Annotated in this window: 84 protein-coding genes and 1 riboswitch; of the genes, 13 read left to right on the top strand and 71 right to left on the bottom strand. The window is 35.1% G+C overall.

All coding sequences use genetic code 11. From position 1 onward, the window contains the following. Positions 1–107 precede the first annotated feature (107 nt). The 7 genes from FFM65_RS12400 to FFM65_RS11555 form a co-directional block, all read right to left on the bottom strand. Positions 108–230, bottom strand: coding sequence for a hypothetical protein (locus FFM65_RS12400; protein ID WP_010019960.1), 123 nt, complete (start codon positions 228–230; stop codon positions 108–110). 12 nt (positions 231–242) lie between these two features. Then, positions 243–743 carry a hypothetical protein gene (locus FFM65_RS11580; RefSeq protein WP_119318897.1) on the bottom strand — a complete coding sequence of 167 codons (501 nt, stop codon included), beginning with the start codon at positions 741–743 and terminating at the stop codon, positions 243–245. A gap of 136 nt (positions 744–879) precedes the next feature. Then, positions 880–1,584 carry an MgtC/SapB family protein gene (locus FFM65_RS11575; RefSeq protein ID WP_119318896.1) on the bottom strand — a complete coding sequence of 235 codons (705 nt, stop codon included), beginning with the start codon at positions 1,582–1,584 and terminating at the stop codon, positions 880–882. A 34-nt stretch (positions 1,585–1,618) separates the two neighbouring features. After that, complete coding sequence (locus FFM65_RS11570) at positions 1,619–2,194, bottom strand: PTS sugar transporter subunit IIA (protein WP_162898003.1); 576 nt, start codon at positions 2,192–2,194, stop codon at positions 1,619–1,621. Positions 2,195–2,345: 151 nt separating this feature from the next. Then, complete coding sequence (locus FFM65_RS11565) at positions 2,346–2,801, bottom strand: low molecular weight protein-tyrosine-phosphatase (RefSeq protein ID WP_119318894.1); 456 nt, start codon at positions 2,799–2,801, stop codon at positions 2,346–2,348. Then, entirely contained in the window at positions 2,802–3,092 is a 291-nt protein-coding gene (locus tag FFM65_RS11560; RefSeq protein WP_119318893.1) for a helix-turn-helix domain-containing protein, read from the bottom strand. Between the two features lie 598 nt (positions 3,093–3,690). Continuing rightward, positions 3,691–4,560, bottom strand: a complete 870-nt coding sequence (locus tag FFM65_RS11555) for a LysR family transcriptional regulator (protein ID WP_119318892.1) — start codon at positions 4,558–4,560, stop codon at positions 3,691–3,693. Between the two features lie 233 nt (positions 4,561–4,793). On the opposite strand from FFM65_RS11555, the gene FFM65_RS11550 reads away from it, so the two are divergent. Together FFM65_RS11550 and FFM65_RS11545 are read left to right on the top strand one after the other, a co-directional pair. Then, positions 4,794–6,416: a malolactic enzyme gene (locus tag FFM65_RS11550; protein ID WP_119318891.1), complete on the top strand. Its 1,623-nt coding sequence runs from the start codon at positions 4,794–4,796 to the stop codon at positions 6,414–6,416. Positions 6,417–6,450: 34 nt separating this feature from the next. Next, positions 6,451–7,413, top strand: coding sequence for an AEC family transporter (locus FFM65_RS11545; RefSeq protein WP_119318890.1), 963 nt, complete (start codon positions 6,451–6,453; stop codon positions 7,411–7,413). Positions 7,414–7,563: 150 nt separating this feature from the next. On the opposite strand, the gene FFM65_RS11540 is transcribed toward FFM65_RS11545, so the two are convergent. The 4 genes from FFM65_RS11540 to FFM65_RS11525 all read right to left on the bottom strand — a co-directional run bounded on the left by FFM65_RS11540 (position 7,564) and on the right by FFM65_RS11525 (position 11,331). Beyond that, positions 7,564–7,896, bottom strand: coding sequence for a hypothetical protein (locus FFM65_RS11540; RefSeq protein ID WP_119318889.1), 333 nt, complete (start codon positions 7,894–7,896; stop codon positions 7,564–7,566). Between the two features lie 72 nt (positions 7,897–7,968). Beyond that, entirely contained in the window at positions 7,969–8,820 is an 852-nt protein-coding gene (locus FFM65_RS11535; RefSeq protein WP_119318888.1) for a fructosamine kinase family protein, read from the bottom strand. Between the two features lie 74 nt (positions 8,821–8,894). Next, a complete protein-coding gene (locus FFM65_RS11530; protein ID WP_119318887.1) occupies positions 8,895–10,034 on the bottom strand; it encodes a glycerate kinase family protein in 1,140 nt (379 codons plus the stop codon). 13 nt (positions 10,035–10,047) lie between these two features. Then, complete coding sequence (locus FFM65_RS11525; protein WP_119318886.1) at positions 10,048–11,331, bottom strand: GntP family permease; 1,284 nt, start codon at positions 11,329–11,331, stop codon at positions 10,048–10,050. Between the two features lie 265 nt (positions 11,332–11,596). Here FFM65_RS11525 and FFM65_RS11520 point away from each other — a divergent pair, with 265 nt between their 5' ends. Both FFM65_RS11520 and FFM65_RS11515 read left to right on the top strand, forming a co-directional pair. After that, positions 11,597–12,646, top strand: coding sequence for a CdaR family transcriptional regulator (locus FFM65_RS11520; RefSeq protein WP_119318885.1), 1,050 nt, complete (start codon positions 11,597–11,599; stop codon positions 12,644–12,646). A 67-nt stretch (positions 12,647–12,713) separates the two neighbouring features. After that, on the top strand, positions 12,714–13,442 hold the full coding sequence (locus tag FFM65_RS11515) for an alpha/beta hydrolase (protein WP_119318884.1): 729 nt from the start codon (positions 12,714–12,716) through the stop codon (positions 13,440–13,442). A gap of 42 nt (positions 13,443–13,484) precedes the next feature. Here FFM65_RS11515 and FFM65_RS11510 read toward each other — a convergent pair whose 3' ends face one another. Next, positions 13,485–14,684 (bottom strand): NupC/NupG family nucleoside CNT transporter, encoded by a 1,200-nt coding sequence (locus tag FFM65_RS11510; protein ID WP_119318900.1) that lies wholly within the window; start codon positions 14,682–14,684, stop codon positions 13,485–13,487. 232 nt (positions 14,685–14,916) lie between these two features. On the opposite strand from FFM65_RS11510, the gene FFM65_RS11505 reads away from it, so the two are divergent. After that, positions 14,917–15,762, top strand: a complete 846-nt coding sequence (locus FFM65_RS11505; RefSeq protein ID WP_119318883.1) for an aldo/keto reductase — start codon at positions 14,917–14,919, stop codon at positions 15,760–15,762. Between the two features lie 101 nt (positions 15,763–15,863). Here FFM65_RS11505 and FFM65_RS11500 read toward each other — a convergent pair whose 3' ends face one another. The 8 genes from FFM65_RS11500 to FFM65_RS11465 all read right to left on the bottom strand — a co-directional run bounded on the left by FFM65_RS11500 (position 15,864) and on the right by FFM65_RS11465 (position 25,976). Next, complete coding sequence (locus FFM65_RS11500) at positions 15,864–17,315, bottom strand: 6-phospho-beta-glucosidase (RefSeq protein ID WP_119318882.1); 1,452 nt, start codon at positions 17,313–17,315, stop codon at positions 15,864–15,866. 1 nt (position 17,316) lies between these two features. After that, positions 17,317–19,167: a beta-glucoside-specific PTS transporter subunit IIABC gene (locus FFM65_RS11495; RefSeq protein WP_119318881.1), complete on the bottom strand. Its 1,851-nt coding sequence runs from the start codon at positions 19,165–19,167 to the stop codon at positions 17,317–17,319. Positions 19,168–19,257: 90 nt separating this feature from the next. Further along, entirely contained in the window at positions 19,258–20,088 is an 831-nt protein-coding gene (gene licT / locus FFM65_RS11490; protein ID WP_119318880.1) for a BglG family transcription antiterminator LicT, read from the bottom strand. Positions 20,089–20,416: 328 nt separating this feature from the next. Beyond that, positions 20,417–21,169, bottom strand: a complete 753-nt coding sequence (locus FFM65_RS11485) for an ABC transporter ATP-binding protein (protein ID WP_119318879.1) — start codon at positions 21,167–21,169, stop codon at positions 20,417–20,419. Next, positions 21,156–22,169 carry a taurine ABC transporter substrate-binding protein gene (locus tag FFM65_RS11480; protein WP_119318878.1) on the bottom strand — a complete coding sequence of 338 codons (1,014 nt, stop codon included), beginning with the start codon at positions 22,167–22,169 and terminating at the stop codon, positions 21,156–21,158. The genes FFM65_RS11485 and FFM65_RS11480 overlap by 14 nt, the downstream gene beginning before the upstream one ends. Then, positions 22,169–22,936, bottom strand: a complete 768-nt coding sequence (locus tag FFM65_RS11475; RefSeq protein ID WP_119318877.1) for an ABC transporter permease — start codon at positions 22,934–22,936, stop codon at positions 22,169–22,171. Before FFM65_RS11475 ends, FFM65_RS11480 begins: the two co-directional genes overlap by 1 nt. Before the next feature lie 19 nt (positions 22,937–22,955). Further along, complete coding sequence (locus FFM65_RS11470) at positions 22,956–24,662, bottom strand: FAD-dependent oxidoreductase (protein WP_119318876.1); 1,707 nt, start codon at positions 24,660–24,662, stop codon at positions 22,956–22,958. Between the two features lie 12 nt (positions 24,663–24,674). After that, positions 24,675–25,976, bottom strand: coding sequence for a YeeE/YedE family protein (locus FFM65_RS11465; RefSeq protein ID WP_119318875.1), 1,302 nt, complete (start codon positions 25,974–25,976; stop codon positions 24,675–24,677). A gap of 250 nt (positions 25,977–26,226) precedes the next feature. Between FFM65_RS11465 and FFM65_RS11460 the strand changes: the two genes are divergently transcribed. Next, entirely contained in the window at positions 26,227–27,060 is an 834-nt protein-coding gene (locus tag FFM65_RS11460) for a LysR family transcriptional regulator (protein ID WP_119318874.1), read from the top strand. 43 nt (positions 27,061–27,103) lie between these two features. Here FFM65_RS11460 and FFM65_RS11455 read toward each other — a convergent pair whose 3' ends face one another. From FFM65_RS11455 to FFM65_RS11385, 15 genes are all read right to left on the bottom strand, one after another. Continuing rightward, positions 27,104–27,865 (bottom strand): Cof-type HAD-IIB family hydrolase, encoded by a 762-nt coding sequence (locus FFM65_RS11455; RefSeq protein ID WP_119318873.1) that lies wholly within the window; start codon positions 27,863–27,865, stop codon positions 27,104–27,106. A gap of 89 nt (positions 27,866–27,954) precedes the next feature. Beyond that, a complete protein-coding gene (ribH, locus tag FFM65_RS11450) occupies positions 27,955–28,416 on the bottom strand; it encodes a 6,7-dimethyl-8-ribityllumazine synthase (protein WP_119318872.1) in 462 nt (153 codons plus the stop codon). A gap of 1 nt (position 28,417) precedes the next feature. Then, the gene (ribA, locus tag FFM65_RS11445) at positions 28,418–29,620 is read right to left on the bottom strand and encodes a GTP cyclohydrolase II (protein WP_119318871.1); all 1,203 of its coding nucleotides are present in this window, start codon (positions 29,618–29,620) and stop codon (positions 28,418–28,420) included. Then, complete coding sequence (gene ribE / locus FFM65_RS11440) at positions 29,610–30,209, bottom strand: riboflavin synthase (protein WP_119318870.1); 600 nt, start codon at positions 30,207–30,209, stop codon at positions 29,610–29,612. Before ribE ends, ribA begins: the two co-directional genes overlap by 11 nt. Beyond that, positions 30,209–31,240: a bifunctional diaminohydroxyphosphoribosylaminopyrimidine deaminase/5-amino-6-(5-phosphoribosylamino)uracil reductase RibD gene (ribD, locus tag FFM65_RS11435; RefSeq protein WP_119318869.1), complete on the bottom strand. Its 1,032-nt coding sequence runs from the start codon at positions 31,238–31,240 to the stop codon at positions 30,209–30,211. Before ribD ends, ribE begins: the two co-directional genes overlap by 1 nt. Before the next feature lie 122 nt (positions 31,241–31,362). Next, positions 31,363–31,497: riboswitch (FMN riboswitch) on the bottom strand. A 61-nt stretch (positions 31,498–31,558) separates the two neighbouring features. Further along, positions 31,559–32,272 (bottom strand): gamma-glutamyl-gamma-aminobutyrate hydrolase family protein, encoded by a 714-nt coding sequence (locus FFM65_RS11430; RefSeq protein WP_119318868.1) that lies wholly within the window; start codon positions 32,270–32,272, stop codon positions 31,559–31,561. A 272-nt stretch (positions 32,273–32,544) separates the two neighbouring features. Beyond that, the gene (locus FFM65_RS11425) at positions 32,545–33,402 is read right to left on the bottom strand and encodes a PRD domain-containing protein (protein WP_119318867.1); all 858 of its coding nucleotides are present in this window, start codon (positions 33,400–33,402) and stop codon (positions 32,545–32,547) included. Between the two features lie 98 nt (positions 33,403–33,500). Further along, entirely contained in the window at positions 33,501–34,313 is an 813-nt protein-coding gene (locus FFM65_RS11420; RefSeq protein WP_119318866.1) for a Cof-type HAD-IIB family hydrolase, read from the bottom strand. Between the two features lie 83 nt (positions 34,314–34,396). Then, a complete protein-coding gene (locus FFM65_RS11415; protein WP_119318865.1) occupies positions 34,397–34,747 on the bottom strand; it encodes a PTS sugar transporter subunit IIA in 351 nt (116 codons plus the stop codon). 244 nt (positions 34,748–34,991) lie between these two features. After that, on the bottom strand, positions 34,992–36,416 hold the full coding sequence (lacG, locus tag FFM65_RS11410) for a 6-phospho-beta-galactosidase (protein ID WP_119318864.1): 1,425 nt from the start codon (positions 36,414–36,416) through the stop codon (positions 34,992–34,994). A 26-nt stretch (positions 36,417–36,442) separates the two neighbouring features. After that, positions 36,443–38,170 carry a lactose-specific PTS transporter subunit EIIC gene (locus FFM65_RS11405; RefSeq protein WP_119318863.1) on the bottom strand — a complete coding sequence of 576 codons (1,728 nt, stop codon included), beginning with the start codon at positions 38,168–38,170 and terminating at the stop codon, positions 36,443–36,445. 18 nt (positions 38,171–38,188) lie between these two features. Beyond that, positions 38,189–38,539: a PTS lactose/cellobiose transporter subunit IIA gene (locus FFM65_RS11400; protein ID WP_119318862.1), complete on the bottom strand. Its 351-nt coding sequence runs from the start codon at positions 38,537–38,539 to the stop codon at positions 38,189–38,191. Between the two features lie 12 nt (positions 38,540–38,551). Further along, entirely contained in the window at positions 38,552–39,403 is an 852-nt protein-coding gene (locus FFM65_RS11395) for a PRD domain-containing protein (protein WP_119318861.1), read from the bottom strand. Between the two features lie 218 nt (positions 39,404–39,621). Continuing rightward, entirely contained in the window at positions 39,622–40,440 is an 819-nt protein-coding gene (locus FFM65_RS11390; RefSeq protein ID WP_119318860.1) for a Cof-type HAD-IIB family hydrolase, read from the bottom strand. 78 nt (positions 40,441–40,518) lie between these two features. Next, the gene (locus FFM65_RS11385; RefSeq protein ID WP_119318859.1) at positions 40,519–41,799 is read right to left on the bottom strand and encodes a PTS sugar transporter subunit IIC; all 1,281 of its coding nucleotides are present in this window, start codon (positions 41,797–41,799) and stop codon (positions 40,519–40,521) included. 354 nt (positions 41,800–42,153) lie between these two features. Here FFM65_RS11385 and guaD point away from each other — a divergent pair, with 354 nt between their 5' ends. Together guaD and FFM65_RS11375 are read left to right on the top strand one after the other, a co-directional pair. Continuing rightward, entirely contained in the window at positions 42,154–43,482 is a 1,329-nt protein-coding gene (gene guaD / locus FFM65_RS11380) for a guanine deaminase (protein WP_162898004.1), read from the top strand. Continuing rightward, complete coding sequence (locus FFM65_RS11375) at positions 43,482–44,822, top strand: uracil-xanthine permease family protein (protein ID WP_119318857.1); 1,341 nt, start codon at positions 43,482–43,484, stop codon at positions 44,820–44,822. The genes guaD and FFM65_RS11375 overlap by 1 nt, the downstream gene beginning before the upstream one ends. A 262-nt stretch (positions 44,823–45,084) precedes the next feature. Here the strand turns inward: FFM65_RS11375 and FFM65_RS11370 are convergent, their stop codons facing one another. The 14 genes from FFM65_RS11370 to FFM65_RS11305 all read right to left on the bottom strand — a co-directional run bounded on the left by FFM65_RS11370 (position 45,085) and on the right by FFM65_RS11305 (position 61,408). Continuing rightward, positions 45,085–46,215, bottom strand: a complete 1,131-nt coding sequence (locus FFM65_RS11370; protein ID WP_119318856.1) for a GGDEF domain-containing protein — start codon at positions 46,213–46,215, stop codon at positions 45,085–45,087. A gap of 139 nt (positions 46,216–46,354) precedes the next feature. Beyond that, the gene (locus FFM65_RS12225; protein ID WP_162898002.1) at positions 46,355–47,485 is read right to left on the bottom strand and encodes a GGDEF domain-containing protein; all 1,131 of its coding nucleotides are present in this window, start codon (positions 47,483–47,485) and stop codon (positions 46,355–46,357) included. Positions 47,486–47,606: 121 nt separating this feature from the next. Further along, a complete protein-coding gene (locus FFM65_RS11360; protein WP_119318855.1) occupies positions 47,607–48,767 on the bottom strand; it encodes a GNAT family N-acetyltransferase in 1,161 nt (386 codons plus the stop codon). 54 nt (positions 48,768–48,821) lie between these two features. Beyond that, positions 48,822–49,907, bottom strand: a complete 1,086-nt coding sequence (locus FFM65_RS11355; RefSeq protein ID WP_119318854.1) for a DUF871 domain-containing protein — start codon at positions 49,905–49,907, stop codon at positions 48,822–48,824. A gap of 21 nt (positions 49,908–49,928) precedes the next feature. Further along, on the bottom strand, positions 49,929–51,233 hold the full coding sequence (celB, locus tag FFM65_RS11350) for a PTS cellobiose transporter subunit IIC (RefSeq protein ID WP_119318853.1): 1,305 nt from the start codon (positions 51,231–51,233) through the stop codon (positions 49,929–49,931). Positions 51,234–51,369: 136 nt separating this feature from the next. Beyond that, positions 51,370–52,146, bottom strand: a complete 777-nt coding sequence (locus FFM65_RS11345; RefSeq protein ID WP_119318852.1) for a MurR/RpiR family transcriptional regulator — start codon at positions 52,144–52,146, stop codon at positions 51,370–51,372. Between the two features lie 139 nt (positions 52,147–52,285). Beyond that, positions 52,286–53,743: a 6-phospho-beta-glucosidase gene (locus FFM65_RS11340; RefSeq protein WP_119318851.1), complete on the bottom strand. Its 1,458-nt coding sequence runs from the start codon at positions 53,741–53,743 to the stop codon at positions 52,286–52,288. A 24-nt stretch (positions 53,744–53,767) separates the two neighbouring features. Beyond that, on the bottom strand, positions 53,768–55,213 hold the full coding sequence (locus tag FFM65_RS11335; protein WP_119318850.1) for a 6-phospho-beta-glucosidase: 1,446 nt from the start codon (positions 55,211–55,213) through the stop codon (positions 53,768–53,770). Positions 55,214–55,218: 5 nt separating this feature from the next. Next, positions 55,219–55,554 (bottom strand): PTS lactose/cellobiose transporter subunit IIA, encoded by a 336-nt coding sequence (locus tag FFM65_RS11330; RefSeq protein WP_059075006.1) that lies wholly within the window; start codon positions 55,552–55,554, stop codon positions 55,219–55,221. Positions 55,555–55,648: 94 nt separating this feature from the next. Next, positions 55,649–55,957, bottom strand: a complete 309-nt coding sequence (locus tag FFM65_RS11325; RefSeq protein WP_057814254.1) for a PTS sugar transporter subunit IIB — start codon at positions 55,955–55,957, stop codon at positions 55,649–55,651. A gap of 237 nt (positions 55,958–56,194) precedes the next feature. After that, positions 56,195–57,013, bottom strand: a complete 819-nt coding sequence (locus FFM65_RS11320) for a Cof-type HAD-IIB family hydrolase (protein WP_119318849.1) — start codon at positions 57,011–57,013, stop codon at positions 56,195–56,197. 74 nt (positions 57,014–57,087) lie between these two features. Continuing rightward, positions 57,088–58,389, bottom strand: a complete 1,302-nt coding sequence (gene aroA, locus FFM65_RS11315; RefSeq protein WP_119318848.1) for a 3-phosphoshikimate 1-carboxyvinyltransferase — start codon at positions 58,387–58,389, stop codon at positions 57,088–57,090. A 145-nt stretch (positions 58,390–58,534) separates the two neighbouring features. Next, positions 58,535–59,869, bottom strand: a complete 1,335-nt coding sequence (locus tag FFM65_RS11310; protein WP_010020043.1) for a M20 family metallopeptidase — start codon at positions 59,867–59,869, stop codon at positions 58,535–58,537. A 33-nt stretch (positions 59,870–59,902) separates the two neighbouring features. Further along, the gene (locus FFM65_RS11305; protein ID WP_057814258.1) at positions 59,903–61,408 is read right to left on the bottom strand and encodes a YfcC family protein; all 1,506 of its coding nucleotides are present in this window, start codon (positions 61,406–61,408) and stop codon (positions 59,903–59,905) included. A 170-nt stretch (positions 61,409–61,578) separates the two neighbouring features. Between FFM65_RS11305 and FFM65_RS11300 the strand changes: the two genes are divergently transcribed. Continuing rightward, positions 61,579–62,121: a hypothetical protein gene (locus tag FFM65_RS11300; protein ID WP_119318847.1), complete on the top strand. Its 543-nt coding sequence runs from the start codon at positions 61,579–61,581 to the stop codon at positions 62,119–62,121. Positions 62,122–62,190: 69 nt separating this feature from the next. Here the strand turns inward: FFM65_RS11300 and FFM65_RS11295 are convergent, their stop codons facing one another. Next, positions 62,191–62,688, bottom strand: a complete 498-nt coding sequence (locus tag FFM65_RS11295) for an acyl-CoA thioesterase (RefSeq protein WP_119318846.1) — start codon at positions 62,686–62,688, stop codon at positions 62,191–62,193. A 124-nt stretch (positions 62,689–62,812) separates the two neighbouring features. On the opposite strand from FFM65_RS11295, the gene FFM65_RS11290 reads away from it, so the two are divergent. Together FFM65_RS11290 and FFM65_RS11285 are read left to right on the top strand one after the other, a co-directional pair. Next, a complete protein-coding gene (locus tag FFM65_RS11290; protein ID WP_119318845.1) occupies positions 62,813–63,076 on the top strand; it encodes a hypothetical protein in 264 nt (87 codons plus the stop codon). A gap of 117 nt (positions 63,077–63,193) precedes the next feature. Next, positions 63,194–64,780 (top strand): L-lactate permease, encoded by a 1,587-nt coding sequence (locus FFM65_RS11285; protein WP_119318844.1) that lies wholly within the window; start codon positions 63,194–63,196, stop codon positions 64,778–64,780. 56 nt (positions 64,781–64,836) lie between these two features. Here FFM65_RS11285 and FFM65_RS11280 read toward each other — a convergent pair whose 3' ends face one another. The 6 genes from FFM65_RS11280 to tyrS all read right to left on the bottom strand — a co-directional run bounded on the left by FFM65_RS11280 (position 64,837) and on the right by tyrS (position 71,019). Further along, on the bottom strand, positions 64,837–65,982 hold the full coding sequence (locus tag FFM65_RS11280; RefSeq protein WP_119318843.1) for a quinone-dependent dihydroorotate dehydrogenase: 1,146 nt from the start codon (positions 65,980–65,982) through the stop codon (positions 64,837–64,839). Further along, positions 65,982–66,620: an orotate phosphoribosyltransferase gene (gene pyrE / locus FFM65_RS11275; RefSeq protein WP_119318842.1), complete on the bottom strand. Its 639-nt coding sequence runs from the start codon at positions 66,618–66,620 to the stop codon at positions 65,982–65,984. The genes FFM65_RS11280 and pyrE overlap by 1 nt, the downstream gene beginning before the upstream one ends. Beyond that, a complete protein-coding gene (pyrF, locus tag FFM65_RS11270; RefSeq protein ID WP_119318841.1) occupies positions 66,620–67,312 on the bottom strand; it encodes an orotidine-5'-phosphate decarboxylase in 693 nt (230 codons plus the stop codon). Before pyrF ends, pyrE begins: the two co-directional genes overlap by 1 nt. Positions 67,313–67,328: 16 nt before the next feature. Beyond that, complete coding sequence (pyrC, locus tag FFM65_RS11265) at positions 67,329–68,600, bottom strand: dihydroorotase (protein WP_119318840.1); 1,272 nt, start codon at positions 68,598–68,600, stop codon at positions 67,329–67,331. Then, positions 68,557–69,507: an aspartate carbamoyltransferase catalytic subunit gene (locus tag FFM65_RS11260; RefSeq protein WP_119318839.1), complete on the bottom strand. Its 951-nt coding sequence runs from the start codon at positions 69,505–69,507 to the stop codon at positions 68,557–68,559. The genes pyrC and FFM65_RS11260 overlap by 44 nt, the downstream gene beginning before the upstream one ends. Before the next feature lie 267 nt (positions 69,508–69,774). Beyond that, the gene (gene tyrS, locus FFM65_RS11255; RefSeq protein ID WP_119318838.1) at positions 69,775–71,019 is read right to left on the bottom strand and encodes a tyrosine--tRNA ligase; all 1,245 of its coding nucleotides are present in this window, start codon (positions 71,017–71,019) and stop codon (positions 69,775–69,777) included. 336 nt (positions 71,020–71,355) lie between these two features. Here tyrS and FFM65_RS11250 point away from each other — a divergent pair, with 336 nt between their 5' ends. Further along, on the top strand, positions 71,356–71,931 hold the full coding sequence (locus FFM65_RS11250) for a histidine phosphatase family protein (RefSeq protein ID WP_119318837.1): 576 nt from the start codon (positions 71,356–71,358) through the stop codon (positions 71,929–71,931). A gap of 28 nt (positions 71,932–71,959) precedes the next feature. Here FFM65_RS11250 and yihA read toward each other — a convergent pair whose 3' ends face one another. The 7 genes from yihA to rpsO all read right to left on the bottom strand — a co-directional run bounded on the left by yihA (position 71,960) and on the right by rpsO (position 80,003). Continuing rightward, positions 71,960–72,541, bottom strand: a complete 582-nt coding sequence (gene yihA, locus FFM65_RS11245; protein ID WP_119318836.1) for a ribosome biogenesis GTP-binding protein YihA/YsxC — start codon at positions 72,539–72,541, stop codon at positions 71,960–71,962. 54 nt (positions 72,542–72,595) lie between these two features. Beyond that, positions 72,596–73,843, bottom strand: coding sequence for an ATP-dependent Clp protease ATP-binding subunit ClpX (gene clpX / locus FFM65_RS11240; RefSeq protein ID WP_119318835.1), 1,248 nt, complete (start codon positions 73,841–73,843; stop codon positions 72,596–72,598). 137 nt (positions 73,844–73,980) lie between these two features. Continuing rightward, on the bottom strand, positions 73,981–75,267 hold the full coding sequence (tig, locus tag FFM65_RS11235) for a trigger factor (RefSeq protein WP_119318834.1): 1,287 nt from the start codon (positions 75,265–75,267) through the stop codon (positions 73,981–73,983). A 203-nt stretch (positions 75,268–75,470) separates the two neighbouring features. Continuing rightward, positions 75,471–76,661 (bottom strand): elongation factor Tu, encoded by a 1,191-nt coding sequence (gene tuf, locus FFM65_RS11230; RefSeq protein WP_010020061.1) that lies wholly within the window; start codon positions 76,659–76,661, stop codon positions 75,471–75,473. A 205-nt stretch (positions 76,662–76,866) separates the two neighbouring features. Next, positions 76,867–77,814: a tetratricopeptide repeat protein gene (locus FFM65_RS11225; protein ID WP_119318833.1), complete on the bottom strand. Its 948-nt coding sequence runs from the start codon at positions 77,812–77,814 to the stop codon at positions 76,867–76,869. A gap of 27 nt (positions 77,815–77,841) precedes the next feature. Then, positions 77,842–79,560, bottom strand: coding sequence for a ribonuclease J (locus FFM65_RS11220; protein WP_119318832.1), 1,719 nt, complete (start codon positions 79,558–79,560; stop codon positions 77,842–77,844). Positions 79,561–79,733: 173 nt separating this feature from the next. Continuing rightward, the gene (gene rpsO / locus FFM65_RS11215; RefSeq protein ID WP_057811987.1) at positions 79,734–80,003 is read right to left on the bottom strand and encodes a 30S ribosomal protein S15; all 270 of its coding nucleotides are present in this window, start codon (positions 80,001–80,003) and stop codon (positions 79,734–79,736) included. A 215-nt stretch (positions 80,004–80,218) separates the two neighbouring features. Between rpsO and rpsT the strand changes: the two genes are divergently transcribed. Beyond that, on the top strand, positions 80,219–80,467 hold the full coding sequence (gene rpsT / locus FFM65_RS11210) for a 30S ribosomal protein S20 (protein WP_010020066.1): 249 nt from the start codon (positions 80,219–80,221) through the stop codon (positions 80,465–80,467). A 72-nt stretch (positions 80,468–80,539) separates the two neighbouring features. Here the strand turns inward: rpsT and holA are convergent, their stop codons facing one another. From holA to FFM65_RS11170, 8 genes are read right to left on the bottom strand one after another with little or no spacing between them, the layout of a single operon-like run. Beyond that, positions 80,540–81,553, bottom strand: coding sequence for a DNA polymerase III subunit delta (gene holA / locus FFM65_RS11205; protein WP_119318831.1), 1,014 nt, complete (start codon positions 81,551–81,553; stop codon positions 80,540–80,542). After that, positions 81,528–83,744: a DNA internalization-related competence protein ComEC/Rec2 gene (locus FFM65_RS11200; protein WP_255311505.1), complete on the bottom strand. Its 2,217-nt coding sequence runs from the start codon at positions 83,742–83,744 to the stop codon at positions 81,528–81,530. The genes holA and FFM65_RS11200 overlap by 26 nt, the downstream gene beginning before the upstream one ends. Before the next feature lie 33 nt (positions 83,745–83,777). Next, positions 83,778–84,380, bottom strand: a complete 603-nt coding sequence (locus FFM65_RS11195) for a helix-hairpin-helix domain-containing protein (protein ID WP_119318829.1) — start codon at positions 84,378–84,380, stop codon at positions 83,778–83,780. Positions 84,381–84,419: 39 nt separating this feature from the next. Then, positions 84,420–85,475, bottom strand: a complete 1,056-nt coding sequence (locus FFM65_RS11190; protein ID WP_059074189.1) for a SepM family pheromone-processing serine protease — start codon at positions 85,473–85,475, stop codon at positions 84,420–84,422. Between the two features lie 6 nt (positions 85,476–85,481). Beyond that, positions 85,482–85,973, bottom strand: a complete 492-nt coding sequence (gene coaD, locus FFM65_RS11185; RefSeq protein WP_119318828.1) for a pantetheine-phosphate adenylyltransferase — start codon at positions 85,971–85,973, stop codon at positions 85,482–85,484. Between the two features lies 1 nt (position 85,974). Next, positions 85,975–86,523: a 16S rRNA (guanine(966)-N(2))-methyltransferase RsmD gene (gene rsmD, locus FFM65_RS11180; protein WP_119318827.1), complete on the bottom strand. Its 549-nt coding sequence runs from the start codon at positions 86,521–86,523 to the stop codon at positions 85,975–85,977. Further along, positions 86,523–86,786 (bottom strand): DUF2129 domain-containing protein, encoded by a 264-nt coding sequence (locus tag FFM65_RS11175; RefSeq protein WP_245954270.1) that lies wholly within the window; start codon positions 86,784–86,786, stop codon positions 86,523–86,525. The genes rsmD and FFM65_RS11175 overlap by 1 nt, the downstream gene beginning before the upstream one ends. Before the next feature lie 4 nt (positions 86,787–86,790). Next, positions 86,791–87,969, bottom strand: a complete 1,179-nt coding sequence (locus FFM65_RS11170) for an FtsW/RodA/SpoVE family cell cycle protein (RefSeq protein WP_119318826.1) — start codon at positions 87,967–87,969, stop codon at positions 86,791–86,793. Between the last annotated feature and the right edge of the window lie 228 nt (positions 87,970–88,197).

The following is an 88,197-nucleotide window of genomic DNA, read 5'->3' as shown; positions in this document are numbered from 1 at the left end:
AATCGTGGTTATAAAGGATATTATATATGTCCTTTTTTAATTGGTATAAAAAAATCGCGCCAGTAGAATTAATCTACCAACACGATAAAGTGTAGACCCCTTTTTATTTATTCAAATTTTTTGTTATCAAAACGAATATCCACATCAGTTTCTTCTTGTCGCAAATCAATTAGTTCCTGATACATCAAATATTCAAAATAAGCGTCTGATACACCATTGAATAACGCCATAATTTATCCCCTTCATATTTTAGATTGAATAAAATCAGCGGAAATAACTGGTCGTTGAACAGTTCGCCCTTTGTCATTGATGTAATTATCAGTTGCCAAAACACGACCGTAAAATTTCACAAGATCATTCTCCTGCAAACTAACGTTTCCCCGTTCAAAGTTGGATAGATTATATTTCAATTTGATAGTTTTTGACTCATCATTCCCGTCTAAAGCAATTAATAAGTATTTATGTTCCATGTCAAGATCCTTGATATGTCCTTTTTGATGAACCTTCGTTCCATAATACAAACTCGTATTGGAATAAAGATTATCAAAAGAAACATAGGAATAATCTTTACGCTTATTCGCAAATTCTGCAGCAGTAATTTGTTTTGATTTATCAACTAGATTAATTCTCGTTGCCATAATACTTCCAGATATTTTATCTTTTGATGAAATCAAAAAAATTGCCACCAAAGCAAACAAACATAAGACCATGATCAAGAGCCTGGTCGGTAAATTTCTTATCATTTAATTCCCCCAATAGTCCAAAGATAGCAAAGGTCTAGACAAATTACAATTGATTTAGACCATTTAATTATTTAAATATTTTCATATAAACGAACCAATAAAAAATATTCCTAAATCTGTATTTAGGAATATTTTTTTAAACATTAATAGTCTCAACTTTAATTATATTGGAATTCATCGACAAGCCTTCAACAATGTCGACGTAATCAAGATTCTTCCCAAAATCTATTGAATAAACATTCGTATAAACCTTTTCGTCATCACGTTTATAGACACTGAAACGAACTCCTTCGACTGTAATTTCATTTTTTTTGAAATAATCATCGATGAATTTCTTCGTTTCAACTTTATGCAAATATTCAACCTTTAATTTTCGAACTGGACTGATACGAATGATTTTCTTTAAGAATCCTAACACGGCATAGACGACTAAAAAGCCTGCGATAGCAATGATATAGTCTCCCATACCAACGGCCAAACCTATACAAGCCACGACCCATAAACTAGCTGCAGTCGTTAAACCTCTAATCGAATGATGTTCAACAATAATCGTTCCGGCACCTAAAAATCCAATCCCGCTGACAACTTGAGCAATCAATCTGGCATCATCAGCTCTCAAGACGCCCTTTACCTCTGGATATTGTCGAGCCATCTCGATAGCATTAAAACCGATATTCTGTTGAATCATCGCAATTATGCAAGCACCCAAACAAACCAAAATATGAGTTCTCAACCCAGCTGGGCGGTGTTTATAAGCACGATCAATTCCAATTATTCCAGCAAATAAAACTGAAACTAATAATCTTGTGATAACTGTAAGAACACTTAATTGACTAATCAAATAACCCCTCCAATGTCCTTCAGATTCAAAGCTATTAACTATTTTCGAATAATTTAAATATTATTTCCTTTGTGGATGCACTTTTTAGTGTAACAATGAAATCTTTTCTTAGCAATAGGCGGGCAATTGTCGACATATATGGGACGTGTTCATAGTTTGCTTCTGGATCAGGGCCTAACAACGCCAAAATCACATCAGTCGACCTTTGATCATCCCAAATTATCGGTTGTTGCAATTTTAATACATACATTTTTAATTTAGTAACCGACTCATCTTGGACATGTGGCATAACAATTCCTTTGCCTAAAGCTGTGGATGATTCATTTTCTCGCATCAACAACTTACCGTAAACAGCTTCAGAGTCAATCTTATTATCTAATTGCTGAGCAAAGTTAGCTAAATATTTCAAAACTTTTTCCTTCGTATCAGCTTCAACATCCAAAACGATACTATCTTCACTTAAAATTTTAGATAAATCCATCATTTTATCGACTTGCTTTTGATTCGGAACGTTGCTATCACGTGCTACTACTACAATTGTTTTCTTAGGTTTATCTTCATCAGCGGATTTCCCAGTAAAAAAATCTCCAATTTTTTTCCAAAAGGCCATTTGCTCATCCCCCATCAAATAATTATTCTACTTTTATCATACAATTATTTTTAAGTTGTCGCTTTCATTTAATAAAAAAACCACTAATCCAACCGGAATTAGTTATTAATGCTAAAAATTTCTTAGAACGCAAAAAAGCCAATAGATTTCTCTATTGGTTCATCAATATTTTCAACCAAGCGGGTAAAACTTCAGCCAATTGTTGATAGGTACGATCAAATCTATGATCATACCAAGGATCTTCAATTACTTTTGTTTGTCCCAAGGCTTCATAAGCTAAGCGAATTTTATCTTTATCAGCAAGCGGTGCCATTTTTTGCAAATTGACAATGTTTTGTTGATCCATTCCAATTATTACATCAGCCTCATCAAAATCCTGTCGGGTGATCTGTTGAGCACGATGGTTAATGATTGGAATTTTTTTGTCTTTTAGTTCAGCAATTGCACCAGGATGTGGTGGATTACCGATTTCATAAGTGGATGTCGAGCGAGAAACGGCTGTTATTTGGTCTGACAAGTTCTTTTGTTCGATTAAGTGATTCATCATCATCTCTGCCATTGGTGAACGACAAATGTTACCTAAACAAACAAAAATGATTTTTTTCATTTAAATCAATCCTAGTCTCTTCTTAACGTCTTCTAATTGAGCTTCCAAAACAGGATCTTTACGACTCAAGACATCTAGTGCACTAGCTTGTGGTGTTGAAGTCTTGTTTTCTTTTTTAGTAACCTTCTTAGCAGTTACTTTTTTAGTAGTAGGTTTTTTATTGTACTTTCTAACCCAAGCGGCAACTTGTTGATAAGAAATTTGATACTTTTCACCTGTAGCTTTGTAATTGTTGTCATGTTCAATTGCATATTGAGCAATTTCTTTTTGTTGACTCTCATTGTAATTCATACTAAAAACTCCTAAACGGCTTATTACAAAAAATTATACCATACAAAATAACTCTATTATTGATGTAACAAAGTTTTAACAGTCGATTTATCTAAAAAAGAGCACAAAAAAAATGGTAGCTCAGGGAGGAACCACCATTAAATCGACAATAGTTTTTAACCAATTATTATCATGAAATTATCAAGAAAGAGGAAATGTAGGATTTATCTCCTCTTCAATTAATATAATAACACACTCATTTTTAAAAACAGACAATTTCAAAAAGTCGCCATATTTTTATAAATAACATGATAAAAAAAGACAGAAAGCCGTTACAATGGCTTTCTGACAGTAAAATGGATTTATTTAAACATGTACTATCCCACAATTTTTAATCCATTTTATTTAAAAAAAGTGATAAAAATGTAATGAAAGCATAATAAAATATCTATACTGATGAGATATAAATTTCTTATTATAGTGCATTACTATCACGCAGTCGACAATTAGACAGTTATAAAAAACTATCTAAGGATTAATCCACCAATACCAATTGGTAAATACATTGTACCCTTATTGGGCTATACCTGTACACCATAATTTTTTTATATTCATTTATCTATATATTTTTGAAAATATGCATCAATTGGGCCAGTGTTTCATTTCCTATCATATTATGACGATAAACAAATAGGATATAAAATGGTGGTAGTTGAATTTCAGGTAACTTTATTTCTTGAATACCAGAGACCCCTTGGATAGCTGTTTCCGTAACAAAACTGATCCCCTTATTTTCTTTAACTAGACTAAGCATTAATCGATAATCTGACGTTTGAAATAAGGTGTGTGGCGTGACATTGTATCGTTCAATCATTCTTTGTAAAACTAAATTGTGAACAGAACCTTCATTTAATGAGATAAAATCTTCCGCAAATAAATCTTCAATCGTTTTAATTTTTGAAACATCCCGATCCGCTGATGCGATAAATTTAAAATGATGTTCCTTAATTAATTGATAGTCCAAATGATTCTCTTGTGGCAAAATTGTCGTTCCTAATAAGGAAAGATCGATTTCGCCATTTTTTAATTTACCTAATAATTCCCCTGATCCATCGGCAATTGGAATAATTGCATTAAGCAGATCCGCATCTCGTAAGCGATCAAAAACTTTGGGAATAACGTAATTTGTAATAATTGGTGGCCAGCCCATAACAATTTTTTCGCGTTTGATTCGTTCCATGTCATCACTGATCAAATCATTTTCCAAAAGAATTCGATCAATATGCACTAACAATTGTCGCCCTGCATACGTCAGTGATAAAGAATTAGCAAAACTTTTACGCTTAATTAAGGAAAGACCGTACGTATCTTCCAGTCTTTTTAATGAATAAGTAATCGTCGGTTGACTGACGCCAAAGAAGTTAGCCGTATCAGAAAAGTTTTTTAATTCAGATAATTTTTTAAAATATTGATAATCTTTTAAGTTCATTTTCCCACCTATAAATTTTATTTATCAAAGTACACATATTTGACTATATTTTTTATCATGTACTATTATACATTCGAAAGTTAATTAAAGACATTGAATATTTAATATGCCAACAAGGAATAAAAGCTCATTCCAATATTTATAAAATTAATTTATATAATATGATATGTATAGGAGTATTAAATATATTAATGTTTAACTGTTGAAAAAGTTAATTAGGAGGAATTTTTTTTATGAAATATGAAGGTTTAGATTTACTCAATAATCATTTCTTCAATAAAGGTACTGCCTTTACTAAGGAAGAAAGAAAAGAAAATCATATTGAAGGCTTACTTCCACCATTTGTTCAAACTTTGGACCAACAAGTAGAACAAGCTTACGAAAACTATTCAAAGAAGGCTACCTTCCTTGACAAGAGAATGTACTTGATGGATTTGTTTAACGAGAACGTTACTTTGTTCTACAAGTTGTTCAGTGAACATGTTAACGAATTTATGCCAGTTGTTTATGATCCAACAATCGCTGACACAATCGAAAACTACAGTCACTTCTTCTTGGACCCACAAAATGCTGTTTATCTATCAATCGATGATCAAGACGAATTAGAAGCTTCATTGAAGAATGCTACTAAGGGTCGCGACATCAAACTTATCGTTGTAACTGACGGTGAAGGTATTCTTGGTATTGGTGACTGGGGTGTTCAAGGTGTTGACATCTCTGTTGGTAAATTGATGGTTTATACAGCTGCTGCTGGTGTTGATCCTAAGTCCGTTCTTCCAGTTGTTCTTGATGTTGGTACTAACAACAAAGAACTTCTTTCAGATGACCTTTACATGGGTAATCACCACCAACGTGTTACAGGCGACAAGTACTATGCATTCGTTGACAAATTCGTTCAAACTGCTGAAAACTTGTTCCCTGACATGTATCTTCACTTTGAAGACTTTGGTCGTAGCAACGCTGCTAATATTTTGAACAAGTACAAAGATGACATCTTGACATTCAACGATGACATCCAAGGTACAGGTATCATTACATTAGCTGGTATCTTAGGAGCTTTGAACATTTCTAAGGAAAAACTTACTGATCAAGTTTACCTATCATTTGGTGCTGGTACTGCCGGTGCTGGTATTACTAAGAGAATCTTTGATGCTATGGTTGAAGAAGGACTTTCTGAAGAAGAAGCTAAGAAACACTTCTACCTAGTTGACAAGCAAGGTCTATTGTTCGATGACACAGAAGGCCTTACACCAGAACAAAAGCCATTCACAAGACAACGTAGTGAATTCGACAATGCTGATGAATTAACTAACTTGGAAGCTGTTGTTAAAGCAGTTCACCCAACAATCTTAGTTGGTACATCAACACAACCTGGTACATTTACAGAACCTATCATCAAGGAAATGGCTGCTCACACAGAACGTCCAATCATTTTCCCACTTTCAAACCCTACAAAACTTGCTGAAGCAAAGGCTGAAGATCTTTTGAAGTGGACTGATGGTAAAGCTCTTATCGCTACTGGTATTCCAGTTGATCCAATCGAATACAAAGGTGTTACATACAACATTGGTCAAGCTAACAACGCTTTGGTTTACCCTGGTCTTGGTCTTGGTTCATTAGCTGTTAATGCTAAAGTTCTTTCAGACGGTATGATCAACAAGGCTGCTCACTCATTGGGTGGTATCGTCGATGCTACACAACCAGGTGCCGCTGTACTTCCTCCAGTTTCAAAACTAGACAAGTTCAGTATTACTGTTGCTGAAGGTGTTGCTCAACAAGCTATTGATGAAAAACTTACATCTGCTACTGATGCTAAGAAGGCTGTTGAAGACGCCAAGTGGGAACCTAAATATTAATATATAAATTTGTAAAATAAAGGGGAATTATTTTATGGCTGCATTTATCACTTCTCTAGAGAGTGTTGCTGAAATCGTACTAGTTATCGCCTTGGGTTATTGGCTTAGAGGGTCAGGCCGTTTAGGTGATGAATTTAAGGGTAATATCTCATTCATTATTATGAAGATTGCCCTACCTGCTTCAATCTTTGTTTCTGTTCTTAAGTATTTGAACCGAGACAAATTAGCAAGTCTTTCTGGTGGTTTGGTCTTCACCTTCGCCAGTTTCACTATAGGATACATTGTCGCATGGCTCCTAACGAAAGTTTTCCGTATTAGAAAAGGCCGTCGTGGTACTTTCATTAACATGTTCGTTAATGCTAATACAATCTTCATTGGTTTACCTTTAAACATGGCTTTGTTTGGAGATAAGAGTTTACCTTACTTCCTTATCTACTATGTTATGAATACAATTTCAACTTGGGCTGTTGGTATCTTCTTCATCTCAAGTGATGATCCAACCGTTGAAAAAGGTGAGAAAAAAGATTTCAACTGGAAGAAATTACTTCCTGCTCCACTTGTTGGTTTCTTAGTTTCATTAGTATTCTTACTTCTAGCAATTCCTGTTCCAGAATGGATCAATAAGACCTTAGACATGGTCGGTGGTATCGTTACACCTATGTCACTTATCTACATTGGTATTATCTTAGCCGATGCTGGTTTGAAATCTATCAGATTTGACCGTGATACAATTCTTGCCTTAGTTGGTAGATTTATCGTTGCTCCTGTTATCATGATTGGTATCATCCTTATCGGTGGTTCAATGATGGGTTCAATGCCACAACTTGAAAGTAGCTCATTCATCATCCAATCAGCTGCTCCTGGTCTTGCCGTATTACCTATCCTAGTTGATCAATCGCATGGTGATGTCGACTACGCAACGAACTTGGTTACTACTTCAACCGTCTTGTTCGTAATCGTTGTTCCTATCTTGATGCAAGTTGCAAACTTGATCTAATTGATCATTAATAATAATCCAAAAAATCAAAAATTTATTGAAAACAATTCACATTCACACATTTAAAACAAAAAATCAGATCCTCCTCAAATAAATTTTAAAAAAAAGTCGTCAAACATTCTGCGGTTTGGCGGCTTTTTTGTATACTTATTATTTTGCTGGTGCAATTAAATCGATCAAACGGTTGACCAATTGAGTCACACGATTAGCATCATTGGCAATTACGTCGACCCCACGATTGTTGATCATCGTATGTGTTACTTGTAAAAGCCCAATTGAGTCAGTATCATCATTAAACTTAGCAATCGGTAAAGTTACATTGTGGTCATACATAGGAACATTACCCGCTTCAACTTTCACGATTTTAGCCCCTTCAGGCATACTGAGAATATAACTTTTGATTCGTTTAAGACTGAAATTATCTTGATAGAACCCATAAATAACTTCCAATTCACTGATAATAAACTTTATTTCATTATTCATTAGCTTCACTCCCACCTAATATCCTTATGATTAGTATCACGCAACTAACGTCAAATTGACAAGGGATAATCCTTATTTGCTTAGACTACGTTCTAGTGCCGCTTCTAAGCTTGGACCATAAGTTTCACCAAACAAATTCAAATGAGCCAATAAATAATATACTTGATACCAAATCATGCGCTGTTGCCATCCATTTGATAAAGGATAAATACTGTTATAACCTTGGTAAAACTCATCCGTGAATCCACCAAATAGCAAAGTCATAGCAATATCCATCTCACGATTGCCATAGAAAACATCGGGATCAAACAGGATTGGTTGACGATTTTTTTCAAATCCAACATTGCCGTTCCACAAATCACCATGAAGTAAACTTGGTACAATAGGATTCTTTTGATAATATTTGACAATCATATCTTTATAATCCGTAAATAATTTTTGCCGATAATTGTTCCAATATCCTTTTTCTTTAACTAATTTTACTAAAACATTCAGTCGTTGGCTGATATAAAAATCACTCCAATTACTTTGCCACTGATTGATTTTAGGATTCTTAGCATTTAAAGCATCATGATCTAAACCAAATTTAGGAGCGTGCTTTTGATGTAATTTAGCTACTAATTGACCTAAATCATATTGTGAACCAGTTCCAAAATCAACAAATTTTTGAATCAAGTATCCACAATTTTGAAAAGTACCAGTTCGAATAACCTTAGGAGCATTAGCAACTGTATTGATTAAATCTAGTCCTTCTTTTTCATGGTCAAAAAAACTAGCTTGATTGTTTGGTTGAACCTTTAAGAAGTACTTACCTTGGTCACTTTCAACAGCAAAAGCTAAATTAATATCACCACCTGATACTGGTGTAATTTGATAAATTTGACCTAAATTAAGTTCTTGATACCAACTTTCATCAATTTGCAAATTATCACTTCCTTAGTCATATCATAACAAAAAAACTGAGTACCCTATCCGCAGATGATAGAATACTCAGTTCTTTATTTTGTATTTTTGATTAAACGGGCGATGTTCTCTGATACTTGTTGAAGATTTTTATCAGTATCAGCAATGGCTTTGGATAAATCTTCTACCCCCGGAACACAAGTGAAGATAGCGTCAATACCCAAAGGATATAACTCAGAAATCTTTTCGCCGACGGAACCAGCGATGGCAATTACAGTCGCATTGGGATTGACAGCTTTAGTAGCCTTGGCAACCCCAATGGGAGTCTTGCCGAATTTAGTCTGAAAATCGATCTGACCTTCGCCAGTTATAACGACGTCAGCATCTTGCACAATATTTTTTAAACCGGTGTAGTCAACAACTATGTCGACCCCTGAGCGCATCTGTGAATTAGTGAAAGCCAAAAGTCCTGCCCCTAATCCACCAGCGGCACCGGCACCAGGTGTTTGCTCTAAATCTTTTCCTAGATCACGCTTTAAAACATCGGCATAATGCGATAGAGCTTCATCTAGGAAGTCAGCCATTTCTGGACTAGCACCCTTTTGTGGTCCAAAAACGTGACTGGCACCATTTTTACCAGTCAAAGGATTAGTAACGTCAGAAGCAATAATAACTTTGACATCCTTTAATTCTGGTAACATTTCAGAAATATCAATATGGTCAAGTTTTTTCAACATAGCACCACCATATTGTAATTCTTCACCTTTGTCATCTAACAATTTAGCACCTAAGGCTTGAGCCATTCCAGCACCACCATCGTTTGTGGCCGAACCACCGATTCCGATAATGATTGTCTTAGCACCTTTATTGATAGCTGACTTAATCAATTCACCAGTCCCAAAAGTCGTTGTAACATAAGGATTTTTGGTGAACTGATTGATAAATTGAATCCCACTAGCTTGGGCCATTTCGATGACAGCAACTTGGCCGTCATCAATCAGACCGTATTGAGCTTGTGTTTTGTTGCCTAAAGGATTAACCACGGTTTCAGTGACCATTTGACCATTTCTTGCGTCAACTAATGATTGGACTGTTCCTTCACCACCATCAGCCATTGGTACATTGACGAATTCGGCATCAGGATAAACTTTGGCAAAGCCCTTTTTCATTGATTGAGCAACTTGTTTGGCAGTTAACGAGTTCTTATATGAATCTGGAGCTAATACTATTTTCATTTATACGTCACCTCTAGAACAGATTTCCATACATCAATGTTGCAACAATTGTCATTGAAAGTCCAACTAACATTTCCCACAAAACAACACTCATTCTTTCTTTAAAGTGCATTTGAACTGCTTGGGCTGTGACGTGGAAATAATTACCATGTGGCAATTGATCGATTACTGTAGCACCGGTGTGAACCATTGCGGCTGCACCAGTTCCAGAAATTCCAAATGACATAATTGATTTGGCAAATGAGTTTGAAGCTAAGATAACACCAGTTGAGGTTGAAGCAGTTGCTGCAGCCATCAAAATACCAGCGATTGGAGCTAAGAAAGTACCAGAAATTCCAGTTGTTTGAACGATTTCAACTACTTTTTGTGGCAAGTTAGAAGCTGAAACTAAGCCAGCAATCGCACCAGCACCAATCAAAATCATTACTACATCTGTCATTCTAGCCAAGCCTTTAGCCATGTATTGCAAAAACTTCTTACCTTGACCCATGGCTAGAGTTCCAATCAAACCAGCAATTGGCAAGATATACATTGCATCAAGATTAAATGAAGCTAAGGCTTTAATTCCAAAAATATCTCCGACTGGTGTAATCAAAAGTAACACTACCGCTACCAAAGGTGTAACGATGGCAGCTTTTAAGCTTGGTAAATCATCTTGTTTCTTTGACTCAAATTTTTGATCATCTGGTACAAAAGAACCACGATGCTTAATTAAGGTAGCTAATAAAACTGTGACGATCAAACCAACAACTGCTGGTACGAAATCAGCAATCATTACTTGTGATAAATCAACATTGAATCCTTTAGCGGCCGCAATTGTATTGGGATTAGGCGAGATAACATTTCCTGCTTTACCTCCACCAGATAGAGCCACTAACAACGAAAGCTTACTGTAATGCATCTTTTGACCAACTTCTAGTGCAATTGGCGCTACAATCAAGACTGCTACCGGGATAAAGATCCCAACACCTGTCAAAACCATAGTTGAAAGTGCTAAAGCTAAAATTGCTAACTTATCGCTAAAATGATTCACGATATTAGAGGCAATAACGTTAGCGGCACCCGATTCCATCATGACACCAGCTAAAACTCCGGCTGCGATTACTCGAATAATCGTCCCCATAACACCGGAACTACCTTTGACAATCGTATCAGTTGTTTGTGTCAAAGACATTCCACCAACTAAACAACCAACGATTGCACCAAAGATCAAAGCATAAACTGGATTAACTCTAAATAGAATCAAACCAATTGCTAAAAGCAACCCCAAAAGAGCTGCCCACCATGCAATAACCATCCTAAATTAACACCCTTTCCTAACTTCTCTAGCCAATTGTTAAATAATTAACAATTGAGCAACGTGTGTATAATACCTTTTTGCTTTTTTAAAATCAATGTACACATGCACAAATTATAATGTCAAAATGATGAAAATTTATTTTTTTTAGCTGATAAATCAATGTTTTATTGCTTAAAAATATTGTAAAATAAATATATGCACAATTTCATGCTTCACGTTTTCATTAAAGTTTGAATATTTTTTAACAAGGAAGAATACTATTATGAAATTAGACCCGAATCTGGCACAGTCTATCGTTGATAAAATGATGAAGAGTGTGCCTTACAACATTAATATGATGAACGAAAAAGGAATTATTATTGCCAGTGGCGATAAATCTCGAATCCATACTTTACATATTGGTGCCGTTGATACTATTCAAAGTGGAAAAACTAAACCAATGATCCAGTCTTTTGGTAAATATGGTCAACCCGGAGTTAACATCCCCGTACAATTTAATAATGAAACGATTGGCGTTATCGGTATTACTGGGGATCCTGAAAAAGTTACTCCTTTAGCTTCATTATTGAAAATCTCGACCGAGTTGTTGATCTCACAAATTAATAACACCAAAGTTGAAGGTCGTCGTAAAGAAAGCTTGAACCATTTCTTATATGAATGGACTAATACTGAAGACGCTTCGGTAAACGATGAATTACAGTTACGAGCTGAAACTTTAAACATTGATTTATCAATCAATCGATATATTGTTTTGATTGAAACAGATGATTTAAACGAATTACAAATTAGTCCCTTTGACTTCTCTTTCAAGAAAACTCCCGGGGAATTTTTGTTAATTGTTAGAAATGAAAATGATTTAAATAGATATCTTAAATTCAGCAAAGAAAATCGGCTAATGATTGGTATCAGCGATAAATTAACCAATCTTAAACGTGCTGTACGCCAAGCTTCAGATACTATTACCGTTAGTAAAGAATTGCAACTAGATGGCTTCTATCATTTTAAAGAGATTCGCTTCCTCAACCACATTCTTGATAGTAATTTATATTCAAAAAAAGCCTTGAGCGTGTTTAAAAGCTTTCTCAAGACTAAATCTGGTTTAGAACTAATTGACACCATCGATTGTTATTTCAAGCATAACGGCAATGTAACGGAAACCTCTAAAGCTTTAAACGTTCACCGTAACACTACTAATTACCGTCTCAATAATATTTCAGAGTACTTTGGTTTAGATTTAAAAGATTTAACCGATGTGTTGCAATTATACGTTAATTTCCTTTATTTCAAAAAATACCAATATGAGCATCGCTAAAAATTGATATTTTCTGACAAATTGCTTATTATTCTAGTGAATAAATTCGTATTGTGAGGTTTATCAAATGGCATTAATGAATTTGAATTACAGAACTAATTATTTACACACGTACTTCAAAACGACTGTGGTAATTCCAGATACAAATGAAACTGAATATACAACAGTTTGGTTGTTACATGGCTACACTGGAGACGATACTGCCTGGATCCGTCATGTCAATATCGAACAAATTGCTCGTGAACACAATTTTGCGATAATCATGCCTGAAGCGAGAAATTCATTTTACTCTGATTCTAATTTCATACCTTATTATTCCTATTTCATCGATGAATTCATCCCTAAAATGCAGCATCTCTTACCTATTTCAAAGGACAGATCGAAAAATTATATCGTAGGTTCCAGCATGGGTGGTTACGGAGCTTTGAAAATTGCTTTTAAGAATGATGATAAATTCAGTAAAGTCGCTGCCCTATCACCAATTACTGATATCGAACATTTCCGTAATAATCCGAAAAGTCCGATGGCTAAAGCTACTTTTGACAGTATCTTCGATAGTCCAGAAAAAATAGCTAAGAATCAATTGACTAATATTTACAACAATCGCCAACCTAAGCAAGAGATTTTAACCTTATGTGGCGATCAGGATTTCATGCATGAAGATAACGTTATGTTCAAAAATTTCTTATCAATTCACGCCAAAGGTCGTTACACTTGGATGCCAGTCGAGGGAGACCATTCTTGGAACACTTGGAGTCAAAATATCAACCGTGTCTTTGATTGGCTAGAAAAATGAGCACAAAAAAACCGCTAATTTGAAGTTAGCGGTTTTTTATTTTTACCAAACGAACAAGCCAACGAATGCAGCCGACAATAGTGATACCAAAATACCTGATAGCAACATGTAACCAACATTCTTAGAAATAGCATCATTCTTTTCTTTATCAACGATACCCTTGAAACATCCGATAATCATTCCCAAAGTTGAGAAGTTAGCGAATGATGTGATGAAGACTGTTAAAACAGCCTTGAAGTGAGGATCAAAGTCTTTAATGATACTTGTAACTTTACCCATTACAACGAATTCATTAGTAACTAATTTTGTTCCCATGTATTGAGCCATTTGGAATGAATCATGACCATTCAAACCAAGCAACCAAGCAAATGGATACATTACGATACCCAAGATGTGTTCTAGTGTTAGCCATGGATTAACTAATTGTAAAATCTTATCGATCAAAGCTGCCAAAGCAACGAATGCGATAACATTAGCAGTAATAATCAAAATCAAACGACCAGCACCAAGGATTGAATCGCCAAGGAATGAGAAGAATGGTTCTTTCTTACCATCTTCACCATGAAGCTTAGCAATAGTATCTTCTTCTGGTTCAACTGTAACAGGATTCAACAAACTTGTTACGATAATTGCATTAATAATATTGATAGGAATAGCTGTTAAAATAAATTGACCTGGCATCATTTGGATGTATGATCCAATGATTGAGGCTGTAACACAACTCATTGACATCATTGCCAAAGTAACGTTACGTTGTGCTTTGATTTGTTTTAATTGCAAACTTGATACAGCTAAAGCTTCCGTATTACCTAAAAACATCATTTCAACGGCAAAAAATGATTCAAACTTAGGTTGACCAGTAATGAATGACAATCCTTTACCGATCCACTTAATAATAAAAGGTAGAACTCCAATATATGTCAAAATGTCAAACAATGGCACAATCAACAAAATTGGTAATAGAGCACTAGTTACGAAGTCCATGCTCTTCACATGAACCCAACTAGGTAGAGCAAATTCGATCCCAGTATATGCAACTTGAACTAGCCAATTAAAACCATCAGCAGCCCCCGAGACGATTGCACGACCGGCACCAAAACTAGTTAGAAACCATGCCAAGAACAAGTTCAAAACGACCATGATGGCAATTGATTTCCATTGGATTCCTTTGCGATTCTTCGAAAAGAGGAACCCGATGCCTAGAAAAACAAAAAGACCTAAAATATTAACTACTAGGTACATACTCATCTATACTTAACCCCTTTTTTTATTTGAAGTCAGAATTAGTTAAACTTTTCACTTCTTTTTTTATATTACATGGCAAAAAACTCTTTGTAAATGAATTTTTACAATTCGGCACAATTAAATCGTCTTCATTTTATAATTAATAGGATTGGCTTTATAATAGTAATGTTATCCCTTACAATATTATGTTTTATAATTACCGATTTAATATCGAAAGCGAGGAATAGTTTTGAAATCAATTACATTCAATCATCAAAATACTTCTGCCATTGGTATGGGTACTTGGCACATCGGTGAAGGCAACCACGCTAGAACTGAATCAGAAATGGCAGCTTTAAAATTTGGCCTTGACCATGGAATCAACGTCATCGATACAGCGGAAATGTATGGAGAAGGTAAATCGGAGACTTTGATTGGCAATGTCATTAAAGATTATTCACGCTCAGACTTTCAATTAATCTCAAAGTTCTATCCATTCCACGCTACACCGAAATTAATTGAGCAAAGTCTTAAAGCCAGTCTCAAACGATTGCAAACTGACTACCTAGACCTTTATTTATTACATTGGCGTGGTCAAACTCCATTGGCAGAAACGGTTGAAGGCTTAGAAAATATGGTCCAAGCTGGCCTGATCAGAAACTGGGGTGTCTCCAATTTTGATATCGAGGACCTCAAAGAATTAAATGCTCTACCTAACGGTAAAAATTGCCGCATTAATGAAGATCTCTACAATATCGGCAGTCGTGGTATTGAGTATTCCATCTTGCCTTGGCAAAAAGAGCATGATATGTCATTTATCGCCTACTCACCTTTTGGTTCAGATGGCAGTGAATATTTAAAGATTGCCCCTGTTATTCAAGAAATGGCCAAGCAAAAACATATCACGGCTTACCAACTATTATTAGCTTGGGTAATTAGAAATCACGACTTATTGAGCATCCCTAAATCTTCTTCTGTTGAACATATGAAACAAAACATCGAAGCTGTCGACGTTAGTTTTTCAGCGGATGAATTGGAACTACTCGATAAAACTTATCCAGCTCCTGAAAGTGAAAAACCACTTGATACGATTTAAAATGCAAACTAAAAACCAGTCCATTGATTTGGGCTGGTTTTTAGTTGCCTAACTACAATTTTGATGGATTATCATCTTATCAAAAATAAATATACTGATATCTAATACTCGATATCTAAATTTAAGTTTTCTCCATTTGTTGCAATTACTCGTTTATACCAATTAAATGATTTCTTTTTACTACGCTTTAAACTTCCATTTCCTTGATTGTCACGGTCAACATAAATAAAGCCATAACGTTTCTTCATTTCACCAGAACCGGCACTAATTAAATCAATGCAGCCCCAAGATGTATATCCTAACAATTCAACTCCGTCATATTCGACAGCATCTTCCATAGCTTTAATATGACTTGCCAAATATTTAATACGATAATCATCATAAATTTTTCCATTTTCATCAGGTTTATCTACAGCACCTAGACCATTTTCAACAATGAATAGTGGTTTATGATATCTGTCATATAAATCAATCATTGTGATTCTTAATCCTAGTGGATCAATTTGCCAACCCCATTCCGATTGTTCCTTCAAATATGGATTTTTTACAGAGTCAAAAATATTACCAGTAGTCATTTGGGCAACTTTTTCATTAGCAGTCGCAACTCTAGACATGTAATAAGAAAATGAAACAAAATCTACAGTATTATCAGATAACAATTTCAAATCACCTTCATGCATATCTATCCGCAAATTTTCTCTTTCAAACATATCTAATACATATTTTGGGTATTTACCACCTGCTTGAATATCAGAGAAAAAATAATCTTCCCTATCACTTGCTATCGCGGCATAAACATCTTTTGGATCACAACTATATGGATAATATTTTCCCGCTGCTACCATACAGCCTATTTGATTATTCTTATCAATTTCGTGAGCCATTTTAGTTGCTTTAGCACTTGCTACTAGTTCATTGTGAGCTGATTGATAAAGAACTTGCTTCTTTTCTCTTTCATCTAAATCACCGACATATAAGCCTGCTCCCATGAATGGTGCGTGAAAAATCATGTTGATTTCATTAAATGTTAACCAGTACTTAACTAATCCTTTGTATCTTGTAAAAAGAACTTTACAAAAATTAAGATAATAATCAATCATCCGACGATCTCGCCATGAACCCATCTTCTTTACTAAATGCATTGGCGTATCAAAGTGAGAAATGGTCACTAATGGTTCAATTCCATACTTTTTACATTCTTTAAAAATATTCTCGTAAAACTTTAATCCAGCTTCATTAGGCTCATTTTCGTCCCCATTAGGAAAGATTCGTGTCCAAGCGATAGACATTCTATAAACACTAAATCCCATTTCGGCAAACATTTTTATATCCTCTTTATAATAATGATACATATCAATGGCATTGAGTGCAGGATAAAAATGTTTATCATCAAAATCAAACATCTTTTGCTCGCCCATGACGACTGATCTTCTGTCATCACCTAATGGTAACAAATCAACGTTTGCTAAACCTCGATTGTCCAGATTATAACCACCTTCTGATTGATTAGCAGCTGTAGCGCCACCCCATAAAAAAGTTTTTGGTAAAGACATTTTAATTTCCTCCTTGAATATCAAAAATTGGCATTGAAGATTCAATTTCTTGTGATTTATTATTTTCTACTATTTTCTTACCAGTCGAATCAAGATTTGTTACGACAATTGGAGTCGTTAAATCATAACCTTGCTTTTGGATAAAAGGCATATCAAATTTCAATAACAATTGTCCAGCTTTAACGTGTTCACCTTGTTTGGCAATTTTTTCAAAGCCCTTTCCTTCTAATTTGACAGTATCTAAGCCAATGTGAATTAATATTTCATCCCCAGAATCAGATAATAAACCAATCGCATGGCCGGTTTTATACATAACCTGAACAGTCCCATCTACAGGGGAGTAAACCTTTCCTTCAGATGGCTCAATTGCAATTCCATCTCCCAATAATTTATCAGCAAAAGTAGCATCTTTTACTTGTTCCAATGGAACTACCTTACCTTTAATTGGTGCTAAAACTGAATGATTATTTAATTTAATAGAATTACCGTTGTCTTCTGTTTCTTCTTTGTAAGATAACCAAGTAAATATAAAGGCGGCAATGAATGATACAACAGCAACTATTAATGCATAAATAATATTTGCTGGATATTTCTTAGAAACAAATGAAACCATAGCAATAACACCGGGTGAAACGGCGGCAAAAATCTTTAAATGCAACAAACCTACTAGAACGCCACCAACACCTGAACCAAGCATTGCAGATCTTAAAGCTTTTTTATTTTTTAATAAAACACCGAATAATCCTGGTTCTGTGATTCCTGCCAATCCAGCTGAAACGGCTGAGGAATAAGCTAATGATTCCTTTTTACCATCTTTAGATTTAATTCCAACTACTAAGACAGCAGCAGTAATTGAAAAATTCATTGCTAACATCATTGGCAAAAATAATGGATCATATCCAACTTTGGCAAAACTCGATAAATAAATTGGATCGAAAGCATGATGTAATCCAGCGATTACCAATAAAGGTAGAAATGCTGCGACGATTCCCATTGTCAACCATGGTACATAATTTGTCATAGTAGTTGTGATAATACTTAATCCTTGACCAATAATGGCACCAATAGGTGCGAAAATCACTAGTACAATTGGAACAGTGATTAGTAAGGATAACATCGGATTAAGAATTGTCTTACTCCAATTAGGTGTAAATTTATCGACTAGTGGAATTATTAAAGATAAGATCCATGTTGCCAACAATGGAGGAATGATTGTTGATGCATATGTTGTGCTATATACAGGCACATTTAAAAAAGTAACATCCCCTTTAGCAAGCGTGGAAATTAAGTTTGGATGGATTAAAAAGGCCGATACAACAATCGATAAAGCTGGATCGGTTTTCAACTTCTTAGCAGCAGTATATGCAAGAACCAAAGGTAAGAAATAAAAACCTGTATCACCTAAAATAGTCAATAAATTATAAGTAGAATTATGTTGCACTCCAATTAGATCAAGGATAACTAAAAGAAGTTTTATCATACCACTACCAATAATTACCCCTAGGGCAGCTGTAATAGATGATGAAAGATAATCAAGTATATTTTTGAATATAACTTTTGGTGTTAATTTCTCCTTAGGCTTTGAGTCTGATTCCATTGAATCTCCATCTTTTATATTATCTGGCAAAGCGGCAAAAACATTGGTCACATCACTTCCAATTATGACTTGATATTGACCACTTTGACTCATTACACCTTTGACGCCATCAATCTTTTCTATTTCTTTTCCTTTCGCTTTAGATTCATCTTTTAATCCAAAACGTAATCTAGTCATACAATGAGTTACATAATCGATATTCTTTGTTCCACCGACATCTTTCAATATTTTATCGGCTGATTTTTTATAATCCATTTTTCCTCCTGAAAGAACAAAAACCTAAACCAAGCCCAGTTAACTAGACTTTGATTTAGGTTTTGCTCTTAACGATTACAATCCTATTATTTAATTTTCAGTAATTACTCGATTGATGTGAATTGTTAAGTATGATAACTCGGCATCAGTCAAATCGTAATTCAATTCCTTCTTAACGTATTTACTAATTTTTAATGAGCATTTGAATTCATTAGGGTAAGTCTCTTTGATCATATTGAATAGTTTGTCATCATTATCTGGTAGTGGCTGATTCGTCATAACTCTTTGGATAAAGAATTTAAGATGGGTCATAAGTCGTTCATAAGCCAAACTGGTATCTGACAATTCAACATGAAATGTGTATTGAATTATTCCTAATATTTCTTTTATAAGCTTAGTCATCCCGACTGTATAATCCATAGAACTGTCTAATTCTGCATTTACTAGATGTAAAGCAATTGTTACTGCTTCATCATCTGGTAAACGTGTGCCAGTTCTTTTTTCAATAATGTTCAGTCCTTCTTTACCAATCAAATATTCATGATTGTAAAAATGCTTAACTTCCCAAGATAATGCATTACCAAAATCCATACCTTTTTTGAAACGTTGAATTGCAAAATGAATATGATCAGTTAAAGCAACATAAATACTGTCGCTTAGTCTTTTGCCTAATGACAATTTTGCATACGAAATGATTTCATCACTGGCTTGCAGTTCTTGCATTGGAACATCTTTCAAAAGTAATTTGAATCTATCAACACTTGCAGAAGCATTCAAAGCAAAAACCTTATCAATTTTTGCTTGAGGAATAATGTCTCCACCAGTTTTGTTGAATCCCAATCCTTTACCCATAACAATTACTTCATTGCCGTCTTGAGTTGACGTAACAATATTGTTATTGATTACTTTAACTATTCTCAAGAGATATTCCCCTTTCCCTGTCCAAAAAATAAAACCCAGTTATCCCCTCTACAAGAGGTATAACTGGGTTTAGCTCATAAATTTACTTTTATGATAACAATCCCGATATTTAAATATTCTAGAATATTAAGATTGCCTACTTGAAGTCACAATCTATAAATTATAGTAACATAAAATATGAATTTTGCAATAGCGCTTACATTGGTTTAGGTAATTTTAATTTGGCTTTTATTCTAACAACGCCAACACGATGAAAATCCTTGCGGATAAAAAATAATGATTTTTTCAAAAAAGACATCCAAACGGATGTCTTCAATGCTTGTAACAATCATTGATTGATAACTTCTAAAATCTGTTTACGGAAAGAGTCAATTTTTCGTTCAATGTTAAAATCATCAAGTGTTTCTATATCGATATTTTGAAAAGGATTATCCAAGATTTCTACAATCTTTTTATCATGAGAATTCATGATAGCAATCCTGTTGCCACAACGAATAGCTTCATTCAAATCGTGGGTAATCATGAAGATGCTCGTATCTTCCTTGTGCCAAATGTCTAAAATCAATTGTTGCATCTTTGCTCTAGTAAAAGCATCCAAAGCTCCAAATGGTTCGTCCATCAGCAACAATGGTGATTTATTGGCCAAAACTCGAGCAATCGCTACCCTTTGTCTCATCCCCCCAGATAGTTCAAACGTCTTTGCATCTGCTTGATCACTCAGGCCAATCAAATCTAATAAATAAGCAACTCTTTGTTTAATTTGTTCTTTAGAGAAATTTCGAGATTTCAAACCAAAGCCGACGTTATCTTTTACCTTCAACCACGGATACAACGAAGAATTTTGAAAAACTACTCCTCGCTGCCAATCTGGACTGGTAATTGGTTGGTCGTTCATGGTCAAGGTGCCACTTGCCGGAATAAATCCAGCTAAAGCCTGCAAAATTGTACTCTTACCACAACCTGAGGGTCCAACTAAGACGAAAATCTCATTCTTCTCAATCGAAAAATTAGTATCAACTATTACTGATTCATCGGTTTTTTTATATTTAATATTTAAATGATCAGCTTTAATTAACGCCATTTTCACCCTCCTGATAAACGAATTTTCTAAATTGCTCTAATGTCGGTGCATAACTGATAGTTTGCTGTCCATACATAAATTTACCAGCTCTTTGCATTTCAATCACAAATTGTCCTAAGTTGCCAGCTTGACCTAGGTATTCTTCTGAATATTCCGCCTTTAACGATGGCCACTGGGTTCCTCGCATTTGTTTGTCGGCATCACTTGCACTGATACCCGTCTGCTTAGCTGCTGCCTTGACAGTCTCCTTATAATTATTTTTTCGTAATTGATGTGTTCTTGCCAAGACAGAAACAAATTTTTTAACGTCTTGTGGATGCTTTTTTAGAAACACTTTGCTGACTAAGGTAATATTTCCTGTCGAATAACCAGCTTTTGACAAATCAGAACTATCGACTAACACTTTGCCATCAGCTTGCAATTGCGACAAAGTTGGTTGCCAAGTATAGGCTGCATCAATATTGCCACGTTTCCAAGCTGCCACGATATTTTGCGTATCCATATCCAATAGTTGGACCTTATTTTCTAAACCCACTTTTTTCAAAGTTATCATCAAACTGTAATGCGAAGTCGATGCAAATGGCGTAGCGATTTTTTTACCTTTTAAATCTGCCAGAGAGTTAATACCTGATCCCTTTTTGACAATTAGACTTTCGTTGGCACCACACATCTCATTTATCCATAGTAATTTCACCGGAATGCCAGCTGTTAAAGCTACGATACCATTAGTATCACCCATCGTCGCAAAATCAACTCCACCTGACATTAAAGCTTTATTCGCATCTACTCCAGAATCAAATGTAATAAAGGTGATTTTCTTATTAGGAAATTTTTCTTTAAAGAAGTTTTTATTTCTCGCAACAGCTACATCGTTAGGCGTATTAAGAATACCGATTCTAATTTCATTTTTGGGAACTTTATCTTTTGAAGAACATCCACTCAAACACAATGGTATAAAAAGCAACAAGGTCATTAGAACGAAACGTTTTAAATTTTCCATTACTCTTTACCCTTCCAGAAAATCCATTTTCTTTCGAGCAATTGTAAAATCCAATCTAACAACAGACCTAGACCTCCAAGAATAAAAATCCCCAAAAACATTACGCTACCCTTCAAATATTTGGAAGCATCAATGACCATCCAACCAATTCCTGAGGTTGAAGCAACCATTTCTGCTGCAACTAATGTCGAAAAGGAAACTCCCATGGCAGTTCTAATTCCAGTGAATATATCTGGCAAAGCGCCAGGAAAAATAACCCACTTAAAAATTGACCACTTGCCAGCACCTAAAGATTTCGCACTCAAAACGTAATCCTTATTCAAGTGACGAACTCCTTCGACACAAGCAATATAAATAGGTGCGAAAGCCGCTAAGTACAGCAAAATTATTTTTGACCCTTCACCGATTCCTAACCAAAGTATCAAAATCGTGTAATAAGCTAATGGTGGAATGGGACGATAGAACTGAATCAATGAATCGATGATTGCATGAACCCACTCCGACATTCCTGAAGCTAATCCCAAAGGTACCGCAGTAATTATCGCCAAAATCAAAGCTGAAAATAGTCTAAATAAGGTAATTCCCAGATGTTGCCAAAATGAAATGTTGTTATAACCATGAGTCAAGATGCCAGTGAATGTAAACCAAACATCTTGTGGCGATGGAAAAAGGATTGGCGAAACTAATTTTAGATTGGTTACCACAAACCAAATCAATAACAAGACAATCCAAACACTACTCGTTATTAGTCTAGATTTTTTCTTCATTCCACCACTCCTCTAATTTTTACAACAAATCAAAACGATAATTTGTCACGATTGGTTTACGATCTGTTGTTTGATCTTTAAAGTATTCATACTCGCACAATCCTAAATATGAACCATCAATATTAATAATATTATTATATCCTCGATTGTTTAAAGCACGAACCATATTGTAGCTACGTTGTCCCGTTAGACAGTGTACGTATACTGGACGATCAGTTGGAATCTCATCTAATCTTTGACGGAATTGGCTCAAAGGAATATTAACAGCTGATTTGATGTGTCCTTCTTCATATTCTTCTGGTTCACGTGCGTCAATAATGAAAGCACCTTTTTCGACTAATTTACGAACGTCTTGAACTTGGACCTGTTCAAATTCACCATTCAAAACGTTTTCTGCAACTAAGGCTGCCATATTAACAGCATTCTTGGCAGTACTGAACCATGGTGAGTAGCAAACTTCCAAATGTGTTAAGTCCGAAATATGCCCATGCATAGAAATCATTGTCGAAACAATGTCAATTTGCTTATCAACATCGGATTCGCCTAAGGCTTGAGCACCTAGAACTTCTCCGCTTGGATAACCAAAGATCAATTTGAAGTACAGTGGCGTAGCATCAGGCATGATGCCAACACGACTCTTTGGAATTACTACCGCTGTTCGATAATCAATACCGTCCTTTTGACATTCATTTTCGGTCAAACCTGTAGATGCAACGTTAATACCAAAGACATGGATTGCTTGTGATCCAATAACTCCTTTATTTTCAACTGTTCTACCATAAATATGGTCAACCGCATCTCTTGCTTCCATTTGTGCTGGGAATGCTAAGGCTAAACGAGTTTTCTTACGAGTAATCATATGACTCACCTCGATAGCATCACCGACTGCATATACGTTAGGAATAGAAGTTCTGTATTGATGATCAACTGCAATACCACCAGTTAAACCTAGTTTACAGCCAATCTTAGTTGCTAAAGCAGTATCAGGTTTAACACCGATTGCCATGATAACAACCTGTGATTTGATTTCGCGACCTGAACCGAGTTTGATATGGTCATCGGTAATTTCTGCTAGTCCATCATTTAAGACTACATTTACACCATGATCGTAAAGTTCTTTATGAACTAATTCCGCAAAATCATCATCAATTGTTCCCATTACGTGACCAGAAGCTTCAATTAAGGAAACATTCTTATCAGTTTGAGCTAAGTTTTCGCAAACTTCCAAGCCAATGAATCCACCACCGATGATAGCAACATCAGTAACTTTATTGACTTCCAAATAAGTCTGGATTTTCTTGATGTCGACTACATTTCTAACTGAAAAGACATTATCCTTGTCGATGCCTTTGATACAATTTGGCATGATTGGGTTAGCACCTGGTGATAGGATTAATTCATCATAAGGTACCTTCTTCAATTCACCTGTTTGAGTATTTTTAACTTCTACTTCTTTTTTATCAGTATCAACGTCGGTTACTTCAGAATTTACTTCAGCATCGATATCATATTGATTCTTGAATTGTTCTGGTGTCATCAAAACAATACTGTCGGCATTTGGAATAACACCACTCAAATGATATGGCAATGAACAGTTTGAGAAAGATACATTAGGCCCTTTTTCAAACATCGTAATTTCAGCAAATTCATCCAAACGACGGGCTCTAGCGGCTGAAGAAGCACCTCCGGCAACTCCACCTACGACGACAATTTTTTTATTATCCATTATTATATCCCCCTAATATCCGTAAATAGTTTTAGACAACTTGTTACCAATAATTCCACCTAACACTAAGGCTGCCAAGAAAATCCAACCAGAAACTGAGAATTGAGCAATTGGAGTATAAAGAGCTCCAACATTACATCCATTAGACAATCTAGTTCCGAACCCCATTGTGAATCCACCTAGTGCAAATAAGGAAGCACTCTTGAAATTCAAAGTAGAAACGGAATGCATAGTTTGCTTAAATAATCCAGCTGTGAAAATGAAAATGATAGCTCCTAAGAAAATACCCATATTTTGAACCGTCACACCATTAGCTAAGAATGGTCCCGAATAAACAGCAGCTGGTTGATGAGTAAAGTTTGCTAATGATGTAGCAGAAACACCAAAGATGTTAAGAACCTTTCCAAACCAGAAACCATAAGGAGTTGATGCTCCCCAGCCTGATTTAGTTAGTCCCATCATCAAAACAAAAATAATTGTCATCCCCACAGCGCCTTGTTTCAAAGTCCAAGGTTTCTTGAATAAAACGTTATAAGTTGATTCGCTACCCATAGTGAAATTAGCAATGTCCTCGTCTTGAGGACTATCTTGAACACGTTCTGAAGGTACGCCAGAATAAGTATTTTTTTGACGGCGCTTTTTTTCATAAAGATAAGAAAGATAAATAACAAAACTAACCAAAAGTGCTGTTAAAACTACCGCTCCAAGATATCCATCTAATCCGTCCCATTTAAACCAGTCGGGCATATAAATACCTTGTGCAAATTTTTTACCAGTGGCTGAAGTTGCAATTGAGCCCTTGATCCATGATTGTGTGGCTTGAAGTGGAAAACCTAGGAACACTCCTAAGCAGAAGAAAACTAAAGTTACGCCGGCTCTTGGTAAATCTGTTGCCAAATCCGTCATAACGCCTGTTGCACAACAAGATGAAAATGCCATTCCAAATCCGAACAACAAACCACCCAAAATCAAACCCAAGTTAATCGGATTAATCGACAATGCATAAGTTGTTAAATCCTTTGTAAACATTAAGAATGTAACGTTGGCAATTGCAGTGATTAAAAACATGAACATCATTGTTCTCATCAGTTTAGTCGAACCAGTTTTATAAGCTCGATTAACACTCCCTGCAAATCCCGTATAAGATCTAGATAATATGTACCCTAGTGCTAAGCCCATCAAAAGTCGTAAATAATGCATATTCGATGGCAAAACAAATGGTGCACCGATAATTAAAATAAAGAATAAAACAAAACCTATAGCCTTATCCCACTTGATAGGGTTCGGTTCTATACTTCCATCTACATTTTCCATAATATAGCCCCCTAACTTATTTTTATGCTTTTAATGTAGCATAGAATTTATTTATACGTTACTTAAATTAACGCAATTTTGCTCTTGTTTTATTGTGAATTTTTTATTATATTAAAAATATCAATCACTCATAATTGGTATTTTTGCAATCATAACAGGATTTCTATTTCATAATTATTTCACAATGTTCATGTGTTATTATATTTATATATTCATTAATAAATATTTTTTATATTGAGGAGAAACCGCTATGTTTAGGGACATCATTGCATTTCAAAAAGTATACGAAACTCGAAGTATCACTCGGGCAGCTAAAGAATTATATGTGACGCAACCGACTGTTTCGATTCAAATTAAAAAACTAGAAAAAGAACTAGGCGTTCAATTATTTAAGCGTAATGGCAACAAACAACTCATTCCCACTGAAAATGCTAACCGTTTTTATCGTGATTCACAGTTAGTCTTGAATAGCTGGGAAAACTCACTCAATCACTTAGTAAAAAAACACAAAAGTAATCGTATTAAGTGTGTAATTGGAGCTTCACCAACTACTGCTAGCCACGTTCTACCACCATTAATGCAAAGCCTCAAAAGATATCTCAATTACTTTGACTTTCAATTGATAACTGGAGATTCAGAAAAAATTCTAGAAGAAATTATCAAACGTGAAATTGACTTTGGAATAATCGAAAAACCTATCGTAACTCATGAAATCGAACAAATTTCATTTGCTACTGACGAAATGGTTTTAGCTGGCGATATTGATAATCCTGAATGGATAGTTGGCAAACCCGGGTCTACTCAACGAGAATATTCTGACAAATACTTCAACGAGCACCACTTGCGCCCTACAAAAATAATCAAAGTATATGACAATGATCTCATTATTAAACTCATTTCAAGAAATATCGGCAAAGCTATCATTTCTAAACGTTCAATCACTAATAGCCTGTTGCCATATCAACAATTATCGAACGATTTCTGCAATGAATTTTATTTGATCAACCCGAAACTTTCTAATTCAAATGAAATTCAAAAACTGATTCAGCTAGTCAAAACGTTGTTACCGCAATTACGATTTTAATTTTTACATGAAAAAGGACACCCAAATTTGGATGTCCTTTTGCTTACTTCAAAACATATTTTTCAATTGCTTCCGCTACACCATCGTGATCATTATCAGCTACTACAACATCGCTCAAATCTTTTACTTTCGGAATGGCATTGCCAACAGCAACACTGAATTTTGCAGTTCTAAACATCGGCATATCGTTATCATAATCCCCAATAGCCATGACTTCTTTGGGACTGATTTTTAGATATTTAGTTAATCTTTCTAGAGCATTTCCCTTGTTGACATCTTTTGGAAAAATCTCCAATTCTTTTTCACTCGTTTGAACGACAAAATAATTACTATCATATTGTTCATGTACTAGCTTCAAAACTTCTGGTAACTTATGCTTTCTAGTTTTTAATAATACTTTGACGATACCTAGTTTTGGATTTAGCATGTGTTTTTCAATCCAATCTTGATACGACTGATATAGCGTTCCGGTATTATCAATAAATTTGTAATGGATTTTTTTATCCGTTAAGAAGCGGGCAATTTCTTCACAATTTTCATTCTTCAAAGTCCGTTGATAAAGGACCTCTTGATCGTAGTTTTGAATAACGCTACCACCATAACAAATCATATATTGATCTGACTCGTTGATTCCTAAAACCTTGGCACTGTCAATTATCCCATCGTAAGCTCGACCTGAACAAAGTACTATATAAACTCCCTTTGATTTAGCTTCTTGAATTGCCTGAATATTTTTTTGAGAAACCTTCTGTTTGGAATTCAAGAGCGTACCATCCATATCGATTGCAATTAATTTATAACCCATACATAACACTCCTTAAATTACTCTTTCTATTAAAATTGTAATCCAAAATAACGATTTTGTTATATAGAGTTAATAGACAATTGGGATTGTTAAATATTTTTTTCGGCATTGATGACCTCAACGACATCACTTGCGCATTCACTGCCTTTATTACCAGCTTTCCCCCCAGCTCGATTCAAAGCTTGCGACATATCATTAGTAGTCAAGATACCATACATGACTGGAACTTCACCATTTAAGGATACTTGACTGACTCCGGCTGCCGATTGAGAACAAACATAATCAAAATGAGCGGTCTCACCTCTGACAACTGCTCCTAAAGTAATGATTCCATCAACTTGACCACTATTTGCCAATTTTTTTGCCATTCGAGGAATTTCAAAAGCTCCTGGAACTTTAATAATCGTGATATCTTCTGTATCAACATTAAGTTGTTCCAGTTTATCCAACGCACCAGACAATAACTTATTGGTAACTACTTCATTAAATTTAGCAACTACGATACCAATTCTTAACCCTTGACCGTTCAAATTTCCGTTAATTTGTTTCATCCTAATCTACCTCGTTTAATAAATGATTGAATTTTTGTTTCTTCGTTCTTAAATAATCAATGTCATTAGCATTGGGTTTCGTTTCTAAAGCTATACGATTTACTTTTAAATCAAATTGCTCCAGTTGCTTTAATTTTTCAGGATTGTTTGTCAATAAATCAACTGATTCGACGCCTAGCTCTTCCAAAATTGCTAAAACAATGCGATAGTCCCTTTGGTCAGCTTTAAAACCAAGTTTCAAGTTAGCTTCAACCGTATCTAAACCTTCATCTTGTAATTGATAAGCACGTAGCTTATTGATTAAACCAATGCCTCGGCCTTCTTGATGCAAATAGATTACGGCACCACTGCCATTTTTTTCAATTCTTTGAAGTGATTGCTCTAATTGTTCACCACAATCACAACGCCTTGAACCTAAAATATCTCCAGTCAAACATTCTGAGTGGACTCGCAATAATAAATCAGACTTATTTTCAATTTGGCCTTTATAAATTACTAAGACTGGCTCATCTTTGTAAGTAAATGATTTCAGGCGGAAATGACCAAATTTTGTCGGCAGATCAACATCTGATACTGCTTGCAAAATATTAAAATTCTTTAAATAGCGATAATTGATAATATCAGCAATCGTAATAAACGCTAAATTATTTTCTTGAGCAATTTGTTTTAATTGAGGTCTTCTAGCCATGCGACCGTTCTCTCTAACTACTTCACAAATATAAGCTACCGGTGTTACTTGAGCAATTTTAGCCAGATCAATCGCTGCTTCAGTATGACCGTCTCTTTCAATCACACCATTATCTCTAGCAATCAGTGGGAAAATATGACCTGGATGATAAAAGTCATTGGCGTCATTTGATTGAGCTAGTTTCTGAATCGTTTTAGCACGATCAAAGGCTGAAATTCCTGTCGTGGTTTCTTTACTATCAGTACTTACAGTAAAAGCTGTTCCAAAAGCATCGTGTGATTTAGTCATCGGATGCAAGTTTAATTTCTCAGCAACTGATTTAGCCATTGGCACACATAATAAACCACGGGCATGCGTAATCATGAAATTAACGTTTTCTGGAGTGACGAAATCTGCCAACCCGACCATGTCTCCTTCAGCTTCTCTTTTTTCAGAATCGGCGACAATTATCAGTTTTCCTTGTTTCAAATCTGCTATTGCCCGTTCAACTTTGGCAATGATTTCATTATTTTTCATTTGGATAGCTCCGTTTCAAATCTTTATAAATGTATTTTCCTAAAATATCAGTTTCTAAATTAACTGTCTGATCAACCTCTAAAGAACCCAGAATTGTTTCGTCTTGGGTATAAGGAATGATGCCCACCTGAAAAGTATCGTCAGTTACCGCAATCAAGGTCAAACTCACGCCATCAACAGCAATTGAACCTTTTTCAACTAAATAAGGATTGTACTTTTTAGATATTGAAAAGGTTAATAATACTGAATTTTTAGTTACTTCTCTGGATAATAAATTTCCTGTCGTATCAACATGTCCTAAAACAAAATGACCACCAATCTCAGAGTTTGGCTTCAACGCTGGTTCTAGATTTACCTTTGTTCCAACTGACATTTCCGTTAAATTAGTTCTTTTAATGGTCTCCGGCATGACATCAACTTGAAATTGGTTAGTTTGAAAATCAACAACAGTTAGACAAATTCCATTGATAGCAATACTGTCGCCTAAATTTATATCCTTCAAACCATGTTCGATAGTTAAACGATAATTGTCATTTTCTTGATTTATATCAACAATCGTTCCAATATTTTTAATGATTCCTGTGAACATCAGTCTTTCCTCCACGTCGTTATTTTCAAATTATCTCTTAATTTTTCTACAGTTGGTTCAATAAAATCTATAGGATCAAAATCCACGCCCCAGACTGCTGGTAAGCCAGAACCATAAATTTTATTTGCTAAATAAATTACTAATTTTTCTACCAGACCTGCGGATAAAAACTTAGCTTGCAAGAAACTGCCACCTTCGATTAAAACCGCTTGAATCTTTTGAGTAGCCAAATAATTCAAAATATTTTCTGGTGTCCACTCGCCGACAATTACGCGCGTATTTTCTGGTAGAGTTCGGCGATTACCCTTTTCACTAAAAAACCAGATTGGTTCATTTGTTTGAAAAATCTTTAAGTCTAAGGATATTTGATTGATATCTTTAACGACTACCGCTCTGATAGGTGGAAAGAGCATTTTTTTGTCCCTAACGGTCAAAGCTGGATCATCGACTTTTAAGGTATTTTCCCCAATCAAAATAACTTGTTGTCGACTGCGCAATTGCTGAGAATCCTCAAAAGCAGCCTGATTGGATACGATTGACCGTTGACCTTTATTTTTATTAATCTTACCGTCCAAAGTCATTGCGTATTTAATTGTCACTAATGGTCGATTATTCTTATAAAAATAATTGTATGAACGATTTAATTCAGAATTAATCAACTGTTCCTCAACTACCACTCCGTGATCTTGTAAATACTTAACACCTTTGCCACTTACCAGTGGATTAGGATCAATTTGACCAATGACGACTTTTTTAACACCTAGCTGAACTATTGTTTGGACGCAAGGTGGTGTTTTACCAAAATGCGAACAAGGTTCCAAAGTTACATATAACGTTGCATCTTTGACATCATCAATATTTTTTAATGACTTGAAAGCATTGATTTCTGCATGTTCACGTCCAAAAGTTGCATGATATCCTTGACCTAAAACTCGATTGTTTTTTACGATCACAGCACCAACTTGTGGATTCGTCCAAGTATCTTTCCCTTTCTTTGCTTGTTCAAAAGCTAATTTCATAAATCTATCCAAATCCTATTCACCCCACAAAAAAAGACCCCACATAAAAATATGCGGGGTCCAAGATAAGCTAAATAAGATTTCACACGAGAGCGACTCAAATAAGCCGACTAATAGCATGAAATAATTATCTCATTGTTCTTCTACCATCCAGACTATACTGTCGGTCCCGGATTCTCACCAGGTCCACCACTTGCGTGGGTCACGGACTTCAATTTCGTTGAATTGTCACCGTCGGTCGGGAATTACACCCTGCCCCGAAGAAATCTATTCAGTTTTCAGTTAAAAATACTACAACACAAAAATATTTTTGACAAGTTTGTTTTATTATTATGTTCGAGCAATAAAATCCTTAAAAATTTGCAATTGTTGAGAATCATGCTGCCATAGATTTTCTGGATGCCACTGAACAGCTTGAACAGTCGCATCATCATTTTCAATTCCTTCAATCACGCCGTCAGTTGCTTTGGAGACAACTTTTAGTCCTTCTGGGACGTTCTTAATTGCCTGATGATGTCTAGAATTAACGAAGACATTATCTCCAATTGACTTAAATAATTTAGAATCATGGTTGACCGAAACAAAATGAGTTGGTTGATCTCCAGGTGATTGCTGGTGATGTTTTAATAATTTTCCTGGATATTGACTTGGCAGATCTTGATAGACGGAACCACCCAAAGCTACGTCAATAACTTGAGCCCCACGACAAATTCCTAAAATGGGAATCTTTTTAGCGACTGCTGTTCTAGCCAAAGCGATTTCAAATAAATCTCTAGTTCGATTAGTCACACCAAGACTAGGTATCGGTTCTTCACCCATAAAAATTGGATCAATATCAGGACCACCAGGAAAAATGATTCCATCCAATCTAGCTATCAAACCATTGACTTCTTCTTTAGGAATTGAGGGTAAACTAACTGGAATACCACCGGCAGCGATAACTCCATTAACGAGCGGACGTGGAACGAAATCCATTAGCTTTTGATTGATCACGTCTGTAGCACCTAAAAAAATATCTGCGGTAATTCCAATTAATTTACTCATGAGCAATCGCTCCTTTTCCAATTTTATTTTAGATTAGCACTCTATTTTAATCTGTCAAACCATTTATTAATAATATTAAATATTTTCTAATTATAATTCAAGTATCAATCATTCAAAACATAATAATCTTCCAATTTTTCTTGAATTTCCATGGGGTTTGCTGTGATTCTAATTTTTATTTAATAAAAGAAAAAAAGGACTTATTTCCAATAAATCGACACAAGTATTGCATCATTTATGAAAAATAAATCCTTACTTTATTAGAATTTTACTTATTTTTGATTTAAGCCATCTTCTTGAGTGATTCGTTGAATATGAATAATAAAATACAACAATTCTTTACTACTCAATTCCACTCCCATTGCTTGTTTGATTTCAAATGAAATTTGTTTGGCAATACTCGTTGAACCTGGATAGTCTCTTTCCATTTCTAATTCGATTTTTTTATCAAAATTAGTATCTTGAGTTTTATTATTCAATCTCTGGGACAAATACTGTAAATGAACCATGAAACGATCATAATAATTACTGTTGCTTTTAGTTCGGAAAATATTATTTTTAATCATTACCCTTTTAATAATTTTATCAAAATCCACTTTAACTTTATCGTTATGCTTTGGAATTTTTTTATCTGTCTTGGCATTGATAAAATGTAACGCTATGTTTTTAATTTCTGAGTCTGGTAAGTGAATATTTAAATTATGATTAATGATACTTAATCCTTTACTAGCTATCAAATATTCATCCAAATAATTATCACTCATATCAGGAATGTGGCTTTCCTTATATTGTCCATTATTATAACGCTGGTACGCTCCAAATATGTGGTCACTGAGCGTTATATAGATATAATCCATAACTGAATAATTGAATTTCTTCTTGGCATAATCGACTATTTCATACGTCGTAGTCACTACATCGATGGGGATATCCTTTAATAAAAAATATAAATCCTTTTGTGATTCCTCAGAATCCAAATAAAAAATCCTCTCTATTTTGGAACTATCTAGAAAGGATTTTTTAGATTTATTGAAGGCTATCCCTTTGCCTTTAACTATCGCGTGTTGGTCATCCCCCAAATTAACGACAGCTGTATTGTTATTAAAAACTTGCTCAATCAGTAATCGCATAATCCCCTCCTCATAACTTTAATTATAAAGTACTTTCAGACGTTTGCGGTTAAATCAAGCAAAATAATGAAAGCGCATGCTAATAAAAGATTATATTTTTACAAAGCAAACTTTTCGATTGCTAAACCTACTCCACTATGATTATTGTCGGCTGTCACAAAATCAGCGGCTGCCTTTACTTTTGGCATCCCATTTTCCATAGCAATTCCTTTACCAACTATTTTTAACATTGGAATATCATTATCACGATCACCCATCGCCATTACTTCAGACAAATCTAAATTTAAATCTTTGGCCAAAATTTTGATAGCATTGCCTTTGTTAACGTCCTTAGGAAAAATTTCTAGGAAACCTACTCCAGTCCTTACTACGAAATAATCCTTGGCAAATTTGTCATTGACCATTGGAGTGATATCATCCAATTTCTTCTCATCGCCGTTAATGATTGCTTTAGTAATTTCAAAATTATTTGGTAAATCATCTGGTTCGCGGACAAACAAACCGTTATCATTTTCGTATGCTTGCATAATAGTATATTTATCAAACCAATCATTTTGACTAGTGTATGTGCTGCCTTGATTATCAACAACATTATAATGTAGATTATTCTCTTTAATAAAGTGCACAAATTTACGATAAAAATCATTGCTCATCATCCGTTGATAAATAATTTTACCTTCTAGATTTTCAATAATCGCCCCACCATTAGTAATCATATATTGATCAGCACCTTTGATACCTAATTCTTTGGCGTAATCTACCACTGCATTGTGAGTTCTTCCTGAACACAAAACTACTTTGATTCCCTTAGAAAGAGCCTTTTGAATCATTTCTTTATTCTTATCCGATATCGTTTTTTGAGATGTTAAAAGCGTATCATCCATGTCTAATGCAATTAATTTGTAAGTCATCACAATCCTCCTGTCTATTTACTTTCTATTGTAATAGAAAAAAGAACCTTGAGACTTTTTTATTGTCTCGAGGTTCCTAAAATTTATTTATTCATTCCCAATTTTTCCTCAATCTTATTAATACGATCATACTCATCAATAAAGAACTTACATTGATCCATCAACATCATTGTATTCATTAAAGTATCTTGTCCATGTACCATGATAAACGTTACATCCATATCCATGCCACCAGCTTCGTTTGCCAATAGTTTAGTTTGTTCATTGTGTGCATCTACAATAGACTTATTAGCTTCATCTACTAACTTTTTTGCTTCTTCAATTTTACCCTCACGAGCGTTATCCAATGCTTTTATTAAAGCTGTTTTTGCATCACCTGCATATGCTACGATTGCAAATCCTGTCATTGATATTTCTTCTTTTGTTACTGCCATCCTTATTACCTCGATTTTATATTTTTAAAAAGAAAAAGACGAAACTACAAACAATGATAAGCAAGAATATGAAATATATCCTTCCATTCATTGTTTAGTAATTTCGCCTAATTTAATAGTAACAACTTACTAATCACTATTTCTCTATAACAATAAGTATATACTTTCATTACACTTTTGTAAACGTTTACAAAAAATTAAATAAAAAAAGATTGAAACTTACATTTCAACCTTTTTATAAATTTTAATCAGGAATTACGTGTGTTTCACTCAGTTTTTTAAACCAATATGCACTCTTCTTGATATATCTCTTTTGAGTTGGGAAATCTACAAAGAACAAACCATAACGTTTACTGTAACCATTTGTCCATGAGAATTGATCTTGCAATGACCAAATAAAGTAACCTTTTACATTAGCACCTTCATTTATTGCATCAGCAACGGCACCGATATATTTCTTAAGATAATCGATTCTCTTAGGATCATCGATAACTGTATCATCATTAGCATTTTCAGGCAATGATTCCTTTAAACCAATACCATTTTCAGTAATATAAATGGCAGGAACTAAAGGATAATCATTATGAATGCGCATTAAAATATCGTGCATCCCTCTTGGATAAATTGACCAATCCCAATCAGTAGTTTCAATACCATCTGGCTTCTTTTCTTCTCCAATACCATGTAGTCTAGCAACCGATGTACCTTTAGCACCTGTACCATTATGAATGGTCTCTGAAGCACCATTGTATTCGCGAATCCATTTACTGAAGTAATTATTTACACCAACAAAATCAAGTTGATGAGCGGCTTTTCTTAATTCAGCTAATTCTTCATCAGTGTACTTAAACATTGGTTGGTCATTGGCGTCCAAAATTTCTTTGACCAAAGACAAAGTTTCCTTATGGTACTCACCAGCTAAAGTACCGTCCAAATATAGTCTATTTTCTAAGGCGTCCTGTAAATCAGCAGCATGCTTATCACCCGGAGTATCACTATATGGATAGACAGTTTGCAAAGCATGAACAATTCCAATTTCTCCACCAAGATTCATTGACTTATATAAGTTAACAATCTTTGCGTGCGCTACCATTTGATTATGTTCAGCTTGGAAAGTCTTATCAAAACGACCACTTTCTGCTGGTGGAAATGTTCCGCTAGTATATTGTTGAACGGCCATAGAAGTTGGCTCATTAATTGTAATCCAATATTTAACTTCTTTAAATTCATTAAAGCAGAACTTAGCATATTCAACAAAATCATCAAGCATTTCTTGACTTAACCAGTCACCCTCATTATGTAATCTCTCAGGTGTGTCAAAATGATGTAGTGTAACAAACGGTATGACATTATGTTTGGCGCAAGAAGCAAACAAACGGTGGTAATAATCAACTCCTCGTTGCTCAACCTTTCCAGCACCATCTGGAAAAATTCTTGACCAAGCAATGGAAACACGAATTGCTTGTACTCCAAATTTTTCTGACAATGTTAAATCCTCATCATATCGATGGTAAAAGTCAGCTGCAGGGTCTGGACTGAAACGTCCTTGCTTTTCAAGAAAGTCATCCCAAAGAACTCTTCCTTTTCCATCTTCCTTAGTCGCACCCTCGACTTGATAAGCAGCACTGGCACCACCCATTAGGAAATCTTTTGGTAATGTCTTACTCATAGAATATATCCTCCTCAAAAGTTAAATTACAAGTTGGTTTCAACAAAGTTCAAAGCTTTGTCTCCATTATTAGTTAAATCAATATATTGTCTACCAGTTGTTGTAACTAGTTTGACACCATATTTATCAGTAATTTTCTTCAAATTACCTTTCATACTTTCCATTTGTGGAGCCAAGATGACCATATCCATGTCCTGAATTAGATCCATATCTTGACCATAAGCACGAGCAGTTGCCGATAGTTTCAAATCTTGCTCTTTGGATAACTTATTCAATGCATTAGCTAAAATACCAGAGGTACCACCACCAGCACATAGAACTAAGACATCGACTTCGTTATTCTTGAAGTAATCTTTTGCATCAGCAGATGGAACAGCATCTTTATTGTCTGAAGACATTGCTACTTGAGCACCAGAGGCATCATTTCCACCTTCAACAGCAACAGAGGCATCATTATTATCCATTTCAGCTTCTTTAGCTTTTTCTTGAGCAAGCAATGTACTGTCATATGTACGGATGAATGGGAAGTAAATTAAAATATCTACTACCAATGCCAATAGAACATAAACAAACGCTAATGGGGCAAAACTACTTGAAATCAAGATACCAATAGGAGCTGGAACCGTCCATGGCATAGTGAACATGAAACTATTCATACCTAATACGTTAACAAAGAACTTGAACATACAAATATTAGCAATAGGTGTTAATAAGAATGGAACAAAGAACATAGGGTTCATGATAATAGGCATACCGAATAATACAGGTTCATTAACTGAGAATGATCCTGGAATAAAGGCAGCCTTACCAACAGCTTTTAATTGAGCTGAACGTGCTGCAAACAACATGATAAAGGCAACAACGAAAGTTGAACCAGTACCACCAAAGTTCATAACGTAATCCATTGTATTCATTGCTAAAACGTGTGATGCATGTGCACCAGCTTGATATTGTTGTAAGTTTTGTGCAGTATTAGCAATCATAATTGGAACAACAGCAGGTTGAACAATTGATGGACCTTGAACACCACAGAACCAGAAGAAAGCCATAGCTCCGGCAATAATTGAAAGTCCAATATAGGAATCACTAGCTTGGAATAGTGGTGATAATACTTGAATAATCCAACGAGGAAGAATCGTTCCTGTTGCGGCTTTGAAAGCAACACCGAACAACCAGAAAATTGTTACAGCTGAAGCCATAGGAATAAGATCTTTAAATGTTTGAGAAATATTTTGTGGTACTTGTGGAGGTAACTTAATTGTTACATTGTTTTTAATACAAATATAATAAATATTTGGAACAATCAAACCAACAATATAAGCACAAATCAAACCTTGAGTACCCATGTAAGTTAAATCATTACCTGTCTTCAAAGGAATGATTGAAAGGATAATAAATGCAATTTCTGAAGCAATAATTACAGAAACTGGGTTAACTTGATTCGTCTTAGGCAAATCCAAGTTTTTACTATCAGTTAAGTTCTTAGCTGTAGTACCAGCAACGAACAATGCCAATAGACCCATTGAATAATTGTAAGCAATCAAAATAATATTAGTAACCTTAGTGGGCCAATAGAACCCCCAAGCATTTGGAACGTATGCAATCATCATAAAAATACTGGAGAAGATGATAATTGGCATACAAGCAATAAACCCATCACGAATTGCAGAAACATATCTGTTAGCAGCAATCGCTTCAAAAGCGGGTTTTAATTTATCAAAAATACCATTACTACTAGCGCTATCACTACTCATAATACTTTCCCCCTATTATTATTTTTTAATATCTAATCTACTCTCAATCTTGTTGATTCTTTCATATTCATCAATGAAGAATTTACATTGATCCATCAACATCATTGTTGTCATCAATGTATCTTGACCATGAACCATAATGAAAGTAACATCCATATCCATACCACCGGCTTCATTAGCAAGTAGTTTGGTTTGCTCATTATGTGCATCAACAATAGATTGATTTGCTTCTTCCACTAATTTTTTGGCTTCTTCAATTTTTCCTTCTCGAGCATTATCTAAAGCCTTAAGTAAAGCAGTTTTGGCATCACCGGCATAAGCAACAATTGCAAAACCAGTCATTGAAATATCTTCTTTTGTTACTGCCATAACTAACCCCTCCTAATTAGATTTTTCTTGAATTAATCGTTGAATATGAATAATAAAATATAACAGTTCGTTACTATTAAGTTCGACACTTAACTGTGATTGTAATGAATCGTAAATTTCTTTAGCTATCTTAAATGATTCCGGATATGAATTTCTCATTTCTTTCTCAAGATTCTTGCTAAATTCTTTATCATCATCATCACTATCATTAAGACGTCCCGCTAAATACTGGAGGTGAATCATAAATCTATCAAAATAGTTACTATTTGCATCAATACGAAAAATATTATTTGCATTCAAAATTGATTTAACAATTTGATTTATTTCTTTCGTAGTATCTTCTTTTAAGTCACTCTTTTGATTTTCAGCACCCTTGGCATTTATGAAATGTAGAGCAATACTTTTAGTCTCAGATTCGGGAAATTTCACATGCAAATTTTTATAAATAATATTCAATGCGTGATGTGAAATTAAATATTCAATTGGATATTGATTACTCATATCTGGAATTAAACTTTCCTGATATGTATGTGACAAAATACGCTGATATGATCCAAATATATGATCTCCTAAAGTTATATATGCATAATCCAAAACATTATAATCAAATTTTTTGATTGCATAATCAATTATTTCGTAAGTAGTAGTAACTATATCAATTGGAATATCTTTAATTAGAAAATATAGATTTTCTTGCGCCGTTTTGGTATTGAGATAAAATATCTTTTCCACCTTGCTCGAATCAATTTCATTTCCCTTTGTTCTTCTAAAAGCGATTCCTTTGCCTTTCACAATTGCTTGACGATGGTCCCCTAGGTTGACTAACGCACTGTTGTTGTTAAAGACTTGGGCAATCTCTACCATTTCATTCCCCCCTTTCTAACAAAAAAAGAGACCACTAACGATTTTTCAAACAATACCCCCAATAGAGTATCCATTTAAAAATTCGTTAAGTGATCTCGCCTAATTTAATAGTAACAATTCACTAAAAATATATTTTTTCTTTCAACACAAGTTAGTATAAAACATTCACAATGTTTTGTAAACGGTTTCAGTTAATTATTTTTAAATCAAATATTATCTCATTTTAAAACATACTTCTCAAACGCTGTTGCTATGCCACTTTCGTTATTATTTTTAGTAACAAAATCAGCCAACTTTTTTATTGAATCATCCGCATTTTCCATCACTACGGCCACACCAGCTTGCTCTAACATTGGGATATCATTTGCTCCATCACCAATTGCTAAAGTGTCATCTATACCAATTCCTAAATACTCAGCCAAGTGTAGTAAAGCATTCCCTTTATCGACATGTTGTGGCATAATTTCCAAAAATCCAACATCTGTTCTTACCACATAATGATCTTTGCCAAAAATACGATTAACTTCGGGTGTAATAGCATCCAATTTATCCCCATCTTCATTTAAAATGGCTTTGACTATCTCAAAATCATTAGGCAATTCACTAGGACTTTTAATAATTAAACCTTTATTATTTTCAAATGCTTGTAAAACAGTATATTTATCAATAAAATCTCGATTACTCGTATAAGTATTTCCTTCAACGTCCACTGCATTGTAATGTAGTCCGTTATCAACCACATATTTATCAATCTTACGATAAGCAGCATTGGACAAAGTTTGTTGATAAATAATATGACCTGCTACTGTTTGAACGACACCACCACCGTCAATAATTACAAATTGATCATCGCCTTTAATTTCTAATTCATTCAAATATTCAATCATTCCATTAAAGGTTCTTCCAGAACTCAGTACTACCTTGACCCCATTATTAAGTGCGCTCTGAATGGCCATTTTATTTTGTGAAGAAATATTCTTCTTATCATCCAACAAAGTATCATCAATATCCATTGCAACTAATTTAATTTTTGACATAGCTATCCTCCTCGTGTTTATTACTGATATTAGCTTAAAATTTAAGCGCTTTCAATCATGTACAAAAAAAGCAACCGTCTATTCAGCAGTTGCTTCATCTTGTAAATACCTTTTATCTAACATTTTTATAAATGGTAAATAGATCATAATGCCAATAATAATCTCAATAATTTGTAATGCAGCACCGCGCCAGCTACCAGTTGTCAACCAGCCCGAAATAATTGGTGGCGTAGTCCATGGCAGCATAACGCCATTAGTATATGGTACCAAATGAGTCGAAAATGCTAATCCAGACAATAAAACGTTCACTACCGGCGTTATTATAAACGGTATTGCGATAATTGGATTTAAAACGACCGGTAGCCCATAAATAAGTGGTTCACCAATTCCAAAAATACTAGGGATAATCGTCAATTTACCTAATTCATTGATCCGTTTAGATTTACATACAAACACCATCACAATGATTAGTGACAAGACACTACCGCCACCACCATATGTTGCAAAATCTTCAATAAACTGTTCAGTGTAAATGTGTGGCAACGGATGACCAGTTTGAAAAGCCTTTAAATTATCTTGACTCAAAACAAAGAAAATCGGCGACCACACGCTATTGACAACAGACGGTCCATTAATTCCAAAGCACCACAAAATTGAGGCGATGAAAATATACAAAAAAACTGAACCTAATGAATTTCCAACGTGCTTTAATGGTGCTTGCAAAAGTGTATAAATAAAATTATAGGCGGTTCCCATAGTTGTTAAACTAAAGAAAATTCTAATCAAAAAGAAAATTAAAATCACAAAACCACTCGGCAATAGAACATCAAATGATTCCCGGACCATATCTGGTACACCTTTTGGCATTTTAATAGTCCAATTACGCTTTTTAGCAAATCTAAACAATTCAACACTGACCAAAGCTGTAAAAAGACCCAAGAAGATCCCATTAGGTCCAAGATACAAAGTTTTAACAGCTCCAATTTCTTGCTGGCCTAAGGTTACAGTCATCGGCATTAAAATAAAAAATGAAACTAAGGCGACCGCTGTAGCGTGGACCGGTACTAATCCTCGATTTTTTCCATAAGCATAAGAAATTCCAAAGCACGATAACAAGCCGGTAAAATTAAAAACCGATCCTGAAATTGCACTAAACCATTCAATCCACTTGTGACCAAAGATTCCAGTCCAAAACTTCGTCCAACCTGGAATTGGAAAATTACCAATCAATAAAAATATTGAAATAACTATAATTAATGGCGTAATAATCAAAAAGCCATCACGTAACGACTTTAAAACGACGTTTTCTGCTAATTTATTAGCTAGCGGCGTTAATTTTTTTTCAAATTTTTCTTGCACAAATATACTCCCCCATATAATCCCTGATAAAAGTATACGTTAGATAATTTTTATCTGACAAGTCATTATTTTTATAACCTTCAACCTTTTTCAACACCATATCGGTCAAATTTTTTTCAAAAAAATAATTTCGTTTGTCTATAACGGTTTAAACAGTTTTTTAAAAGAAAGTAAATTTATTTATATCAGTATTTGTAATCGTATTCAACATATATATTATTAGCATTTTCATAACGATAAAACTTAATATTTCACACTTTTATTTATCTTGCATCCAAAATACGAACTATTTACTATTTATTTACATAATCATTCATGTTATTCTTACGTATATAAAATTTAAGGAAGTGTTAGATTATCACCTATCAAATAGTTATTGAGGGAACTATTATTTCTTCAGTTTCGTTTGACAAGGCGGATTTTACACCAGAAGTACTTATATGTGTAGATCAGTCAGGAATTATTGACCGAGTTATATCCGCTACTGATAGCGATTATCAGTCTGTTAAACAAGCTGCTCAACAAAATGGTTCTTATCATCGAGTTGCAAACGGTAGTTACATTCTACCAGGATTCACTGATTTACATATTCATGCGCCACAATGGCCTCAATCTGGTTTAGCTTTGGATAAACCATTGAATGAATGGCTAAATTCTTACACCTTCCCACTGGAAGCTAAGTTCAAAGATAAGAAATATGCCGAAAAAGTTTACTACAGTCTAATTAAAGAACTTTTAGCAAATGGAACGACGACCGGATTGTTTTTCGGTTCGATTCATAATGATGCTAATCTGATTCTTGCTAAAATCTGTGCAAAACTTGGTCAAAGAGCTTTTATCGGAAAAGTTGCGATGGACAATCCTGATCAAACGCCAGATTATTACCGTGACCTAAATTCTCAAGTTGCCTTAGAACAAACTGAAACATTTATCCAGAAAATGTTCGAAATGCAAAAACAAACCAGTGCTGAGATAACACCCGTTATAACGCCAAGATTTGTTCCTAGTTGTACCGAAGAAACTCTACAAGGACTTGGGCAATTAGCAAAGAAATATGATTTACCAATTCAGTCGCACTGCAGCGAAAGTATTTGGGAAGATCACTACGCTTTAGAACACTATCATTTGAGGGATACTGAAGTTTTAGACAAATTTGGATTATTGACTGATAAATCAGTTATGGCACATGGCACTCAACTAAGTGATCAAGATTTAAATACTTTTAGTAGTCGCAAAACAGCTATCGCACATTGTCCAATCTCTAATATTTATTTTGGCAACTCCGTTATGCGAGTCCAAGACGCTCATCAAAAAAACGTTAAAATCGGTTTAGGTACCGATATCTCCGGAGGTTTCTCTCCTAGTCTTTATCGCAATATGCAACAAAGTATCATGTCTTCACAAATTTTAACTGAACAAGGACATGAAAACGCACGTATTTCAGCCGCAAATGCTTTTTATCTAGCCACTGTTGGTGGAGCAAATGCTTTACACATTAAATCAGGACAAATTAAATCTGGCTTTAAAGCTGATTTACAAATTGTTCAAGATCAATATTTCAACATTTCATCTAATGAACCACAAGAAATATTTGAAAGACTGATTTACCATACGAATAAAGAAAATATCAAACAAGTTTATGTATCTGGAAAACTAGTACATGACAACTTAGGAGAAGAATAATGGATAATAATAAGAGTAATTTACTCGTTGGTCCTGACGACAAAATCGGCATGGGAGAAGCTGGTTTCTTAGGATTACAACACGTCTTAGCAATGGATATTTATGTTCCACCAATTGTTTTGGCCGGTATGATGGCAATGGGTTTGGGTGACCAAATGGGCTTGTTGCAATCAACATTTTTAGCTGCCGGAATCGGTACAATTTTACAAACTTTTGTCTTCATGAAGATGCCTGTTTCTCAAGGTCCTTCCTTCGTTCCATTAGGAGCTGCTGCCGGTGTTGTTTTAGCATCTGGTGGTCTAAAAGGTAATGGGATGGGCACTTTGATTGGAGCTACTCTAATTGGTTCAATTATTTTGATTATCCTGGGTGCAACTGGAATCTTCCAGAAAATAATTAACCGTTTAGTCCCTGCTTTAGTCGGTGGAACTATCATTACTTGTGTTGGATTATCATTGATCCCTACAGCATTGAATGACAATATTTTTAATGCTGGCGGCAATGTTAATAACAACATCATCTTAGCTTCAGTTACCGCTCTAACCTTGTTAATTTCTGTCGGTATCAGTTTGAAATTCAAAAAAGTTCGTCGCTTTTTCAGAACTAGTTCAATTATTTTAGCACTAGGTGTAGGTACGATTGTTTCAACTATGATGGGCATGTTCAATTGGAAAGAAGTCAATGAAGCCGCTTGGTTCGGTTTTCCAGAAAGAACTATTTTCCACTGGGGTATCAATTTTAGTCCATCAGCAATCATTACTTTCATCATCATTTATGCCGTTATAACGACTGAAACTACTGGTACTTGGTTCGCTATGGGTGCCGTTACAAATCATGAAATTACTGATAAACAGTGGAATCGAGGAATCATTGGTGAAGGACTTAGCTGTATGGTAGCTTCCCTATTAGGAACTACTCCAGTTACTGGTTATTCTACAAACGCCGGTGTCATTTCTATTACTGGTGTTGCTAGTAAACGTGTCTTCTTATTCGCCGGTATTTGGTTCTCAATTTTAGGATTTTTCAGTAAGTTATCCGCTTTTCTAGCTGCTATTCCTGCACCAGTAATTGGTGGAGTCTTTGCAATCATCACCGTTACTATTATGTTAAACGGTCTTAATGTCATTCGCGGATTAGAGACAACTGATCGTGACCTTTATATTATCGGTATCCCAATTGTTCTAACATTAGCTTTGGTTCTTTTACCTGCAAGCGTTACTAAGAATGCACCTCAAATTTTACAATACTTATTAGGTTCTCCAATTGCCGTGGCTGCTATTGCTGCTATCATCTTAAATTTGGTCATGCCTAAGAGTAGTCCAGAAGTAAAAACTGCTTAGAAAAGGAAATCTTTATGGTTCCTTCTTAAGTTAGTTTACCGTTAAATGTCATCGTTAGTTCTGCTTTACTGATCATCTACAAAGCTGCTACACTGAATAACGACATTTATTTCAAGTAAATCAAAATTAAAAAGCATCTATTCAGATATGGTCAATTTACCGGCTGTAATTATCTGAATAGATGCTTATTTGTTTGATCATAAAAAAATATAGCATCACTATGAAGGACGGAATCCTAATCTAACTTAGAAGATTCCCTCTTCTATTTTGCAGTTATTTGCATTCGACCATTATCCTTCGAATGATACAAATTAGCATCGACCCGTTTGTAAAAATCATTAGGATCATTATCTTTTTTAGATACTTCAGAAACACCTATCGAAACGGAAATATTAATGTGCTGACCATTGAAGTCAATTCCTAAGTGATTCAGAGCACTAAAGATTTGAGGAACAACTTTTTGAGTCTCATTTAAATCATAACTAGGAAACAAGACGTTGAATTCTTCTCCACCGGTCCGATACAATTTGATTCTTGAATCATTTTCATCTATTACAGTTTGAACAACATCCACTACGTGCTGCAAAACTTTGTCCCCTGCTAAATGTCCATATGTATCATTGATTCGCTTAAAATGATCAATATCAAACATCATCATTGATAAATGCAATTTATTTTTATGACTATTTTGGAACAGATCACTGACTTCCGTCATATAAGCTGCATAATTTTTGGCTTGCGTCAAAGCATCGTGATGAGCGGAGCGGGCTAAATTATTCTCCAAACGTTGATTCTTATTCAACATTCTAATATAACTGTACAATAACGCTTGAAATACTAAGAAATAGCTAATTTCTTGAAAATAAATATACCATGATAATGAGAACTTAATTTTAACTAAAAACCACAATATTAATCCAAAAAAGGTTCCTGTAATAAAATAAATTGCAAAAATATATTTATGTTTTTGTGACCACTTATAAACATAATTCATACACCAATAGAATAAAATAATTATCAAAGAATAAGTCCACGATTCCCAATAAGTTAGTGATGAATTGATCCACATGAACAATACTACAATTGGTAGAAAAGCTTTAAATGGAATATGAATAGCCAAAAAGTAGGCACAAAAGATAACCGCAATCAATTGGAAGTTCATAAATAGCCAAGAATTATCTTGTCCAGCAATACCTATTTGTAAACTATAAACAAAAATCAAAATATAGATTACGCCGAACCATGATTCAATCGTATGTTCTTTGATTTTCGGATATTTTAAACGTATTTTAGATTTCAGCCAATCGACTAAAACTACGTATAACGTAAAAACGCCCAAAATGAAAAAGACACTCGTTACTACTGGCGTTACTTGCCAAACAGACCAAGTCATTAATCATCCCTCCCATCTCAGGTATTAACTCACTAGCCTTATTCTACTACAATTTTATATTTATTTTATTATAAAAAGTCTTATTTTTAATATCTTTTTTACATTAAAAAAAGAGAACATCAATTATAAGATGCTCCCTTTAAATGGTCGTAATTTGCATACGGCCGTGCTTCTTAGAATAATAAAGATTATTATCAACGCGCTTATAAAAATCATTTGGTGTAACATCTTTGTTTGAAATTTGAGAAACTCCCATCGAAACAGAAATTTCAATCTTTTTTTCATCTGTCTCAACTTTTAAATGATTTAAAGCGGTAAATATTTCTTCAACAATTACTTGCGTTCCCTTAAGATCATAATTAGGAAATAGAATATTAAATTCTTCTCCACCAGTTCGGTAGAGTTTCACTGAAGAATCATTAGCATTCAAAACCGTTTGCACAACGTCAACGGTGTGCTGTAAAACTCGATCACCCGCTAGGTGTCCATAAGTATCGTTTACTCGTTTAAAATGATCGATATCGAACATGACCATAGAAAAACTTAAATTGTTATCTTTGCTGTTTTTAAATAAATATTTAACTTCTGTTTCGTAGGCTGAATAGTTCAAAGCTTTTGTCAATGCATCATGACTAGCTACTTCAGCTAAGCGAGCTTTGAGTCGATCATCTCTAAAGAGCATTCTGACATAGGAATACAATAATAATTCAAAAATTACTAAATATGATAATTCCTGAACATACGTAGTCCAAGATAAGTCAAATTTTAATTTCATGAAATACCATAATAATGCCCCAAAGAATATCCCTGCACCTAAATAAAAGAATAAAGGCGATTTAAGTTTTTGTGACCATAAATATCCTTTATTCATCGTTACATAAAATATTATTAACGTAATTGCGTGACACCATGATTCCCAGTATCCGACTGAAGAATTATAGATCATAAATAGTAAAACAATCGGTAAAAGAAAATAATATGGGATGCGAATATTCAAAAAATACGCACAAAACACTATCGCTATCAACTGAAAATTCATAAATTCCCAAGAATACGACTGTCCCAAAATAGAATATTGCATTCCAAAAGAAAAAATCAGCATGTAAATAATTCCAACAACAGATTCAACCGTATGATCCTTGATATTAATGTCTTTTGAATGAAGCTTTACTTTAATCCAATCAACTAATACTTCAAAAAGTGTAAAAACACCCAAAATAAAGAAAATACTAGTGATAAATGGTGAAACTCGCCATACAAGCCAAGTCAATTATACTTGTACCTCCTATTTGTAGTAAACCATCGATTAAATCCATAAAAAGACTAGTACTTTCTAATATTACTACAAAAAGTGGTAATTGCGATAAATATTTTTATATTTTGATCACCACTTAGAAGTAATCAATCAATTGAGGCTTTTCTTGCACAAAGAGATTCGACAAGTCAGCAATCTTTTCTGCATCACCACTGACTAATCCGTAATTAAATAATGATTTAAGACTACGATAGCCAAACATTGCTTTGGTCAAGTTTTGAATGGTAAGCACAAAATCTGGTTTCAGTTCATCATTCACCTTCAAATCAACAATTCCATCATTAACTGCTAATGACCATATGTGATCATTCCAAGTCAATGAATCTTCTACTCTAAAATTAATTCGAGCCAAATTCATCTTTTGAATTGGATAACGTTTCAAAAAATCCTCTAAATTAACTATTCGAGCCATCATATATGGAATAACTTCTAACTTAGCTGAATTGGGGTCTTCTAATAAGTCAGCCTTAAAATCAGCATCTGGAGATTCGTAAATGAATTTTTCAAAAATAGATTGATGCTTAGTAACAAATTTTAATAATAGTTGTAAACTCAAGGGATTGCTGTTAATCCATTCATGAATAACAAAATTAATACCTTCAGTGTAATAAACTAAATAACCTATTAATTTATTGTCTTGGTAAGCCAAAGCTAATTGATATTCTGGATGTTTATCAATCATATGATCCCACCACCAATCAGCGCGAGACATGCCACCAAGATGATTTTTTTCTTGATACAATTGTTTTACCATGGATGGCAATTCGGTGATCCTAGCTCGCTTGACTAGCCCTTCTTGAGCATTTTTTACTCTGGGTAAATCAACATTTTTAATAGTTATCTTCGTGTGATCAAAGACTTGTTCAAAGCCAAATTGACGATAATAGCCGTATGAAAAAGGCGCCAAGTAAGAAATCGTTACACCATCGTTATACATATCTGAAAGTGCTGATTCCATTAGTGAGCTGGCTCCTCCACGACCGCCAAATTCTGGGGCGCTCATAACGTCACCGATACCATTCATCTTAAAATCAACGTCATGGAAATTGACATTGAATGGAATACTAAATAAACCGCTGCCTAATTTATCTTCATTCATAATTCCATAAACTTTTGCATGATCAAAGCGTTCTTTTAAGACTGATCTTCTGTGTGGTGAATCGGGTCGATTAAAAGAATATAAGTACAATTCATAAAATTGATTAAATTTATCTTTACTGAGTAAATATTTATTCATGTTTTTCTCCCTATAAAAAAATACTATTCAATTGAGAATAGTATTTCTTTGTTTTTATTCTGCTAATTTAAAACTACTCCAAGGCTCGATATAACTCAACAAGAAAGCCTCGTTCGAATTCAAATGTCCAACAATATTGCGACGTCCGTCATTCTTAATATCACGAAGTGCAATTTGCGTTTCACCTTTGTATTGTCCGTAGTCCTCATTAACTATAATGATATCGCCGCGTTTAATGTCTTGAGTATCATGGGCAGGGAAATTCCCATCTTTGTATACTACTCGAGTCATTGTACTACGTAACAAATAATCAGATGCATCACCACGATAAACGTGAGTAGATTTTAAAATAACTTCTTTTTCTAAATCAGTAATGTCAGAAGATAAGTCAACTTTCAATACTGGGAATGGTGCATAGAAAGCATCAGCAGCTTCTTTTAATTCTTCATCCGATGCGTATGTGTTACCAATGATGACATCATCAACTACTCCGCTCAACAATAAATGTTTAACTTGGGTAGAAATTGGTAAGTCACGATCATCTTCAAGTGTTGGTAAACCATCTTGAACTGGCCATGGGCCAAAAGTAGCATTGTGCGAGCTGACAAAAGCGGCTGAGTGAATGTTACGCTCTTTAAAGAAGTTCGACCATTTAATGAAGAACTCTTCACCTAAACCGGTATATCTTTGAGGATAAAAGTTATGACAACCGAGTAGATTATCCTTTTTAGGATGGTAGGAAAGAATATTGTCTAAGTAGTGTGTACCAGAACTCATATTGATTTCAATTTTTAAACCATAAGGATTACGCGTCATCTTAGCTTCTTCCATTCCAGAGAAACCTTCATCCAAACGGATACCAAAGGCTCCTAATTCATGGAAAAATGATAAGTCATCGTAACTAATATCTAATGCTTTAAATAGTCTAGGATTCATATCAACAATCGTCACAAAACCAAGTTTATTTCCATAAGCAATAGTTTCTTTAAAACGACTGATCGTCTTATCCTTGTCATCACCTAACTCAAGTAATGAAGCAAAGATTCTTGAATAGCCTAACTTACTAGCAGTATCGAGATATTTCTTATCCTCTTCTAAAGTTGAATGTTCAGGATATAGTGACAATCCTAGTCTTCTCAAAACATGACCTCCAAAAAGTTATTATTTAGCAGCTTCTTTTGTTTGACCTAATTCTTCAGCCAACTTATCTTTATCCATTGACTTGAAGAAGTACCAGTACATCAAAGTATCAAGCACAATATTGATAATTTGCATTACAGCACCAGAAATGTGACCAGTTGAAATAAATCCTGATAGAACTGGTGGAGTTGTCCATGGGATATAAACACCCATTGGTCTTGCAACTAAGTTTGTAGCCATACCAATATATGTTGTTGTTACGTTGATAAGTGGTGTTAGGATAAATGGAACTAACATCTTATAGTTCATAACAATTGGTAGTCCGAATAGAATAGGTTCATTAATATTGAATATTGCAGGCCCGGCAACCAACTTACCTAAGGTCTTTAATTCTTTACTCTTTGCAGCAAAGGCTAACAAGAATGCCAAACCGATTGTGGCACCTGAACCACCCATGTGAACAAAGTTATCGAAGAATGATGTTGTAACAATGTTTGGTAAAGCTTTACCAGCAGTAAAGGCTGCGTGGTTTTGGTTCAAAGCTGTCAACCAGATAGGCATCATAACACCAGAAACAACGTTAGCACCGTGAATACCAAAAATCCATAGGAAGGAAATCAAGAATTCAGCTACCAAAGCACCTGGCAATGTGTTACTCAAGTGACCTAGTGGATCAGCTAAGAAGAATGAAATGATATTTGGAATACTTTGCATTGGAGTTGCTTCAACACCCATACGAATTACCCAAACAAGAAGTAAAACAATGAAACCTGGGAACAAAGCGGCAAATGAGTTACTTACTGCTGGTGGAACTGTATCAGGCATCTTAATTGTCCAGTTCTTGTGGACCATCCAAACATAAAAGTCGGTAATAAACAAACCAACAATAATAGCTGTAAATAAACCAGCTGAATCAAATTGTGTTAATGGAATCCACAATGCTCCAGCCTTGTCTGTCTTCAATGGAATTGTTAGGACGAAAGCACCTAATGAAACAATTGAAGCAGAGATAGGATCGACCTTATAACTCTTAGCCAAGTTATAAGAAATACCAATAACAGCAATCAGACCCATAATATGGAATGATGCGTTTGTTGGATATTGTAATACTGTTGCCCAGTTCTTACCGAAGATACTAGCCATGAAGTCTAGATAGGCTTGAATTGGGAATTGCGCGATAATCATGAAGATAGAACCAATGATGATCATTGGAACGGCTAATGTCATACCATCACGCAATGCAATCAAATGACGAGAAGAAGCAAGCTTACCAGCAAGAGGAATAATTTTCTCTTGGACGAAGCTGCCGGATTTCTTTTCAGCCATGTGCAAAACCCCCTCAAATAAAATTTGTTACCAAGCAGAAACACTGTTATCCGCTTACAAGAACTATTGTAACCCTTTACATTAAAATATGTGTGTTTTTATAAGCAAAATAATAAGTTAACGTAGAAAAAACGTGTTACTTTTCTGTGACATGTTCCGTGAAACGATTATCGATGTGGTCTACCATTTTATGATACGAACAATTAGCAATCTGTTCCAAAGTGTAGACAATTGGCACTTGAGTCGTGACATTAATGTGCCCCTTGCGGTTTTGCGGCGTATCATAAGAGATCGAAAAGTCAGTAATTTGATTCAAGACAGAATATGAATTAGCTGTCAAAGCAATCGTCTCAGCACCGTTTTTTTTGTAGTAACGAGCTTGCTCCAAAACTTGATCCGTTTCGCCTGATATCGACACTAAAATCAATAAAGTCTTTGAAAAATCGCGGTCTGAGAATGGTTCTGGTTGAAAAGGATCAAGAATCGGCAAAGAGTAAACCCCATAGCTTGACAAGATACTAGCACCATATTGAGCAATTCTGCCGCTGTTACCTACCCCAAAAAACAATACTAAGTCTGATGCATTAATCATATCGGCCGCTTGATTGATTTTGTCATCAAATGGTTCTTCATCAGCCACTAGTTGGAAAAAGTTTTTGATAGGCTCCATACTAGGATCCTGTTGGGATTTGGCCGGTTGTTTAAGACTCTGCTTCAAAGCAAATTTGAATTCTGAGAAACCACTATAGTCCATTTTCTTCAAGAAACGTAAAATTGTCGTGGTCGAAACATGTGCCGCATCTGCCATCTCACGAATCGTCATGTTTTGAACTTCTTTGGTGTGGCCAATAATGTACTTATAAACTATTAGTTCCAAGCGATTGAGCTCATGTACTTTTTGATATGGAAACATAAATCTCCCTCCTCTTTTAATTGGTCTATATCGCTTTTAGTAAAGATATTTTAATTATAAATGTAACAAGTTACTTATTCCAGAAAACAAATAAGCTGAGACAAACAATTTGGCTTTGTCTCAGCTTATTTTAATAGATTCAGTCTAAGTCTGATCCGTTTGAACGGATAACTTTTTGATACCAGTAGAATGAATCCTTCTTTGAACGTTCAAGTGTTCCGTTACCTTCATCATCTTTATCAACATAAATGAAACCGTAACGTTTGGACATTTGACCTGTTCCAGCAGAAACCAAATCAATACATCCCCAAGGTGTGTAACCTAGAAGATCTACGCCATCTTCATTAACCGCCGTTATCATTTGTTTAACGTGTGCTCTCAAATAGTCAACACGGTAATCATCGTGAATTGAACCATCTTTTTCTACTTTATCATAAGCACCAAAACCATTTTCAACAATCATCAAAGGCTTGTGATAGTGTTCAGTAAGCCAGTTCATTGAATAACGAAGTCCTACGGGATCAACTGGCCAACCCCAATCGTTGTATTTCATATTAGGATTCTTAACAGTTTCACGGTCTCCAACAAACTTGAATTCTGGATTATCATCACTGTATTTGACGGTCATAGAATTGTAATAACTGAAACCAACATAATCGACTGTTCCTTCACGTAAAACAACTCGATCTTCTGCCGTGATATCTGGTCTTAAATCGTGATTCTTGAAGTAAGCTTCCATACCAACTGGATATTCGCCTAATGTTTGAACATCTGACCACCAGTAACGTCTTTGCATAGCCTTTTCAGCTAACAAGATGTCCTTAGGATCTGATGAGGCTGGATAAACGGGTGTAAAGTTGACCATATTACCAATCTTGAAGTCAGGATTGATCTTGTGTCCAATTTTAACAGCCAAAGCACTAGCAACAACTTCATAATGAGATGCTTGATACATTAGAGCTTCACGTTCTTGTTCTGATTCATTGTCCCAGAAAATCAAACCGGAATCAGTTGCAATTGAAAAGTCATTAGTATAAGTAGTTTGGTTGTTGATTTCGTTGAAAGTCATCCAATACTTAACTTTATTCTTGTAACGTTTGAAACATACTGTAGCAAATTTAACGAAAAAGTCGATCACACGACGATCTCTCCAACCACCATACTTCTCAACTAAGTGATATGGCATTTCAAAGTGTGACAATGTGATCACAGGTTCAATACCATATTTCAAACATTCATCAAATAAATCATCGTAAAATTTCAATCCTGCTTCATTAGGTTCATCTTCATCACCATTTGGAAAAATTCTTGTCCAAGCGATAGAAGTTCTAAAGCATTTGAAACCCATTTCAGCAAATAATTTAATATCGCCTTTGTATTGGTGGTAAAAATCAATTGCTTCATGGTTTGGATAGTTTTTACCAGGAATGATTCCCTTAGTAATTTCACGTGGCTTTTGATAAGCACCAGCTGTCATAATGTCTGAAACGCTGACACCTTTGCCATCGACATTCCATGCACCCTCAAGTTGGTTAGCAGCTACAGCACCACCCCAAAGAAAATCTTTTCTTAATCCACTTTTTGTCGTTTCAGTCATTTATTAACCCTCAATTCTTTTTTATTACTCTGTTAAATCTTCACCATTAGAAGCGATAACCTTTTTGTACCAAGCAAATGAATCTTTCTTGTAACGCTTGAGACTTCCGTTACCTTCATCATCTTGGTCAACATAGATCATGCCGTAACGCTTCTTCATTTCCCCAGTACTTGCTGAGATCAAGTCGATGTGACCCCATGGAGTATATCCAATCAAATCAACACCATCTTCATGAACAGCTTTCTCCATTTGTAAAATGTGATCGTGGAAATATGAAATACGATATGGATCATGAATACTGTTATCGTCTTCTAATTTATCGTAAGCGCCAAAACCATTTTCAACGATAAATAATGGCTTGTGCCAACGAGTCGTCATCCAGTTCATTGCGTAACGAAGTCCCACTGGATCGATTTGCCAACCCCAGTCAGATTTTTCTACGTAAGGATTAGAAACTAAATCATTGTGTTCGTCATAGTCAAAATGAGTTTCCCCATCTTTAGCCTTTGTTGTAAAGGACATGTAATAGCTAAAGCCAACGTAATCAACTGTACCAGCCTTGATATCTGCTAAATCAGCAGCAGTAATATCTAGGTTATAACCCTTGCGAGCCCAATACTTAGTAATCCATTCAGGATAGAAACCAAGTGCTTGTACATCGCCAAAGTAATAACGATATTGCATTGCACGTTCAGCCTTCATAATGTCAGTTGGCTTAGAAGTCAATGGATAGACTGGACACATAGCAATCATTGAACCAACTTTTAAACTTGGGTCGATCTTGTGGGCAATTTGAACTGCATGTGCACTAGCCACAAACTCATAGTGAGCTGCTTGGAACATTGCTTCTTCCCAATTATCATCTTTGCCTAGTTGTAAACCTGAGTCTTGAAGCAATGGATGTGGATCACGCCAGTCGGTCTGATTATTGATTTCGTTAAAAGTCATCCAATACTTAACTTTGTCCTTATAACGTCTGAAGCAAACTTCGGCAAAACGATCGAAGAATTCAATCACTTTACGGTTGCTGAAACCACCATATTCTTTTACTAAGTGATATGGCATTTCAAAATGTGACAAAGTGATTACTGGTTGAATACCATATTTAAGACACTCGTCAAACATATCATCATAAAATTTCAAACCAGCTTCGTTAGGTTCAGTTTCATCGCCATTTGGAAAAATTCTCGTCCAGGCAATCGAAGTTCTGAAACATTTCAAACCCAATTCAGCAAACAATTTAATATCTTCAGGATATTTATGATAAAAATCATTACCCCAATGGTTAGGATAAATTTGACCTTCCTCAACGCCATCGGTAACTTTTCTAGCGACACCTTTAGCACCAGCAGTCATGACATCAGCAATGCTGACACCTTTGCCACCTTCGTTCCAACCACCTTCTAGTTGGTGTGCAGCAACGGCACCGCCCCAAAGAAATCCTTTGGGCATTTTGATTCCTTCACTCATAGAAATTATTCTCCTTCTTTGGCTAATTTCTTGTACAAATCAACAATTTCTCCTGCTAGATCTCTAAATGTAATAGCATTCATAATGTGATCTTGTGAGTGAACCATCAACAAAGTAACTTTAGCATGTTCACCATTAGCTTCTTTAGTAAGCATATCTGTTTGTGAGTTGTGAGCGTCTACTAAGAAGTCATCAGATTCCTTTAATTTTTGATCTGCTACTGTAAAGTGACCTTTTTTAGCAGCATTAATTGCCTCAAAAGCAGAACTCTTAGCATTTCCACCATTAATAATTAATCCCATTACTGTTTGTAGTTGTTCGTCGTGTTTTTCTTCAGCCATTTTTATTTCTCCCTCAATAATTAAGCGCTTACTTTATTTTTAAATAACGAAAGGGGTGCAATTTGCGCCCCTTTTGTTTGGTTTTTATTGATGATTAGCCGATTAGCTTTACGGCTTCACGTAGAACTTTTTCACCATTCATCATTCCATAGTCTTGCATATTAATAACTTCAACAGGAATACTCAACTTATCTTTGAATTGACCTTCCATGTATCTTACTTGAGGTCCAAGCATTAATACATCTGGATGTTTTTCTTCCAATTTTGCATCTGCATCGGCAGCAGCAGCAGCAAAGATTTCAGCATCGATGCCGTCACTTTCAGCAGCCTTTTGCATCTTTGATACTAGTAAACTTGTTGACATACCTGCGGCACAACATAACATAATTGTTTTTTCAGCCATAATGAAATACCCCTCTTGGTTATAAAATTTATTTGTTTGTTTTTTATCTAAAACGTTTACTAAAAACGCTTTCATAGAACACTTAGAGTATATAACTCATCAAAAATTTTATCAAGTTGTTTTTATCGAAAAACAAATATTCTTTAAAAGAATTATTCAAAAACTTTCTCCAGACAAACAAAAACATCTATTCAAATTCGTCTCATGACTAAAAATCTGAATAGATGCTTCTATAAATTAAAATTCTTTTTTCAATACACGTTGAATCATTTTAGCAACACCATCGTGATTGTTATTGTCCGTTACCTTCCAAGCAACTTTTTTAACACCCTCAATGGCATTTTCCATCGCTACTCCATAACCGACTTCTTTGATCATATCTAAATCATTACCATAATCACCAAAGCACATGAAATCAGCCATAGGAATTCCAGAGTGTTCAGAAATCCGTTGTAAAGCTGATAATTTAGTGACATCTTGACCATTTATTTCAAAATAATAGCTTCCTGAACGACTAATAGTTATCGGCATAGAAGTGAATGATTCTAGTTTCTTTTGTAAAAATGGCAATTGTTTTGGTACACAACTAAAACAGACTTTATAAATGTTGATCTGTTGATCTTGGTTGATTTTCATCAAATCAGCGATTGAATGGGCTTTTTTGTGATGACGATCCATTCCTTCAAAATAAGTTGTCCAACTGTGGTTAGGATCGTAGACGTAAATATCATTGAGTCCATCTAAAACGACTTTAAACTTACTAAATTCTGCCCTTCTCAGGATTTCAGCAATAATAACTGGATCCATTGGTTGATCGATTATCTTTTGTCCTTTTGGCCCTATTACAACGGCACCATTTAAAACAACTCGATAACCGTCAATTTTTAAGTCCTTTTCAAAAAATTTATTAACTGAATGCAACGTTCTCCCCGAGCAAATCGCAAAATCAATTCCAGAATTGACCGCATCACGGATGGCTTGCGCATTTTGTGTTGATATTTTACTGTAACTGTTTAACAACGTCCCATCTAGGTCAGTCCCTATAAATTTGATCATTAATTAAGTAACCCCTTACATAAAATCAATTTACATTAATCATACGACACTGCCTATAAAAAACAAATACCCAATTACTTGTTAACGAGAACTTTATTCATGTCAGCAATAAAACTTGGATAGGAAACGTCGATTGATTCAATATTTTTAATTTGAAAAGGACTATCAGTCAAAATTGAAGCGATACAGAGCATCATGGCAATACGATGATCATTGTGACTATCAACATCATCTTTAACATTAATCTTTTGGTCGCCATCGATTACGATCGTATCATCATTAACTTGCATAACAATGCCTAACTTGGCTAATTCCACACGCATATTTCTGATACGGTCGGCTAGTTGCAAGTGAACATCGTGAATACCTTCAATTACCGTTTGTCCGCTGGCTTGTGAAGCCATCAATGCTATTAAAGGTATTTCATCAATAATAAAAGGTACTTGCTTATTCGTGATTTTAGTACCGTGCAATTTTTGATATTTAATAATTAAATCGCCATAAGGTTCGACACTATTGATTGAACGATGATCGACATAAATATTAGCTCCCATTTGTTTAGCGACATTTAAAAGTCCAATTCTTGTAGAGTTCAAGCTGACTCGTGGCAAAGTTATTTGACTTCCTTTAGACAATAAAGCTCCAGCAATATACAAAGCAGCTGAAGAAAAGTCGCCTGGAATCGTAATGCTTTGACCTTTTAATTGAGCTCCGGGATGAACAATAATCGTATCAGGATCGACTGAAACATTCCCGCCAAAATAATTTAACAATACTTCTGTATGATTACGCGTTGCTTGTTTACGAATAATCGTCGTATTGCTTTTAGCATAAATGCCAGCTAACATCAGACTACTTTTAATTTGGGCACTAGAAATATCTTGATGATAAACTATTCCCTTTAAGTTCTCACTACCAGTTATTTTAGCCGGTAACGAATTTTCTCCCAAAGTCTGGTAACTAGCACCCATTTCTTGAAGAAGTTCTACTAGACGATCATTAGGCCGTTTTGAAAGATAGTCTCCTCCTCTTACTTCATACTGATTGGGACTGCTTGCCAAAACGCCGAGCAACAAACTCTCTAGTGTTCCAACATTTTCGATATTCAATGGTTTGTCTAAAGGCTTTAGATGATGATCTACTCCCTTAATGACCATTGCTTTGGTACTAACTTCTGTATGTATCTTAGCCCCTAATTGTTGAAAGGTTTTAGCAGTAACAGCTAAATCATCGGCATAATTAAAATTGCCAATTTGAGTAACGCCACTAGCCAAAGATCCCAAAGTAATAGCTAAGTGGGCAATACTTTTATCACCTGGAACCGTCACTTCACCTTGAAACTTGAACTTGTGTGCTTTCGTATTATAGTTAAATATTTAAATACACCTCATTAATAAGCTGTTCATTATCTTACTTCTCTCTTTGTTTTCTTACTGTTACGCTACCTAATTTTGGGATATAAAACAAACTTTTAGTCTTGAAGACAAAAAAATAGGGCTTTCGCCCTATCAAATTTTCATTCTAGAAGCACAATCTATAAATTGCTTCTGCAAATATTTCCATAGCTTTTCTCATATCTGCTTTACTCCAATTTTCATTAGCTTGGTGCATGAAATCAGGCGTTGTAGGCAACATTCCACCAAAAGCTACACAGTTGTGCATTGTTCTAGCAAAAGTTGCTCCACCAGAAATAGCTGGTTGTGACTTCGTGTCGCCGGTTAAGTCTTGATAAGTTTGCATCAAAGTTTTAACCAAAGTGCTATCAGTTGGCACATAAAGTGGTGCAACATAATCGAAGTTTTCATATCTCATGTCGTATTTGGCAACTGCATCAGAAACTTTTTGAATCAACTCGTCATGGTCGATCTTAACAGGAATTCTCATATCGATTTGCATCTTAGATTCTTCTGGAGTGATCTTCAAACTAGAAATGTTGAAAGTCAATTTACCAGAAACATCATCAGAAATATCACCTAACAAGTTAGTAGCATTAGCATCTTCGCCAAAGTCTTTCAAGAATTGCAATACTTTGATATCAGGATAAACGTCAGCCAAAGCAATTCCTAATCTGACCACAGCGTTAGTTCCTTCTGGAGCATTCATAGCATGAACTGAATGACCGTGAACTTCAATACCATCAGCTGTTTGGTCGGCTTCAAAATTATGAGCTTTCAAAGCAGCCATTACTTCGTCTTGCTTTGGACCATTGTATATAGCTTTGCCAGGTACAGCATTGAAGGCATTTTCCAAATCGATATTTAATTCTGTTGATCCAGGTCCAAACAAATGTGATTGTTGCAAACCTTTTTCAGCATAAATCAATGGAAACTCGGCATCTGGTGCAATACCTAAATCGATTGGATCTTCCTTCTTGTTGTATTCTGCTAAGCATCTCCAAAGAATCTCTTCGTCAGTACCAAAAATCACACGAATCTTTTTATTTAATTTATAACCTTTATCGAGGATAGATTTAACGGCATAAATAGCAGCAATTGTAGGTCCTTTGTCATCTTGAGTTCCACGACCATACAACTTGCCATCTTTTTCAGTCAATTGATAAGGCTCTACATCCCAGGCTTCTAAGTTGCCGGCTGGCACTTCATCAACGTGACCAACGATACCAAAGGTTTCATCACCTTCACCAATATCAGCATAGCCATAATAGCCATCTGGATCTTCGTAAGTCTTAAAACCTAAATTACCGATAATTTCCAAAACTTTATCCAAAGCAGCTTTCGGACCTTTACCAAAGGGAGCATTAGGTTCAGCTGGTTCATTGTATGAAGCAACACCAACTAATTTGCCTAAATCCTTAATAGCTGCATCTTGAATTTCATCTGTAATAAATTTTTCCATTGTTCTTTCCCCCAAAAAATTATTTAAATAAAATTACTTAAACATCGAGCAAATAACTAAGAAGACTGCAATTACCACGAACAAGATGGCAACCAGCTTCCACATGTACTTCCACCATTTAACGATACTTACGTGTCCAATAGCTAAAGCACCCATAACGATACCTGAAGTTGGTGTAATCAAGTTAACCAATCCTGAAGCTGATTGATAAGCTGTGATAACTAATGATCCGTCAACACCAGAGAACTTACCTAATGGTCCCATAATTCCCATTGTAGCGGCAGCTAGTCCAGAAGTTGAAGGAATCAAGAATGACATTGGAATGTAGAAAATGTATGTCAAAACGATGAAGACACCGGCAGAAAGATTTTGAAGTCCTGTTTCACCAGCGTGTAGAACTGTAGCTGTAATATAACCATTGTTCATGATAACTTGAATACCACGAGCAACTGCAACGATAATCGCAACACTTAAGAATTCATTCATACCATTCAAAAAGGCATCAATATATTCTGATTCTTTCATACCAAAGATGAACATAATGATAACTGACATCATGAAGAATAATGTTGTGATTTCTGTAAAGTACCATGTACCAAGTGGCGCAATGTCTTTACCAATCAAAGCACCTAAGAATGGTACGTTTGTTAACCATTTTGTAAAGCTGTCAAAGAATGTCCAATTTGGATTCAAACTTGACCAAGGAATCAAACTAGTGATCATAACTACGAAAGTAAGTGCAAACAACCAAAGAACGCTCTTTTGTTTCTTAGTTAGTTTTTCACCAATAGTTCTATCGGCCATAGAGAATTCTTCCAAATCCTTCTGACGACGCTCAAAAACGTATGATTGTGATGGATCTTTCTTGATTTTGTCTGCATAGTGCATAACGTAAAAAATACTGATTCCAGTTACTAAAATCAAAAGAATGAAACGTGGAATCAACCCGTCACCAGGTGAAATATTGATTGTCTGTGAAGCAACACCAGTCGCAAATGGGTTAACTGTTGAAGCCAAACATCCAACTTGTGAACCAATTAAAGCTAGAGAAATCGCTGTGATCGAGTCATAACCAACACTGATCATAACTGGGATCAAAATTGGGTAGAAAGCAATTGTTTCTTCCCCCATACCATAAGTAGAACCACCGATGGCAAATAATGTCATTAAAATAGGAATAAGTGCCTTTTCTTTACCCTTATACTTTTGAACGGTAGAACTGATACCATCATCCAAGGCCTTAGTCTTATTGACGACACCTAAAAATCCACCGATAACTAGGATAAATAGCGAGACTGAAATTGACCCTTCAGTAACATCGGTACCAACCATTCCGTTGATCGGTGCTAAAAATACGTCCCAAATACCTTGAGGACTGCTTGCGCGGGCTTTGTACGTACCTGCAATAATATTTCCTGCTTTAGTGGTTGCGTACTCACCTGCTGGTATAATCCAAGTCAAAATGGCAACTAAAATAATTAAGAAGAATAAAATTGTATATGCCGACGGCATTTGCCATTTTTTAGCTTTTTTTCCCATGAATCAACCCTCCTATATATATTTATAATATAGTTTCAGGATATACGATAAAATAAACTATTACAATGGTTTCCATGGAAATATTTGTAAATAAATTTTCCTTTAATGCCAGTTGTGTAAACGATTACAAAATATTACAATATTATTAGATTTAAGAGGGAGACATTAGAATGACTGATACGATCGAATTCGGAAAAAGAATCAATCATCGTCCATTAATTGTCAGTTTCATTGGTGGTTTTTTAGTTGGTGGTCTGGGGTTAATCGCTAACATTAAAATTGCAATAATATCATTTTTGGCAGTTTTATTTTTGTTACTTTGCATCTATTTTCCGGTCAATTTACCAAAAATATTTGGTCATTGGCAACTAGAAAATCATGGAATTTCGTACTACAAAATGAACTCATATTGGGATAAATTAAAAATGATTCTCTTTCCCAATCGAACGGAATTTCAATTTATCAGTTACTCGCAGATCAAGGGCTTCAAAATTATTGAACGCAACAATCAATATGATTTAGATAATCTTTTGACCATTAAACCTGCCAAGCAGTCTTTTTTGCCTTTTTTGAGAAAGCCATTTTTTCTACGACTGGAAATCAATCAAGACAAAATTGATTTAGATTTGAGTTATAATCAATTTCACGATTCCAAAAATACTTTGTTCCGTTTAAGCAATGTCTTAAAAAAATTAGCTGAGAAAATCGATTGATCAAAAAAGCCGCAATAGAATGTCTATCATACACTCTATTGCGGCTTTTAATTTTCATCTCAGTTTCCTTTAATTTAGGCTCAAATGTCCTAAGAATTCATTTTTTTGTAAATATTCAGCTTTTCTTTGTTTTAAACGAGTTTCAAACCCTTGGCAAAGATATTTTTCTTCAGCAGTTTCAGGAATGATTTTGGGAATTTCCATTTCATCATTAGATTTTAAGACTATTAAAGTGCAAAAACTGGTAAAAGCAATTTCAGATTTATCAGTTTTTAAATCGTGACTAATAACTTTCGTAAAGACTTCTATCTGTCGGTGATGTACACCCGTCACAAAAGATTCCATCTTGATGTATTTATCAGTCGTGATTGGATTCCAAAAATTAACGTGATCATATCCGGCGGTAGCGATCTTGCCTTTGACGAACTTAAAACTAGCTAGGCCAGCATTCTCGTCCAATAAACTCAAAGTTTTTCCACCGAAGAGCGTTTTTTTATCATTTAAATCTTTATCAAAAATTATTCGTTCACTAATAGTTCTCGTTTGTTGACACGTCTTTTGAGTCATAATCTACCTCTCTAGGGATATTCTAATAGTAGTATTCAATTCTAACAATCTTTTTTGCCAAAAAGTTAACCGCTACCAAATAAATTATATTATGATAGTAGTAATACAACTTTCGGAGGAAATTATGGCGTTCTTATTGTGGTATACCAACTATTTTGTAGACATTAAATCTGATAATTTAATCGATCCTAAAAAAATCGACGCTTTTGAAAAACTCGGTGATATTTTTACTAATGGAGATTTCTCATCTTGGCATGTTAAATCACAGCTAGATGAAGAAGACTTCAACAGACATTTGAATAAACTATTGACTGAGAATACTGAAATCAATCCTGACGATGTAACCGTTACCAAAGGAATCGATGGCGGTCCTCTTAAAATGTTATAAACGAACCTATATTTATTTTAGGTTCGTTTTTTGATTAAAATTTTTTCAAAATCTGTTCCCAAACATAAGTAAAAAATTATATAATATATAAAATTAATTTAAAAGAGGGAGTTTTTTATGATTTTAATCGCACTTTCTGCTGTTATTTTGCCACTAATCCTTTTAGGTATTCTCAACTTGCCAGCTACCAAAGGGATGTCGATCAGTGCAGCGATTGTCTTGTTAGAAGGTTATTTCTTTTGGAAAATGCCTACTAAAGTATTGTTAGCATCAATTTTTCAATCCATTCACAAGGCACTTCCCATTCTTTGGATATTATTTGGTGCTTTGATGATGCTGAATATTTTGCAGCACACTGGAGCAATCGACCGTATCAATTCTGGATTCCATCAAATTTCCGGTGATATGCGTCTCCAATTGATTTTAGTAGCCTTCTTGTTTGGTGGCTTGATCGAAGGAGTTTCTGGATTTGGTACGCCAGCAATGGTTACAGCACCTTTGATGATTGCTTTAGGATATTCACCCATGGCTGCGGTCACTTTATCGCTAGTAGCCGATTCAACTCCCGCTTCCTTTGGTGCTGTAGGAACACCTTTAACAGTTGGATTGAGTAATGTCAGTGATAAGGGCGATTTTTTAAATAATATCGGTCAACGTATCACTCAATTAGACTTATTTTCTGGAACATTCATGCCACTTTTATTAGTCTTCATGTTGATATTCCTCTTTGGCAAAAATGACAAGAATAAATCAAAAGATTTTTTAGCCTTAATACCTTGGACTTTGTTTATCGGCTTAGTTTACAGTTTATTCGCTCTAATGGTTTCATTCTTGATCAGTTACGAATTTGTAGCAATCTTAGCCCCATTTTTCACGATAATCATTGCCATTGTTTCTATTAAATTTAACTTCTTATTGCCTAAAAAAATTCTCCAAAAGCCTTGGACAATTTCTAAAAAAGAAATCAAATCCGATCATTCAATGTCCTTATTAACAGCTTGGTCTCCATACATCGTCGTTATTTTATTACTTTTAGCTACCAGAACTATCATGCCTCTAAAGAATTTTTTGACTCAAAATATCAATTTATCTTGGAATAATATTCTTGGTTTCAAGCAAATCAATTCAGATTGGGAATTTCTCTATTCTCCTGGTACTCTATTAACAATTGCGGCTATCATTGGTTTATTGCTTCAAGTCAAATCACTCAAGGCCTTCTTACCCACTGCTAAAAAGGTTGCTTTTTCAATGAAATCTACGGCGATTGCTTTGATAGTTACTTTGATCATGGTACAAATTTTCACTAATTCAGAATTAAATCAAAGTAACATCCCTAGCATGCCAATGTATATCGCTCAAATTATTTCCAAATACCTATCTTCTGTTTGGATCGTCATTGCGCCATTCTTAGGACAATTAGGTTCATTCGTAACTGGTAGTACGACCGTTTCGACTTTGACTTTCGGACAAATTCAAGCCGATATCGCTACAAAAGCTGGCGTCGGTACTGACTTAGTTTTAGCGGCTCAGTTGATTGGTGCAGCTGCTGGTAACATGATCTGTGTTCACAATATCGTTTCAGTTAGTTCAGTCGTTGGGCTTGCTGGACAAGAAGGAAATATCTTAAGAAAAACCGCCGTACCGGCTTTAATTTACGGACTAGTAGTTGGTATCGTTGGTTTCATCTTCACACTCGTTATCTAAAAAATGACAAAATAAGAGCCAAGATTGTAGAAAAACACAATCTTGGCTCTTATTTATTATTCGTGAAATGATGCGCCAGAGTTGGCATCCAATTCCAATTTTTTATCTTCGTTAATTGGTGTAACAGTTATATCTTCAGAATCTCTAATTGGAGCTTCGCAAACATTTTGGTAATCATTTGAATTAATAATTTCATTTTCTGATAAATATTTATTAATTTGTTTCATTAAAGTAGGTCCGTTATAAATAAAGCCCGTATAAACTTGAACCAAACTTGCTCCAGCATTCAAAGCTGCTTTGGCATCTTCAGGAGTAAATACCCCACCGGAGAACATGATTGGTAGATTAGGAAAGGCAGCATGAATCGCTCTAGTCAAACTCAATGATTTCTTGAAGATTGGCTTACCGCTGAGACCACCACCCTCATTTTTATGAGCTGACTTGAGATTGTCATGAATTGGACTAGGGTTTGAAGCTGTATTAGTCAAAATAATTCCATCCATCAAACCGTCAGTCTCATTAATCAATTCAATTAGTTGTTCAGCAGTGATGTCATTGCCAAATTTACAAAATACTGGTTCCTTAATGTGCAAATTGTGAATCTTTTGCAACAAGTTCTTAGCTACCGGAATTTCTTGTAAAGTTGTCACACCTTTTTGGTTAGGGCAACTTTGATTCAAAGCAATATAGTCACCAAAAGAATGAATCTCTTTGATGTCTTCAACCATCTCTTCGACCATTTTTTCACTGCTCAAACCATGTCCTGGGGCCACGCTAATACCAACTTTAACATGTTTAGGAGTATTAGCCAGATGACGTCTTGTCTCCTCAACGCCTAAATTATTCAGACCCATACGATTGATAATGGCGTTGTCTTCTGGCAGACGAAAGATCCGTTTTTTCTTATTGCCGGGTTGATTATTTTTAGTGATACTACCAATTTCGACGAATCCGGCACCTAAAGCACCTAAACTATTATAAAATTCAGCTTTTTTGTCAAAACCTGCAGCAATACCAATTGGTGAGTCGAAGGTAACTCCTTTGACGGTCACCTTAATATTATTAGGCTTTTTAGCTTGAAACATCGTTTCCAAAACTTCCGGCGTCTTGTTGAACATCTTTAAACCACTAGCCACTAAATGATGGTCAACTTCAGGATCACCTTTGAAAATCACTGGACGAACTAACTTATATAGACTCATTATTTACCCCAACTTTCTGGATCTTGATACCATTGTTGCAATAATTCCATATCGCTTTCTTCAACATAATCCAATTTTTGAGCCACTTGAATCATGGTTGGATAATCCGTTAATGTAAATAATTTAGTGTGAGCATCGGCAAAGTTCTTGGTACTTTCTGGTAAATCATAAGAGAAAATTGCGACAGTTCCAATCACATCACCACCCTCTTCTTCAACGGCTTTGACAGCTTTTAAAATACTGCCACCAGTTGAAATCAAGTCATCGATCAAAACAACTTTGTCGCCCTTTTGACAACGACCTTCAATTTGACTCTTCTTGCCGTGATCCTTTTTTTGAGGACGTACATAGTTCAATGGCAAGTTCAAAATATTAGAAACACCAGTAGCATGTGGGATTCCTGCTGTAGCAACTCCTCCGATAACTTCAGCATCGGGATATTTTTCTTTGATCAATTCAGCTAAATCATGTGCAATTGTTTGGCGAAAATTTGGATAAGCAATGGTCAAACGGTTGTCCGTATAAATCGGAGCCTTAATACCACTAGCCCAAACGAAAGGTTCTTTGGGATTCAAGGTTACCGCCTTGATTTTTAATAATTGACTGGCAATATTGTTTGCGACTGAGATTTTATCCATTATTTATTCCACTCCTTACAAATATTCATGTATGCTTGATAACCATTTTCAGCTAAAGTAATCGGACGACCGACTACAATCGCATCACTACCTAAAGTTTTAGCTTTGGCTGGTGTAGCGACACGCTTTTGATCTTCCACTTGTGATGCTTTGGGACGAATACCTGGGGTAACGCATAAAAAGTTTTCACTAGTAGCTTGTTTGATCATTGGCACTTCCAAGGCTGACGAAATAACGCCATCGGCTTTGTTGTCAAACGCTAATTTTGCTAGATGAGTAACGTAGTCTTGAGATTGAAGTGGTACTTGCAATTCATCCCTTAATTCAGTTTGTCCTAATGAAGTCAATTGTGTAACAGCAAGTAACTTTGTATCAGAACCTACTAGACCTTTTTTGGCAGCAGCAATCATTTCAGCACCACCACTGGCATGAACGGTTAACATTTGAACATCCCACTTAGCAATCATTTCACAAGTTCTCTTAACTGTATTGGGAATATCATGCAACTTCAAATCGAGAAAAATATTGTAACCACGTTCTCTTAAGTTTCTAACAAACGGATAACCGAATTGACAAAACATTTCCAAACCAATCTTCAAAAACAATTTTTGATCCTTAGGAAATTGATTCAAAAAGTTAATACATTCAAAATCATCTGCAAAATCTAACGCTACTATTACTGGCTTATTCATTTTTACCCCTCATTCTTTATTTCGAATAGACTAGTTGTCCATCACAATAAGTTTGTTGCACTGAACCAAAGACCTTTTGTCCGATAAATGGACTGTTGAAACCTTTGGAAATAAAATTCTCCTTTTTAATTTCAAATTCGTCATCTAAATTAATGATTGAAAAATCAGCTTTTTGTCCGAGCTTAATTTCTCCAGCTTCATTTAATTCAAAAATCCTACTTGGATTAGTCGACATCAGGTTCAATAATTTCTCTAAGCTGATGATGCCAGTCTTGACTAAGCGACTGTACATCAATGGGAAACTCGTTTCGATACCAGTAATCCCAAAGGCACTCTTTTCAAAACCTTGATTCTTCTCATTTTCAGCATGTGGTGCATGGTCGGTCGCAATCATATCGATCGTGCCATCTTGTAGACCACTGATTAAAGCTTGACGATCATTTTCACTACGCAATGGTGGATTCATCTTGAAATTAGCATCATCGGTCAAAATATCGTCTTCACTCAATAACAAGTGGTGTGGCGATACTTCACAAGTAACGTTAATTCCAGCGTCCTTAGCCATTCTGACTAAATCCACACCATCTTTAGTAGAAATGTGGCAAACGTGATAGTGAACGCCAGTCTCTTTAGCTAACATCAAATCTCTAGCTAATTGCGATGTCTCTGCTACTTGTTGGATACCTGGCAAGCCTAAACGTGTAGCTGCTGGTCCAAAATTAATGACTCCTTTATTAAAGAGGTTCTTGTCTTCAACGTGGGCCGCTAAATGACTGTTAATAGCTGCAATCCTTTCCATAGCGTCAAACATCGACTTAGCATTCATGATCCCATGACCATCATTTGAAAAAGCAAAGGCTCCTAATTCGCTTAACTTTTCAATATCAACTAATTCATCACTCGTTTCATCTTTAGTGACCGGTGCATATTGCAAAGTATGGATAACTGAATTCTTCTGATTCAATTCAATTTGCTTCGTAAATTTTTCGGCATCGTCAGGTACGGGAATAACATTAGGCATCGCACCGACTGTCGTAAAGCCGCCATGAGCTGAGGCTTTTGTTCCTGTTTCAATCGTTTCTTTGTGAACTTGGCCTGGTTCTCTGAAATGGACGTGAATATCAACCAAACCTGGCGTAACTAGATTGAACTTGGCATCGATTATTTTACTGCCTTGAGGATGAATATTTTCGGCAATTTTTGAAAACTTGCCATCTTCAATCAAGAGATCACAATTGATTAATTTATTTGTGTAGAACAATTTTGCATTTTTGACCAGTAAGTTCATCTTCTGCATTGTCTCCTTCTAAAACCGCTTCAATCATTGCCATTCTCATAAAGACACCGTTAGCCATTTGAGGGAAAATATATGATTTATCGCATTCTACGACATCGTCAGCAATTTCTGCTCCTCGATTTACTGGAGCTGGATGCATGATCATAGCATCTGGTTTCATCATATTGACACGATCCATATCCAAACCATATTTTTCAAAATAGTCAGCTTTTGAGAAATTCTTGTTTTCTTCAGCAGAAAGACGTTCGTGTTGAACTCTGAGTAACATTACAACATCCATTTCTTGGCAAAGCTCGTCGACACTCATGTGTGGTCCAATTTCTGCAAATTCTGGTGTGTACCATGAATCTAAACCACCAAAACAAACTTGAGCTCCTAATCTTGTTAAAATTTCAGCATTTGAATGAGCTACTCGTGAATGACTTAAGTCGCCAATAATCCCAACTTTCAAACCATCAAAGCTACCAAAATGTTCATAGATTGTCATTAAATCCAAAAGTGATTGTGAAGGATGTTGACCAGTACCATCCCCACCATTGATGATGTGAATCTTTAAATTGTGGTTATTTACTAAATCTTCGTAATACTTATCTTGGCTGTGACGAATAACCGCTACGCTTGCACCGATGCTTTCTTCAGTTTTGACAGTGTCATAAAGTGTCTCACCTTTAGAAGTTGAAGATGTTGATGCTTCGAATTCGATTTCTTTCATTCCTAGCTTCATTTCAGCCACTTGGAAACTAGATTTTGTTCTTGTACTGTTTTCAAAAAATAAATTAATGGCAAATTTATCTTGACCGATTTCTGACTTCTTACCGGCTTTGAAATCAATCGCTGAATCAATTAAGTTCAGTACCTCTTCATTTGATAATTGTGACATAGAAAGTATATTTTTCATTGTTTTCCTCCAAATTAAAAGGGATAGCTTTTATCCAGCTACCCCTAAAAGTTTGGTGTTCAACCGACCTTTCAGACCTCACTGGATCTATTTAAAAGTTCCCTGACGATTTATTTTTTAGTAAACAAAAAACTTCCTATCCCACAAGGAAAGGAAGTTTACACTTTTTCTGTCTAATGTGTAAGTAACCTTCCAAGCCTCACAGGACTCGATTAAAAGTTTTCGTTGCAAATAATATAAACGATTTCACATTCTCAGTCAATAGTATTAGTTAATTTTTGCCAAGAAATATTTCTTCTTACCACGACGAATTACAATGTATTTGCCGTCAAATGAATCTTTTGGATCGATTTCAGTTGTTGTATCAGTCAATCTCTCACCATTGATTCTGATAGCACCATTTTGAATATCTTCACGAGCTTGACGTTTTGACTTGTCGACATTAACAGCAATCAAAAGATCAACTAAATTGATAGGATCACTTGAGATTTCTTCACTAGGAACACCATGGAAGGCTTCAGCTACTTCTTCTGTTGTTAATTCTTGGATTTCACCAGAGAATAAAACATCAGTGATCTTTTCAGCAGTCTTCAAGGCTTCTTCACCGTGAACAAATTTAGTAACTTCTTCTGCCAAAGTCTTTTGTGCCAAACGTTTTTCAGGTGCAGTTTTAACTGCTTCAGCCAATTTGTCGATTTCTTCTTTTGATAAGAAAGTAAATTTCTTCAATAGGTTGATAACATCTTTGTCATCTTGGTTGAACCAGAATTGATAGAATTCATAAGGAGAAGTCTTTTTAGGATCAAGCCAAACAGCACCACCAGCAGTTTTACCGAATTTTGTACCGTCAGATTTAAGAAGCAATGGAATTGTCAAAGCGTAAACTTTAGCATCTTGACCTTCAGCTTTGTGGATCAAATCCAAACCAGCAGTCAAATTACCCCATTGATCGCCACCACCAACTTGCAATTGTACGTTGTGTTGACGGTAAAGTGTTAAGAAATCAAGTGATTGTAGAATTTGGTAAGTAAATTCAGTGAAGGAAATACCTACTTCTAGACGACTAGAAATAATTTCCTTGTTTAACATTGTATTAACGTTGAATAATTTACCGTAGTCACGCAAGAAGTCCAAAATGCCGATTTGATGAGTCCAGTCGTAGTTGTTGACCATGGTGAAGTTACTGAAAATTTTATTAGCTTGATTACTCAAAGCCTCTACGTTGTGGTTAACTTGATCCATTGTTTGCATAGGACGTTCAGCTTTTTTACCACTTGGATCACCGATTGAACCAGTAGCACCACCAATAACGATATAAGGATGGTGACCAGCTTTAGCAAATCTTTCCAAAGTCATAAATGGTAACAAGTGACCGATGTGCATTGAATCCCCAGTTGGATCCATTCCACAATATAAAGAAATAGCTTTTTCATCGACTAATTTTCTCAATCCCTCTTCATCGGATTGTTGATTGATCAAACCACGCCATGATAATTCATCAATAATGTTCATAAATCTTCCTCCTGTAATTGTCCAAGTTCAAGAAATAAAAAAAGCGCCTCTGCAATAATTGCAGGGACGCTTTTATGCGCGGTACCACCCAAATTCAAGTAATCATACTTGCACTTTATTCCATCAACTGGACGTGAATTTTGATTTCGTATTTCGTGATTTATCCTGCTTGACTCGCACCGACCGTCAATTCTCTGAACTCTGAAATAAATCATTAATTATTTTAAAACCAAAATCTTATTATAAGTATGATGATACACAGAGCCTTAATTTTTTTCAAGGTCTTTTTACAAGTTGTTGTATAATGTAAGTGTTTTCTACGAGGGGGAAATGCAAATGGAAAAGACGCTTTATATCATGCGACACGGTGAAACCTTATTTAACGTCCAAAAAAAGATTCAAGGCTGGTGCGATTCACCTTTGACGCAAAGAGGTATTGAGCAAGCAAAAACTGCTGGTCAATACTTCAAAGATAATAATATCCAATTTGATGCCGCTTATTGCTCGACTGCTGAACGTGCTAGCGATACGTTGGAACTTGTAACTGACATGCCATATACGCGCTTGAAGGGCTTAAAAGAGCTTTCTTTTGGTGCCTTCGAAGGCGAACATGAATATTTACATCCTAAAATGGATCCTCAAAAACATTTTGGCGACTATTATGTCCAATTTGGTGGCGAGGATAATCAAGATGCGCAAAAACGAATCGCTACTACTCTGCAAAAGATTATGAATCAAGACAATCAAACAGTACTAGTAGTTAGTCATGGTGGAGCTATGATGATGCTTTCTGATCTTTGGACTGATATTCAAAAAATTATTCAAAGTGGTTTCACGAACTGTAGCATTCTTAAATTTACTTTTGAAAATAATGAATTTCATTTTCAGAAAATTATTAATTTTTCAAAATAAAAAATCGACTTTACAGTCGATTTTTTTGTTACATATGATTTTCGATCCAAGTCCAGACCTCGTCTTTACCAGCTTTAGTCTCAGAACTAAATAATTGTAAGTCATCAGTTTGATTGATATTCATTGTCTTGTTAACTTGACTGATGGTCTTGTTCCATTGATTACGTTTAACTTTATCCATCTTTGTTGCCACGATCAACGTTGGAATGTGATAGTAACTGACAAATTGATACATTGAGACATCATCATCACTAGGGCTACGACGACCATCAACTAAAATAACTACTCCCTTTAAAACCTTTCGAGTAGTCAAATATTCCTCAATCATCACACCAAATTCTTCACGTTGCTTCTTTGATACTTTTGCAAAGCCATATCCTGGCACGTCAACTAAGTATAATTGATCTTCAATTTTGTAGAAATTAAGTGTTTGTGTTTTACCAGGCGTACTAGACGTTCTCGCAAAGCTTTTACGATTGATCAACGTATTAATCAAAGAAGATTTGCCGACGTTAGAACGGCCTAGAAGAGCAATCTCAGGGTATCCTTCATCGGGATACTGTTTGGAACTAACTGCACTCATATTCATCGAAACATTATTTACTTGCATAATTCACCTCAATCTCATAATTTTATCATATTTAGTATGAAAAAAGGCTGCCAACTAGGCAACCTCTCCATTTTTCAAAATAACTTCTGGTTCTTTAACTTTTCTAACAGCATCTTTTGTAACCTTAACTGTTTCAATATCATCGCGACCAGGAATATCGAACATCGTATCAAGCATCGTTTCTTCAAGAATCGATCTCAAACCACGCGCCCCGGTATTTCTTTCGATTGACATCTTAGCAATTTCTTTAAGAGCATCATCAGTGAAGACTAAGTCAACGCCATCAAGTCCAAGAAGTTCCTTATATTGCTTTACAAGTGCATTCTTAGGCTTAGTTAGAATTTCAACCAAATCATTTTCTGTTAACTTATCCAATGCTGTTACGATTGGAATACGACCGATAAATTCAGGAATAATACCAAATTTCATCAAGTCTTCTGGGATGATTTGTTTCATCAAATTCTTTTCTTCGGCAACACTAGCCTTTTGTTCAGCACCAAAACCGATCGTCTTATCGCCTAAACGATTCTTAACGATTTGTTCAATACCGTCAAACGCACCACCGACGATAAAGAGAATGTTGGTTGTGTCGATTTGAATAAGTTCTTGTTGAGGATGCTTTCTTCCACCTTGTGGTGGCACACTAGCAATTGTTCCTTCAAGAATCTTCAAAAGAGCTTGTTGGACACCCTCACCAGAAACATCACGTGTAATTGAGACATTTTCACTCTTCTTAGCGATTTTGTCAATTTCATCAATATATACGATTCCGTGTTCTGCTTTGTCCACGTCAAAGTCAGCGTTTTGAAGTAACTTAAGCAAAATATTTTCAACGTCTTCACCAACGTAACCAGCTTCAGTAAGCGTAGTAGCGTCAGCAATAGCAAATGGGACCTTCAAAATACGGGCCAATGTTTGAGCTAAGAAAGTCTTACCTGAACCAGTAGGTCCAATTAAGGCAATGTTACTCTTTTGAAGCTCTGTTTCACCGTCTTTAAGGTGTTCCATTTTATTAATTCTCTTATAGTGATTATAAACAGCAACTGACAAAGCACGTTTGGCAGACTTTTGTCCAATCACATATTCGTCCAAGATTTTTTTAATTTCTACAGGTGTAGGAATGTTATCTAAATCAAGTGGTGTTGCTTCATTTAATTCTTCATCGATAATCTCTTTGCATAAATCAATACATTCATTACAAATATAGACACCGGGACCAGCAACGATTTTCTTTACTTGATCTTGTGTTTTACCACAAAATGAACAGCTAATCGTGCCAGTATTTTCTGTACTATCAAACATAGTTATTCTCCTTCAATAGTTCCAATACTTTGAAAGTCTAGCATTGTAATAATTAAGAGTAAAGTAATTAGTTTCTAGATTGTTCGTGATAAAAAAAGAAAGCCTTACGGCTTCCTTAAGTTTAACAGCTTTTAGCTTTATTTTTCAACAGCTGAGTCAACGATCAATTCAATTGCCTTCTTAGCAGCAATATCATGGGCTAACATATCATCTGAAAGTGCATTTCTAACTGCTTTTTCTTCCATCTTGTATTCTTCAGCCAATGACTTGATTTCAGCTTTGATTTCGTCTTCTGAAGGTTTGATATCTTCTTTAGCAACGATTGCTTCGATTACTAAGTCAGTCTTAACACGTTCTTCAGCATCTTTAGCAAATTGTTTCTTCAAATCGTCTTCTGATGTACCTGTCATTTGATAGTACAACTTAGGATCGATACCTTGACGACGTAAGTTAGCTAAGTATTGGTTCAATTGATTTTCAACTTCTGTGTCGATCATTGCTTGAGGAATGTCATCGATTTTGGCGTTCTTTACAGCACCTGAGATGGCTTCTTCTTGAATGTTTTCTTCAGCAGTTTCTTTCTTTTGATCCTTGATTTCGTCATGGATCTTAGTCTTTAATTCTTCAAGTGTGTCAACATTTTCGTCAACATCCTTAGCAAAGTCATCGTCTAATTCTGGCAATTCCTTTGTCTTAACTTCGTGAAGTTTTGTCTTGAAAATAGCTTTCTTACCAGCTAAATCTTTTGCTTGGTAATCTTCTGGGAATGTAACGTTAACGTCAACATCTTCACCAGCTGAGTGACCAATCAATTCGTCTTCGAATCCAGGAATGAATGTACCTGAACCAAGTTCTAGTGAGTAGTTTTGAGCACTGCCACCATCGAATTCTTTACCATCAACAGTACCAACGTAGTCAATAATTACTGTATCGCCTTTTTCAGCTTTACCGTCTTTAAGAACTAATTCAGCTTGTTGCTTTTGTAGTTCTTCCAAACGACCTTCAACGTCAGCTTTCATAACATTACGTTTTTGCTTCTTAACTTCGATACCTTTGTAGTCACCAAGTTCAACGTCAGGTTTAACTGTAATTACAGCAGTAATAGCCCAAGGTTGACCTTTTTCCATTGATTCAACATTGATTTGTGGTTGATCAACTGGTTCTACTTTAGTTTCGTCAACAGCATTTTGATATGCAGCTGGTAAAACAGCATTCAAAGCATCTTCGTACAATGCTTCTTCACCATACATACGGTTGAAGATTTGACGAGGTACTCTACCTTTTCTGAAACCAGGTACATTTAAGCTCTTCTTAACACGGTTAAATGCAGTATCTAAACCTTGTTTGATTGTGTCTTGGTCAATTTCAAATTTCAATTCACCAGTATTGTTTTCTTTTTTTGTAAATTTAGCCTTAGCAGACATTTATATTATCCCTCCGGTATTTCAACGATCTCATACTTTGTAATATTACCCTAAAATGGCAATATTGTAAACATTCGTCGTCATTTCTAGGTAATTTTAGACATCATTGTTACATTATAAAATACTTTACAACATTTTTGAATATTTATGCATAAAAAAAAGAGTTGGATTAACCAACTCTTTAAAATCATTACCACTTAGAATTAGTCTAAGATTTCTGTAACAACTCCGGCACCAACAGTACGGCCACCTTCACGAACAGTAAATCTTGTACCTTCTTCAATAGCAACTGGAGCAATCAAGTCAACTTCAAAAGTAACTTGGTCACCAGGCATAACCATTTCTACACCATCTGGTAGTTCAATAACACCAGTAACATCAGTTGTGTGGAAGTAGAATTGTGGACGGTAGTTTGAGAAGAATGGAGTATGACGTCCACCTTCTTCTTTACTCATGATATAAACTTCACCCTTGAACTTGTTGTGAGTTTGGATTGAACCTGGCTTAGCAAGAACTTGTCCACGTTCGATTTCATCACGGTTAATACCACGTAGTAAGATACCAACGTTATCTCCGGCTTCACCAAGATCAAGAGTCTTACGGAACATTTCTAGTCCTGTAACAGTTGACTTTTCGATTTCTGGCTTCAAACCAACGATTTCAACTTCGTCACCGATCTTAACTTCACCACGATCGATACGACCAGATGCAACAGTACCACGACCTGTGATAGTGAAGACATCTTCAACGGGCATCATAAATGGTTTTGTATTATCACGTTCTGGTGTTGGGATGTATTCATCAACAACATCAAGAAGTTCTTCAACGTGTTTTACTTCTTCAGGGTCTCCTTCAAGAGCCTTCAAAGCTGAACCACGTACTACAGGAATGTCATCCCCTGGGAAATCGTATTCTGATAGTAATTCACGAACTTCCATCTCAACTAGGTCAACTAGTTCTGGGTCATCAACAAGGTCAGTCTTGTTCAAGAAGACAACGATGTATTCAACACCAACTTGACGAGCAAGCAAGATGTGTTCACGAGTTTGTGGCATAGGACCATCAGTTGCAGCAACAACAAGGATGGCACCATCCATTTGTGCAGCACCAGTGATCATATTCTTAACGTAATCAGCGTGTCCTGGAGCATCGATATGTGCATAGTGACGCTTTTCAGTTTCGTATTCAACGTGAGCAGTGTTGATTGTAATCCCACGTTCCTTTTCTTCTGGGGCCTTATCGATATCAGCGTAATCTTCAGCTTTAGCTAAACCTTTGTCAGCCAAAATCTTAGTGATTGCTGCTGTTAAAGTAGTCTTACCGTGGTCAACGTGACCAATTGTCCCAATATTTACATGGGGCTTTGTTCTCTCATAATGTTCTTTTTCTGCCATTACAAAGAATCCTCCTAAAATTTCATTTCATAAGATTGATCCAAAGAAAATGTTCTTTAGACGACTCTTTACTGAAAAATTATACTACTTTCAGAGGTGAAAGCAAATTAATTCAACGCAAATCACCGACTAAAAATATACTCTTTGGATTATACGGGGCGTAAGCATAATTGTAAATACTCAAAGCGAAAAAAGTTCAAAAAATTCACTCTTGAAAGGCATCAATCAAATTATCGAACCTTTTTAGCCAAGTTTTTACATCATCAAGCCCCTGATTATCACTTACTTGTGAATCATCAACTAAACCATACCTTAAAAGCATCGCCTTTGTCCAGAGTTCAGGGCTTTTTATTATTTCTTCCCCAAAAGGATAGACAAATGCAGCATAAAGTGACAATTCACCTTTAAAGTTTTCCAACTGAGTTTCATTTTTATCAGTCAATAATTTTTCTAGTTCGTCACACATTTTCAAATAGACATCAGTTGACATAATAGGCATTAACTTGCTTGGATTGCAAGTTTTATTTTTACCATAAAAAGAAATATCGATATTTTCATCGAGTCCAAGTTTCAATAAATTCTCCAATGCTTCGCTCTTTAAAAGCGGATGTAACAAGGGATTATCCAATAAAATCTTAGCATTTTCGATATAATCATCTTTTTTAAATTCTCGCAACTTACGCAGCAATTGAATTTGTTCACTCGTTGATTCAGTTACGATCGATAATAGACGCTTAGTTATCTTTTCTTTTTCCGGTTTAAAAGCGCGCTCATGTCTGTCTTCAGAAATTTGAATCCGTTTAACGATTTCATCTAGAAAGTCCTGCTTAATATTTGGTATCGAATTAGTATCATAGAAATTTAACAATTGATTGGCTAACAAAAAATCATTATTTTCTAAAATAATGTCCAATGCCATTCGAGCTGTATCAGGCTCACTGAGGTAGTAATTAAAATAATCTAAAATAACCGCCTCAGCATCCCCAGGCCTTTTCTGATTCAATAAAGAAGCGGCCAACCCCTTATTAATGTCAAACGTCTGCTCCATTGCATAAGCTTGTGTAAATAAGTCAGTTGACTCTTCCCAGTCACCTTGATCAAAGGCATCTTGAGCTTGATCTAGGATTTTTTTTAGATTATCTGAGTCGCTCATAAAGTACCTCAACCATCTCTGAATAAATTACTTATTCTGTTTTTTTGCTTTTGATTTAGACTTTCTGTGTCTATTCTGATTTACTTCCATGATTACAGGTAAAATAACAGGGTGACGGTTAGTTTGTTCGTACAAGAAATGATTTAATTTTTCACGAACATTTTGTTTCAAATCTGACCAATCGAAATCTTTACTTGTTTGCATATAGTCAACGATCGTATTCACGATGATATCTGAACTTTCACTCAACAAGTCACGACTAGCACGCATATAAACGAACCCACGAGCAGTTATTTTAGGCTTAGCAACGACTTTCTTCTTTTTACGGTCAATTGTAGCAACCGCAATAAAGACCCCGTCTTCGGCCAATAATTCACGATCACGAAGCACAATACTACCAATATCACCAATACCGATACCATCAATCATAGTATCTCCAGCATCAACGCCTTTTCCTTGATAAAATTGGCCATTTTCATAATTAAGAACGTCACCTTTTTTAGTTAGGAAAATATTTTGATAAGGAACACCAGTTTCATGAGCAATTCTAGCGTGAGCATCTAATAGACGATATTCCCCTTGAATAGGAATAACATTTTCTGGATTCAATAGATTGATCATTAATTGCAAATCAGATTTATTAGCGTGGCCTGATGAATGCTTATCATCACTCAAAGCTTTAACTTCGGCTCCAGTACGATAAATGGCATCGCGAGCTTTAGCAACAGTTGTTTCCATCGCATGTGAAGGTGTTGTAGCAATAAAGACTAAATCGCCCTCCTCAACTTGGAATTTAGTCTTAGCAGCAGGATTGGCCATCTTACGCAAAACTTTGATTGGCTCACCCATTTTACCAGTTTCAATAATGACTAACTTATCTTTATCGACATTCTTTAGTTCCTTAGGTTTGACTAACAATTCTTTGTTCTTAATAGTTAGATAGTTCAATCTCATCGCTGTCTTCAAAATCTTCTCAGCGTCAGTTCCGGACAAAAAGACTCTTCTACCCGTTTTATCGGCTGCATCTAAGACTTGTTGCATTCTTTGAATGTTAGAAGCAACTTGAGCTACGATAATTCTTCCTGTGTGGTAGCTAAATGTATCAAAAATATATTCATAAATATCTTTTTCGCTGGAATTTTCATATGGTGATTCCGCATTAGCAGAGTCACTTAATAAGGCTAAAACACGTTCACTACCAATTTTGGCAATTCGACCATAATCAGTCTTATAAATTGGAGCAGCAGCTTGATCGAATTTGAAGTCACCCGTATAAACGATTTGGCCTTCACTTGTTTTGATAACGATTCCTAATGATCCGGGAATTGAGTGGGTCGTTTTGAAAAATGATACTGAAGCTTCGTTAAAGTCGATGGCTGTGTTTTCATCAATAACATGAAAATCTGAAAACTTCTTACTACGACGATCATTTGCACAAACAATTTTAGCAAGTTCAATTGACATTTCTGAACCAAAGACTGGAATATCGTACTCACCTATCAAATATGGCAAGGCTCTGATTGCATCAGCATGTCCATGTGACAAGAAAATTCCTACTACTTTATCAATGTTTTTTTTGATGTAAGTCATATCTGGTACGACAACATCGATTCCATAAAGATCATTATCAGGATATTGCAAACCAATATCGAGGATATAGATTTCATCATTTACTTCTACTGCGTACATATTTTTTCCATTTTCGCGTACGCCACTTAACAAAATTATTTTAATTTTTTTATCCATTTTCATCTCTCATTTCATTAAAATAGCATAGATCATAATATTCTATTGTGATTTTAAAGTCTTTTAAGACTATTTAAGCTATACCTGTTTTTTATTCTACCATATCAACAGTGTTTTAGAGAAAATAAGCAAAAAAAATAGGGGTTCCATAATGGAAACCCCTAAAATAATTATTAACGACGTAGACCCAATGACTTGATTAGTTCACGGTAACGTTGAACATCCTTGTTACGTAGGTATGCTAATAAGTTACGACGGTGACCAATCTTCTTAAGTAGACCAACATATGAGTGGTGGTCTTTCTTGTTAACCTTCAAGTGGTCGTTAAGTGCATTGATATCATAAGTTAATACAGCAATTTGTACTTCTGGAGAACCTGTGTCTCCGTCTTTACGTGCATATTGCTTGATAATTTCGTTTTTCTTTTCTTTTGAAATAGCCATTTATTTCACCTTTTCCTTATAAATTTAGCCAAACTATGCTTGCGTTGGTGATTCGTCAAACAGAGCATGGTTAACACAACTAATAAATTTACTACAAATTTGATATTTTTGCAATAGCGAAAAAAAATACACAATTCGTTGCATTGCCAATGCGAATTATGTATAATTCTATGTATTGAGTTTTAAAGCTTACTAGGTAATCGGAGGTGAAATTAATGCCACAAATTAAATCAGCTATGAAACGTGTAAAGACTGCAGAAAGCGCAAACCTTCGCAACAATGCACAAAAGAGTTCAATGCGTTCAGCAATCAAGAACTTTGAAACATCAGCTGCCAAAAACGCTGACAACAAAGATGAATTGTTCAGAACAGCTGTCCGTGCTATTGACATGGCTAAGTCAAAAGGCCTAATCAAGGCTAACAAGGCTGCTCGTGATAAGTCAAGACTTGCAAAATTGAATTAATGATAAGCAGCCAGAAGGTTGCTTTTTTATTTTGTCCAAAAAAGGGATCCGGATATTAATCTGGGTCCCTTTTTATGCATGCTTAGCAATGAATAAATCAAATAGTAATTCTTTATCACCTTGTCCTGATTTGATTTGATAATCGAGATTCACACAGTCAGAATACATTACCTGAAGTCGTTTGCGATTCAATGCCTTAGCCTGTCGATAAGAATATTTAACCCGATAAGGATTCAAACGTAGATTCTTGGCAATCGTTCCTTCTGAAAGTCCCTTTTCCGACAGAATTTGAATTTGAATCAACAATCTGAGTTGTGAAATGATAATTGCTACTAATAAAATTGGATCGATTTTTTGCAATAAAAATTGGTCGTACAATTCTTCAGCTTTATAAATATTCTTGTTAAGAATTTGGGTCGTTAGATCAAAAACATTATCTTCTAAAGATTGGGGAACTAATTCGTTAACTGCTGTTTGATCAATCTTCTTAGTTTGTAACGAGTACAACTTCAATTTATCCAACTGATTAGTAATCAAGGAATAATTGCCCTTAGTTTTATTGATCAACAATCCCAAAGCATCTGGATCAATCTCATAGCCAGCTTTATTCAAATCGGCTTTAACTGTCCGATTCAAAGCTGACCCCTCCATCTGACCGGCATCAACTACAGTGGCTAATTTCTTAAGTTGCTTAGTTATTTTTTTTCGTGCATCCAACTTGTCATATGATGCAAAAATCACCAAAATTGTCGATGGTGTTGGATCTTGAATGTATTTAATCAACAAATCAACATTTTGTTCAATAACATTTTTGGCTTTTTCACCCGTCAAAAAGTATGGATGCTGAGCAAAAACTAATCGTCGCTCGCCAAAGAATGGTGCTGAAATTGCTTCATTGATTAAGTCAGCAATCGACACTTCCTCCAAATCAAAATTAGAAAAATTCATTTCTCGTTCTTCGGCAGACATGATTTCTTTAAATGACTTTTGAATTTCTTTGATAAAAACTTGCTCTTTACCAGTAATTAAATAGACGTTACTCAAATTACCTTGCTTTAAATTATTTTTTAGTTCTGTTACCTTCAATCAAGTCACCCTTCAAAAATGTCGTTAATCTTCCTTCGTCATTGAAGAAATTATAATACCAAGATATCATACCATATTCAGCCGTATTAAAATATTGAACCCGATGGTTTTTCAGACGTGTCAAAGTTTCTTGATTAGGATGCCCATAACGGTTATTAATCCCTGCAGAGATCAGACCAACATTAGGTTTAGTAACTTGCAATAAATTGTCGCCAGTTGAGGTCTTAGAACCATGATGTCCTAGTTTTAAATAATCCACTTTGAATCGATATTTCTTTAAAATTTTATTTTCCGAGGCGATGTCTAAATCACCGGTAAATAACCAATTTCTTTGTTTAATTTTAGTTAATAATGTCAATGAATCTCTGTTCTCACCCTTACCACTCTTTTGTGGCCATAAAACTTGAAAATCCAAAGTTCCAACTTTAATTCTGTCACCTTGACGCAAATTTTTGAATTTAATTTGGGGATGTTTTTGGATTGTCTTTTTAATTTTGGCGTCATTTTCTAAGCCAATTCCAAAATTGACTTCTTTAACATCGAATTTAGTCAAAATTGTTTCTAAATTTCCAATATGATCAACGTCTTTATGGGTCAAAAATAATTTATCAATGTGGCTAATTCCTTTCGATTTCAGAACAGGTAAAGTGTTGAAATCTACTTGATTGCCACTATCATGTTTTGCCCAAGGTTTTGTAGGAAAATGAACCTTACCTGCTACATCGATCATCACTACTTTTCGGTTTAACGGTGTAGTAATCAAAATACTATCTCCTTGACCAATATCGATTAAATTAACCGAACCAGTAAGTGGAAATTTATTCAAGAAGACGCATCCCCAAAATATAATTACATAACTCAACAAGTACCGATTCCAAAAATTGCGACTTTCCACATAAAAAAGCGTAACAATTACAAGTAACAACACTAATACGACCGAAAATTTACCAGTAATGAAAGTGAACTGTCTATTCAAAGCTAAGCTATCCAAAAATTGATATAATTGCTCGAAAATTTGATTAATAAAATTCCAAACTGACCAATGAACTGTAAAAGCCGAGAATATCGTAATCGGTAAAATTACCATCATAAACAATGGTACGAAGATAATATTCACGACAATGGTTAACCAATTGAATTGATATGTGTAAAAGCAAATCAAAGGTAGACTGACTAAATTCATCTTAAATGTGGCTAATAATAAATTTGTTCCTTCATATAAATATAAAATTGTAAAAGATAACAGGAAACTCAACTGACCACCCATTTCGATCATGGCAAATGGATAAATTAATGTACAAATTAACAAAGTTAGACTAAATAAATCTAATTTACTGACTGATATTTTTAATTTCTTCAAAACTATTGCCAACATCGCCAAGATAATTGCTCGCCAAATTCCACTTTTTGATCCTACCAATAATCCATAACATGGGAGAATCAATAAAAATGTACCATCAACCCAGTCAACCGGAATTTTGAAAAACGAAGTTATCTTTCTCAGAAAAGTTAAAATTACTAATACATGCAATCCTGACAAACTAAACAAATGGATAATTCCTAAAATACTCAGAGTTTTAAGAAAATCCTTCTCTGAACTAGGAACATAACCCACTAGTAAACTTTGTGCGTGAATCCTTAACCATTTTGGCAATTGCGATAAATATTTGATTATATGTATTCGTAAAACATTTATTTTTTCTGATATTGTTTGAGGTTCGGCTACTTGCAAATGGTTGATACTTTTCAAATTTACTTGATAAAAAATACCTTTATGTTGTGCATACTTTTTAAAATCAAATTCCCCTGGATTCCGTGGCCCCATTAATGGTTGTTTCGTTGCTATTTTTACTTGAGCGCTTGTTAATTCAGATAAATTTTTCCAAATTTTTTGTTCTTTTTTGGTCTTAATTCGATAAATGAAACGTACATTTTGTTTGGCTTTTAATTCACCACTCAAAATATCACCATTCACTGATATTTTATCCGGAGAAAAAACAGCTGTCTGAAAATTTTCTGGTTTTGGCTTTTGCATAAAACTCTGACAACGAATGCCTGTAATTGCAGCTAGTACGATCGTGACAATTAACACTACTGATTTTTTCAAACAAATTAATCTAAGCAATAAAATTACTGCCAAACACCAAAACCATACTGATTCAAACAGCGCTGCTACAATGATACTCGTCATAACGGCGGGAAAAATAAAATAATTCTTCATAAGCTAAACAGTCAATTGATCTTTTAAAGAATCCAAACTCTTTTCACCAATACCGGATACTTTAGTCAAATCATGTAAATTTTTAAAATTGCCGTTTTTCTCACGAAAAGCAATAATTTTCTCGGCTTTCTTAGGTCCAATTCCAGTGACATTCTTAAAATCTTCAACTTTTGCATTATTTATATTGAGTTTTTCACCTTTAGCAGGTACAGCATTTGCTGATACAGAATTATTATTGCCAATGACCGGCACATAAATTTGCATTTGGTCAGTAACTCGTTTGGCTTGATTTATTTGCTTAGTATCAGCATTATCCGCTAGACCGCCTGCCAACTGAATTGCTGCTTGAACTAATGAATTCTCTTTAAGCTGGTAGACACCCGGCTTTTTCACTGCTCCCTGAATATCAACTGCCACTAATTTATTTTTGGGAGCTGAAGTTTTCTTCTCAGAAACTTTTTTAGGAGCCTTGATTTCAGTTTTGATATCATTTTTGACTACTGGGACCCGATTAACCCACCAATAGCCTCCCAATCCTAAAATCAAAACACTTATAACAATGACTATCACTTTATTACGCTTAATATAGTCTAAAAAATCATTCATTTTTATCACCTCAAAAGAAACTACGAAAAAAAACAGCCCTTATTTGGACTGTTTAGTTTTTTCAAGATAATTAATTGCATCGTTCAAATTCTTAACAGGAACGATCTTCATCTTAGTATGAATTTTTTTAGCGGCACGTAAAGCTAAGTGGTAGTTATTAACATAACCTGGTTCATATTTTTTAATCAATTTGGTAACTGGATCATCGGGAGCAAAGAAGATCGTTGCGCCTTCTTGAGAAGCAGCATAAACTTTTTTCTCGATTCCACCAATTGGACCAACTGTACCATCAGGAGAAATAGTTCCTGTCCCGGCAATCGTACGGCCAGCTTTTAGATTATTATTCGTAATTTGTGAATAAACCTGTAAAGTGAACATCAATCCAGCAGACGGACCACCAATACTACCGGCATCGATTTTAGTAGCTGGTTTCCCTTTTGCTTCGGTATTATCAGTTAAAGTAATACCTAAACCAAAGCGTTTCGTATCAGCTAGCTTAACTAATTTTCCGCTGGCAGTTTTTTGCTTGCCATCACGAGTAAACTTAATCTTTACTGTTGATTTCTTATTCTGCTTTTTGACGTATTTAATAAATTGATCAGCGTTATTAAAATGGTAGCCGTTGATCGATGTAATCGTATCGCCAATCGCTAATTTATTCTTAAAATCAGAATTATCCATTACATCCATGACGTAGACACCCAAATACTTTTTCGTAAAGGGTTTATCAGCTTTAGAATATGCAGCTTGAATGGCATTGTTTGTAGCTGACTTCATATAATACTGTTGAACTCGCAAGTACTCTTCATTCGTTTCGTCACCCATCAACTCTTGTTGCGAATAAATAGTCTCAAAGTTATTGCCGACAGATTTCAAAAGCGTAAACGGCGTTCCATTAACAATACCTACTGTGGTCAATAACAGATTACCTTTTTTCTGATCATGTTTGCCAGCCACCTTGACGAACTGCGAAGTATCTTCAGCTGAACCTGGTACTTCCAAATAATATTTAGTTGGGTAGAAGAAAAATGCCACCACAACTATGAAAATAAAAATAGCACCAAAAACTTTGTTTCTAGTTTTGTTGAACTTCAAAATGAATTATTCCTTCCTCAACTTCTTTATCAATGTTTTAGCAACAGCTGGAGGAACAAATTCAGAAATATCGCCACCAAATTTTGCTACCTCTTTCATCATTGATGATGATATCGTAGCATATTTGCCATTAGCTAGCAGGAATATCGTTTCAATATTTTTATCCAAAACTTTATTGATTGAAGCAACTCCTGATTCATAACCAAAATCATCAGGATTACGCATAGAACGCACTAAGAAGTGTGCTCCCAAATCCTTAGCTAACTTAGTAGACAGCTCATTTTTACCATCAATAATTTCAACATTATCTAAATCAGTAATTTCTGCTTCAATAAAAGCTTTTTTCTCTTGATATGTAAATAAATAATTTTTTGAAGTATTCGTCATCGGTACTACATACAATTTGTCAAACAACTTAGCTGACCGACGGATAATATCCAAATGACCATTGGTAATTGGATCAAAACTTCCCGCATAAAGACCAATTCTTTCAGACATTTTAACCTCCAAATCGATACATTGCCACTTTAGTATCTTTGTATCTTTTTTCTTTAATCAATTCGATCTGTTCTAATTCTAAATCAATATCATAATCTGTTTCATCGACTATGATTGCCCCATCATTTAGCAAATTATTAGTGACCAAATCAGAAATAATTTGTTCAGTGATCTTCATTCGATATGGTGGATCTAAGAATACTAAATCAAATTTGATTTTTTCATCTTCAAATTTCTTCAATGCTTCAGTTGCACTAGATTTGATTACGACAAAATTGTCCTCTTCACGAGTCTTTTCGACGTTTTCTTTGATTGTATTGATGGCTTTGTACGCTTTATCAACCAAATAAGCTTTCTCATAACCTCTAGAAACAGCTTCAATGCCCAAACTACCAGTACCAGCAAATAAATCTAGGGCATTGCCATCAACCATATAAGGTGACAACATGCTGAAGACAGCTTCCTTAACTTTGGCCGAAGTTGGACGAGTGTTATTAGTCGGCACCGCCTTCAAATTAAGACCTCGAAATTTACCTGAAACTACCTTCATTAATCTTCCTCTTCAGTATTCTTAGATTTTAAAACAAAATGTTCATCTAACTCTTTACGATGAGCTAATGCCACACATTTAACATATTTTTTAGAAATCAATTCTTTTCTAACTTCTGAAACTTTTTCTGAATTGACGTACAACATAACATATTTCATTTTAGGAGAAGTGTAATAAATCGTTCCATAACGTTGCAATTTTTTTCTCCATTTTAGTGAGTAGACCCAGACATACAGCGCCTGGCGTTCCACTTTTTTGTACATAGAATCACCTTTTTTTCATTTTTTCAAACTTCGTTGTTGCTTCAAGATTCAAGACGATTCCTAACGCGACTGATAAAATCAATAAACTGGATCCACCATAACTAATAAATGGCAAAGTAACCCCAGTTAAAGGAATCAATCCTAACAATCCACCAACGTTTAAGATGATTTGGACCAAAATCATCGTTGCCACACCATAATAAACTAATGAATTGTAAGTTTTTTTAGAACGGAATCCTAAGGAAATCATTCTCAAAATAATAATCATCAATAAGCCCAAGATAAAAACTACACCAACTAAGCCCAATTCTTCACTGATAATCGACAAAATAAAATCGGTATGTGGTTCAGGTAAATAACCACGCTTTTGAATACTATTTCCTAAACCAGTCCCAAAAATTCCACCGTTACTAATTGCATAAAAAGAATTAACTAACTGTGCTCCGGATTTTTGTTCCAATTGAAATGGATGTTGCATAGCCAAAAATCGTTGGTAAGCATAATTCGTCTTTACAAAATTAGGTGGAAACTTCGTGATCATAACTACAACGGCAATAAAAACTGTTAACAAAACGCCACTTAGTTCAGCGATTAATTTTCCAGGAATAGTTGACGAAGCCAACAATACTAAAGTTATCAACGACAAAATCAAAGCTCCACCAATATCCGGCTGTACGAGTACCATGATGATAATTGCTGCAACAATTATCATTGGCTGTAAAACCTCTCGAAAAACTTCTTTCCAACCTTGTTTCCTAATTAAGCGATTTTGTTTATTAGTTAAAACTAGCGCCAAAAACATAATCAAAAACAATTTAGCGAATTCCAAAGGTTGAAAGTTAAATATTTTCAAACTGATCCAAGCAGAAGCCCCATTAACACGACTACTAGGATCAACAAAAGCGCGTCCTAACAAATAAAATAACGAACCAACTGTAATCAGCATTACGATACTCAAAATTCGCTGACTCTTCAGAATTCGCTCTTTCAGCATAAAAGTTACATAACATAGAAAAATCCCCAACACCGCATAAATGGCTTGCTTAACCAAATATTGATTAGTGCTACCTCCAGCCATTAAAGAATTATAAAAACTGGCTGAATACACCATTACGATGCCTATACCCAATAACAGAATATATGGAATCACGATCCATAAGTCTATCTTCTTTAATTTTTTCACATTTTAACTCCTAAAATCTGATATAACGATTATACCACCAAATAAATAGATAAAAAAACTCCGCATAATCGAACTAAAAAGTCAAAACAAAAAGGGCTGAAGACTATTGTCCCCAACCCTTAAAATTATGGGTCTACACTTTATCGTGTTGGTAGATTAATTCTACTGGCGCGATTTTTTTATACCAATTAAAAAAGGACATATATAATATCCTTTATAACCACGATT

It is taken from the genome of Companilactobacillus formosensis, from assembly GCF_005405305.1.
Lineage (GTDB): Bacteria > Bacillota > Bacilli > Lactobacillales > Lactobacillaceae > Companilactobacillus > Companilactobacillus formosensis.
This window is presented reverse-complemented; position numbering and strand designations above follow the sequence as displayed.

Excerpts from the sequence above, each read along its gene's own strand:
- FFM65_RS11330 (WP_059075006.1), bottom strand. The coding sequence starts at position 55,554 with ATGGCTGAAGAAAAACACGACGAACAACTACAAACAGTAATGGGATTA.
- FFM65_RS11360 (WP_119318855.1), bottom strand. The coding sequence starts at position 48,767 with ATGAATAAATATTTACTCAGTAAAGATAAATTTAATCAATTTTATGAA.
- FFM65_RS11415 (WP_119318865.1), bottom strand. The coding sequence starts at position 34,747 with ATGGCAGTAACAAAAGAAGAAATATCAATGACAGGATTTGCAATCGTA.
- rpsO (WP_057811987.1), bottom strand. The coding sequence starts at position 80,003 with ATGGCTATTTCAAAAGAAAAGAAAAACGAAATTATCAAGCAATATGCA.
- tig (WP_119318834.1), bottom strand. The coding sequence starts at position 75,267 with ATGTCTGCTAAGGCTAAATTTACAAAAAAAGAAAACAATACTGGTGAA.
- FFM65_RS11195 (WP_119318829.1), bottom strand. The coding sequence starts at position 84,380 with ATGAATGATTTTTTAGACTATATTAAGCGTAATAAAGTGATAGTCATT.
- FFM65_RS11540 (WP_119318889.1), bottom strand. The coding sequence starts at position 7,896 with ATGAATAATGAAATAAAGTTTATTATCAGTGAATTGGAAGTTATTTAT.
- celB (WP_119318853.1), bottom strand. The coding sequence starts at position 51,233 with ATGGCTGAAAAGAAATCCGGCAGCTTCGTCCAAGAGAAAATTATTCCT.
- ribE (WP_119318870.1), bottom strand. The coding sequence starts at position 30,209 with ATGTTCACAGGAATCATTAAAAATATTGGAACGATTGTTGATATAAAT.
- FFM65_RS11290 (WP_119318845.1), top strand. The coding sequence starts at position 62,813 with ATGGCGTTCTTATTGTGGTATACCAACTATTTTGTAGACATTAAATCT.
- pyrF (WP_119318841.1), bottom strand. The coding sequence starts at position 67,312 with ATGAATAAGCCAGTAATAGTAGCGTTAGATTTTGCAGATGATTTTGAA.
- pyrE (WP_119318842.1), bottom strand. The coding sequence starts at position 66,620 with ATGGATAAAATCTCAGTCGCAAACAATATTGCCAGTCAATTATTAAAA.
- FFM65_RS11200 (WP_255311505.1), bottom strand. The coding sequence starts at position 83,744 with ATGACGAGTATCATTGTAGCAGCGCTGTTTGAATCAGTATGGTTTTGG.
- FFM65_RS11430 (WP_119318868.1), bottom strand. The coding sequence starts at position 32,272 with ATGAGTAAATTAATTGGAATTACCGCAGATATTTTTTTAGGTGCTACA.
- rpsT (WP_010020066.1), top strand. The coding sequence starts at position 80,219 with ATGCCACAAATTAAATCAGCTATGAAACGTGTAAAGACTGCAGAAAGC.
- rsmD (WP_119318827.1), bottom strand. The coding sequence starts at position 86,523 with ATGAAGGTAGTTTCAGGTAAATTTCGAGGTCTTAATTTGAAGGCGGTG.
- FFM65_RS11285 (WP_119318844.1), top strand. The coding sequence starts at position 63,194 with ATGATTTTAATCGCACTTTCTGCTGTTATTTTGCCACTAATCCTTTTA.
- FFM65_RS11425 (WP_119318867.1), bottom strand. The coding sequence starts at position 33,402 with ATGCGATTACTGATTGAGCAAGTTTTTAATAACAATACAGCTGTCGTT.
- tuf (WP_010020061.1), bottom strand. The coding sequence starts at position 76,661 with ATGGCAGAAAAAGAACATTATGAGAGAACAAAGCCCCATGTAAATATT.
- FFM65_RS11500 (WP_119318882.1), bottom strand. The coding sequence starts at position 17,315 with ATGTCTTTACCAAAAACTTTTTTATGGGGTGGCGCTACAGCTGCTAAT.
- FFM65_RS11530 (WP_119318887.1), bottom strand. The coding sequence starts at position 10,034 with ATGAAAATAGTATTAGCTCCAGATTCATATAAGAACTCGTTAACTGCC.
- FFM65_RS11305 (WP_057814258.1), bottom strand. The coding sequence starts at position 61,408 with ATGGGAAAAAAAGCTAAAAAATGGCAAATGCCGTCGGCATATACAATT.
- FFM65_RS11325 (WP_057814254.1), bottom strand. The coding sequence starts at position 55,957 with ATGGCTGAAAAAACAATTATGTTATGTTGTGCCGCAGGTATGTCAACA.
- tyrS (WP_119318838.1), bottom strand. The coding sequence starts at position 71,019 with ATGAACATTATTGATGAATTATCATGGCGTGGTTTGATCAATCAACAA.
- FFM65_RS11400 (WP_119318862.1), bottom strand. The coding sequence starts at position 38,539 with ATGGCAGTAACAAAAGAAGATATTTCAATGACTGGTTTTGCAATTGTT.
- FFM65_RS11495 (WP_119318881.1), bottom strand. The coding sequence starts at position 19,167 with ATGGATTATAAAAAATCAGCCGATAAAATATTGAAAGATGTCGGTGGA.
- FFM65_RS11320 (WP_119318849.1), bottom strand. The coding sequence starts at position 57,013 with ATGATCAAATTTATAGGGACTGACCTAGATGGGACGTTGTTAAACAGT.
- FFM65_RS11390 (WP_119318860.1), bottom strand. The coding sequence starts at position 40,440 with ATGTCAAAAATTAAATTAGTTGCAATGGATATTGATGATACTTTGTTG.
- FFM65_RS11405 (WP_119318863.1), bottom strand. The coding sequence starts at position 38,170 with ATGAGTAGTGATAGCGCTAGTAGTAATGGTATTTTTGATAAATTAAAA.
- lacG (WP_119318864.1), bottom strand. The coding sequence starts at position 36,416 with ATGAGTAAGACATTACCAAAAGATTTCCTAATGGGTGGTGCCAGTGCT.
- FFM65_RS11560 (WP_119318893.1), bottom strand. The coding sequence starts at position 3,092 with ATGAATTACAATGAGAGTCAACAAAAAGAAATTGCTCAATATGCAATT.
- FFM65_RS11570 (WP_162898003.1), bottom strand. The coding sequence starts at position 2,194 with ATGGCCTTTTGGAAAAAAATTGGAGATTTTTTTACTGGGAAATCCGCT.
- clpX (WP_119318835.1), bottom strand. The coding sequence starts at position 73,843 with ATGTTTGATAGTACAGAAAATACTGGCACGATTAGCTGTTCATTTTGT.
- FFM65_RS11580 (WP_119318897.1), bottom strand. The coding sequence starts at position 743 with ATGATAAGAAATTTACCGACCAGGCTCTTGATCATGGTCTTATGTTTG.
- FFM65_RS11470 (WP_119318876.1), bottom strand. The coding sequence starts at position 24,662 with ATGGATAATAAAAAAATTGTCGTCGTAGGTGGAGTTGCCGGAGGTGCT.
- FFM65_RS11565 (WP_119318894.1), bottom strand. The coding sequence starts at position 2,801 with ATGAAAAAAATCATTTTTGTTTGTTTAGGTAACATTTGTCGTTCACCA.
- FFM65_RS11510 (WP_119318900.1), bottom strand. The coding sequence starts at position 14,684 with ATGTACCTAGTAGTTAATATTTTAGGTCTTTTTGTTTTTCTAGGCATC.
- FFM65_RS11545 (WP_119318890.1), top strand. The coding sequence starts at position 6,451 with ATGGCTGCATTTATCACTTCTCTAGAGAGTGTTGCTGAAATCGTACTA.
- FFM65_RS11220 (WP_119318832.1), bottom strand. The coding sequence starts at position 79,560 with ATGGATAAAAAAATTAAAATAATTTTGTTAAGTGGCGTACGCGAAAAT.
- FFM65_RS11175 (WP_245954270.1), bottom strand. The coding sequence starts at position 86,786 with ATGTACAAAAAAGTGGAACGCCAGGCGCTGTATGTCTGGGTCTACTCA.
- FFM65_RS11460 (WP_119318874.1), top strand. The coding sequence starts at position 26,227 with ATGTTTAGGGACATCATTGCATTTCAAAAAGTATACGAAACTCGAAGT.
- FFM65_RS11515 (WP_119318884.1), top strand. The coding sequence starts at position 12,714 with ATGGCATTAATGAATTTGAATTACAGAACTAATTATTTACACACGTAC.
- FFM65_RS11455 (WP_119318873.1), bottom strand. The coding sequence starts at position 27,865 with ATGGGTTATAAATTAATTGCAATCGATATGGATGGTACGCTCTTGAAT.
- FFM65_RS12400 (WP_010019960.1), bottom strand. The coding sequence starts at position 230 with ATGGCGTTATTCAATGGTGTATCAGACGCTTATTTTGAATATTTGATG.
- FFM65_RS11395 (WP_119318861.1), bottom strand. The coding sequence starts at position 39,403 with ATGGTAGAGATTGCCCAAGTCTTTAACAACAACAGTGCGTTAGTCAAC.
- FFM65_RS11335 (WP_119318850.1), bottom strand. The coding sequence starts at position 55,213 with ATGAGTGAAGGAATCAAAATGCCCAAAGGATTTCTTTGGGGCGGTGCC.
- FFM65_RS11555 (WP_119318892.1), bottom strand. The coding sequence starts at position 4,560 with ATGAACTTAAAAGATTATCAATATTTTAAAAAATTATCTGAATTAAAA.
- FFM65_RS11340 (WP_119318851.1), bottom strand. The coding sequence starts at position 53,743 with ATGACTGAAACGACAAAAAGTGGATTAAGAAAAGATTTTCTTTGGGGT.
- ribA (WP_119318871.1), bottom strand. The coding sequence starts at position 29,620 with ATGAAAAATAATGAAATCATTGCCAAAGTTGAACGGGCAATAGCAGAT.
- FFM65_RS11420 (WP_119318866.1), bottom strand. The coding sequence starts at position 34,313 with ATGACTTACAAATTAATTGCATTAGACATGGATGATACGCTTTTAACA.
- FFM65_RS11280 (WP_119318843.1), bottom strand. The coding sequence starts at position 65,982 with ATGAGTCTATATAAGTTAGTTCGTCCAGTGATTTTCAAAGGTGATCCT.
- FFM65_RS11485 (WP_119318879.1), bottom strand. The coding sequence starts at position 21,169 with ATGGCGTTAATTAAAGCTGATCATTTAAATATTAAATATAAAAAAACC.
- ribH (WP_119318872.1), bottom strand. The coding sequence starts at position 28,416 with ATGAAACAAATTAACGGAAATTTGAACGGTCAAGGGTTAAGAATTGGT.
- FFM65_RS11520 (WP_119318885.1), top strand. The coding sequence starts at position 11,597 with ATGAAATTAGACCCGAATCTGGCACAGTCTATCGTTGATAAAATGATG.
- coaD (WP_119318828.1), bottom strand. The coding sequence starts at position 85,973 with ATGTCTGAAAGAATTGGTCTTTATGCGGGAAGTTTTGATCCAATTACC.
- FFM65_RS11475 (WP_119318877.1), bottom strand. The coding sequence starts at position 22,936 with ATGAAGAAAAAATCTAGACTAATAACGAGTAGTGTTTGGATTGTCTTG.
- FFM65_RS11525 (WP_119318886.1), bottom strand. The coding sequence starts at position 11,331 with ATGGTTATTGCATGGTGGGCAGCTCTTTTGGGGTTGCTTTTAGCAATT.
- FFM65_RS11345 (WP_119318852.1), bottom strand. The coding sequence starts at position 52,146 with ATGTTTCCATATCAAAAAGTACATGAGCTCAATCGCTTGGAACTAATA.
- FFM65_RS11225 (WP_119318833.1), bottom strand. The coding sequence starts at position 77,814 with ATGAGCGACTCAGATAATCTAAAAAAAATCCTAGATCAAGCTCAAGAT.
- FFM65_RS11260 (WP_119318839.1), bottom strand. The coding sequence starts at position 69,507 with ATGAAAAATATACTTTCTATGTCACAATTATCAAATGAAGAGGTACTG.
- pyrC (WP_119318840.1), bottom strand. The coding sequence starts at position 68,600 with ATGAACTTACTGGTCAAAAATGCAAAATTGTTCTACACAAATAAATTA.
- FFM65_RS11480 (WP_119318878.1), bottom strand. The coding sequence starts at position 22,169 with ATGGAAAATTTAAAACGTTTCGTTCTAATGACCTTGTTGCTTTTTATA.
- yihA (WP_119318836.1), bottom strand. The coding sequence starts at position 72,541 with ATGCAAGTAAATAATGTTTCGATGAATATGAGTGCAGTTAGTTCCAAA.
- FFM65_RS11300 (WP_119318847.1), top strand. The coding sequence starts at position 61,579 with ATGACTGATACGATCGAATTCGGAAAAAGAATCAATCATCGTCCATTA.
- FFM65_RS11465 (WP_119318875.1), bottom strand. The coding sequence starts at position 25,976 with ATGGAAAATGTAGATGGAAGTATAGAACCGAACCCTATCAAGTGGGAT.
- FFM65_RS11250 (WP_119318837.1), top strand. The coding sequence starts at position 71,356 with ATGGAAAAGACGCTTTATATCATGCGACACGGTGAAACCTTATTTAAC.
- FFM65_RS11550 (WP_119318891.1), top strand. The coding sequence starts at position 4,794 with ATGAAATATGAAGGTTTAGATTTACTCAATAATCATTTCTTCAATAAA.
- FFM65_RS11310 (WP_010020043.1), bottom strand. The coding sequence starts at position 59,869 with ATGGAAAAATTTATTACAGATGAAATTCAAGATGCAGCTATTAAGGAT.
- FFM65_RS11370 (WP_119318856.1), bottom strand. The coding sequence starts at position 46,215 with ATGACTTGGTCTGTTTGGCAAGTAACGCCAGTAGTAACGAGTGTCTTT.
- FFM65_RS11295 (WP_119318846.1), bottom strand. The coding sequence starts at position 62,688 with ATGACTCAAAAGACGTGTCAACAAACGAGAACTATTAGTGAACGAATA.
- FFM65_RS11375 (WP_119318857.1), top strand. The coding sequence starts at position 43,482 with ATGGATAATAATAAGAGTAATTTACTCGTTGGTCCTGACGACAAAATC.